Source organism: Chloroflexota bacterium (assembly GCA_016219275.1).
Taxonomy (GTDB): Bacteria; Chloroflexota; Anaerolineae; order UBA4142; family UBA4142; genus JACRBM01.
Genome location: JACRBM010000088.1, coordinates 1 through 115,343, shown reverse-complemented (window position 1 = coordinate 115,343; position 115,343 = coordinate 1). Strand labels below are relative to the sequence as shown.

Here is a 115,343-nt window from a genome sequence, read left to right as displayed (position 1 = left end):
GTGTACACGCCGTCCGCGAATCGGCGCGTATCCCAGGTCGCGAGATTGCCGTCTTTGATTTGCGACGTACTGCGCGCGAGCAACGTCCAATCGCGCGGATCATTGCCCTGCCCGATCTGCACGGTATAGTTGTCGAAATCCGGCATTTGCACCGTGCCGATGATCTGCACCACGCCGCCGATCACACTGCCATCGCGCGGCGACGCGACGCTCATCGTCGGTTGCGCGCCGGCGACGGGCGTCGGCTCCGGGTCGGGACAATTCGGACTACGCTCCGTCGGCGGTTGCGGAATGTTGTGATCTATCGCCCACTGGCGCGCTTCGGGCGGATATACCGCGAAAACTTTTTCGTCCACGAGTTCCAGACACACGTCCGATCCGATCAAGCCGTTCGTCCGATCAACCTTGATTTTTTGCCACACGTGGTCGGTTTGCACCGGCGCGTTGTCGGCGAGAAAAATTTCCTGCGCGCGATGATCCAACGGACACAGCTCGGTCGGCAACAGACCCGACTCGACGCACACTTCGAGTTTGACCATTCCCGGCGGCACGAGAAAATCTTTGGGCGGCGTGCCGGCGAGCGCGCGCTCCATAAAGTTGTGCCACAGCGGTCCCGCGCCGGTGACGCCGCTGATGTGTTCCATCTCGGTGTTATTCGAATTGCCCACCCACACACCGACGACAAAATCCGGCGTGAACCCAATCGTCCAGTTGTCGCGCCAATCGTTCGTCGTCCCGGTTTTCACGGCAACCGGTCGCGACAAACGCAGCGCCCCGCTCGTTCCAAAGCCCGGCGCGCGCGCGCTCACATCGCTGAGGATGCTCGTGATTTGGTACGCATGGCGCGCGTCCGCGACCTGGGTACCCTTTGGTGGATTCGCTTTCAAATCAAACAATACTTTGCCGTTCGGATCCGTCACCTTAAGGAATGGCGTCACAGGGACGCGCACACCTTGATTCGCCAAGACTGCGTACGCGCCGGTCAATTCGAGCAACTTGACATCGCCGCCGCCGAGCGTGAGCGACAAGCCATAGTTGCGCGGATCGCGGAATGTCGTCATCCCAAATTTGCGCGAGGTGTCAATCAGCGCGGTAACGGTGATGAACTGCAACGCCTTGACCGCCGGAATGTTGAACGACGAGGCGAGCGCCGTGCGGATGGGCACGAGACCATGTTCGCGCGTGTCGTAATTTTCCGGCACATAGTCTGGTTGACCTGGGATTGGGAACACGGTTTTCACGTCCGCGATAACGGTCGCGGGCGTCCACCCTTTTTGAAACGCGGTGAGGTACGTGAGCGGTTTGATCGAAGACCCCGGTTGGCGCAAGCGCACCGCGACGTTCACCTGCCCGTCAATTTTCTTGTCGAAGAAATCCACACTGCCCAGCATCGTCAAAATCTCGCCGGTTTTCGGATCAAGCGCGATGAGCGACGCGTTCGTGACGTTCTTGCCGGCGAGCGCGTTGATTTGTTTGCGCGCTTCTTCCTCTGCGAGTCGTTGCAATTTGAGATCAATCGTCGTCGTCACTTGCAAGCCGCCCTTGTAGACGACTTCGGGTCCGTATTGTTTTTCGAGTTCCTCGCGCACGTAAACGACAAAGTGGGGCGCTTTGATGCCGATGCCTTGGTCACAGCGTTTATCGAACACGTCCGAGTTGATCGTCTTGCGCGATTCGGCAAGCGCAGACGCGGCTTGCTCGGGCGTGATGTATTTTTGTTCGACCATCAAGCCGAGCACATCGCTTTGGCGCGCGAGCGCGGCATCGGGATGCGCGCACGGATCGTACACTGCCGGGAGTTGCGGCAACCCGGCGAGCAACGATGCCTCGGCGAGATTCAGGTCTTGTACGCGTTTGCCAAAGTACGCATCGGACGCGGCTTCAATGCCGCACGCGAGATTGCCGTAGCAAATCGTGTTCAGGTACCATTCGAGGATTTGCTCTTTCGAATATTTGCGCGCGACCTCAAGCGCGAGAATCGCTTCGCGGATTTTGCGTTCGAATGTTTGCTCCGGCGTCAACAGCGCGCTCTTGATCAATTGTTGCGTGATGGTGCTGCCGCCGCCGGACACGGGGCGCCCGTACCGAATGTAATAGTACGCCGCGCGCGCAATGCCGTACCAATCTACGCCGGGGTTGGTGTAAAACGATTTGTCCTCGGTCGCGATGGTTGCTTGCTTGAGCACGAGGGGGATGCGCGCGCTCGGCACGACGGTGCGCCGCGCGCCGTTCGGGTCGAAGATTTCGTACAGCAGTTCGCCGTTGCGGTCGAACAGTTTGGTGGATTGCGCGATGGGACGCGCCGCGAGTTGTTCGGGCGGCGGCAAATCGCGCGCATAGTACGTGTACGCGCTAACCGCGCCGACGACGAGCGCGACGGCAACAACGAGCGCGACGATAGCGGTGATCGTCAGCATACGCATCAGCGTGTAACGCCAGCCGCGCGGCGCGACGGAAGCAGAAGCAGGATGACTCACGAAAATAATTCCTTCGTCAAGCGATAAAATCGCCCGCCTAAATATGGCAAGCACGATGAATCGGGCTATGGTGGTCTATAACCAATCGGCTAGAGTGGGATTACACGAACCGAAACATTCATTCGTAGGACGTTGAGCGAGGGTGAATCGTTCCGCGCGCTATTGTAGCACAGAGCGCGGGAAATGGGGAAATGGCGAAAATCAAAAGCGCAGAGCCACCACGACTCCGCGCTCGCACTGTTCACTGTTTACTGCTCACCACTCACTGCCCACTTGCCACCGACCGTTCATCCTCCTCATCCACAATCCTGGGCAAGGGTTGCCGATTGATGATCGCTTTCGCATACGCGAGAATCGTATTCTTGTTTTCCTGCCACAAGTGCCACGCCGTCGGTAAACCTGGGATGATAAAGAACGCGAGAACAAGTAGCGAAAAATACGTGTCAATCCCTTCGACCGTGCCGAACCATACGCCGAGCGCGTAACCGAGCGTCGTCATGCCGATGCCCCACAGCACGCCGCCCAGCAAATTGAAGACGATGAATGTGCGATAATTCATCGCGACCGCGCCGGCGACAATCGGCGCAAACGTGCGAATGAACGGCATAAAGCGCGCGGCAGTGATCGTGATTGCGCCGTACTTGTCGTAGAACTCTTTGGCTTTGAGCAAGTTCTTGCGCTTGAAGAATCGCGAGTTGGGACGATTGAAAATCGGCGGACCGACTTTTGCGCCGAACCAATATCCGACATTGTCGCCGAGCACCGCGCAGATAAACACGCCGACAATGAGCACGACGATGTCAAGCACACCACGCGACGCGAGCAAGCCAGCCGTGAGCAACAGACTATCGCCAGGCAAAAAGAATCCAAAGAACAAACCGGACTCGGCAAAGACAAAACTAAAGATGCCGGCATAGCCGACGGTCTTGATGAACTCGACGAGATCAAAGTGCATACGACCTTCAATTCCTTTCGTACGATTTTATTGCGATAGCGTTTCGAGCGGAGCGCACGATCGCGATGTTACGTTCCGCTCTTAACAACCACCATGTAGAATACGATTTACGGGTACGGTTTCGTCGCTGGGGTCGCGGCGGGTTGCGGCTTGGGCGCGGGCGGCGCGCCTGGACCGGCTTGCGGCAACGTGTTCGGATCGCCGCCGGCAATCGTCACAAGTTCCGCCGAGATCCAACCCTGTTGCCCGCTGGCGAGATTGATCTGGTACCACAACGCGTCCACACTGCGCGCGATCAGCGTCACTTGCGCGTCTTTTTTCAGCGTGCTAATCACCTTGCCGGTTTTCGTGTCCGGCGCGGCGCGCACATTGAGCGTGTTTGGCGTCACTTTGGCGATGACTGGCGCGGGCGTCGCGGTCGGCGGGGGCTGGGTTGGCAACGCAACGCGTGTCGTCGGAGTGCCAGTCGGCAAGCCGCCGCCCACGCGCGTAGCCGTGCGCGAAGGCGTCGCTCCCGCCGTCGTCCCCAGCACGCCGCTGTTCAACACGAGCGCCGCGCCGCCCAACAATAACGCGCACACGAGCAACACGCCCGCGGCAATCGCGAGTGGAATCCACTCGCGTCCCGGTCCGAACATACTCAGCGGCGAACGACCGCCGCGTTGCGGTTGACCGGGCGGAGGCGCTTGACGCGCCGGCACCGGACGCGCGGGCGCGCGGGTCGGTTGCATCGCCGTGGGCGCGCGCGTAGCCGGTGCGGGTCGCGCCGAGACCGGCGTCGTTGGACGCGCGGTCGGCATCGGCGCGCGCGTGGGCATCGGTTGCGGCGGCGTGGTCGGCGCGCTGGGCTGCGTAGTTTGTCCGCCCGGCTTGGGCGTCAGACTCGAAAGCGGAATGACCGTCGAGGTCTCGCGACCGGGGGGCGCACCCGACACCCACTCAGCGCCGTCAAAGTACATCCATTTGCCGGTTCGCGGATTGATTTCCCACAAAACGCCAAACTGATCTTGCACCGCCAGCCGGCTCACTTGATCTTCGTACTCAGCGCGACTGATCGCTTCGCCGCGTTGCACGCGGGCTTGCAGTTCTCTGAATTTGCCTTCGGCTTCTTCAAAAGTCATACGTACTCCTTGGAGATGTGACGAATCGCGGGTCGTGGCGACGGACGGTCACAGTTCAATCGTTTGATGCAACTCGGGCACGACAATGTTGCAGTGAGGATTCGCCGCGCGCAACGTGTCCGCTAATGCGCGGGATGATTCGGCTTCGCCATGGACGACGAAAATACCCTTGAGCGTCGGTTGAACCTGGGCGATCCAACTCAACAACTCGCTCCGATCCGCGTGCGCGCTAAATCCGTCAATCATTTCGACGCGCGCGCGAACCACATAGTCTTCGCCAAATGTGCGGATGCGCTTGACGCCGTCTACGATGCGACGCCCCAACGTATTCTCGGCTTGGTAGCCGACGAACAAGATCGTGTTGTGTGCGCTTTCGATGTTGTATTTGAGGTGGTGCAAAATTCGTCCGGCTTCACACATTCCGTTCGCCGAAATGATCACCGCCGGACCGGGTGTCTCGTTGATTTTTTTCGATTCTTCAACCGCGCGCGTGTAATGCAGTTTGCCGAATCCGAACGGGTCATCGTGCGCGAGAATGTGCTCGCGGATTTCGTCGTCGAAACAATCGAGGTGCACGCGAAAAACGGCAGTCACATCAATCGCCAGCGGCGAGTCTACGTACACCGGCACGGCGGGCAGATCGCCGGCTTCAAAGTGGCGATGCAAGGCATAGACCAACGCTTGCGTCCGTTCCAAGGCAAACGAGGGAATGACCACCTTGCCGCCGCGCGCGAGCGTTTCGCGCACGACGCGCACGAATTTTTCTTCCGCCTCCGCGAGACTGTTATGTTCGCGATTGCCGTACGTACTTTCGACGATCAGATAGTCGAGTCCGCGCAAGATTTCCGCATCGCGCAGAATCGGCGCGCCCGGACGACCGAGATCGCCGGAAAAACCGAGGCGCACCGTTCGCGCGCCTTCAGTCGCTTCGAGCACGGTCAGCGCCGAGCCGAGGATGTGTCCCGCGTCGTACAAGATCGCGCGCGCATCGCCGTTGAGTTTGAACCACTGATGATAACTGTGTCCAACGATGTGGCGCAACGCGAGTTCCGTATCGCTCGTCGAATAGAGCGGCTCGATCTTGGGTAACCCTTGCCGTGCGCGTTTATAATTCAGATACGCGGCGTCTTGCTCTTGGATGCGCGCGCTATCGCGCAACATCAATTTCGTCAGGTCTTGCGTCGCGGTCGTGCAATTGATCTCGCCGGCAAACCCGCGTTTGACGAGCATGGGCAAGTTGCCGCAGTGGTCAATGTGCGCGTGCGAGAGCAAGACCGCGCTGAGTGTTTTTGAATCGAAGGGTAGATTGGCGTTGCGTTCAAGTGCTTCTGCGCGATGACCTTGATAGAGTCCGCAATCGAGCAGGATGCGGTGACCGGCAGATTCAAAGAGGTGCATCGAGCCAGTGGTCGTGCGCGCCGCGCCGTGAAAAGTAATCTTCATGTGGGTTTCTAGCGTGCGCCATTCTACCACAACTTGGGCAGATTTGGCTAATCATAGGTAGAGACGCTGCACGCTTCGCGAACGTCTCTACCTTCACGTTACGCCACCCCGATGGTCTGCGTGCCCTGATGATCCTGCAACCACGCGACGAATTCTTGCACCAAGCCCGCCCAATAGTCTTGCGACTGCGCGGTCTGGAGTCGAATCGCGCCGGTGATCGTGCGCGTTTCGCCGGGAGCCAGCGGTGTGGTCAATCCCCAGCGGTACGGATGATCCACGCCGGTACGATTCGTAAAATCAATCCCGACACGATAGTTGCCAGCCGCCGCCGGGAATCCCCGACTCGCAAAGTCGTCGCCTTCTGCGTAGACGAACCCAGAATCCGGACCCTGGGTCGCGAGCGTGAGGTTGCTATCGTTCCGCACGGTGATGCTCACGTTCAACAATTGTCCCGCGCTCACCGTCGTCGGCGCAAACGTGACATTCGTAATCGTGATGCCGGGCTTGACTGTGATCAACCGGGTGCCTTGGCGGTCTTGCAACCATGCGATGTACTCTTGCACCAAGCCGCCCCAGTAATTCTGAGTCTGCGCGGTCTTGAGATGAATCGCGCCGCTGATCGTGCGCGTTTCACCGGGGTTGAGCGGAGTGCCAAAGCCCCACCGATACGGATGATCGAGTCCGCCGCGTCCGTCGAAATCCACACCCACGCGATAGTTGCCGCTGACGGCGGCAAAGCCGCGCGACGCGAACGATTCGCCTTCTTCGTAGATAAACCCAGGTTCGGGTCCTTGCGTTGCCAGAACCGCGTCGCTGTCGTTCAGCACGGTCATCGTAACGGTAAGGTAATTGCCGGTGCTGAGTGTGGTCGGCGTAAACGTGACGTTCGAAATCTTGGGACCTGGCTTGGGCGGCGTGACGCTGATGACTTGTACACCAACCTTGTCTTGAATCCACGCCTTTTGTTCTTGTACTAGACCGACCCAGTAACTTTTGGTCGCGATCGTCTTGAGCCGGATTTGACCGGTGATCGTGCGCGTTTCGCCGGGTTGCAGCGGCGCACCCAAGCCCCAGCGAATCGGATGATCTATGCCGCTGCGCGCATCAAAGTCCACGCCGACACGATAACTGCCCGCGACATCGGGATAACCGCGCGTGAGGAACGTGTCCCCTTCTTCGTACACCAAACTCGGATCGGGACCTTGCGTGGTGAGCGGGATCGTACCGTCGTTTTGAACGGTAATCGAAACGTTGAGCAAGCCGCCTGAACCCAGACTGCTCGGCGAAAACACAGCGCTGACCAGATGCACTGGCGGCAAGACCTGCACGCTCTGCACGCCGACGCGATCTTGAATCCACACAGTTTGTTCTTCGACGAGACCGCCCCAGAAATTGCGTGTGCCGATGCTCTTCAAACGAATCGCGCCGGTGATCGTGCGCGTTTCGCCGGGTTGTAAGGGCGTACCCAAACCCCAGCGGTACGGATGATCTACGCCTGTGCGTCCGTCAAAATCCAGCGCGACGCGGAACGCGCCTTTTTGATCCACGAATCCGCGACTGATGAACGTGTCTTCTTCTTCGTAGATAAATCCAGGTTCGGGTCCCTGGGTCGGAAGAGCCGCATCGCTGTTGTTGCGCACGGTGAGACTGACCGCCACTAATTTACCGGCGCTCACCGACGAAGGCGTCAACGTGACGCTGGTGAGTTGAATATCGTTCAACTTGTACGCCGCGAACACATCGCCGCGACCACTGCCCTGCGTGTTCGGATCGAGACCCAGGTTGACGGCGGACGCCATCAACAGATTTTTGATTTGACCCGGCGACGCGGTCGGGTTATCTTGCAACAATAACGCGCACGAACCGGTCGCGTGCGGCGTCGCCATCGAAGTGCCCGAAAGCGTCGTGTAGAACTGATTGACGATTTGACCGATCTGCGTGTTCACCGCGTGCGGCGCGATAATGTCCACGCCGGGGAAACAAAGATCCGGCTTGATGCGCCCATCCGCCGTGGGTCCGCGCGACGAAAAATAGATCGCGTCATCGTTCTTGGTCGTTGCGCCGACGGTGATAACATTTTTGGCGCAACCCGGCGAGCCAACCGTGTACGCGCTGGGTCCGGCGTTGCCGGCGGCGACACACACCGCCACGCCGCGCGCCACCGCCGCGTCGCACGCTTCGGAGAGCGCGTCCGTGCCATCGCACGAACCGTCCATGCCAAGCGACAGGTTCATCGTTCGCACGCCTTGATCCACCGCCCATTCGACGCCGGCGATCACGCCGCTGATCGAGCCGAACCCACTGCTCGTCAACACCTTGGCGGCGTACAAGGTACATTCCGGCGCAACGCCGCGATACACTCCGCCGCTTGCCGCGCCCGAGCCGCCAATCGTGCCGGCGACGTGCGTGCCGTGACCATTACCGTCGAGGTCGCCTTCGCCCGTGAAATCCTTTATCGCCGCGACGCGTCCGGCAAAATCCGGATGCGTGGCGTCCAAGCCCGTGTCCACCACACCGACTTTGATCCCCTTGCCGGTAAGCCCAGCTTGCCACAACAGCGGCGCGCGGATCAGCGGTACGGAGGTGTTGAGCATCGTGTGCGCCTGACCGTCGAACCAGATCATTTCCACATCGTCGCGGTCGCTCAATTGATTGATCGCGTCCGGCGTCGCGCTGAACGCGCTGGCATGGATGAGTCGGTACGTAAAACGCGGTGCGCTCGCGCCGGCAACGACAGACGCGGGCGTCATCATCGCACCCGTTGTGTACTTGACGATGATGGGCAATTGTTGCGTCCCCGCCGCCAGCGCGCGCGGGCGCAATTGTTCGGCGAGACCCGGGTGAATCTTGTTCGGATTTGGCATACGTCTCCTTTGTGAATTTGTTTGCAACGTACCCGACGTTCGAACGTGACGCGCGCGTGTGCGGCGCGTCTATTTCTATCTGGTCGCCACACGGCATAAACCGTGGTCATTGTAGCATAAAGGCAAGACAGACACAAATCACTCTAGCCCAATGTCGCTGGTTGACGCCTAATCAGAGTTGTGTTATTCATACGGCATGAGATTTCTTCGTCGCCTGGTCGTCGTTCACATGCTCGCGAGTCTCCAGGCGCGTCTGCTTCTGATCGTTCTCCTCGCGCTCATCCCTGCGTTTGGCTTGGCGATCTACAACAGCGACGCGCAGCGTCAACTTGCCACCGAAGCCGCGCGGCAACAAACCAAGCGACTCGCGCGCCAAGCTCAGTCCGATCAACTCGAATTGATCGCCGCCGCGCACCAATTACTGTTCGCGCTGGAAAGTCTACCTGCCCTGCACGCGCAAGGTCCGCTTCGCTGTGACGAATTGCTCACCGCTGTCAAAACGCACTCCTTTTACGCCAACCTGGGAGTCATCAATCGCGCCGGGTTTGTCTCCTGTAGCGCCACGTCTTTGACCGCGCCCTTCCGTGTCACCGAACGTCCGTACTTTCAATTTCTATTACAGTCTCGCCATTCGAGCATCGGCGAATTTGAACTGGGTTGGCTGGGCACCCGCCCGACCGTGAATATCGGCGTTCCTTTGGTGGACGAGTTCGACGAAACGCAAGGCGTCGTCTTTGCCACGTTGGACACGGCATGGTTCGCCACCTTCGCGCAAATGAAGCAGTTGCCGACCGGCTCGACGTTGTTGGTAGCGATTCACGGTGATACGCTGCTCACGCGTGTGCGCGCGGATGAGGTGTGGGTGCAGTACACGCCCGCCGACCAACACCTCCAAACTCTGACGCGCGCCGGGTTGACCGCGGATATTCAAGACCCGGATGACGTCACGCGACTCTATTCACTGGTGCGGACCAAAGCCGGTTCGGCGGAAGATGCGTACATCGGGCTGGGCATTCCGGTATCGGCGGCGTACGCGCAAGCCGATCAATTGCTTTGGCAAAGTCTGCTGGTATTGACGGTGGTCGGTTTGGTCGCCTCCGCCGCCGCGTGGAGTTTTGGCGACGTGTTCGTCGTGCGCCCGGTGCGACGCCTAATTCGCGCGACGGAACACCTGCGCGCCGGCGATTTGAGCGCGCGCGTCGAAGGTCCCGCGCGCACGGGCGAAATCACCAAGTTGGCGCGCGCCTTTGACGAATTGGCGGAGGCGCTCCAATCGCGCGACCGGGAGCGCGCGCGCGCCGAAGCGGCGGAACGCGAACAGCGCGCGCTCGCCGAAAGTCTGCGCGATATTGCCAGCGCGTTCAACAGCACGCTCGATTTCGATCAGGTGCTCGACCGCATCCTCGACCATGTTGGACGCGTCGTGCCGTACGACACCGCGAATATCATGCTGTTCGAAGGAGGCGCCGCGCGCGTCGTCCGCGGTCGCGGCTATGATCGGTTCGGCGACGACGAGTGGATTTTCGCGCAACGCTTTGACCTCGCACGTTTTCCGAACATGAACTACGCGGCGTCGCCCGATGGTCCGGTGGATTTGATTTCCGATGTCCGGCAATATGCCGACTGGGTAGATTTACCGGAATCGCGTTGGATTCGGTCGCATCTCGCCGCGCCCATCCGCACCAAGGGATTCGCGCTAGGGATTCTCAATTTGGACAGCGCGACGCCGGGCTTTTTCAACGCCGACCACGCGTCCGCCTTGCAAACCTTTGCCGACCAAGCCGCGATCGCGCTGGAGAACGCGCGCCTCTTGCGCGAAAGCCGGGCGCGCGCCGATCAATTCGCCGCGCTGTACGCCACCGCAAGCGATCTTGCCGCGCCGCAACGCGATCTGGCGTTCCTATTGCAAACCATCATCGAACGCGCCGTCGCACTGTTAAACTGTCCTGGCGGAACCGCGTACCTGTACAACGTCACCCGGGATGAGCTCGAACTCGTTTCACAAAAAGGGCTTTTCTTTTCGCCGAATTTTCGCATCAAACTTGGCACTGGGTTGGTTGGCAAAGTAGCCGCCACCCGCCAACCCTTGATTGTGGACGATTATCAAAAATGGTACGCGCGCCTCCCCCACCCAGACACGCTATCGCTTCGTGCAGTCCTGGGCGTGCCCATGCTCTACGGCGGTGAACTCATCGGCGTGCTCACCGTTGTCGAGCTAGGCGCATCGTCGCGCCGATTCACTGAAGCCGACATGCATCTGCTTGCGCTCTTTGCTGGGTTAGCTGCGAGCGTCGTTCGCAACACGCGGCTTTTCCAGGAAACGCGCACACGCGCCGAACAACTGGCGTTGGTGTACGACGCCGGCTTGGCGCTCAACAGCGTACTCCAGCCGAAAGCGCAACTCGAATTTCTGTTCAACATCACGATGCAAGCCCTCCACGCCGACCGCGCGGAATTCTTGCGGTATGAACGCACGTCCGATAGTCTGCGCGTCGAGATGGCGATTGGTTTTTCCGAACAAACCCAACGCGATTTAAGCAAACTGAATCTACCCTTGTCCAGTCCGCAGGGTGTTACCGCGTGGGTCGGGCGCAGTCGCCTCCCGTTGTATTTGCCGAACGTTCACGTCGAGCCGCGCTGGATTCGCGTGGATCCGGAGGTCAGCGCCGGTTTGTGGGTGCCCGTGGAAACCGATCACCATTTGCTTGGCGTACTCGCGGTCTTGAGCACGCACACCGACGCGTTCACGCCGGAAGATGAGCGTCTGCTCGTGCTGTTCGCCAATCAGGTCGCCGTCGCGATGGAGAACGCGCGCCTGTTCCAGGATTCGGAAAATTCGCGGCGCGAGCTCGAACGCGCGTACGACGCCACACTCGAGGGCTGGTCGCGCGCGCTCGACCTGCGCGATGAAGAAACGAAAGGACACACACAACGCGTCACCGATCTGACGGTGCGGCTAGCGCGCGCGATGAAACTGAGCGAAGAACAAATCGAGCACATCCGGCGCGGCGCGCTGCTGCACGACATCGGCAAGATGGCGATTCCCGATCGCATCTTGTTCAAGCCCGGTCCGTTGACGAATGACGAGTGGCTGATTATGCAACGACATCCGTCGTATGCGAACAAATTCATTTCGCCGATTGCGTACCTGCGACCTTCGCTCGATATTCCGTACTGTCATCACGAACGCTGGGACGGCAAAGGATATCCGCGCGGACTCAAAGGCGAAGACATTCCGCTTGCCGCGCGCATCTTTGCGGTGGTGGATGTGTGGGACGCGTTACTCTCGCAGCGCCCCTACCGCGAGCCGTGGTCGGTGGAACAGGTGTTGAGTCACATCGCCTCGTTATCCGGCACGCACCTCGATCCGCATGTTGTCCACCTGTTTTTAGACATCATGCGTAAAGAAGATGTTCACGGGTCGCACGAATGAGAACACCTCGACGCGCTACGAAAGCAACGCTCGCCGAAACGTTCCGCTCGCCCGCGCTGGCTTTGCGAGTAACTTGATAGCGCGTTGCCAATTCGCTCAAACTAGGGTATAATTTTTCGCGTGAACGATCCAGAGCACGAATATTCCCTAGCGGGCAGTGTAACCGAAGAAGAAGAAAAACCCCGCGGCAGTTTTCGCCTTTTGCGCGTTGCGATCATTGCCGCGTTTCTCATTCTCGTTCTCCAGCTCGCCAACTTACAAATCGCGCAAGGCGAGTACTTTCGCCAAGCCGCGTTTGCGAATCGGTATCGCATCGTTCAAACCGATGCGTTGCGCGGCATCGTCTATGATCGCGCCGGCAAAATCCTCGTCCGTAACATTCCCTCGTTCAACGTTTCGATTGTGCCGGCAGATTTGCCGGACGAGGACGAAGAACGCATCGTCGGCAAACTCGCGGTCTTGCTCGACATGCCCATCGAGACGGTGATCGAAACGACGGTCGCGGACGCGGTGGGCAGTTTGCCCATTGGTGTCGAGCGCGTCGTCGTGCCGCCCAAACGAAAACCAGGATTGCGCGAACTGATCGCCAAAGCCGAGCGCGATCCGTTTGCGCCGGCGCTCATCAAATCGAACGTGCCGCGCGAGGTCGCGTTTTATTTAGAGGAGAACCATCTCGATTTTCCCGGCGTGCGCGTGGGACTGGAACCGATTCGCGAATACGTGGACGGCGCGCTCTTTTCCCACATGCTGGGATACACCGGTCGCATCCCACGCGAAAATTTGGAACAGTACACCGGCTACGCGCCCACCGATCAAGTCGGCTTGACCGGCTTGGAGTATTCCTTCGAGCAAGATTTGCGCGGTGCCAAAGGCGAACGCCACATCGCGGTGGATGTAGCGGGACGCGAAGTCGCCAAGCTCGACGAGACCCCGCCGGTGTCCGGACACAATCTAATTCTGACGATAGACGCCGAGTTCCAAAAAACCGTCCTAACGATTTTGCAAAAAGCGATGCGCGGCGCGCGTTCCAAGCAAGGCGTCGCGCTCGTGCTCGACCCGCGCAACGGCGAAGTGCTCGCGCTCGTTTCAGTCCCCAGCTACGATAACAACTTGTTTGCGACCGGTATTTCGATTGACGACTACACCAACCTCGCACAAGACCCGTTGCATCCCCTCGTCAACCAAGCCATCACCGGACAGTACCCACCCGGCTCCACGTTCAAACTGATTCCGGCGAGCGCCGCGTTGCAGGAAACCGTCGTAGACATCAACACCAAAATCACGACGCCGGGTGTGATCTGGGTTCCGAACAAATACTTTCCCGACGACCCGTCGCTCGCGCAACCATTTTACGACTGGTACAAACCTGGGTTCGGCGCGCTCGCCATTCGCGATGGCATCGCGAATTCGTCCGACGTGTTTTTCTACAAAGTATCCGGCGGTTATCCGGATTTTGAGAATGGCTTGGGCGAAAACCGGCTCGCCGCGTACGCGCGCATGTTTGGTATCGGCACGCTGACCGGGATTGATCTGCCTGGTGAAGCCAAAGGACTGGTGCCCGACCCAGTGTGGAAGCGGAAAACGATTGGCGACATTTGGACGACCGGCGACACGTACAATATGGCAATCGGTCAGGGCTATGTGTTGGCAACGCCGCTCCAAGTGGCGCAGTATACGGTTGCGGTGGCGAATGGCGGGACGATCTACAAACCGCAACTCGTCCAAAAGATCGTGGATTCGGAAGGGCGCATCATCCGGCAAATCGAACCGGCGGTCATCCATCGCGTCCAGGTAAACGATCACAACCTGGCGATTGTGCGCGAAGGAATGCGCGAAGCCGTGGTGCGCGGCACCGCGGTGAAGGCGAATCTCGCCGATGTAACCGTCGCCGCGAAAACCGGCACGGCAGAATTTTACGGACCCAAGGTCAACGGACATTTGCCGACGCACGCGTGGTTCACCGCGTTCGCGCCGTACGAAAATCCGCAAGTCGTCGTCACCGTGTTTGTGTTCGGCGGCGGCGAAGGGTCCGAAGTCGCGGGACCCGCGGCGGCGGATATTTTGCGCGCGTATTTTCGTTTGAATACCGATGCGCCGCTCGTCGGTCCCGCGCAACCGATCGCGCCGCCAGTCGTCGTCGTGCGTCCGCCGGCGGCGAGCACGGGTCCGGTCGCGCCCGCGCGCAAGTACGCGGGGCGCGCGTTGTCGGTGGATAACTGGGGCGAACTACCCGGAATTTTCGGCACCGTCGTAGACGCCAGCGGACGCGGAGTCAACGCGGTGCGCGTCGCGGTAGATAAATGCGACGGCAACGCGATATTCAGCGCGACGACGGATGGCAATGGCGCATTTCGTTTCAACGGCGTGTACTGGCACGATTCCTCGCGTTGGTGTGTCCGCACACTCTCGCCCGCCGATTCCGATCCGCTCGCGATTGACGTGTTGCCCTACAAACGCTACACCGTTCAGTTCGTCCCTACCCAGTAATGGGCAGTTTGGTGGTTAGATGGTTGGATGTCGTTAGCCACCTAACTACACAACTACCCAACTACCTAAACTACCCAACTATCAAAACGATGAGCTACGTCACATTCAAGGGAACCCGCGAAGGAATTGTCATCACGCTCGGCAACGGCGGCTGGCGCGCGATGATGAACGAACTGGGCGCGCAGCTGAGTCGGTCCAGCGCGCAATCGTTTTTTCGCGGCGCGCGCGTCTTGCTTGAAACCGGCGGACGCGCGGTCGAGGTCGCGCAGCTCGAAGAGTTGATCGCGATGCTCGCGCAACACGAGATGACGCTGGTGTCCGTGATGGGCGAAGCGCACGCGCAAGCCACGTTCGATCAATTGCGCGCGACGATTCCGCCGCCCGAAGCGCCCCCGGAGCAAGTCGCGCCCGGCGCAGCCGCCGAGCACGCGCCGCTGGTGTTGCGTCGCACGATTCGCTCAGGTCAGGTCGTGCGCCACACCGGCCCCGTCATCGTGATCGGCGATGTCAACCCCGGCGCGGAAGTGATCGCGGACGGCGACGTGATCGTCTGGGGCAAACTGCGCGGCGTCGTCCACGCCGGCGCAAACGGCGACGAACATGCCTGGGTCGGCGCGTTGATTCTCATGCCGACGCAGTTGCGGATCGGGCATTATATCGCGCGCGCGCCGGAAGGGAACCGCGTGCTGCGCTGGCCCGCCGAAATCGCGCGCGTACGCAATGGACACATTCTGATCGAACCCTGGGGTACATAGAGACGTTCCGGCAGAACGTCGTGGAGGCATAGATGGAGGGACACGTGATTACCGTCACCTCGGGCAAAGGCGGCGTCGGCAAAACGACGACGACGGCGAACCTGGGTGTGGCATTGGCGCGGCGCGGCAAACGCGTGGCGTGTGTGGACGCGGACATTGGCTTGCGGAATCTCGATGTCGTGATGGGACTCGAAAATCGCATCGTGTTTGATTTGGTGGACGTGGCGGAGGGACGCGTGCGTTTGCGGCAGGCGCTCATCAAAGACAAACGCTTGCCCGAATTGCATCTCTTGCCGGCGGCGCAAAAACGCGACAAGACCGCGATGACCGAAGAGCAAATGATCAAAGTGTGCGCCGACCTCAAACAGGAATTTGATTTTGTGTTGATTGATTCGCCGGCGGGGATCGAAGGCGGCTTCAATTACTCGGTCGCGCCGGCGGACCGCGTGATCGTGGTAGTCACACCCGAAGTGTCGTCAGTGCGCGACGCGGATCGCGTGATCGGTCTGGTCGAATCGCGCGAAAAACCCGCGCCGAAACTCATCATCAATCGGCTGCGTCCCGACATGGTCAAACGCGGCGAGATGCTCGACACCTCGGACGTGCTCGAAATTCTCGCGATTGATTTGCTGGGCATCGTGCCGGAAGACGAAACGATCATCACCTCGACGAACAAAGGCCAGCCCGTCGCATTGAACGATCACTCCGCCGCTGGCATGGCGTTCGCGCGCATCGCGCAACGACTGATGGGCGAAGAAGTGCCGTTCCAAGTGTTCCACGGGTCGTCTGGTTTCATGGATCGCCTGTCGCGATTGTGGAAATCGTAGAAAAGGAGCGCGATGGATTTCTTCAACCGAATACTGGGTCGCTCCACCGGCAGCGCGAACGCCGCGAAAGAGCGATTGCAATTGGTGCTCGCGCACGACCGCACGGATTTGTCGGCGGAAACGTTGGAAGTGTTGAAAGACGAAATCGTCAACGTCATCTCCAAACACATTGCGATTGATCGCGCGCGCGTCGAGGTTTCGATTACGCGCTCGGAACGCACGCAACGCCTCGTCGCCAATATTCCGCTCGCCAGCGCGCGGCGCGCGCAAAAATAATTCGCAACCTTGCAAAGGTTTTGAACCTTCGTCAGGTTTTCAGATTTTCACAAAAGAGTGACTCAGCTATGTCATTTCGACGAGCAGCGAAGCGTGTGCGAGGAGAAATCTCTTGTCGCGCCAAGGGGGAGATTTCTCGTCGCAAAGTGCGCTCCTCGAAATGACACCTGAGTAGATACAAAAAAGTGATGGAACGTTTATCGCGTCCACGTTTTACGCATTTCGATTTTTGGCTACTCGGCGCAACGCTCCTCCTGGTCGTCATCGGCATCACGATGATCTACAGCGCGACCGCGTGCATCACCGGCGAGTCGCTCGACTGGGAGAGTCCGGCGTTGCGTCAGATGTTGTTCGGCGTCGTCGGCGTCGGCGTGCTGTTCGCGCTCGCGTTTGTGGACTATCGCTTGTGGGGCGCGCTGCGCTGGTTGATTTGGGGCGGCATCATCGCGCTACTCGGCGTGGTGATTTTGGCGGAGGTGCGGTTTGGCGCGCAACGTTGGATCAACCTGGGCGTGACCTTGCTGCAACCTTCGGAGGCGACCAAGCTCGCGCTCATCCTGGTCTCGGCGAAATACATGGGCGACCACGCGGAGCAAATGGCGCGCTGGCGCAACCTGGGCATCTCGTTTCTGTTCGCCGCCGTGCCGATGGCGTTGATCTTTGCGCAACCCGACCTGGGCACGACGATGGTGATTGCGGCAACCTGGGGCGTCATGGCGATTGCCGCCGGCATGCGCTGGCGCAACGTGTTGATCATTGCCGGCGTGCTCGCCGTCGTTGCGCCGTTTGTGGTTTTTCCGAATCTGCGCGCGTATCAAGTGGAACGCGTGATGGCATTTCTCGATCCGACGCGCGACCCGCTCGGTTCCGGCTACAACGTGACGCAAGCGCGCATCGCGATTGGCGCGGGCGGTTTTTGGGGGTTGGGTTTTTGCAGCGGCACGCAAAGTCAATTGCGGTTTCTCCGTATTCGCCAAACCGATTTCATTTTTTCGGTCATCGGCGAGGAACTAGGATTCGTCGGTTCGCTGTTCGTGCTCGCGCTCATCGTGTTCATCATCCTGCGCTTGATTCGCATCGCGCGGCTCGCGCGCACACCCGACGGCAAACTGATCGCGGTGGGGGTGGCGGCGGTGATCTTCATTCAGAGCTGGGTCAACCTCGCGATGAATTTGGGGCTGGTGCCCGCCGTCGGAGTGCCCTTGCCCTTCGTCAGTTCGGGCGGGAGTTCGCTCATCACGTTGATGGCAGGGCTGGGCATCGCACAGAGCATTTTACTGCGGCACACCGGTTTGCAATTGGAGGGATCCGGCAAGCGTTATGCGTAGGAATTTGATTTTTCGTTGCGCTCCGGGTATAATTGTGCCAACGCTGATGAGACGACCACGATGTCGTGAAGGTGGCGCACGCCTTCGCCTGCAAGTTGGCGAAGACGTTTTTTATTTGCCGACGGTACCGTCTGTTTGCGCTCGAAAAAAATCCTGGCACATAGCCGAATTCAAACGAGGAGGTTTGCGTGCGCGAGTTCAAAGGCATCGCCGCCATTCTAGTCGGCGCGTTCTACATTGGATTCGTGGTGTGGTCGTTGTACGGCGCGGTTGCGCCGATAGACACGTACACGTTCCGCATGGTGCACCTTGGATTTATTTACCTCTTGGCATTCCTGGCATACCCGCTTTCGCCCAAAGCCGGTCGCTGGGGTAGCGCGCTCGACATCGCGCTTGCAGTGATTGGCGTCGCGAGTATCGTCTACGCACTCTTCGACCTCGATCACTTCATCCGTCGTTCGACGCTCCCCGAAGTGCCCGACCTGATTTTTGGTATCCTCGTCATCGCGTTGTTGATCGAACTCTCCCGCCGTATGGTGGACATGACGTTCACGCTCGTGCTGATCGGCTTTTTACTCTACGCGCTGTTCGGCAATTTCATTCCCGGTCCGCTCGGACACAAAGGGTACGATTTCGACCGCATCGTCGGGCACATGTACATGACGCTCGAAGGAATTTTCGGCGTGCCGATTTCGGTGAGCGTGTCGTTCGTGATGTTGTTCGTCGTGTACGGCGTGTTGATGGACGCGGCGGGCGCGGGCAGTTTTTGGCTCGAGCTCGCGCTCGCGGTGATGGGGCGCAAATCGTCGAGCGCGGGACGCGGCGCAGTCGTGACCACCGCGTTGCTGGGTGGTCCGCAAGGGAGCGGCGTCGCGACGACCATGTCCGTCACGCCGATCATGTGGCCCATCCTTAAAAAAGCCGGCTACTCGGCGGACCTGGCGGCGGGCTTGATTTCCGCCGGCGGCATCGGCGCGGTGATTTCACCGCCGTTGATGGGCGCGGCGGCATTTCTCATCATGCAGTTTCTGCGCGTCTCGTTTTGGGATGTCGTCGTGATGGTGACGATGCCGACATTGTTATACTATCTCGGCTCGTTTTTCGTCGTAGACCTGGAGGCGCAAAAGTACCACTTTGCGCCGCCCGATTCAACCGGGATGACGTTCTGGCAAGTGATGCGAACCAAAAGTTATCACTTGATCTCGCTCGTCTTGCTCGTCATTCTGCTCGCCTTTGGTCTGTCGCCGGAAAATTGCGCGATCTATGCGATTGCCTGCGTCGTCGCGACGAGTTTTCTCAGCAAGGATCGCAAAGACTGGCTCACACCCAAACGCTTGATTGATGCGACGATTGAAGGCGCGAAGAATATGCTGCCAGTCGCGGTGCTCCTCGCGGCGGCAGGACTGATCGTCGGCGTGTTTTCGTTGACCGGGCTGGGTCTGAAAATTTCGCAACTCATCATGTCGTTGAGCGGCGGCAACGTGTTGCTCGCGCTCGTGCTCGCGTTGTTCACGTCGTTCATCGTCGGCTTGAGTTTGCCGATCACTGCAACGTACATTATGACGGTCGTGATGGTTGCGCCGGCGCTCATCAAGGTCGGCATTCCGGAACACGTCGCGCATTTGCTCGCGTTTTATTTCGCGGTGTTGTCGGAGGTGTCCCCGCCGGTGGGGTTATCGCCATCCGCGGCGGCGGCAGTCACGGGCGGCAATCCGTTCGCTTCGATGATGCAAGCGTGGAAGTATTCGCTCCCGGCATTCCTCGTGCCGTTCCTCTTTTCCGCGACGAAGGAAGGCGCGAGTTTACTCATCGTCGGCGCGACCTTGCCCAGTTTTGTGATGGCAGTCATCAACAGCGGGTTCGCGCTCTTTTTCCTCTCGCTGGGCATCGTCGGATATTATCGCGCGCCGTTGCATTTGATCGAACGCGCGGCGCTCATCGCGGTTGCAATTTGGATGGTCGTGGATCAATTCGACTTGACGCCCATCGGTATCCTGCCGATTGTGTTTGGCGCGCTTGTCGCCGGGCGGCATTATTGGTTCAATCGCCATGTGCCGGTAACATGATGTCAGGGTTCCAACCCTGGGTTCAAACCAAATTCTTTAGGAGGTGTTTGATGAACGTACGAAAATGGAGCGCCCTTGTATTGATGGTTGTCGTCGTGGCGATGCTCGCGGCGTGCGCCGCGCCAACCGCCGCGCCCACATCTGCCCCGCCCGCTACCGCGAAGGCGCCCGCGGCGGAGCCGACCAAAGCGCCTGCCGCGTCCACCGAAAAACTTTCGTTCAGCATTGCGACGGGCGGCACGGGTGGTGTGTGGTATCCGCTCGGCGGCGCGATCAGCGGCGTCATCGCCAAGAACGTGCCGAACACCGATGCGTCGGTCGAAGCGACGACCGCCGCGCTCGACAATCTGAAACTGTTGACCGCGAACAAATCGCGCATGTCGTTTGCGTACGATTATCACGGCGTCTGGGTCAACAAAGGCACGATGCCTGGGTTGACTGGCGCGCACAAAATTCGCGCGGTGCTCAGTTTCTACGAACAACCCTTGCACATCGTGACTAAGGAAGGGACGAACGTCAAAGCCGTGACCGACCTGAAAGGCAAGCGCGTTTCGACCGGCGCGCCGAACAGCGGCACGGAAGAGCAAGCCGATTACGTATTCAAGGCGCTCGGCATGGATTGGAGCAAGGACCTCACGCGCGAAAAACTGGGCGCGACCGAATCGGTTGCCGCGTTGCGCGACGGCAAGATTGACGCGTTCTTCTGGAGCGGCGCGGTGCCCACTGCCTCGATCATTGATCTCGCTTCGACGCCCGGTTTGAAGATGGTGCTCTTGCCGGTTTCGGGCGACGCCGCGGACAAAATTATGAAAGGTAATCCCGGCGTCTTTCACAAGACCACGTTCCCCAAAGGTTCGTACTCCAGCGTAGACGCGGATATTGACACGCTCGCCATCACCGCGGTGCTCTACGTGATGGACAGTTTCCCGGAAGATCGCTTGTATCAAATTCTCAAGGCGATGTTCGACAACAAGAGCGACCTGACGGCAGTAGCGAAAGAAGTCACCAAACTGACGCCCGAACTTGCGGTCAAGCAAATGAGTCCGGACGCGCAAGAGTATCTGCATCCCGGCGCGAAAAAGTACTTTGTCGAAAAAGGTGTGATCAAATAACACACGGTAGGGGCGACACATGCGTCGCCCCTACAACTGTACTATGCGTCGCACAATTCCAATTCTCGTTTCACTCCTCTTCCTCCTCGTCGCGGTCATCCTGGGTCTCCAAGCCGAATTGCCAGGATTCACGCAACTCGAACTGACCGATCCCGAAACGGGACGCACAATTTTTTCCGCCGCGTTACGCGATGGCGAGCCGGTCGTGCTGACCTGGCACAATTCGATTTTCGATCTCGACGTGACCGAGGAATTCACCGCCACCAATGGAATGCTGATCGAACACGCGGTCACTTTCGCCGATCCGCGCGGCACGCCGCCGATGGTCGCCGCGCCGCAAGACCTCGACGATTTATTTCACACCGGCGGACCCTTTGCCGTGCGAGGCATCGCCAAGCCCTTCACGCGCATTACGTATCGCATCGGCGAAATCGGCAACCCCCAGTTTCACATTCGCGATCGCGTCATCGCGCTCAAGCCCGAAGTTGGTTTCGGCGGACGCGTGACCTTAACGACGCATCGCGCGCGTGTGCGCGATCTTCCATAGAGCAAGATTCCACCTTGCCACTGCCCTACTCGACCAAACTGGAGACAAGCAATACAATTTTGGACGCGGACGCTGCGCGCGCGGATAATCGCGGATATTTTTAATCCGCGAAAATCCGCGTCCAAAAAATCTGTGCTCTTTGCATAGTGATTTCACAGAATAGAACTGTTTCATTTGCCTCGGTTGGATAAGATATTGACACGCCGACCAAAATATCGTAAAATGTAGCAAGATTGAGCAAGACAAAGCGAGGTGGAGTTTGACGGCGAAACGTGAATTCTTTAGCACCAACGAGGTGGCGCAGATTCTCGGCATCAGCCCGTTCACCATCCGCCGTTATATCCAACTACGCAAACTCAAAGCGGTGAAACTGGAGGGCAGTTATCGCGTGCGCCGCGCGGACCTCGATACGTTCATTCACGCGCGCGAAATCGAGACCGAGGAAGAATTGGCGGAACTCGACGAGCCAGAGTTGGCGGTAACACCCTTGCGCCGCAAACCCGTCGCGACTGTCGAGCCGGCGACGCGTCCCGCGCCGCGCGCCAAACGCGTCGCGCATCCAGAGCCGACAACGCGTCGCGCCGCACGTCCAATTACTCCCGCGCCGAAAGCCCGCGCCAAGCGGGGTAAGGAGGAGAAAGAATGAAGTACGCAATTCGTTTGCTCGTGATCCTGTTCGTTTTGCTCACACTCGGATTAACTGGATTGGCAGCAACTAGCGTTGCCGCGGATTCACCACTCTATCACGTGGTCGCGTGGGGCGACACGCTCTTTTCCATCGCGAATCGTTACAACACGTCGGTGAACGCGATCATGCAGACGAACAACCTTCGCAACGCCGAGTTCATTTACGTCGGGCAACGCTTGCAGATTCCTGGGTCGGCGCGCCCCGCGCCATCGCAATCCACGTACACCGTTCAAAATGGTGACACGCTCTTTTCGATTGCGACACGATTCGGCGTGACGGTGAACGCGTTGATGCAGGCAAACGGTTTGTACAACTATTGGATTTATCCGGGTCAAGTTCTGCGCGTGTCGGGCTATTCACCTTTCCCGGTCATTCAGACCGGTCCACTACCTGGGTTGCGCCCAGTGCAAACCGGCGTGTACTACAATGTGCGTCCCGGCGATTATCTGTCCAACGTCGCACATCGTTTCGGTACGACGCCCTACTCGATTCAAATCGCGAATCGTTTGGCGAATGAGCATTTTGTTTACCCAGGACAACGGTTATATATCCCAGGCGCAACGCCAGGAAACAATTTCCCGACCCAGCCATTCGAGCCGCCGATTTATCCGAACTATCCATCCGCGCCGCCCTACTACCCGCCTGTCGCGACGCCAATTCCAGTCGTCGTTTTGCCAGCCCCGGTAATTCCCAATCCGAATTCGAATTTGTGGGAAGCGGTGCTCATCACGAACACCAAGGGCACGGGACCTTGCTCCTTGCTCGCGATTGTGGTCGGCAAAACTGATTGGCCCGTCGTCGTCGCGACGACCGACGGTAGTTTCATCAGCGATCCCAAATTGACCGGCACCAAGCCCGAGCGCGGACCATACGTCGTCGAATTCGCGCATTCGTGCACGGGCACCTGGCGCGTGATTCCGCTCGGCTTGAACACGTACGCGGATGTCACGCTCAACGGCGGTCATGCCGAAGTCGAGTTTCACCAGCGTTAACCGCGCGTGGTGCGCTCTCAGCAGAAATCAAGCCCCGGAAATTTCCGGGGCTTGATTTTTTATTCGCGAATCCAAATCAACCACACGACTCCCGCCGCGCCAATACTCGCGATGAGCACGACCGCGACGAGCGTTCGTATCGGCACGCGCCATGCGCCAACGCGCGGCTCGCGCGCGATGGTCGCGCGGACGGCGAGCAACAGGAGTACGAACGCGAGCACAAAAAAGCCGGCGTTGACCAGGTGAATCGTTTTGAGCAGCGCGCGCGCCGGAATGAATTCATCGAACAACTCCCAGTCTACGAGCGAGGTCACAATCGTCAGTGCGCCAATCGGCGTATACCACCACTCGCGCGAGGCAACGAGTATCGCGAGAAACGCAAACACGGGAAAGGCATAGTTCACGTGCATCCGCGTACTCAGCATGAAAAATCCGAACGCCATCGCCGCGCCCGCCGCGACAACCGTGTGCGGTTTTGTACGCCCAAGTAAACCGTAGAGTACGATCAGACACAATACGCCGAACGCAATCAAACCGACTTCGCGATACGCGATGACACCCAGGAATAAATTCGTGTCGTACGGAATCAGCGCATCCGGAAGCTTGACATTCGGCGCAGTAGGATCCCAGGGCTCGCGTCCGCCGGCAATGAGAAACCAGAAATTGTCGGCGAACACGTGGAGAAATGGATAGGCGAGTCGCATCCGCGTTGTGATTTGTGCGGCTTGCTCCAGCGTGCCGCCGAGAATGAACGGCAACCACACGCCAACGCCTACCACGCACGCCGTCACACCCGACGCAATCATCTGACGCCAATTCGCGCGCGTGACGATCAAGAATCCAACGAGCGGCGCAAACGCCATCGCTTGCGGTTTGATCATTACCGCGAGCACGATCAACGCGGATGCCCAGAGCCAATGTTCGTTCAGCGCGGCGTACAGCGCGAGCATCACCAGCAACAGATAGTACGGATCGCCGATCATGCTCATCCACGCGGTCGTCGTCAGCACAACTGGGTTGAACACGTAAACGACGCCGCTCGCGAACGCGCGCCGCGCGTCGAGCCACATGCGTGCGATGAGATACACCGTCATCGCGATGAACGAATCGGCGAGGATCGAACTGAGGCGCAGAAGAAACTCGATGGTCGGCGATTGTGGATCAAATTGTGGCGAACAGCAGAGGCGATAAGTTTGCCCTACAAACCAGAGCGGATAAAAAAAACCGGGCGGGTAGAGATTACCTTGCAAATGTTCCGCGTAGATGTTCGGCACACCATTCACGACGAGGCGTTGCGTCGTTTCGATCCAGCCGCCCATATCCCAGGGAAAGGCGTTGGGAACATTGACGACGATGGTGAGCCGAACCGCAAACGCGATCAGTCCGACGAGCAATACTGGGGACAACAACTTACTCAATGTCATTGCGAGGAGCATCCTGAGCGGAACGCAGCGAAGCGGAGTGAAGTCGAAGGGTGCGACGAAGCAATCTCCAACCCCACCCTTGCCCTCCCCTTGTTAAGGGGAGGGTGGGGAGGGGTAGATTGCTTCGCCGATGTGCGGCTCGCAATGACATGCGACTGTGAATTCATACTGTTTTGAGAAACTCCCGCACTGCGCGATTGAACGCGTCCGGCTGTTCGAGGTTGGAGAGATGCGCGGCATTTGGAATCATGACGAGTTGCGAATTGCGAATCGCGCCGCGCAATGCTTCCGATTCGCGCGGCGGGATGAGCGTGTCGTCTGCGCCGACGAGGATCAACGTCGGCACGGCGATGTCCGCGAGCATCGGCGTCGCATCGGATCGGTCGCGCAGCGCGCCGAGTGCGGCGACGATGCCCTCGACCGGTTGGCGCGCGAGCATTTCGCGCGTCGCGTTCGTCAACTCGACATTGGTCGCGAGCGTTTGCGGCATCAGCAGTTTGGGCAACAATCGTTCGGCGAGCGCGCCCGCGCCTTGCTCGCGCACGAGCGCGATGTGATCGTTGCGCGTTTGCTTGGCTTCTGGTGAATCGGGCGCGGCGCGCGTGTCCGCGAGAATCAACGCGCGGACGCGATGCGAAAACTTGCGATAGAATTCGAACGCGATATAACCGCCCATCGAAAGTCCGGCGATGATTGCACTTTTGATGCCGAGCGCGTCGAGCAAGCCGCGCACATCGTCCGCGTACGTCTCAATGGTCACGCCAGTCGCGCCTTGCCGCTCCATCGCCAGCGAGGATAATCCCGATTCGCCAAACCCGCGCAAATCCGGCGCGATGACGCGCGCAGCCGCCGCTAGTTCGCGGACTTGGGACGACCAATACGTCCGGTCGAGCGGGAAACCGTGTACGAACACGAGCGGCACGCCAGCGCCGCCGGTATCGTCAAAAGCCATTTCTACGCCATGCACTCGTGCGCGCATGTTGCATTCCTTCTAGTTCAAATCGAAAATCCACAATCCCGCTCACACGTTGTACTGCTGCCGATATTCCGCGATTTGTTTTTTGACGGCGCGGCGTTCGTCGAGCGCGGATTGCACCGGGAAGACAAATTCTTTTTCCCACTTGGTGATGAGCATATCCAAATCGCCCAAGAATTTTTTGAGCGGTTCGAGCAGGTTGACCGTGATCGGATCAATCAGCGTCAGGTCAATGCGTGCTTTGCCGGTCGGCTGGAAGAACAGATCGTTCAACTGCTTGAGCAGTTGCGCGGTGACGGCTTCGATCAACGCGGGAATCGCGCGCACCAACTCGACCAGACTGTTCGCGGTGCGGCGCAGGTCTTCGCCGACGAACGGAATTTTCGACAGGAGCGAGTTGAAGAAACTCGCGATGGACTCGGCAAGCGGAAGCGCCACGCCAATCGCGCCGACGACCAATCCCTCTGCCGCTTTGAATTTTTGTTGTAGATCGCCCGCCATCTGCGCGATGCGGTCAACCGTGGTGCGGAGCGCGATCAACGCGGCTTGAAAACCTTGCCATGCCTTCTCGGCGATGGTCACGCCATCGCGCATCAAGCGGATGCCGGTTTTGAGCGCCTCGAACAAACCGCGCATCAAGGACAATCCATTCGCCAGGATATTGTCTAATCCGATGCGATCCATCTGTTCGTACAAACCGATGAGCGTGCGTAGTTTGTTCAACTCGCGCTCGAATTGGGCGCGGGCTTCGTCGCTCGTTTGCGTCAAGCCGTACGCGGTAGCGGCGACACCAATCGCGCCCGCGCCCGCGGCGATCAACAATTGGCGGCGCGTCATCGAATCGTTTGGATTGTTCGGCATTCGTTCCTCCTTGAAAACGTTTGGCAAGTTGGGAACTTGCTCCACGCTTCTTCAGCATGACAAGTTTACAATAGGCAAGTTGGAAACTTGCCCCACGAATCATACGTGTCGGCATCGTAACACAATCACGACAGAGCGTCAATAATAAATGAGTAAGGGCAGGTCAGAGACCCGCCCTTTTTATTGTAGATTTTTGCGATACATGACTTTGCCTTCGCCCGGCGCATAAAAGTCGTTGATGTGGGCGATGCACTCGTAGCCGTGACGCTGGTAAAATGCGCGCGCGGCGCAATACTGCGGCGAATCGGACGTTTCGAGATACACCGCGCGCGCGCCGCGCGTCCGCAGTTCGTTCTCGACGCCCTGGAGAAGTTGCGTCCCGATGCCCTGCCGTTGTCCGGCGCGGTCTACGCAAATCCAGTACAAATCCCATACGCGGTCGGTGAGCGGCGTGGGACCGAAACAGGCAAAGCCGTCAATCGCGTTCGGGTTGCCGTTGCGGTATACGACAAATGAATAATCGTCGCCCGGCGCGGGATGCAGAAACGCGTCGAGCATCTCGTGAACGACTTGGACTTCTTCCGGCGTAAAGACGCCGACGGTACGCGCCAGGCACTCGATCGCCGGCGCGTCAGAGGGTTTGGGCGGTTCTATCATACGCTATGCGCTTGCCGGAATGGTCGCGACGGCGGGCGCGCGTTTGAGACGCGGTTCGCGTGTGTTCGTCGGTAAAAGCGCACTGACCGGAATCGAATAGACGCCATCCGCGCCGACGCTGCGCGCGCGCAATTCGTAACTAACGATGCGCGGTCGTGCGAATCCTTTGAGTCGGTAACGCCGCGCGGCTAACCGGCAAATTTCGTCGGCGAGGTCGGCGTACGACATGCCGGCGGTGCGCGCCGCGCGCGCGATGCCGGCGTCCGGCGACAGATCGGCATTGGGATTCACTTCGAGGACGTACGGCACGCCGTTCTTGACGCGAATATCCACGCGTCCGTAATCGTGCAAGCCCATCGCTTGATACGCGCGGCGCGCGACGTCTTCGATGCGCGCTTTGAGCGTATCGCTGACGTGCGCGGGACACGTGGGCGGCGTGTCAATGTATTCCGGCGACGACGAGACCCACTTGGCGCGAAAAGAAACGATGCGCGCGAACGGGTTGCTGATGCGGCGAAAGTTGATCTCGGAGAGCGGCAAGACGCGCGGCATGTCGTTGCCCAGTACCGTCACGTTGAACTCGCGTCCTTCGATGAACTCTTCGACGAGCGCGGGTTCGTGGTACTTGTCCCAGATGTAACGCACCTGACGGCGCAACGCGCGTTCGTCGTGCACCACCGAGTCGAGGGTAATGCCGATGCTGGCATCCTCGGACGCGGGCTTGACGAACAGCGGAAAGGGGATGTGCAGATTGATCGTCCACGGGGTAAAGACTTGGAACGCGGCGGTCGGCAATCCGTGCGCCATCAAAATTTCCTTGGCGCGGGGTTTGTTGAGGCAGTTGGACAAGGTGCGGCGGTCGGAACCCGTATAACGGAAACCCAGATGCTCGAAAACGGAGATGATGTACGGTTCGAGATACGTTTTGTTGCGGATGCTCTCACACAGGTTAAAGATCAACCATTCGTTGGGATCGTACTGACGAAGGGGACCCCACAAATCATCCCGGACTGGAACCGGCACGGTGGTGTGTCCATGTGTTTGCAGAGCTTTTTCGATTTCTTGTTCGACAAAAACAATTTCCTGTTCGGATAAAAGGTCATCGGCTTCTTGTTCCGAGTCCTCGATGACATTGTAGACGACCAAAATGTTCACAGCGTCCTCGACTGTTCTTTGCGTATCACGCGAGCAAAAAATTTCTGCGCGAATCTATTTTGCATTATACACTAGGAATGAAAAAAACGAACCTTAAATTTTGTTGCCGGGCGATATTGACGCGCGGAGGTCGCACGATCATCGCGCGGCGCGCGCGGACACGCGACGGCGTGATGGCAACGCGAGTTTATTCGCCATTTCATTTTTTTGTGGTATAATGACGCCCGCTTGTTTCCAAAAGGAGTTTGAGTGCTGCTCAATATTCTGACCGGTCCTGATCCGCTACTGTCCTTGCTCAGTTTGCTGATCGCGCTCGTGCTGGGGATCACGGTACATGAGTTCGCGCACGCGGCAGCGGCGACCTGGTTGGGCGATTCACTCCCGCGTCGCCAAGGTCGGTTGACGCTCGCACCGCAGGCGCACCTTGATGTGGTTGGCTCGTTGATGTTTCTCGCGGCGGGGTTTGGCTGGGGACGCCCGGTGAGTTATGATCCGTATGCCTTGCGCGCCGGCCCGCGCACCGGTCCCGCGCTCGTCGCGTTTGCGGGTCCCGTCGCGAACTTTATCATCGCGCTCGTCTTCGCGTTGGTGGTACGCGGGCTGATGTTCACGATAGATGCGAGCACCCCTGCGTGGTTCATTGCGGTGATCAACTTGTGTCTCAGCATCGGACACTATAATTTGATTCTGGGCTTTTTCAACCTCATCCCGGTTTATCCGCTCGACGGTTTTACTGTGCTCTTGGGTGTTTTGCCTTTCGACTGGGCGGAAATGCTCGAACGAACTCGGCAGTACGGCATATTGCTGATGCTCTTGCTCTTGATTTCGGGTGCCACTTCGATGTGGCTCGGCGCGCCGGTGAATACGTTGTGGGGCGTGCTGTCCGGAATTAGGTGATGACACGATTCCCTGGAGGTCTATGATGAAACAACACTTGTTCGCGCTGGTCGCGTTGGTACTGTTTGCAATTACAATGTCCGGTTGCGGTGTGCTCGCCACACCGACACCCACACCGAAACCGACTCTGCCGCCAACACCGACACTTGCACCCACCGCGACGCCGCTTCCACCCACACCCACTCCACTCCCGCCAACCGCGACACCCATACCACCGACACCGGTTCCACCGCAAGCAACGACCAAACAGCAAGTCAACTTGCGCACAGGTCCGAGCATCCAGTACGCCATCGCGGGCAGGATGCCGCAAAACACGAATGCAGTCGTCCTCGGCAAGAACGAAGATGGCTCGTGGCTTCAAGTCGCGTACCCGGATGCCAAGACTCCGAGTTGGCTCGCAACCACATTCGTGACCGTGACCGGCACGATTGACACGCTGCCCGTCATTGCAGTTGGCACACCGCCAACGCCGACACGCGGTGCTGCCGCGCCGACCAAAGCCGCCGCCGCGACACCAACGCAAGTCATCCCGCCGGCAAAGGGTACACTCGCGTTCATTTCGTTCGAGGGAACCAGTTTCTTGCTCAACAACTATAAATTCGACAGCAAGACCGTCGCGGCGTTTCGTCCGTTGGGTCCCCGCCCGTTCGATCTTGCCCAGTTCACGAATTCAGCGCCCTTTGCGTACGCGCCGGACAATTCGGGAATGGTCGCGTACGTTCAAGGACCGGGCAATACGAACAACTTGTTCGTGGATGGCGGGGGAATGGATAATCGTAGCATCTACACCCACCAAGGTATTTCGAGTCCGACGTGGTCGCCGGACAGCCGCTACATCGTCTACATCGGCATGGACAACGATTTCCGCTCGCAATTCATTTACAAGATTCCGAAAGAGGGCGGCAAAGCGGAACGCTTTTTCCCCACTAGCCCGGTGGACGTGCAAAATCGCGCGGGCGAAAGTTATCGCGGCGTGGCGTGGGGCAAAACGCATTTGTTGTTCGTTTCGAATTTAACCGGTGCGTACGAAATTTGGCGATTGAATGCCGATGGCGGCGGTCCGCTACAATTGACGAACGACAAACGCGAGAACGGCGCGCCGACGTGGAGTCCCGATAGCACTCGGTTCGCGTACTATTCCAAGCAAACAAATGGCAGTTATCAAATCATGATTCGCAATGCCGACGGCTCGAACCCGCGCCAATTGACCAACGCCGGCAACAACTTTACGCCGACCTGGTCGCCCGACGGGAATTGGATCGCGTTCGCCTCCGATCGCGGCGGGCAGGGTCGGCTCGACGTGTGGATGATGGACAAGAACGGCGGCAACGTGCAATCCATCACCGGCAAGTTGAGCGGCGAAGGCAAACTGCCGGGATCGTGGCGGTGAAATCAGTAGGCAGTAAACAGTCAACAGACAAATTCGTCTGCCGCTGACTGTCTACTGGCAACTGACAACTAACGACTGACGACTGGAAGAAATCATGGCAAAATCTCGAATCAGCATTATCGGGCTGGGTCTGATCGGCGGTTCGATTGGACTCGCGCTCAAAAAAGCGAACCTCGAAGTCGAAATCATCGGGCACGACAAAGACCCCGGAGTGTCAGCAAAGGCGCAAAAGCGCGGCGCGGTAGATGCGACCAAGTGGAATTTGATTGACGCGTGCGAGGGCGCAGGGTTGATCATCCTCGCGTTGCCACTCGATGGCATCGCGGGCACGCTCGACGCGCTCAAGCCGCACCTCGCGCCCGGCACGATCATCACCGACACCGCGACCTCCAAAGTGTCCGTACTCGATGCGGCGACGCGGTTGCCTGCCGGCGCGCAATTCATCGGCGGCAATCCGGTGCTCAAACCGAATCGCGCCAAAACGGAGCGCGGCATTGACGCGGCGGACGCCGATTTGTTTCAAGAAGCGACCTGGTGTCTGGTTGCCGCGCCGTCTGCCACCGGCGAAGCGATTGACACGGTCGCGAATTTCGCCGGACTGCTGGGCGCAAAGGCGTACTTTATGGACGCCGCCGAACACGATGGCTTGATGACCGGCGTACAACACTTGCCGATGCTCCTCGCGACCGCGTTCGGCGCGGCGACGATGACGAGCGCGGGATGGCGCGAACTAGGCAAGGTCGCGAGCGGCGATTTTCGCGCCGCGACGGAAATCGTGCCCGACGATCCCAAGACCGCGCGTGAACAACTGTTCGCGCATCGCGATGATGTACTCCGCTGGCTGGACGTAATGAACGATCAACTACACACTCTGCGGCAAATGATCGAGCGCGAGGATGCCGCCGCGCTGGAAGCGTTGGTCAAAACCGTGTCCACCGAACGCGCGAAATGGCAGAGTGGTTCGCTCGATCAGTCGCAGACGAACGTCAATTGGGAGGACACCAAGTACAGTCCCGCGCGATTTTTCCTCGGCGGTCTCGCCGATGCCGGAAAGAAACGCAAGTAAAATCAAAACCCGAAGGATTTGAACATCCTTCGGGTTTTATATTTCAGTTTACGGCGAGTAATTCGACTTCGAACACGAGCGTCGCGTTCGGCGGAATCACCCCGCCCGCGCCGCGCGCGCCATATCCCAGGTCTGGTGGAATCGTGAGCTTGCGCTTGCCGCCAACTTTCATACCGGCGACGCCTTGATCCCAGCCCGCTTGACATCCGTTTCCAACCCAGATAAGATAGGATTGCGTTTATCCTCTAGTATTTCTCCGCTTCATGCAATTCATTCAATTTGATTCGGACTTGGTTTTGACCCGGAAACGATTTTGATAACGGGATTGCTCCCGCGAAAGGAGACGCCGATGCCCGAAACGATTGTTGCGCGTGTGCTGATTGCTGATCCCAGTCCACTCTTCCATGAAGGAATGAGCACATGCCTGAGAGAAGGAAAGCATTGTGGGCTTGGTATTGCCCAAACTCGCGCGGAAATTTTTCCTCAAGTTGCTACACTCCAACCTAATCTAGTTCTTTTGGGTTCACATCTTGAAGAACAAGAAGCCTTCCTCATTTGTCGAGAGATTGCACATCGTCAGTCGACTGTCAAGCCAGTCTTTCTAACTCCGCACGCCAATGATCCAATCTTTCAAGTAGACGCCGCTTTCGCTGGCGCGGTTGCCTGTTTGCCCCAAGATATCTCGCGCGAAGAATTTTTGGTGGCGATAGATGCAGTGATGAGAGGACACATACTGTTCTCACGCCAAATTTTGTCACTGGCGTTCGACCCAATCAAATTCACTGACAAAGAACACACCGTGTTGAAACTAATGGCGGACGGAAAAACTGACCGGGAAATTGCTGATGGACTGGTCTTGAGCGTCAACACCATTCGTAAACATTCACAACGCGTTTTGGAAAAACTTGGAGTTCATACACGCCAGCACGCTGTTCAACGTGCGCGGCGACGGGGGTTAATTTGACGTGGCACGATACAGTAGAAATATCTGGTGCATTGCAGTACGAAAAAATGGTGCAGTGCATATCTTGCTAAAGGAATCGGAAACTTGCTATACTCGCGATAGAGCTACGGCTGCGGTACACCCAAATGGGGCTCGTGACAATACACGTCTGAATTAGATTTGTCGATGAGTGGTATGTAAAATCCGTCCTGGACCAGCCGTATCTCGAACTGACCAAACACATAGCACTATTTGGAGGTGTTCGGTGAAAAGAAAACTGGTTCTGTTTGCAATCCTATCAGCAGCCATTCTTTTTGTTGGAATGATCATTTTGTACATTCCAACTGCATCCGCTAATTGGACATATGTGCTATGTGATTCTCAATACAAGTACTGGTGCGGTTTTGTAGACTATTCACCAAATGGAAGTGGTTGGTGGATAGACGCGCGCTGGCATATCGGCGGATGGGGTTATGGCGGTGCCAATGCATATAGGTTGCATGTCGCGCGAGACTGGGAATTGTACAACAATCAATGGAATTTGACGTGGAGTTGTCAAAATTGCACGGGATGGTTCTATGGTTCTGGTGGTTTGGATGCTTGGCGAACTATCGGATCAAGTCGCTGGGTCAACTATTACACCGCAGTACAGTTCCAGCATAAGTACGAGACCTGTCCGCCCTATCCATGCAGTTATTGGTGTAGTCCCCTTCAAGAACATTACCTATGGGATGGCTCCAGTATTGCTCGACCACTCGGTTGTAACTGACAATTGGAGTGAAAATTCGGAGGAGGCAGGTTATGCAATTTGGACAATTTCTCAAAATATCCGTTACCCTTGTGGTTGTCATCGCCATATTATTCCTTGCCTTAGAGGTACAAAGCGCGCAGCGCGCTCAAACATGGGCTCCTTTCACAATGATTTATCAACATGAAATCCCGACCGAAACTATTACAGCGCGCTTGAAGTGGACGAGCACATCGAATTGGTCTATGGAAATTACGTCCGACACAATCCATCGGAACGTTACCCAAACCGCGCCCATCATTAACTACACTGGACTCAAGACTGAATTTGTGAATGGGGTTTATTCGGTCGTGAATTCCTCCGGTCAAATTCAATCTCGGGAGCAAATCGAACCAGGTAAAGTCATGTCACCCGGTCAATGGTTAATGCCTGGGTATGAAGACACTTTGAAACAACGCGAGAATTTCATCCAGATCGGCATCTCGCCAGATGGAGAGAGACAATACCGCAAGCAAGAGAACCGTCAGTGCCCCAAAGACCCGCGAGGGAATCCATTTGATCCAGCATGTTCAGCGATCCAGACAATTATTACAGACATGACCTTCGGCAAACTTGGCGTGCCACTCGCGCGCACGGTGCGTATAGATAATCAGCTGGTTGAGAATTGGAGGGTTCTAGAGTTGACATTCAAATAGAACGAGCCGCGCGAGATAATTCAGCGCATGAGTCAATTGCAGAATTGGAACAAGAAACCCGCCAGGTTCAAATCCTCGGCGGGTTTTGCTTTCAATTCACCTCTATCAGCTCGACTTCAAACACGAGCGTCGCGTTCGGCGGAATCACTCCGCCCGCGCCGCGCGCGCCGTATCCCAAGTCTGGCGGAATCGTGAGCTTACGCTTGCCGCCGACTTTCATTCCGGCGACGCCTTGATCCCAGCCCTTGATGACCTGTCCCGCACCCAACGCGAATTCGAACGGTTGCATTCGATCGTACGACGCGTCGAACTGTTTGCCATTCGTCAACGTGCCGCGATAGTGCACCGTGACGCGTTTGCCCGCCACTGCTTCCGTGCCCGTACCGACTTGCAAATCCTCGATCAACAATTGATCAGCCAATTCAACATCCTTTCTGTTTTCGTTTGAAGGTTAGAACTCTGTTGTTCAGCCCTCCGAGCGCGAACGCAAAATAATAGATGCGAGTCTATCTCGTTTGCAATTTCTTGTCAATCGCATTGTTGGACAGCAAGCGTTCAGGCGTCATTGCGCGGAGCCGCGAAGCGTTTGCGACGACGCCATCCCCACCCAAGTCACTTACGTGTGCGCGCGATGCCCTACTCCAATAATTTCAACGCGATTTTTCATTCCCACGCCGGCAACAATTCTCGCGCTTCGGTATCCATCACGCCCTTGTCCGTGAATTTGAATTTCGGACTGACGCTCAACGCAAGAAGCGACAGCATCAAGAATGGTCGTTGATGCGACACGCCCAGGTCGCGCAACGCGATTTCGAGTCCGTCGAATTCACGCACGATCTCGTCGAGCGGCGCGTCGCTGATGAGACCGAACACCGGCAAATGCAACATCGCGATGAGTGTACCGTCGCGCACGACGGCGACGCCGCCATTCATTTCGCGCACTGCGTTCGCCGCGCGCGCCATGTCGTTTGTATCGTGTCCAACGACGAGCAGGTTGTGACTGTCGTGCGCGAAACTCGAAGCGACTGCGCCCACTCGCAAACCGAAATCTTTGATCACGCCGATTGATTTCGACGAGCCATCGCGCGCGATGACCGCGACGAGCGCGAGCGTGTCGTCGAGTCGTAGCTCGCCATTCTCGACGCGCACCGGCACGCGCTCCAAATCGGTGAGACTCGTCGTCGCGTTTTTGATCACAACTGCGTTCGCGGTCACGACCCCTCCCGCCCCCTCCCCTTGCCAAGGGGAGGGCTGGGGTATGGTCGCGCCATTCGACACAAAGCGGAAATCGCTCGCGGTGAACGGACCCGGCAACATCACACTCGCCGGCACCGGCGGCGTCATCGGCAAATCGCGCGCGATGAATGTACCATCCATCGCAACGCGCTCCCCGCCGACGAACACCTCGCGCGGCGGAAACGCGGCGAGTTCATCCATCACCGCGAAATCTGCGCGATAACCCGGCGCGATGCCGCCCAGGTCGCGCAAGCCAAGATAGCGCGCCGGGCGAATCGTCGCCGCGGCAATCGCTTCGATGGGCGATATACCCGCGTCAATCGCGAGGGCAACGATGAGCGAGAGATGTCCCTTGACCAACAACGACGGCTCGATGTCGTCGGTGACGAGCAGGATGCGCGAGCGGTCCGCGAGTTCGTTTACCGCCAAGATATTTTCGCGCGTACACGATTTCGTCTGCAACATCACCGCGAGACCTTTCGAGATTTGTTCGCGGATTTTTTCCGGCGTCGTCAGCGTGTGATCCGAAGTCACGCGCCACGTAAGGTACTGCGACAAATCGGTACCGCGCAAAGTCGGAATGTGTCCCTCGACCATCAAGCCCGCGTCGTGCGCCGCCTCAACCAAGCCACGCAAGCGCGGACTGTCCGCGAGCACCGCGCCGTAATCCATCACTTCGCCGAGCGCGATCACACCGGGTTCGCGCGCGAGTCGCGTGACGACGCCCGCATCGAACACCGCGCGCGTCCATTCGAGATCGGGCGAGGTCGCCGGGACGCAACTGGGAATCGCGTGAAAAATTCGCAGAGGCAAATTCTCGGACGCGCGAATCATCCACCGCACGCCTTCTTCGCCCGCGACGTTCGCCACCTCGTGCGCGTCCGCAAGCACCGTCGTCGTCCCGTGCGGCAGGACCGCTTGCGCGAATCCGCGCGGCGTGAGGTGTGACGACTCGATGTGCATGTGCGAGTCAATCAAACCGGGGACGATGACGCGCTGTCCCAGGTCGCGTTTTTCTTTTGCCGCGATATTCACCGGCGGTGCGCCTTCTTCGACGTACACAAATCGCCCATCACGCACGCCGACCCAGCCCTCGAACACGCGTAAACGAAACACGTCCGCGATGCGCGCGTTATGAAAAAGCAAATCCAAATGACCGAACATAATTTCCCTCATTTCCCTCATTTCCCTCATTTCCGTGTAAAAGGGAAATGAAGGAAATGAAGGAAATTTAGATTCCGCGCTCGGCGAGAATCTGCACCGCGCGCAACGCAATCGCGATCGCTTTCTTCTCGCCGATGCGAAACAGTTTTTCTTTTTCTTCGAGCGTCGGTTGCGCCGGCAACCAGATGTTGGAATCGGTCGAGACAATCGCGCCGACGCGCACGCCGCGCGCGCTGCCGACGATGAACAACAACGACGCCTCTTGCTCCGCCGCAACGATGCCGACGCTTTTCAACAATTCGTTCAGCGGCTTGTCTTGCACATAGTACGCATCGCGCGTGAAACCGATGCCGACGCGATACGGCTCGGTCGTTTCGTGCGCCGCTGCGACGAGCGCGTTCGTCACGTCGAGATCGCCGACCGCCGGAAATTCGACCGGCAAGTACACCTTCGACGTGCCTTCGCCGCGATGCGCTGCCGTGATAATGACCGGCGTGCCAATCGGAATATCGTCCTGGCGTCCGCCCGCCGAGCCGACGCGAATGAATACCTTCGCCCCGACCTTGACTAATTCTTCCAGCGCGATGGACGCGGCAGGTCCGCCGATGCCGGTCGAGCACACGCTCACATCCACGCCGTTTGTTTTGCCGGTGACGACGACGTACTCGCGATTGCGCGCGATCTCTTGCGCGTCGTCCATCTGCGCGGCGATGCGCTCGACGCGACCTGGGTCGCCGGGAAGCAACACGTAGCGCGCCACATCGCCGGGTTGACAACGAATGTGTTTTTGAATTTCAGTCACGGTGTCTCCTTTGGAAATGGGACGCGGACAAACGCGGATGAACGCGGATTTTTATTTTTATCCGCGTTTGTCCGCGTTCATCCGCGTCCAGTTATTTTTCATTTTTTACAGCCGCTCGAACCTGCTCCGCGAAATGGCACGCCGAGCGATGCGCATTCGTAAACTCGCACACGGGCGGCGCGTCGGTCTTGCACACGTCTTGTGCGAATGGGCAACGCGGATGAAAATGACAACCTGATGGCGGCGCGAGCGGCGAGGGAATCTCGCCGGCAAGACGCCGCGCGGGACGCGGACGCGCCGGGTCAGGCATGGGCGCGGACAGCGTAAGCGCGTGCGTGTACGGATGCGACGGTCGCGCAAACACATCCGCCGCGAATCCTTCTTCGACGACCGCGCCGAGGTACATCACCATCACGCGATTCGCCATCAAGCGCGCCACACCCAGGTCGTGCGTGATGAACAGGTAGGCGAGTTGTTCTTGCGCCTGCAATTCCTGCATCAACTTCAAAATCTGCGCACGCACCGACACGTCGAGCGCGGACACGGGTTCGTCCGCGACGATGAGGCGCGGCTGTGATGCGAGCGCGCGCGCCAAACCGACGCGCTGGCGTTGCCCGCCGGAGAGTTGATGCGGAAAACGCGCTGCGAAATTTTTCGGATCCAAGCCGACGCGTTCGAGCAGTTGCGCCGCGCCGTTCCGCGCCTGGGCGCGCGACAAACGCCGATTGTACATCAACGGCGATTCGATGCTGTCCGCAATTGTGCGTCGCGGGTTGAGCGACGCGCTCGTGTCCTGAAATACGGCTTGCACCTGCGCGCGGAACTCTCGCGCCTCATCGCGTTGCAACGACGCGAACGCGCGTCTGCGGTACTGCACGTCGCCGGACGTGGGCGGAAGCAAACCGAGGAGGACGCGTCCCAGGGTTGATTTGCCCGATCCCGATTCGCCAACGAGCGCGACCGTTTCGCCTTCGTTGATGGTGATCGAAACGCGATCCACCGCGCGCAATGTCGCGCTCCCGCGAAACAAGCCCAGCCGCACGCGAAAATCTTTGATGAGGTTTGTGCCGGTAAGCATAATTGTATCACAACCCCTCCTTCACCCTCCCCTTGGCAAAGGGAGGGAAGGGGTGGGGTCATCCCTTCCAGATTTCTTCCACCATCGCGCGGGCGACGTTCCAACACGCGACCGCGCTTGCGCCAGTTGCCACGAACGGAGGTTCTTGCTGGCATTGCGCCGATGCAATCGGACAGCGCGGCGCGAAGCGACAACCGGTGGGCAGTTCGTTCAAGTTCGGCACGGTGCCGGGAATCGCGAACAAGTTGGTCGTCGCGCTTTCGAGACTGACGGTGCTGCGCAGCAAACCCTGGGTGTACGGATGGTGCGGCGCGCGGAACAATTCACGCGTCGTGTTCGCCTCGACGATCTTGCCGGCGTACATCACGTACACGCGATCACACATTTCCGCGATGACACCCAGGTCGTGCGTGATGAGCAACAACGCCGCGCCAGTCTGGTCGCGTAGGTCGCGCATCAAATCGAGAATCTGCGCTTGCACTGTGACATCGAGCGCGGTCGTCGGTTCGTCCGCGATCAACAATTTCGGCGCGCACGCCATCGCCGCGGCGATGAGCGCGCGTTGCTTTTGCCCGCCGCTGACTTGATGCGGATAACGATTCACCATCAGCGCGGGATCGGGCAACCCAGTCTGCTCGACGAGTTCGAGCGTCCGCGCGCGCGGATCGCCAGGGTACGCATGCGCGCGCAACGGCTCGGCGATTTGATTGCCCAGCGTCATCAACGGATCGAGAAACGTCGCAGGGTCTTGGAAAATCATCGCCATCTGCGCGCCGCGCACGCGGCGTAATTCATCCTGGGACAGTTTCACCAGGTCGCGTCCATCAAACACGACTTGACCGCGCGCGATGCGCGCCGACGCGGTGGGAAAAAGTTGCATCAGCGAAAACGCGGTCATGCTCTTGCCGCACCCCGATTCGCCGACGAGTCCGACGATTTCGCCGCGCGCGACCGTGAATGACACCTCGTCCACGACGCGCAGCCAACCGCGCCGTTGATGAATTTCGGTGACGAGATTCCGCACATCCAAAATGATTTCGTTCATGCGGTCTCCTGCAAGCGCGGGTTGAGCGCATCGTTCAGCGCGTCGCCCAGGACGTTGAACGCGAGCACGACAATCGAAATCGCCAAGCCGGGAAAGAGCGCCATCCACCACGCTTGGCGCAAGTACGGTTGCGCAACGTTCAACATGCCGCCCCACGAAATCAAATTCGCATCGCCCAAGCCGAAGAAACTCAAACTTGCTTCGAGCAAAATCGCGGACGCGATGTCGAGCGAGCCGGTCACGATCACCGGCGCGAGCGCGTTCGGCAGAATCTCGCGCGCGAGAATTTGCAACGCGTTCATGCCGCTCAAGCGCGCGGCATCCACGAACGTCGCTTCGCGCAGACTGAGGATTTGCGCGCGCACGAGCCGCGCGATTTGGGGCCATGACAGAATCGCGAGGACGATGATTACTTTGAGAACGCCGCCGCCAAAGAACGCGACGATGACGAGCGCGAGCACAAAGCGCGGGAGTGTTTGAAAAAATTCACTGAGCCGCATCAGTGCGCCATCCACCCAGCCGCCGAAAAAACCGGCGAGACTGCCAACGATGATGCCCAGGATGCTCGCGCTGAGCGCGGCGGAGATGCCGACCGCGAGCGAGACGCGCGCGCCGAAAATCAACTCGGACAAAATATCGCGACCCAGGTGATCGGTACCCAGGAAATAATTTTTCGTGCCAGGCGACAAGAGCGCGTCTGCGCCGCCTTTGAACGGATCGAACGGCGCGACGAATTGCGCGAACACCGCGAGGACAATCGCGATGGCGACGAGACCGAGCGCGAGGAGAGTCCGGAGATTCGACATCGTTATGTCGTCTCTTGTGATTTGTCATTTCGAGGAGCGGTTTTTGCGACGAGAAATCTCGACCACAGCGGCGGGAGATTTCTCGCTTCGCTCGAAATGACAGAGAAAAGGAATGACATTTCGGATTACCTCGTGTATCGCACGCGCGGATCGAGCGCCGCGTACGCGAGATCGGTGAGCAGATTCGCGACGACGACGGTGAGCGAGACCATCAACAGAATGCCGGTCATCACCGGATAATCGCGCTTGGTGATCGAATCGAAAAGCAAACGCCCGATGCCGGGCCACGAGAACACGGTTTCGATCAACGCCGAGCCGGCGATCAGCAAGCCGACGTTGTAGCCGATGACGGTCACAATCGGCAGCGCCGCGTTGCGAAGCACGTGCGCGATGAGCACGCGCCACTCACTCAGACCTTTCGCGCGCGCACCCAGGACAAAATCGGCGTGCAACACATCGAGCATCGCCGAGCGCGTGATGCGCGAGAACAGCGCGATGAAACGCACCGAGAGTGCGCTCGCCGGCAAAATCAGGTACGGTAGCGTTTCGAGAAACGCGCTGAACCCGGTGGCAACCGAACGCGCGGAACGCATTCCTTGCGAAGGCAACCACGCGAGCGTGACGGCAAACAGAATGATGAGGACTTGACCCAGCCAAAAATCCGGAACGGAGTAGCCGACCAACGCGCCGACTTGCGCGAACACGTCCGGCAACTTGCCGCGCCCGCGCGCGGCGATGACGCCGAGCGACACACCGATGACGATCGCGGCGACGAGCGCGGTGAGCATCAGTTGCAACGTTGCGCCGATGCGATTGCCGATCAACTCCGCGACGGATAAACGATTCGCGAATGAGTAACCCAGGTTGCCGCGCGCCAACTGACCCAGGTACAACACGAGTCGCTCTTGCACCGGGCGATCCAAACCGAAATCCGCGCGCACCTGGCGAACGTACTCTTCGGGCGCAGGAAAATCGCCGACGAGCAACGTAACGGGATCGCCGGGCGCGAGCTGAATCAGCACAAAGTTGACGATGACGACGCCAAGCAAAAGCGGAATCGCTTGCGCGACGCGTTTAAGGATGTAGAGCCACATGTTGATTCACGTAGGGGCGAAGCATGCTTCGCCCCTACAAACGAACATTATTTGGGCATCCAAACCAAATCCCAACGATCGCGCGAATCAATGCCCGTCCACAAGCCGTTCAATTTCTTGGAGGCAAAGTCCACGCCTTCTTCATCGAACAGGACGAGACTGGGCATGTCATTCGCGAGAATCGTTTGCAGATCGGCGTACGCCGCCGCGCGCGCTTTAACATCCGGCGCGGTTGCGGCTTTGGCAAGCAGATCGTCTACCTTGGGATTCGAATAGCCGGTTTGATTGGTGAACTGCGCTTTGGTCGTCGTCGTGAGATAGAGCCGATGATAACCAATCGCTGGGTCGCCGGACGATACGAACGATTGAAGGGTGAGATCGAATTCCCAATCCAGGAATACTTTTTGAATCATCACCGCGCGTTCGAGCGGTTGCAGGTCCACGTCAAAGCCAATGTCCTTGAGATTTTCCTTGATGATTTGCGCGGCGGTCACGAATTGCGGTCGCGCCGAATCATACACCAGGCGCAACTTGGCGCGATTGCCATCCGCGCCGGCGGCGACGCCGGCTTTGTCGAGCGCGGCTTTGGCTTTCGTCACATCGCGCGGATACAGTTTGTCGAAATCTACCGCGGGATTGAGCAACCATTTGAAACCATCGCCGAGCGGTCCGCGACCGACACGCCCGATACCGTTCATGGATTGATCCACGATGCGTTTGCGATCAATCGCCATCGCCACGGCTTGACGCGCTTCGGCAGTGGACAACGCTTTGGTGCGCGTGTTCATCATCATGAAATCAATCGCCGGCGCGCCTTGTCCGCGCTTGGGCATCAACTTGGTGTTGGCTTCCAAACGCTTGACATCGGTCTTGGGCAGATAAAAATCCACGACGAAATCCACTTCACCGGTTTCGAGCGCGGTCGAACGGTTCGCGCCCTGCGGGATGATTTGGAACACGATCGCGTCGAGGTACGGTTTGTCTTTTTCGAAATAGTTGTCGTTGCGGACGAGCTTGATCGTGCTGCCCTTGTTCCATTCCGAGAATTTGAATGGACCGGTCCCGACCGGCTTGAGGTTCACCGCGTTCTTGGTCACATCGCCTTGCCCATCGTACAAGTGCTTGGGCAAAATCGGCGCTTCGAAAACAGTTTGCTGAATCATAAACGGCGCGTATGCGTCGTTCAATGTGAACACAATCGTCTGCGCGTCAGGCGCTTCGATGGACTTGATGCGCGCCGCGAGCGTGCGCGTGCGGGGATGCAGTTTCAGCAGGATTTCGTCGTACGAGTACTTGACATCCGCGCTGGTGAACGGTTTGCCATCGTGCCAGGTCACGCCGCTCCGCAATTTGAACGTGTACGTCTTGCCGTCGGCGGAAATCGTCCACGACTCGGCGAGTTGCGGCTGGGGTTGATAATTGCCGTCGAGCCAGACCAAGCCATTGAAAATTTTGGAGCCGACATCGCCGGCAGAATAGCCGGTTGTCAATCCCAGGTTCAACGTTTCGGGATCCGAGTCCATCGCGATCACCGCGATGCCGCCGCGCACAGGTTGCGCGGCTGCCGTGGTGGGCGCGGGCGCTTTGGTCGGTTCCGGCGCTTTGGTCGGAGCGGGCGCGACGGTGGGTGCAGTTGTCGGCGCAGGCGGTTTGGTCGGTTCCGGCGCTTTGGTGGCAGGCACTGCCGTCGGCGCGGGCGCGCTGGTCGGCGGCGCTTTCGTCGGCTCTGGTGGTGGCGTCGCGCAACCGACCACAATCAACGCCAAGACGACGCAGACCAACAGCAGTTTGATTGAACGAGACATTCTTTCCTCCTCTTTCGAATTTGGACCGGGAATTTTGCCGGTCGAATTATTTTCGTTGACGCGTGACGCTAACCTCCAAAAGTTCCGAATCTTGGAACGAGGTGCTGCAATAAATCGCCTGACCATTGGCGGTGAATGCCGTGTGCATCATTTTGAGTAGGGGACTCGCGCGTTTCACTTTCAACGTGTCCGCCAATGCTTTCGTCGCGGTCACCGCAAGGATGCGCGCGACGGTGTGATGAATGCGCGCCGCCGTCTGGCGTTCGATAAAGTTGACCATGTGTCCATCGAATTCGTTCCAATTGAGCGGCTCTGGACTCAACGATGGAGGCAACCAGTAGGTGATGTAAATCGCCGGGCGTTTGTCCGCGAGGTACAACAGCGACACGGATTGTAATGGTTCGTTTGAGGAAACCTGGAGAATTTGATGCGCTTGAGATGGTCCACGCGTAGCGACGATTTTCAAATCGCGGATGGCGGGCTTGAAACCGGAAGCCACAATCAGGTCGGGGATCGGGAGCATTTGGTGCAAGCCGGTCTTCAAGTGTTGCGGCGCGGGAGTGAGGAACGTACCGATACCGTGTTGGCGCACGACGACGCCATCGCGCTCTAACGTCATCAACGCATCACGAATCGTGTTGCGACTGACGCCCAGCGCTTGGCTCAACTCGGTTTCGCTCGGCAATTGATCGCCGGCTTGGAGTCTGCGCTGGCGCGTCAAGACGAGGATTTGATCACGCGCTTGCACGTACAGTTGCGATCTGAGCATGGGGAGAAACGCTCCTCGGCAAAAGAGGTTGGACGTCCAACGACTAGACCGATTCTACAGCGGGGCGGTGAGTTTGTCAATTTGGGGCGAAGTAAAAGGCAGGGCTTGCAGTCGCGTTGCCCCTCACCCCAACCCTCTCCCTACGAGGGAGAGAGAGTATTTGCCCTCTCCCCTATGGGGAGAAGGTCAGGGTGAGGGGCAATCGCATGTGTTCTTTACATCTTGCTTTTCAAGTACGGATCAATCGCGTCACGCAACCCATCGCCGACAAAGTTGAATCCCAGCGTCGTCACTAAAATCGCCAAGCCCGGCAAGATGGATGCCCATGGCGCGTTGAACACGTACTGCTGCGCCTCGTTCACCATCAAGCCCCAACTTGGCGTAGGCGGTTGCGCGCCGACGCCCAGGAAACTGAGACCGGCTTCCGCCATGATCGCTTCGGGGATGCTCAACGTAAACAGCACGAGAATCGGCGCGATACAATTCGGGATAATGTGGTTGAACATGATGCGCCGGTCGCTCGCGCCAACCGATTTGGACGCGGTGACAAAATCGGTCTCTTTAATCGCGAGCGCCTGGGCGCGCACCACGCGCGCCGCGCCTGCCCAGCCCACCACGCTCAACGCGATGAACAGCGTGAACAGCGACGCGCCGAGCGTGTACGTCACGACCATCGCGAGAATGATCGAAGGAAACGCGAGCACGACATCGGCGAGACGCATGATGAGCGTGTCCACCCAACGACCGTAGAACGCGGCGAGCACGCCGAGCGCCGCGCCGATCATCATCGAAATCGCGGACGGAATGAAACCGATCAACAACGAAATACGCGCGCCGTAAATCACGCGACTGAACAAATCGCGTCCGTACAAATCCGCGCCGAAAAGATGTTGCAGCGACGGCGGGTCGAATTGAATGTCGAGGTTGACTTCAATCGGATCGTACGGCGCGACATTTTGCGCGAAGGTCGCGAAAATGCACAATGCGACGACGATACCCAGCCCCGCCAACGCCAAGCGATTGCGGCGAAAGCGTCGCCAGATGTCTTGCGCGAACGTGGATTGACGAACCGTGAAGACCTGGGTCGGTGATGAAATGGATGCACTGCTCATCGTGTTCGCCTCACTCGTACCGAATGCGCGGATCGAGAAACGCGTAACTGAGATCCGCGAGCAGATTGCCCAACACGACGAGCACGACCGTCAAAATCACCGAACCCTGCAACAACGGCAGATCGCGATTTTGAATTGCGCCGACCGAGACCCGCCCGATGCCAGGAATCCCGAACACGCTCTCGGTAATCACCGCACCAGAGAGCAAACCCGACACCTGGATCGCCATGATCGTGACGACCGGCAACAACGAATTCTTGAGCGCGTGGCGCATGATGATTCGCCACTGCCTGAGTCCTTTCGCGCGCGCGGTGCGAATATAGTCGGAACTCATCACTTCGAGCAGACTCGAACGCGTGAGCCGCGCGATAATCGCGGCGGACGACCAACCCAGGACAATGCCGGGCATGATCAAATGTTGAATCGTGCCGTAACCGGAAATCGGCAGCAAATCCAACTTCCAGCCGAAAATCAATTGAAAGATCAGCGCGGACCAAAAGACCGGCACGGACACGCCGAGCAACGCAAAAACCGTGACGAGGTAATCGGGTGTGGAATAATGTTTGAGCGCGGCGATAATGCCGGCGGGAATCCCGATGCCCCACGCGAACAATAACGCCGCCAAGGTCAACGCGAGTGTTTTCGGAAAGGCGTCGAGTAACAGGGTGCTGACACTGCGCCGCAGTTTGTACGATTCGCCGAAATCGCCGTTGAGCACATCCCACACATAGCGCACGTACCGGGTCGGTAGCGGATCGTCGAGGCGCATTTGCAAACGCACGCGTGCGACGACATCGGGATCGATGTGCTCGCGCATCATCCGCGCGATCGGATCGCCGGGCACTACCTGCAAGAGAAAAAACGTAAGCATGGTCGTGCCGATCAATACTGGAATGAATTGCAAAAAACGTGCGACGACAAACTTGAGCATGAAAAACTCCAGCCATCAAGACGAGGGGCGAGCCGACGGCTCGCCCCTACATTCAAACCTGCGCGCGAGCGCTATTCGATTTCAATTCCATAGTACGGCATGTTGCTCCAGCCGTTCCACGACACTTTGAAATTCTTGACCTTGGCTTGCACGACGAACAAGTGCTCCAGGTGGAACAAGGGCACGAACGCAAAGTCCTTGTAGACGATGGTATTCTCGATTTCCTGGTAGAGTTTGTAACGTGCTTGCATGTCGGTCATCACGCGCGCTTTTTCGAGATTGTCTTGCACCGTCTTGTTCGTGTAATTCCACGAACGCGCGACGGCATTCTTGGGCGCGAAGAACGTGTAGATAAAGTTGTCGGGATCGTTAAAGTCCGCCGACCAATCGCTCACGTAATTGCCGAGTTTGCCTTCCTTGCGCGTGGCAGAATACGCCGCGCTGTCCAACTGCTTGATCTCGGCTTTGAAATTCGATTTCAACAGAATCGCTTGAATCGCTTCGTTGATCTTGAGCGTGCTTGGCGAATCCACCGTTTGGAAAATCGTCATCGAGATGCCATCGGCGAAACCAGCTTCTTTGAGCAATGCTTTGGCTTTGTCTGGGTCGTACTTGAAGCCGGGCAGATCCGCATTGTAGCCGGCGAGACCGGGGGCGAGAATGCCCTTGGCGGGAATGCCGGTGCCGGCGTACAACTTGTCAATCAAGGTCTGGCGATCAATCGCATACTCCAACGCTTCGCGTACTTTGGGATTGTCGAACGGCTTGAGCGTCGAGTTGATGCTCATGTAGTACGTGCCGACGCGCGGACCTTTGACGATGCGGTCTTTCCATTGCGGATCTTTCATGAAATCCGGAATCTGCGAACGCGCATTGTCCAGGTCGAGCACGTCGAGTTCGCCCTTCTTGAACATCAACGATTGCGTTTGGGCATCGGGAACGATCTTGAACACGAGCTTGTCGAACTTGGCTTTGCCACGGAAGTAACCATCGTACGCCGACAGTTGAATGTCGCTGTTGTACGTCCACGCATCTACTTTGAACGGACCCGTGCCGACGGGCTTGATGCCGAAATCTTTCCCGGCTTTTTCGGTGTACGCCTTGGGGAAGATCGAACCGGCGGGCGTGGCAATGTTCGCGAGGAACGGCGCGTACGGCGCGCCGAGTGTAATCGCGACGGTGCTGTCATCAACCTTTTTAAGTCCGGTCGTCGTCGGCGCTTTGCCATCCAGTCGTGCGGATGCGCCGCCAATCATGTCCAAAAAGTCCGTGTTCAACGCTTTGGTCGCCGGGTTCAACATGCGATCGAACGTAAAGATCACATCGTCCGCGGTGAACGGACTGCCATCGTGGAATTTCACATTCTTGCGAAGAGAGAACGTGTACGTCAACCCATCCGCGGACACATCCCACTTTTCCGCCAAACCTGGGACCAGTTCGGATTTGCCGGGCGCGGTCGTCACGGCTTCGACCAGACGATCAAAGACGTTGAGCGGCAAAAAGTACTCTTCAGTCGTGAGTTGCGGGTCCGCGGTGCCGGGATCGCTTGTCTGTGCGATTGTCAGCACTTTGGGTCCGGTGCTTTTCGGCGCGGCAGTCGGCGCCGGCGCGGCGGCAGTTGAGCCAGGCGCCGTCGTTGGCGCCGGAGCCGGGGCAGGGGCGGGCGCGCACGCGCTCAATGCAATCACCGCGAACAACGCTAGAACAACGAGCAAACGGTACAAAAGAGAACTCTTCATTTCTCCTCCTCAGGAAAAAACAATTTGTAAAATTATACCACACCTGGACTGGAAAATCTACGTTTTTTTTCAAACTTGCCAACGCCGCAAACCGGCGTATACTTGATCCGAATTAGGCGTCTGATGTCGGATGCGTTCTGCCGCACCGCGCGGACGTTTTTGTTTGAGAGGAGGTGATGCAAAAACAATCGCACGCAAGTGATCTCGCTTGTTTGAAATGGCGCGGAGCAAACATCTTCAATCCCGCGTGAACCACCGATGCTCGAATAACCCTGTTCGCACGCCGGGCAAGTTCGCCAACTTGCTCCACCTTTTGAAGGAGAGAAGAACCATGCGTACGCCAATTCTTTCGATGATCGTGCTTACTCTACTCCTCGTTCTCGCGATCGGGTGCCAGTCGTTCAACGTTTCATTTGGCGCAACGCCCACGCCGACCTCGACACCCACGCCCACACCAGATCTGCCGCGCACCGCAACCGCCGAAGCGAATGCGACCGCCACCGCGCAAGCGCAAGCCAACGCGAACGCCACCGCGACGGCGCAAGCGCAAGCCAATGCGACGGCGCAAGCGAATGCGACGGCGACCGCGCAAGCGAACGCGACCGCCACCGCGCAAGCCCAATCGCGGGCGACCGCCACCGCACTCGCGCTGGCGACCTCGACCGCGCAGGCGCAAGCAACCGGCGCGGCGGTGGCGCGCGTAACCGCCACGGCGCAAGCCGTTCAAAGCCAGGTCGCCGCGTTGATGCAGACCGCGCGTAAATCGTACACCAAAGAAGAAGGTGAAATCACCGGAGTGTCGGGACCGTACATTGCATCGTTTCTGCCGAATGCCAATGTCTACAACTTTGTTGCCGAAGCTCAATTCTTCAATCCAGCGGATCGCGCGATTCATCCCTGGGACTATGGTTTTGTGTTTCGCTACGCCGCGGGCGACACGCGCTATCAATGTCGTTTGGTCGTCACCTCAAACAGCCAGTGGTACCTCGTGATTCCCACCCAAAACCTTGCCGCGAGCGTCGAGGTCAAGGTGATGGCGAGCGGCGTGTTGCGTAATTTCAATGTGTCTCCGACAGGTTCGAATCATTTGCGTGTCATCGCCAAGGACAAGGTCGGCTATTTCTATGTGAACGAGCAGTTCGTCGCCACATTTGACTTGTCGGACACGTTTGGGATGGATCTCTATATCGGGAGCGCGTTCACCCAGTCTACGTCATTCCCAGGTCTGAAGGTGCCGTTCAAGAATTTCAACATCTACTCGTTTCAGTAAAACCGATGCGGCTCTCGCGGTGAGAGCCGCATTCTTATTTAATCGCTACTCATCCTTGCGAAGGTTTGAAAGCGCAATCCCTCCCAAGTGATTGGGAACCTTCACAAGGATGGGCTGAGTACATTTTATCCGAGCGCCCCGCGTCGCCACGCGACCGCGCGCGCGTACAGCGCATACTTCCAGTGCGAAAAAATCACATCGCGCGCGCCGGCGTACTGGACGAACGTTCCCCCAAATCCTTGCTTGAATTGATACAAGCCGTGCGCGGCGGATTCGTCCGCGTTCGTCGTCGCGCCCAAACCCCACAGATCGTAGCGCGCGCACCCGCGCGCTTTTGCCCACTGCATCGCCGCCCAGTGCAACGCGTGATTCGGCATCCGTTCGCGCTGTTCGTTCGAGGACGCGCCGAACAAATAAATCGCTTCGTCGCCGACCGCGGTCACAAATATCGCGGCGAGCGCGTCGCCCGCGTGCTCCGCGATGAACAACTGCGCGCACTCGCCCAACAAGTCGAGCGCGGCGCGATAATAGTCGCGCGAATGGATCGCAAACTGATCGCGCGTACGCGTGATTTCCAGGAGATGATAGAACAAACCAATGTCGCACACCTTACCCTCGCGCACGGTCACGCCTTTGCGCTCGGCGAGGCGAATGTTGTAGCGCCATTTCGGTTTCATCTGCGCGAGGATCGTCGCGAGGTCGCGCGTGAGATCAACGTGAATCGTCGTCTGCGGTTGAATCGTCGGCGCGGGCACACCCAGGATTTCGTTCGGCATCGCGAACGCGTTCGGCTCGACGCGCAGGACGAACGCGCCGCACGCGCACGCATGGGCGACCAGGGCATCGTCCAGCGCGGTCAGCGCGGCGTGATCGTTCGCGTCGGCGACCGGTCCGCGCGGCACGTACGCAAAGCGCAAACCGAGCGGCAAATCGCGCACGAGCATTTGCGCGCCAGCGATCAACGCGTCGTCACGCGCGAGCGCCAAGCGCGTCACGCGCCAACCGAATCGCGTTTTTAATTCGCCCCACGCGCGCGTTTGCAACAGATGTCCGTGCTGCGTCGCGATCAATTCGTCCCACGCGTCCGCGTCCGGATTTTCCACGATGTGAAATCCATCCATGCCGCGCATTATAACATAAACCGGCGCGCGACCAACCTTCGCAAGGTTGATTTCGCTGAGATTTCTGTAGATTTTTTCGCATAAATCTGCAGGATGTGTACCGAAAAGTCATTTGATTTTGACCCGAATCAGACTCGTGCGCGGTATTCTGCAAATAATCGTCACGATGGCGTGAATGCCTTGCGGAGGGTGGATTTTGTTGACGAAGACATTTTCAAACGATTGGCTTTCCATTCAGCAAGCCAGTCAGTATCTCGGCGTCCACATCGGCACGGTGCGCGAATGGGCTGATGCGGGCATCCTCCCCAGTTATCGCACTCCCGGCGGGCATCGCCGTTTTGTCATCGCCGATCTCGACGTGTTCCTCAAACAACGCAAATCTCCCACAACTCCTTCTCACATCGAGCAGGCGCTCGGCGCGGTGCGTCAGCAATTGCAGGCGCATCCGCCGCACGCCGTACTCGGATTTTCTCACACGGGCGCGCATCCCGATACGACCGAACGCCAACACCAACGCGAAATCGGTCAGCGGTTGCTCGCGTGCGTCATCGCGTTCGTCGAATCGCCGGATGCGCGCGAAACCTTGCTCGACGAAGGACGGCAAATCGCGCGGCAGTACGGCAACGCGCTCACCGCGAGCGGGTTGACCGCCGGCAATGCCGCGCGCGCGACGATCTATTTTCGCCAACTGATTTTGAAAACCGTGCTCGACGTGCACCTGGGTTCGCGCGCCGGCGACGAGGAGGATGCGCGCTTGTTTCAACGCGTCAGCGCGTTCCTCGACGAAATTCTGCTCGCGATTTTGGACGCGTATCCGTGATGGAGCATCGTGCAACCAAATCATTTGGACGCGGATCGCTTCGCGCGCGGATGAACGCGGATTTTTTCTTTTGCGCGAATATCCGTGTTCATCCGCGTACTGAAATTCCTTGATCAATCAGGTAACGTGATGAAACGAGTGGTGATTATCGGTGGTGGAATTACCGGGCTGGCTACCGCGCACGCGTTGCGCGAACGCGGACGCGGCGTGGTGGATTATACCTTGATCGAACGCGCGCCGCGCGTGGGCGGCAAAATCGTTTCGACGCGCGAGGATGGTTTTGTGATCGAAGGCGGTCCCGATTCATTCCTGACCACGAAACCCGCCGCGCTCGAACTGTGTCGCGCCCTGGGTCTGGGCGCGCGATTGATCGGCACGAACGATCCGGCGCGCCGCGTCTTTGTATTGAATCGCGGTCGCCTGCGCCCGATGCCGGACGGCGTGATGCTCATCATCCCGACGCGCGTGATGCCGTTCGTCAAGTCGTCGTTGATTTCGCCGCTCGGCAAACTGCGGATGGGTATGGAACTGTTCATTCCGCCGCGTCGCGGCGAGGGCGATGAAAGTCTCGCGGATTTCGTGCGGCGGCGTCTCGGTGCGGAGGCGCTCGATCGCATCGCCGAGCCGATGATCGCCGGCATTCACATGGCGGACGCCGAATATCTGAGTCTGCAAAGCACGTTCCCGCGTTTTCTCGATATGGAAAAAAAGCACGGCGGTTTGCTGCGCGCGATCATCGCGCAACGACGCGCCAGCGCGCGCGCGCGTCCCACCACGCCCGCCACTCCGATGTTCATGTCGCTGCGCGGTGGGATGCAAGAATTGGTTGATACACTCGTCGCGCGTTTGGACGAACGCACGCTCGTAACGAATCAAAGCGCCGTTCACCTTGCGCGAAACGGTAATTATCAAATCACATTGCGCGATGGCGAAACCTTGCACGCCGATGCGATTGTCCTGGCAACGCCCGCGTATGAAACCGCCAACCTCGTTTCAAATTTCGATCCCGATCTGGCGACTGGCTTGCGCGCGATTCGTTACGTCTCGACCGCGACCGTCTCGCTCGGATTCAAACGCGCCGAGTTGACGCACCCGCTCGACGGATTTGGCTTTGTTGTGCCGCGCAGTGAAAAGCGCAAATTGATCGCGTGCTCGTGGTCGTCCACCAAATTCGATCACCGCGCGCACGCCGAGTACGCGTTGGTGCGCGTCTTTATCGGCGGCGCACACGCGGAACAATTCGCCGAACAGGATGACGCGACGCTAACGGAAATCGCGCGTGCGGAACTCGCCGCGACGATGGGCATCGCCGCGCAACCGGTGGTGACGCGCGTGTATCGTTGGCAAAAATCCAATCCGCAGTACGCGGTAGGACATCAACGCCGGGTGGAACAGATCGAACAACAAGCGGCGCGACACCCAGGTTTGTATCTGGTGGGCAGCGCGTATCGTGGCGTGGGCGTTCCCGATTGCATTCAGGATGGCATACGCGCGGCGGAACAAATTCTCACCGCGTTTGCCGCGTAAAATAATTGAATGGAGAAACGATGACCGTCGTAATCAAACCAACCGAAACACATTCGCATCGCGTCGCGCGCGATTACAGCGACCGACCGATGATCGTTTACTGGGAGATGACGCAGGCGTGTGGCTTGGCGTGCCGCCACTGCCGCGCCGAAGCGATGCCGCTACCGCATCCGCTTCAACTCGACACCGCCGAGAGCAAACACCTGCTTCGTCAGATTGCCGCGTTCGGCGAACCGTTGCCGCATCTCATTCTCACCGGCGGCGACCCGCTCCAACGCACCGACCTGTTTGAGTTGATTGACGAGGCGCGCAACCTGGGTCTTCAAGTTTCGATTACGCCGAGCGCAACCCAAAACGTGACCTACGACATTCTCGCGCGCTTGAAAGAGCACGGCATCGCGAGTCTGGGTCTCTCGCTCGACGGCGCGTCCGCGACAACGCACGACGCGGTGCGCGGCATTCCCGGCTGTTTCGATTGGACGATTCGCGCGGCGCAACTCGCCGCCGAATTCGATTTTCCGATCCAGGTCAACACGCTCGTCGCGCAAGAGACCGCGGACGATTTGCCCGCAACGTACGAATTGCTCAAATCGCTCAAGGTGATGCGATGGAGTTTGTTTTTTCTCATCGCGGTTGGGCGCGGCAAGGTGTTGCAACCGGTATCGCCCGCGCGCGGCGAAGCGTTGATGAACTGGGTGTACGATCTCACACGCGACGCGCCTTTTGCGATCAAGACAACCGAAGCGCCGTCGTACCGGCGCATCGCGTTGAATCGGATGCGCGCCGAAGGTATGACGCCGGAGCAGATTCAACGCACGTCGGTTTATCACGGCTTTGGCATTCGCGATGGACACGGCATCGTGTTCGTCGCGAACTATGGCGATATTTACCCGGCGGGTTTTTTGCCGGCGTTCGCCGGCAACATTCGACGCGATAATTTGGTGGACGTGTATCGCCGCGCGCCGATCTTTCGCGCGTTGCACAACCCCAACGTCTTCGAGGGCAAGTGCGGGTACTGCGAGCATCGCGTCATTTGCGGCGGCTCGCGCGCGCGTGCGTTCGCGTTCACCGGCAACGCGTTGGCTAGCGATCCATTTTGTTCGTATGAACCGTAAGGAGTAGGAGATGAAAAAAATCAGTTTGATATTTCGATCAGGTTCTCTGTCATTGCGAGGGCGGTCTTTGCCCGAAGCAATCCATGACCCCACCCTAGCCATCCCCTTAGTAAGGGGAGGGTTGGGAGGGGTAGATTGCTTCGTCGCTTCGCTCGCAATGACAACTCGCGTTGGTGCGTTTTTTGTGCTGATCATGCTCGCTGGCATCGTCGTTGCGTGCGCCGCCGCGACCCCGCAGAGCAAAACCAGTTCGATGACGACGACCGCGAACGGCGGTACATTCATCCGCGCGATTACATCCGAACCAGCCATCATTGATCCGCAAGGCGCGCCCAATTCCGGTTTGAGCGTCGTGTTGCCGTACTTGTTCGACACGCTCGTCGTGCGCGATCTCGACAATAAAATCTTACCGCACCTCGCGGAGAGTTGGCAGGTCGCGTCCGATGGCAAAGCCATCACGATGAAATTACGCGCAGGCGTTACGTTTCAAGACGGCGCGCCGTTCAACGCGGACGCGGTGCGCTTTACATTCCAACGTTTCAAAGACGCGGGAACGAAATCACCGATCTATGAGAATGTCAAACAAATCGGCGGCATCGAAAGCATGGACGACTTGACGGTGCGTTTCACATTCGCGCAGCCCACCGCGAATTTTTGGAGCACGGTGACGATGCCCTACGCCGGCATCATCAGCCCCGCCTCGGCGCGCAAGGTTGCCGAAACCGGCAAGGGCTACCTGGTTGGCACGGGTGCGTTCGCGCTTGCCGAGTGGCGCGCGGGGCAATCGCTGACGCTCAAACGCAATCCGGCGTACGCGTGGGGCGCCGCCGTCACGCAAAATCGCGCCGCGCCGTACCTCGATACGGTCGTGTTGAAAGTGATTCCTGATGCGACGACGCAACTCGCCGCGCTCCAAGCCGGTGAAGTGGACGCGATCTTCATCAATCAGCCGGAACATCGTTTGAAATTACAGAACGACGCGTCCGTGCATTTGCAAGAGACCGTGTTGAACAGTCTCATCTTCCTGGGATTCAATACGAGCAAGCCACCCTTCGACGATGCGCGCGTGCGCCGCGCGCTCTCGCACGCGATCAACAAAGAGGAAATCGTCAGCGTTGCGCTCGGCGGACTGGGCAAGGTCGCGTACGCGCCGCTCGCGCCAACCATACCTGGGTTTGATCCGCAGTTGAAACAGTACGAATTGCAGTACGATGCAAAACAAGCGCAGACATTGTTGTCGCAAGCCGGTTTCGTCAAAGCAAGCGATGGAACCTGGACGCGCAACGGTCAGTCGCTCAAAGGCGTTCTACTCACGTCGAACCGCGCGCCGAACGATTCCATTGCGACGTTGCTTCAGAGTCAACTCAAAGCGATTGGCGTCGGCGTCGAGATTCGACAACTCGATAGCAAAGCGGTGATGACCGCGTCGAACGAAGGGCAATTCGATTTTCTGTTGTGGCGGTACGATTGGAACGACGCAGATGCGCTGAACATTTTCCTGGGTTCGGATCGCATCGGCAGTACGAATCGCGTCGGCTATCGCAACGCGCAAGTGGATGCATTGTTCGCTCAAGCCGCGCACGAGCTGACCGAAGCCAAACGGTGGAGCATTTATTTTGAGGCGCAAAAAATGATCATGCAAGACGCGCCGTGGCAACCACTTTATGCGCCGCTGGATGTGATGGTGTTGAGCAATCGCGTCGAAGGCGTCAAGATCGGTTACATGGGACGAATGTTGTTAAACGACGCGCAGGTAGTCAAACAATGACGCGGCATTTGGCGCGACGATTGGCGAGCACGTTCGTGACGCTCGTCGTCGTCAGTCTCGTCACGTTCTGGGCGCTCGATGCGACGCCAGGCGACGCCGCGAGCGCGCTCGTCGGCGAGAACGCGTCGCGCGCGCAATTGCAAGCCGTGCGCGCCGAGCTGGGTCTCGACCAATCATTGTTCACGCGCTATGCCACGTTTGCGACCCAGGTGTTTACGCGCGGCGACCTGGGTCGCTCGCTCGTCAGTCGGCGCGCGGTCGGCGCACTCGTGTTGGAACGTTTGCCGTACACGCTCATACTCGCGTTCACCGCGACGTTCCTCGCCATCATCCTTGGCATGACGATGGGCACGCTCGCGGCGATGCGGGGCGGGTCGTGGCTCGATACCGGGCTGATGAGCGGCGCGGCATTCATGCTCGCCGTGCCGACGTTTTGGAGCGCATTGATGCTGATGTTGTTGTTCTCGCTCAAACTGCGTTGGCTTCCCGTCGTCGGCGCGGAAACGCCCTGGCATTTGGTTTTGCCCGCGACGACACTCGCGTTGCCCACCGGCGCGGTGATTGCGCGACTCGTGCGCGTGAGTTTGCTCGATGTGCTGGGCGCGGATTTCGTTCGCACCGCGCACGCCAAAGGCATCGCCCCGCGCGACGTGCTGACGCGCCACACACTGCGAAACAGTTTGATTCCGGTCGTCACGGTCGTCGGCTTGCACCTGGGTCATTTGCTTGGCGGCGCGTTCATCGTCGAAACGATTTTCGCGTTGCCGGGTCTCGGACGCTTGACGGTGCAAGCCATCTTTGATCGCGATGCGCCGGTCGTGCTCGGCGCGACGCTGACCGTCGCCGCGATTTATCTCGCGATCAATTTGCTCGTTGACCTCGCGCAGGGTTGGCTCGACCCGCAAGTCGCGCACGCGGCGGTGTGACGATGGCGATCACGTTTACAACGCGACGCGTGAATGTTCACACGCGACCCAGGATTCACGACGACGCCGCGAGCAAACCCCGCCCGCGTCACGCCACGCCGAGTTTGTGGATCGGCGGCGCGATTCTCGCGCTGTGGATTCTCGCGGCGACACTCGCGCCAATCATCGCGCCGTACGCGCCGGACAAGGTTCTCGCCGGCGCAAAACTGAGCGCGCCGAGTGCGGCGCATCTCTTCGGTACCGATGCGCTCGGTCGCGATGTGTTCACCCGCGTACTGTTCGGCGCGCAGATCGCGGTTGGCATCGCGACGATAGGCGTGGCGATCAGCGCGTTCATCGGCATCGCACTGGGACTGGTCGCCGGTTATCGCGGCGGCTGGACTGACCAAATCATTTCGCGCGCGCTGGATGTATGGCTCGCCTTTCCTGGGTTGCTTCTCGCGTTGGTCATCGTCGCGCGCCTGGGACCATCGCTCGAAAATTGCGTGCTCGCGTTGGGGATCGTCGGCGTGCCGGGGTTTTATCGCGTGACGCGCGGCGCAACGATGTGCGCGCGGCGCATGTTGTATGTACAAGCCGCCGAAGCGGTCGGCGTGCCAGAGCGGCGCATCCTCGTGCGCCACATCTTGCCGAATCTCGCGTCGCCGCTCATCGTGATGGCGACCTTGCGCGCTAGCGTGCTTGTCTTGTCCGCCGGCGCGCTGAGTTTCGTCGGGCTGGGCGCGCAGCTGCCCACGCCCGAGTGGGGCACGTTGCTCGCGTCGGGTCGCGATTACTTGGAGACCGCGCCCTGGCTTGCGATTTTTCCGGGCGCGAGCATCACGCTCGCCGCGGCGGGACTGAATCTCTTCGGCGACGGCTTGCGCGATTGGCTCGACCCGCGCCTGAGAATCAATGCTAACCACAGATAAACACAGATTATTTCTGCCTGATGGAAAAATCGCGCCACAAATTACACGACGCGATTTTTTGTTTCGGCGAAAAATCGCGTGGTTGACTTGAGCGACAAGGTTGGTATACTTACAGTCACGAGGTGAACCGTGATTAACGAGACGCTCGAACTTTTGGAAAAGCCACGCGCGGACGAAGTGTATATGCTCGCCGGTTGGCGGCAGTGGGCGGATGCTGGCTCGGTGTCGTCGGCGTTGCCGAACTATTTGATCGAACAGACCGGCGCGCGCAAAATCGGCAGAATTCTCCCCGAGTCGTTTTACTTGTTTCAGGTTCCCGGCACGCAAGATTTTTTGCGTCCGGAAATCAAACTTGCCGACGGCTATCGCAAAGAGTTGCAGCGGCACGAGAACCAAATTTTCTATTCGGGCAGCGCGCACAAAGGGTTGGTGATTTTTACCGGCGAGGAACCGCACCTGAACGCGGAACGCTACGCCGACGTGTTCTTTACGATTGCGCGCGAGTTGCGCGCGCGGCGCGTGATCAGTTTTGGCGGCGTATATGCCGGCGTGCCGTACGACAAGGATCGTCAGGTCTCGTGCACGTACAGTTTGCCGCGCTTGAAAGACGAGTTGAAAGAATACGCGGTGCGCTTTTCGAATTACGAAGGCGGCGTCAGCATCGGCTCGTACTTGGTGGATCGCGCCGAGCAACTCGAACTCGAATATATTTCGATGTACGCGTTCGTGCCGATGTACGATCTCTCGCAACTTTCGCCGATGCTCAAAGGGTTGTCGGTCGAGCAGGATTGGAAGGCGTGGTACGACATTATGCGGCGCGTGGATTACATGTGCAAACTGGGTCTCGACCTGAGCAATCTCGAAACGAAAAGCCGCGAACTCGTGCGCTCGGTCGGCGAGCAGATTGACACGCTGGAAAACAAAATGCCGGACGCGAACGTCCGGGAGTTTTTACGCAAAGCCGCCGAGGAATTCGAGGAACTTTCGTTTATGCCGCTCGACGATGTGTGGCAGACCGGGCTGGACGATTTGTTCAAGGATTCGTAGACGACCGATTGCCGGACGCAATACTCAGTCTGTCATTTCGAGCGGAGCGAGAAATCTTTTTCCTGTGTGAACAGAGATTTCTCCTCGCAAACGCTTCGCGGCTCGTCGAAATGACAAAGACAAAACCCTTTCTCACATCCTTCTCTGCTTGACGAGCGTCAGCACATTGCCGCGCGCGGTGCTGGGTTCGTACTGCACGTCGTCCATCAACTGGCGAATCAAATACCAGCCCAATCCGCCGATCTTGCGCGCTTGCCAGTCCGCGCGGAGATCGGGGGCGGGAATCTGGGTCGGGTCGAACGGCGGCGCGTGATCGGTGATCGTCACGACGATGCGCGTCGCGCTCGCATCGAGTTCCAATTCGATCATCCCAGGTCGCGCGCGATAACCGTGCTCGACGATGTTCGTGCACGCTTCTTCGACCGCGAGTTTGAACGCGAAAGCCAGGTCGTCGTCCGCGTCCGCCGCCGCGCACGCCGCTTCGACGAACTCGTGCAAGCGCGGCACGCATTCGACCGTCGCGTCCGGAATGGCGATGCGTTGATGTGTGACAGGCACGCGCTTGGCAATCACAACCGTGATGTCGTCGAAGGGCGCGGCGCTCCCGATAAATTCGCCGAGCGCGCGCTTGAGCGCGTCGAGCAGCGCGGCGGGCGACGCGTCCGCATGTTCGAGCATCCACGCGCGCAAGCGTTCCTCGCCGAATTGCTCGCCCGACGCGTCGTTCGCCTCGGTCACGCCGTCGGTGTAAAACAAAATCATGTCGCCGAGTTCGAGCGCGACGTTCGCTTGCGCGAATTCCATCCCCTCGTTAAAACCCAGCATCACCCCGGTGCGCGGCAATTCGATCAATTCACGCGTCGCCGCGCGCAACACCAGCGGCGGGTTGTGTCCCGCGTTGACGTACGTGATTTCCTTTTTCAGCGGATCGAGTTGCGCGTAAAACAGCGTCACGAACATTCCGCCGGTCGAATCGGCGCAGAGCAAACGATTCGCGCGCGTCAGTCCGTCTGCTGGCGATTCGGCGGCGAGCGTGCTCGCGCGCACGGTGCTGCGCGTCAACGCCATAAACAGCGCGGCGTGCATCCCTTTGTCGGACACGTCGGCGATGACGATGCTTTGCCCGGCAGGCACGGGAAAGAAATCGTAGAAATCGCCGCTGACCTCGCGCGCCGGTTGCCAGTACGCGGCGAAATCCCAGCCCGGCACAATGGGCGTTTCGCGCGGGATCAAACTTGCCTGCACGTCGTACGCGAGTTGCAGTTCGCGTTGGAAGCGTTCCTTTTCGAGTTCGGCGTGATGCAGCGACACGTTCTCCAGCGCGATCGCGGCTTGACCGGCGAGCGCCATCAATAATTTTTCATCGCTCGCGGAAAAGATCGGTTCGCCCGCGCCGCGTCCCAGCACAATACCGCCAAGCACGCGTTCCTGGGTCTTGAGCGGCGTCCACAAAATCGCGCCGAATTCCGGTACGTGGGTGTCGCTGATAATCGCGGCGTGGTCGGTTCCGATCACCTCGCGCGCGGCTTGGCGCAGCGCGACTGCTTGCGCGTCCGAACCAAAAGATGCCTTGACCTCTTCGCCGATGAGCACGATGCCGGTCGAGGAATGAATCACGCGTTTGGATTCTTCGAGCACGAGGCGCGGAATCGCGTCCGCGTCGTGCGACAAACCAATCGTCTCACTAACGCGATACATCAAGTTGATTTCGCGATAACGTTCGAGCGCCTCGTTCGCAACCTCGCGCTTTTCGAGCGCCTGCGCGAGCAACACTATAAGTGTTTGGTGTAACGCGCGTTCCGCGTTAGTCGTATCGCCAGCAACAGCAAGCGCGCCGAGCGCGACGCCATTCGCGTTCAACGGATACACGCGATACGCATCGCGTTCGTCCAGATCAATGTGATCGTGCAACCAGGTCGAGGCACGCGCAAAGAGTTTGCCGTCGGGGAGCGCAAGCGCGCAGGGCAGCGCGAACGCGGACAGCAAGGCGTCAACGTCGCGTCGCGTGATCAGACGCGGCAGAGTGGGTTGAGCCGTAGTGGTCATTCAACTTCGAGGTCAGACTTGGGCGTCCAGTCCCAGCACGTGTTGGGCTTGGGCGAGCAACTCGTCTGGATCGAACGGCTTGGTAATGTACACATCCGCGCCCACTTGATCGCCGCGCTGGCGGTCGAACTCCTGACCCTTGGCGGTCAGCAACACGATAAAGACATCGGTCATCCCCAGTTCGCGCTTGACCTGACGGCACACGTCAAAGCCATTCATGCGCGGCATCATCACATCGAGAAAAACGAGGCGCGGCTTTTCGCGCTTGATCAGCTCGAGCGCGTCCGCGCCATTGTCTGCCGTTGTGATTTCGATGCCGTGATCTTGCAAATCTTCGAGCGTCTGCTCGATCAACAAACGAATATGCGCCTCATCATCCACGATGAGAATTTTTTGATTCACGTCTCTCCTTCAGCACCTTCGTCAGAATCCAGGTTTCTCCGAGAAACCTGGATTCTTTTTTTCTCGGAGCGAAAGGTTTCGCGATTCACTATCTGCCATCTGCTATTCGCCATTCGCCATCCGCAATCACTGGAATAACAAAAAGAAAACTTTTTCGAGTCCCTTTTCAAACCGCAACGTCTTGACGAGGTTGTGTTTTTCGGAAAGCACCGACCGCGCGATGACCATGTCGGGTTGATCCGCGACCGCTTTCGCGATGCCTTCTTCGCCGTTGAGCGCGGCGACGACGGTGTACCCCTGGGAGGTGAGCGCGTCGGTCAAGACTTGAATCGTCGCGGCGTCTTCATCCACGACGAGCACTTTTTTCTTCGAGACGCGTTGCGCGAGTAACGCGCCGATTTCGCCGAGCAGGATCTTGATGTCCATCGGTTTGGTGAAATACCGATCCACGCCTAACCGATAGCCGCGTTCGGGATCGTGTAAAATCGAAAGCATCACGATTGGAATGTTGAACGTTTGCGGGTCGTTCCGCAAAACCGCCGCCACGTCAAACCCGCTCAACTCCGGCATCATCACATCGAGCACGATCAAGTCCGGGCGTTCGCGCTTGACCTGCGCCAACGCTTCGCGTCCATCGCGCGCTTCGCACACGCGATAGCCCGCGCCTTCGAGTTCTTGCCGCAACAATTCGCGAATGCTCTTGTCGTCGTCCACGACGAGGACGTTGCGTTGCCCGTTGTTCTCGACGCTCGTCGCGCTTTCGATGTGTGCGCGGAGTTGCGCGACGAGTAAATCCATGTTGAGCATCGTCGTCACAAATGGCTCGACCGGCGGCATCTCTGGTACTTGCGCGGGAATCGGCAAGGTGAACGAAAAAGTGCTCCCCTTGCCCAGTTCACTCTCGACCCAGATGCGTCCGCCGTGATGCTCGACGATTTGTTTGCAAATCGGCAAGCCCAAACCGGTGCCCATCGGCTTGTTCGTCAACGTGTCGCCGACCTGGACGAATTGCTCGAACACCTTGCCGTGATCTTTGGGGTCAATGCCAATGCCGCTGTCCGTCACGCTGACGACGACGTTATCACCCTCGCGTTGCGCGCGGCATGTTACCGTTCCGCGTTCGGTGAACTTGACCGCGTTCGAAATGAGATTGATGACGACCTGGATCAAGCGGTCACGGTCGCCGCTCACCGCCGGCAAATCCGCTTCAATCTGGGCGACCAGCTGCACCGGCTTGATCTCGAAGAGGGATGCCGTCGCCGTCGTCGCGCGTTCGACCACGTCTTTGATCGCGACCGATTGCATGTGCCATTCGATTTTGCCGGCTTCGATCTTGGCAAGGTCGAGCACGTTGTTGATGAGCGCGGTCAGGCGCTCGCCCTCCGATAAAATGATGCCGAGATTTTCGCGCACTTGCGTAATCGCGCGGTCGGTCTTGCGGTCGTCCATGGGCACGCGCGGAAAGATGCTTTCGTCCAAGCGTTTTTGGATGATGCGCGCGAAACCAAGCACCGACGTGAGCGGCGTGCGGAGTTCGTGACTCACGTTCGCCAGAAACGCGCCCTTGGATTCGTTCGCGGCTTCGGCAACGTCCTTGGCTTGCTGCAACTCGATCATCACGCGTTTGCGTTCGGTAATATCGCGCATCAACGCGATGTACAAATGCTGATTGCCATAGTGCGCTTCGGTCACCGCGAGGTCGAGCGGAAAGGACGAACCATCTTGACGCGTGCCCGTCGTCTCGCGGCGATTGCGCCCCATGCGAAAACCCTGGCTGAGTGACGCGAACATTTCGTCATTGGCGGCGGGTACGAGCAGATTCACTTTTTTGCCGATGACCTGGGATGCGGTGTACCCGAAGATCGTTTCGGCGGCGGGATTGAACGAAACGAGCGCGCCGGTTTCATCGGTCGTGATGATACCGTCCGGCGCGCTGTCCACAATCGCTTGGCGATACTGGGACGCGGACACGAGCGCGGACGCGATGTGGTTGAACGCGGCGACGATGCGCCCCAGTTCATCGCGCGTGTCGAGGTTGACCGTCTCGTCCAGTTCGCCGCTCGCCATGCGGCGCGACGCCGCGTCGAGACTCGACACGGTGCGCATCACCGCGAGATAAAAGCCGACCCAGAGGTACGCGACAAGCGCGAGCATCGCCGCCGTGAGCGCGAGCGCGAGCGTGCGTTGTTGACTCAGCGTGTCAATGCGACTCTGGAGCAAACCATCCAATTCGGTAATGCCCGCGCTCCAAAAACGCGCGCCGACATTCAGCGCGACCAACCCGGCGTTGCGATATTCGTCCGAAGGGGTTGCGCCGGAATTTTGCAAACTCCAAATGCGCCCGACGGAATTGACAAAGCGATTCGTCGCATCCACCGTGTCCTGCAACGATTTCTCCATCGCCGGGCGGAGCGTGGGCGACGGCGATTGTTGGAACGCGGTTTGCAACGCGTTGCGCATCGCCGACGTGTTCGATTGCAACAATCCGCTCAAGGTCGAAGTGCGCGCGAGTCCGGCGGCTGACCCTTCCTGCGCCATCGTCGGAATATCGAGTGCGATGAGTTGCGAGATCAGGTCTTGACCTTCCGGCAGTTTGACGATCACCGCGTCAATCACATAGTGGCTGTCGAGCATAGGATCGAAAGCGAGGTTGGACGTGTTGACGACGCTCGTCATCAGCGCGCGCGTGTCGCCAATCAAGCGGTACATCAAATCATCGCCGCCGGTTTGCGGACTGATCTCGCGCGCGCGAATCGCTTGCAGATCGGCGAGGACGGCGTGGAACTTGTCCGCCGTGTCGAGGTCGGCGCTGTACAACGCTTCGACCTGGCTCAACGCGTCCAAGTTCTGATCAATCTCGGCGCGCACGCGTTCCAATTCAGCGCGGGAGGTTTTGCCGTTGAGGAAATCTTGTTCGCGGACCGCGCCTTGCAACGCGCTGAGATACATCGCTTGCGCGGCGCGCAAGTACAGCGCGCCGCGTTGCTCTTTTTGCGCGAACTCGATATTCGCGTTGACCTGGCGAATGAACAGGACGAGCGCCAGCGCGAGCGGCAAAGCAAAAAGCAAACTGATCAGCGCAAATTTTTGTGGGAATGCCAAGCGATTCATCAAGCCAATCGCCGGGCGGAAGAGGAGACGCGCCGGGGACATGGGAGGGGTTGCCGGTGCGCTCATCGTCACCATGCCACGCGTGAATACTGACGAAACCCGTTTCCGCGTAGCGAGCGGGTTTCCGATGAGCGACCGAACCAGACGCCTGTTCGTCGAATCAAATTATCTGTCATCGCGGACCACCAGCAGTCCCATTCATCAATCAAGTGTCGCACAATCTATAGCCAAACCGGGTGAATGTCAATGGGGGGCAAAATTACGGCGGGCAAAGCGTGAATGGTTTTTCAAACACCTTGCCGTTGGGTTGAGTGAAAAAGACCGGCTTGTTCTCTTGCTCGTCAATGTACGCGACTCGCGCGAAAAAATATTCGCACGGACCGCCCACACCTAATTTCCAACCGACCGTTGTTTTTTGTTCCGAAACGCCTTGGGGAATATTCGTGTTCGTGCGCGGCGTTTCGCCGGTGGAACGATTCGGCGTTTCCGAACGATAGATGTAGACGATCCAGCGTTTGTTCTGTACGACGTTTGTGTTGTTGATGAACGTCGGATAGAATTCCAAATCCGTGCCGCGCACCGGCGGATCGGGCGCGATGCGCAAGTTGTTCACGAACAGACCGGCTTGCGCCGGCGGGGGCGTGATCGTCGGCGCGCGCGTGGACGCGCGGGTCGCGGTTGCCACGACGCCGGCGCGCGTAGGCGATGCGGCGATGGGCGCAGTCGGTAAAAGCGTAGGGGTGGGCGCGAGCGTGGCGGGCGGCTCCGGTGTCGGCGGAAGCGTGGGCGGCGCAGTTGGAGACGGGCGCGATGTCGGCGTGGGTGGAACCGGGGTGGGCGTCGCCGCGCACGCGGCGAGCGCGGAGGTTATGAGGATCAGACCACCCACCATCCAAATTGATTTGAACATCACATTCTCTCCTTGCGGTTCAAACGCCTCCATTCATCAGAGGCGTGCGTCATTATAACATTTTTTGTCGCGCATGGTCAAACGAAAAAAACAAAATCGGCGGAGAGCGATTTTCCCTCCGCCGATTTTTCCGACTTAGCGTCCGCCGAACGTGATGGTTTGCGCGACCGTGCGAAACAGAATCCACAGATCGAACCAGAGCGATTGATGCTTGATGTAATAGAGATCGTATTCAACGCGTGTCTGCGCGTCCTCGATGCTGTCCACGTAGCCCGCATTCACGAGCGCCCAGCCCGCCATGCCGGGTTTGACCGCGTGCCGCAAACGATAAAACGGAATCTTTTTTTCCAACTGCGCGACGAATTCCGGACGTTCGGGACGCGGACCGACCGCGCTCATCTCGCCGCGCAAAATGTTCCAAAATTGCGGAAACTCGTCCACGTGCGTTTTGCGTAAAAGTTTTCCCACGCGTGTCACGCGCGGATCGTTTTTGGTCGCCCACACCGCGCCGTTCTGCTCCGCATCCACGCGCATCGTACGAATTTTGCGAACGCGAAACACGCGTCCGCCCTGTCCCACGCGTTCTTGCATGTAAAACAACGGACCCGGCGAATCGAACCCTACCGCGAGCGCGATGAACGGCAACGCGATGCCGAACAGCAGCGATCCCAGCGTCGCCGCCGCGAGGTCGAACGCGCGTTTGACGAGCGGTTGAATACTGCGCGTCGCGGCGTGACCGAGCGGCAAGGCGACGTACCAACTATCGCCGATGTAATCCACCGGCACGCGCCCGGTCAGTCGCTCGTACAACACGGGCATCGGAACAATTTCGACCGCGCGTTCCTGCGCGTCGAGCAACGCGCGAAACGTTTCGTCCGATACATCGCGCGTGATGGCGAGCACGACTTCGTGCGCGTCGTGCTCGGCGATCAACCGCGTCAGATCGCGTGACGCGCCGAGCACGCGCAGATCGGATTGCGCGCTGACCGGTTTGCCGAGTTTGGCTGGGTCGTCGTCCAGAAATCCGACGATCCAATAATGCGGTCGCGCGTGTTCCCGCATCGCGCGCGCGATGGTTTGCCCGGCGTTGCCCGCGCCGATGATCAACGCATTGCGCCGGAACGCGCCGCGCCACGCAATCCGCAAATACACCGCGCGCCACACCGCGAGCAAACCCGCCGCGAGGACGCCATGATACAACACGATCCCGCGCGGCAATTCCGTCGGCGACGAAAAAAAGACGACGAGATACACGACGACGACGAGGACGAGCGATCGGCTCAACGCACGCGCGGTCGCGCTAAACTCGGCGGCAAGACGCAGATCGTACATGCCCGTGGCGAACGCCGCGCCCAGCCACAGCACCGATAGCGCGACGAACCAGTAGAATTGCGTGGTGACGAGCGTGACCCAGCTTATTTCGCCGCGCACCGACCAAATCGCGAACGCCAACGCGACGGCGACATTCACCAGCATCAAATCAACCGCGACCAAAATTGTGCGACGTTCTTCCATTTCGAATTAACTCAGCCCAACCCTGCAAAGGCGCTTCGAAACCTTCGCAAGGTCGAACCGCCACTCCATTTCACTGATCCACTTGTGCCGATGACCGGCGCGCGGCAAGCACGCCGACAAACATGCCCGCGCCTGCCGCGTACGCGATGAGCAACAAGGTCACCGGCGCGACGAGCGCGACGCGCGGCTCGCGAGTCCAACAATATCGCGCAAAGGGCAAGGTCGTCGCGAAAAAAATCGCGAGCAACGCGAACGCCATCCACGCGAGCGGCTGCCACACGAATGCGCCCAATATGACCGGCGGCAACGCGAGCGCGAGCAAGGGTTGAAACTTTTGCCACGTCGGCGTGCGTTGATCGCGTGCGGCTTTGCGCGGCATCCGCGCGTACACGGTCGCGCGTCCTATCGCGTAGTGAAACTTGCGCCGCAAGAATTCGCCCAGCGCGGTCGGGTGCGTGTGATAAACGACCGCGTCGCGCACGAGCACCATGCGACAACCGTGCTCGGCAAGACGAAACGACAACTCGGTATCCTCGGCTTCTTTCAAGGTCGTATCGAATCCGCCGCGCGCGAGCAACACCGCGCGGCGATATGCCGCGGTCGAACTGTCCACGAAATCAATCACGCCGTGCGCCGTCATGCGGTCGTAGCGAAAATCGTACTCGAGTTGCGTCAAGCGCGCCCAGAGATTCGTCTGCCGCGATTTCTTTTCGCCGCTCGCGCCGGCAATCGTCGCGTCCGCGAACGGTCGCGCCATCGCGGCGAGCCAGCCCGCATCGGGAACCGAATCCGCGTCAATGAACACGACGATCTCGCCGCGCGCGTTCTGCGCGCCGGCGTTGCGCGCCGCGCCGGCGCCCGCGTTCGCCTGCGCGATCACGCGCACGCCGCGCGACTCGGCGACCGCGCGCGTCGCGTCGGTCGAGCCGTCATCCACAACGATCACTTCGTACGCGTCGCGCGGCAACGTTTGCGCGTGCAACGCGTCGAGACACGCGCCCAGCGTTGGCGCGACGTTGAACGCCGGGACGACAACGCTGATCACGACGCGCCTCCGGCGACGACGCGTCGAAAACTCAACCCTTGATGCCACATCAACGCGATGCCGGCGAGCGTCATCGGCGCGTAGGTGACGAGATAGAGCAAGATGCCGTAGGTCAAGCCCAGCCCTTTGTCCACGCCGAAGAGCGACAGACCCAGGATGCACAATGCCTGGAACACGCCGACCTTGCCCGGCGACGAAGGCACGAGACCGCCAACTTGCAACACCGCCAGCAAAAGAAACGCGCTGATGAACGGCAAATCCAAATTCATCGCGAGCAACACGATATAGTTGATGAGGACGCCGAGCGACCACAGCGTCACGGAAAGCGCGTGAAGTCCGAGATGCAGGTTCCAGTGTTTGAACACATCAAGCGAACTGAGCGCGACCTCCGCGTGCGTATCGAGCGATTGGCGAAACCACGGCAATTTGATTCCACCGAGCAAGCGAACGATCCGTTCGCGCACAAGCATGAGCACGAATGCGCCGACGAACAGTGCGACGCTCATGATCATCAATCCTTCGCGCGGACTTTCGAGCCAATCGGGCAGCGTCATAAACGGCGGCAGGATGAGCATGAGCGCAAGCAACATCGTCCCGTCGAATATTTTCTCGATCCCAATCGTCGCGAGCGATTGCGCCTTGCTGCGTTTTTCGATTTCGTCGGCGAGGACGATGCGGACGAGTTCGCCGATGCGCCACGGCGATACGATGTTGATCATCTGGCTGACGATAATGATTTCGGTCATTTGGCGCACGCGCAAACCGCGTTGTTGCGGATAATAGAGCAAAATCCAGCGGATCGCGCGCAAGAACGATTGCGCGAACAGCGCGAGCATCGCGAGCGCGACCCAACCCAGGTTCACGCGCGCCAACGTCTCCGCGACTTGTTCCAGCGGCACATCGCGGAGCGCCAAATACAAAAACAGCGCGCTCACTAACGTACCGAGCGCGATGCGAAACCAATTCGTCTTCCACACCGGCGTTTGTGTCACGTTCGTTCATCCATCACGCGCTGGCGGTCGAGCGCCGCGACGAGCGCGAGAAAAATCCACATCAACACACCTGGCTTGGTGCCGAGCATGAACGCATCCGTCAAGCCAAAGACTTGATGCGCGAGCATCCCCGCCGACACTCCGACAATCAGCGCGCGCGCTTCCGGCAACGCGCGATAGGCGCGCCATGCGAGAATGACGAACAGTGTCATCAACGCGGTGTACGCGATCAACCCAGGAATACCCAAATCCACGGCAACCTGCAAAAAATTATTGTGCGCGTGCGCGACGACTTCGTCCGGCGCGGCGATGAAAAACGGATAGAGCGCGTGCGCGAGGTCGTTGTACGTGCCGATGCCGATCCCGGTGTACGGAAAATCCTGCACCATCATCACGCCGCGCGACCACACTTCGAGCCGGCTCGCGAATGTTCCCGCCCCCGCGTCCATTCGCAAGATGAACGCGAGCAGCGCGTCGCCATAGCCCAGCGCGAACAGCACGCCGAGCGCGAGCGCGCCCGCGACGATGAGCCACGCAAAGCGTCGCTCGCGCCAAATCGCAATGGCGAGCAAACCGACCGCCGTGCCTAGCATCCCGCCGCGTGATTGCGTCAGCGCGAGCGCGACAAGCGACAAGACGAGCGCAACGAGAACAACAGTGTTCAGTGTCCAGTATTCCGTGTTCAGTCTCTTCTTATCTGAATACTGAACACTGAATACTGAATACTGCACTCTGAACACTGAATACTGGCTAGCGAGCGCCGCGAGAAATGGAATCGTCAACGCGAGCGTGCCGCCGACGCCGTTGCGTGCGAACCCGCCGGCAATCGAACGCGGAATCCCTTGAATGAAGCGCGGCAATCGGTCGTACAGCCAGGTCGCCGAAACGATCTTGTTTTGCGCCCAATCCGTGCCGATGATTCCCGCGAGCGCAATCGCGGCAAACACAACCACCAGCCAGAACATCGTATTGTTCAAATCGTCGCGCGTAGCAACTTGATTGACGAGCGCATAAAAAAACAGCGCGCTCAACACCACGCCGTATACTTTCGGCACGCTGAGTGACCAGTTCGTCGAGACCGCGAGACTGACCGGCAACAGCGCGAGCAGGATCACGATGGGCAAATCGAAAGGTGTGCGCCGAATTCCTTGCGTCGTCACGCGCGCGATCCAGATAAGCGCGATCACGATCCACGCGACGAGTGGCGTCCGGTCGGAAATCACAAAGTAGAAATAAATCGCCGCGAGCAAAACAAATTCGAGGCGGAGCAGTCCGCGCGCGCCGCGCTCGATCATCGCCACGTTTCTCTCTGCCGAATCCATTCGACCGCGCGGGGCAAATCCGCGACGACCACGTAATCGTTCCGCGCGCACGCCTGCATTTGGCTGTGGTGCTCGCCGCCGCGCCCGGTCAACACGAGAATGCCCTGCGCGCCAATCGCGCGCGCCGCGTCCACGTCCGCCTGCGCGTCGCCGATGACGTACGAGCGCGTCGTGTCAATGCCCAGCGCGCGCGCTGCGTCGCGATACATTCCCGTTTCAGGTTTGCGACACGCGCACGCGTCTTCGGGACGATGCGGACAAAAATAAATCGCGTCCACGCGTCCGCCGGCGCGCGCAATCGCCGTGGACATCCGCGCGTGAATGTCGCGCACGACCACTTCGCTCGTCATGCCGCGCGCGATTGCGGCTTGGTTCGTCGTCACGATGATCACGAATTCGCTCGCGGCAAGGTCGCGCAACGCTTCAAGCGCGCCGGGGAGAAACACAAATTCGTCCCAGGATTTGACGTGATCGGCGCGGTTGACGTTGATCACGCCATCGCGGTCGAGAAAGATCGCGCGGCGGGTGGTCACGCCTTCACCTCGCGCGTGATGAGAATGCCAAATACGATACCGCCAGTGATCGCGATGGCGAGACCCAGGAATGCCGACCGCTGAATTACGACGACGGCGAGCAGCACGGCGAAGAAAAACCACGCGAGATTGCGAATTGCAAATTGCAAATTGCGAATTTTGTTCGTCATTCGTCAGCGTTTCGTTTTCGGTCGTACACCCTGGAACAGGCGCAAGACCGTTTGCAGGAGAATTTGCGCGTCGAGCCAGATCGTCCAGTTGCGAATGTAGTAAAGGTCGAGCCGAATCTCGGCTTCGAACGAGTCTATGGTATCGCCGGCGACGACCCAGGGTCCGGTGATGCCGGGCTTGACGCTCGCCAGCGTGGGCAACCATTCTTGATATTTCAGCACGCTCGTGCGCGGCACCGGGCGCGGACCGACCATGCTCATTTCGCCGCGCAATACGTTGAAAAATTGCGGCAGTTTGTCGAGACCGAGCCGGTAAATCAGATGACCGAATGCGTGATCTTGATCCGACTGGAGATGGCGCGTCCGAAATTTCCAGGTGACAAATTGTTTCTCGCGCAGACCCAGCACCGGGTACGGATCGAACACGCGCCCCGGCGAAACGATTTTCACGAGCGCCGCGATCAACAGAATGAACGGCGAAGCAAGCATCGCGAAGAACAAGCCGAGTGAATAATCGAGCAGATACTTGAGCGCCGCATCCAAACCGGTGATGCGGTTCTTTTCGAGCGCGAGGAGCGGGACGAAACCATCCTGGGTCAGTCGTACGCCGGTCGCCATGATCTCGTAAAAGCCGGGCGAGAGTTTGATTTCGAGTCCGTCGAGCGTCGAGATGCTTTGCGTGATGATCTCGGCGAAACTTTCCCAGGCAATCGCGCCTTGCACGACAATCGCTTGCGTTGCGCCGGTTTCGCGCGCCACGCGCGCCAACGCGCTGGCGCGGTCGAGCACGCGCAAATCGCCAAGCACGCGCATCTCGCGCGGCAGAAAATCGTCGAGAAAGCCGACGACCTGAATGCCGGACGCCGTCGCCGGGGTCAATTGTTGCGCGATGGCAATCGCGTGTTCGTTCGCGCCGACGATGAGCGCGCGCGCGACAAATTGCCCGCGCGCGCGCGCGACGCGCACCAAACGCCGAATCGTAAAACGCGTCGCACTGACCAGGAACGTGACGAAGAGCCAGGACAGCACCAGCCAACTGCGCGAAATGCTGAGGTTCGGCACAGAGTAACTGAGCACGACGAGCGCGAGCACGCCCATCGCCGAACTCGCCGCGACTTTGCCATACTCCTGCAACCCCGCGAGCAAATAGCGCCGATCGTACAAACGATTGAACGCAAAGAGCGCGAGCCACAAGGGCACGGCGAACGGAATGATCACCGCGTACCGTTCGGCAATCGGATCGAGCCGCTCGATAAAGGGCAAGAGCCAATCGAAATTGTAGCGCACAAAAAACGCGGCGTTCAACGCGACAAAGATCGCGAGCGCATCGCCGATCAACCACAAAGCAATGAGATAAAGATATTCGTTACGCCGCATACGCGCTTTCCGGAATTCGCAATCCCGCGTTGACCAAGACGCGCGCGCCTTCGCTGTCGAAACGGAAATCCATCCGCTTAAGTCCTTTGGCTTCGAGAGCTTGCGTGACGGCGGGTTGCTGTTCGGGTTCGCAGTAGATCATCAAAAAGCCGCCGCCGCCTGCGCCGGTGACCTTGCCGCCCAGCGCGCCGTTTTCAAGCGCGAGGTCGTAGCACTCGTCAATCAACGCGTTCGAAACGCCGCTCGCGAATTTCTTCTTGTTCTGCCACGCGGTATCGAGCAACGCGCCAAAGCGAGGGAGGTCGCCGCGTTCCAAGTACTCTTTCGCTTGAAACGCCATCGCTTTGACCGCGTGGAGCGCGTCCATCACACGCGGGTCTTGTTTCTCCGACGAGGCTTTTTGCGCGCGCAAAATCGAAGATGCCGCGCGCGTCGCCCCAGTAAAAAATAACATCAAGTTGCGTTCGAGCGCGCGCCGCGTTTCGGATGCCACGCGCAACGGCTCGACCGTTACGCCGTCCGCCGAAAACTGAATCAAGTTGAGATCGCCAAAGGCGGCGGCGTACTGGTCTTGTTTGCCGATTGGCTCCGTCATCTTTTCGATTTCGATGTGGCACGCGAGTTCCGCGATTTGTTTTTTCGAAAGCATCAACCCGCGCGCGGTGGCGACCGCTTTGATGATCGCGACCGTGACGGTCGAGGACGAACCCAAGCCGGTGCCCGGCGGAATTTCGGACGCGAGGAACATGGCGATGCCGCGCGCCAAACCGAAATGGTGCAAAATCGCGCGCGGCAGACTCAAGTCGCCGTCGAACAGCAAGGGCAGGTCACCGTCGTGCCGATAGAACGTGCGATAGTCCGACGACGTGATTTGAATCGTGTCATCGCCGCTGACGTTGAGGAACACGTAAAAGTACTTGTCAATCGCCGTGCTGACAACCGCGCCGCCGTACTGTGAGTAGTACGCCGGTAGATCGGTGCCGCCGCCGGCAAAACTGATGCGAACGGGTGCGCGTGTGATTAGCATTTAGATATCGTTCACCAGTTGGTGTGTGTCACTCGCCATGCGTATGGTTCCCATCGCTTTCATCTGACGTTCGGCGTCTTGGTAATAATCGCGCGCGTCCGCCTGGGCGCGCACCCACGCGACGTACTCCGCGACGATGCTTTCGAACGGGACGTGTGGTTGCCAACCGAGCGCGCACAGTTTGCTAATGTCGGAGACGATGTGCCGCGTGTCGCCGAACCGAAATTCGCCGGGGATGCGCGGCACGACATCCTTGCCGATCACGCGCGCGACGAGATGCGCGTACTCTTCGACCGTGATCGCGCGACCGCCGCCGACGTTGAACACCTGGTAATCAGCGCGCGGGTCTTCGAGCACCAGCACGTTCGCGCGCGCTACGTCGTGCACCGACACATAATCGCGCAACTGCTGACCGTCCTCGTAACAGACCGGCGTTTGGTCGTTCAACAAGCGCGTCGCGAAAATACGCAAGACGCCGGAGTACGCGTTGCGAAACGATTGGCGCGGACCTTGCACAATCGAAAAACGCAATCCGACCGAGGGAATACCGTAGCGCTTGCCCAGGTTCAACGCGATCATTTCCTGGGTGTACTTGGACATGGCGTACTGATTGTGCGGCGTCACTTGCGCCTCGTCCGTCACGACCGATTTCATCTTGCGACCGCACACCGGGCAATCGGGTTCCCAATCGCGGCGCATCAATTGCTCGAGCGAACGCAGGGGCGGATATTGCACGCCGTCGCGCTCGCACACGTACTTGCCTTCGCCATAGGTGGCTTGCGAACTGGCGAACACCACTTTGCGAATCGGCAGATTTTTCGCGACGATGATTTCGTACAACAATGCCGTGCCGACCGTATTGACGTGAAAGAATTTGGCGAAATCGGTCAGATAATCCTGGTACGCGGCAAAATGAAAGACCGCGTCCACCCCGGCGAGCGCGCGCGCCCACGCATCGCGATCGCGTACGTCGCCGCGCATGAATTCGACTTGGCGCGGCACATACGCCGGCATTTGTCCGTCAATGTGCACTGGCGGAGTGAGACTATCCAAAATCCGGACACTGTGTCCTTTCTCCAACAATAGATCAACCGTGTGCGAGCCGATAAAACCTGCGCCACCGGTAACTAGAATCTTCATTGATCCCCTTCCTGTCTAGCCGTGCCTATCAATGATTGCCTCCCGTGATGACCACCCAGAACGTCCGCACCAGAATTTCGAAATCGAGCCAGAGCGACCACCGCGCGATGTACTCCAGATCGAGTGTGAGCCATTCGCCGAAATCTTGCGGTTTGCCGCGCACTTGCCACAACGAGGTCATGCCGGGTCGCACCGCGAGTTTCTGTTTTTGCTCTTCGGTAAATTCCGCGAACTCGGAGACGAGCGGCGGGCGCGGACCGACCAGACTCATATCGCCTTTGAGCACGCTCCACAATTGCGGCAATTCGTCGAGCGAGTATTTTCGCAAAACGCGACCGACGGGCGTGATGCGCGGATCGTTTTTGATCTTGAACACCGGACCTTGCATTTCGTTCAGGTGCAACAATTCTTGTTTGATCAAATCCGCGCCGACGACCATCGTACGAAATTTGTAACCGGTAAACGCGCGTCCCTCTTCGCCGACGACGTTCCATTCGAAAAAGACTGGCGCGCCGCTCGTCACGCGAATCGCCAGCGCGATCAACGCGAGGACGGGCGCGAGCACGATCAGCAAAACCGCCGCGGTAACGACATCCGCGACGCGTTTGACCGCGCGTTGCAAATCGCGCCAAGCATTCATCGCGCGCGCTCCGCGAGCGCGTTCGTGAGAATCGTTTCGATTTCGCGTATGCGCGCGTCCCAGGAATACTTTTGCGCGATGGTCATGCGTTGGTTGATGCATGTCGCATCCTCGTGTTGCGCCGCGTCGAGCGCGGCGAGAAATTCGTCGGCGTTGCGCGCGGTGTAAAAATATGGACTAAACTCGGCGAGCGCCGGCAGATCGGTCGCAATGACCGGCTTGCCCGCCGCGAGATACTCGAAAAACTTCATCGGAAACGTGCCGCGCGTGGATGCGTTTTGGTTGAACGGAATCAAGCACACGTCGAACGCTTTGACCGCTCGCGGTAATTCGGCGTACGGCATTTCGCCGAGCACGCGAATGTTCGGCTGCGCGTGCAAACGCGCCAAGTCGGTAGACGGATCGCCGCGTCCGATCGGACCGATCAACGCGAACGTCCATCCGGGCGCGCGCGCCGCGACCGCGCTCAACAAATCGAAATCCACTTTGTACGCGGTGAGGTTGCCGATAAACCCCGCGAGCGGATGCGGTAGATCGCGTACCGCATCGGCAATCGGCAATGCCGCGTCGCGCGCGCGCGCGAAATGTTCCGCGTCCGCGACGTTCGGCACATAGTACGTGTGCGCGTTCAGCGCGCGCTTTTCCGCGTATAACGTCGCCGCCGAAGTGAACACGACATCCGCCGCGCGTAACAACTGTTCCTCGCGGGCGCGCACCTCGCGCGCCGGCACGTTCGGGTTCGCGGCGTGTACGTCCACGCAATGATAGACGACGAGTTTTTCGTTCAACGCGCCGATCAAGCCGACGAGCGCGGGCAGAAACAAGTACGCGATCGGACGCGTCGCACCGCGCGGCAACGCGCGGCGAATTTGCCACGCGAGCAAACGGGTGTTGATTCGGCGCACGAACTCACTGCGATAAAACGGCAACACGAATGGCGACAACACGATCAACCCATCGCCGATCTGGCGCACGCCCCCGGCGATTCGGCGCAAACGCCGCGCGATCTTTTTGAATTCGCGCGGGGCGGGCGTGCGTCCGCCAATCGTGTCCACGAACAGAACCGTATTGTGTTTCGCCAAGCGCGCCGCGATATGATGACAGTTGACGCGATTGCTCCAGTCCCACTCGGCATTCGCCAAAATGATAATCGTCTCGTCTTGCATTTCTCTCGCTACAAACTGTTCAGCGATTCATCACCCGCTCAAACACCTGCAAAAATTCCATCGTCACCGCGTCCCAGGTGCGCGCTCGATTCGACGCGAACGCGCGTTCGCCCATCGCGCGCGTCGCGTCCGGATCGGCGAGCATGGCGCGCAGACCGCGCGCCAACGCGTCCACATCATCCGGCGCGACAAGCATACCACTGACGCCTTCTTGCACCAAATCTACGACGCCGCCAGATTTGGTTGCGAGCACCGGTTTGTGCGCTGCCATCGCTTCGACTACGACAATGCCGAATGGTTCGAGTCGTGATGATAACACAAAACACGTACAACCCCAAAACAGCGCGAGACTCGTCGGGCGGTCGGCAAAGCCCAAAAGTACGATGCGCCCGCGCATTTCGAGCGCGTCAATCAATTGTTCGAGCGCCGTGCGTTCATCGCCGTCTCCCGCGACGAGCAAATCCACGTGTGGGAAATCGTGGGAAATCTGCGCAAAGGCGCGAATCAGAACGTCGAATCCTTTTTTGTGAACGAGTCGCCCCATCGCGAGCAGATACGGCGCAGAATGAACGAATGGACTCGGCTCGATGAATTCTGCCGGATCGTACCCGTCGCCGACGACGCCAACGAACGCGCGCGGCGACGCGTGGCTTAAGTACGGCGCGGCATCGCGTTGCACGTACGAGGAGCAAAACAAAATCGCGTCCGCGCGCGCAAAGAGCCGCGCGAGCATCCCGCGTTGCAAGCGCGAGCGCTGCGGAATGCCTTGAATGTCGTTGCCGCGCGCGGACACGACGAGACGAAACGGCATCAGGTAATGCAACAGCAATACCCATAACGCGTTGATGCTCAAGAAATGAACGTAGACGACATCGGGTTTGAACGCGCGTAGCACGCGCGCCATGCCGATGAGCGTTTGCGCCGCGCGCAGCGGGAGCGACCACACCGGGCGTCGTCCCCAGGGCAAGCGATGAACGGCAATGCCATCAACCGTTTCGGTCGCGCGCGACCCAGGTACTTGATAACTGATGATCGTGATCGCGTGTCCGCGCTCCGCCGCGTGATGCGCGATGTTACGCACCGCCGTTTGCACGCCGCCGATGGTCGGCGCGTAATCACTCGCGATAATAGCGATTCTCATGGGATTTTCGATTTGCGCGCCGACGCGAATAAATCGCGCGGCACTTGGTCGAGCTGGGCGGGTAGAAAACAAAATAAATTATCGTGCGCCGGCAAATCGGCGGGACGCTGGATGCGAACTAGTTTGCCGATACTTTCTTTGCCGTGCGCCAATTTGAATATCTGATATCGCTGGAACGAGAGGATATGTTCGTACACGTCCTGAAGGTCCTGCGCCGAAGTGTGTGTCGCGCGATTATACTCGACACACAAGATCGGCGCGGCGGGAATGGATAGCAATTGCCGCGCTCCTTCCAGCACTGGCAACTCCCAGCCCTCCACATCAATCTTGACGAAACGCGGCGGCGCGCCGACATTCTGCGCGATAAACTCGTCGCACGTTTGCACGCGCACCGACGCGACCGGCGCGTCGCGTTGCGCCGGTGCGACGAGCGAAGCCGCACCGCGATTCAACGCGATGCCGCGATACAAGTCTTGGTCGCGCGGCATCGAACCGAACGCGAGTGCATGCACGCGGATATTGTCAGCGCGATTCAACGCGATGTTTTGTCGCAACAGCGGAATCGTTTCCGGGTTGGGTTCAATCGCATGGACACAACCTGTATTGCCAACGATGCGCGATGCAAAGATTGCCATCAACCCAATGTTGCTGCCGACGTCAATCATCGTGTCCCCCGCGCGCAAACAAGCCGCCATTACGCGCAAGGTGCCCGGTTCGTACGTGCCGCAATAGTACAACGATTCTTCCAAACCGCGATCCGTGGATGGATCAATGTGGATTGGGAAACCGTAAATCGTCTGCGTTACCTGAGGACCCTGGGGCGCGGGAAGCAAAATTCGGCAAAGCAAAAACTTGAGACGCACCGATCCTTTGAACGGATGCGTCAGCAACAATTGATTGAGCCGGCGAGCCAGCGCCGCGTGGTTCATTGAGTTATGATCCCTTCGCCAACCACCCGCCCGCGCAATTTATCCGCCACATAAAATCCCAGGACGATGATGAATAATGGGTACGCCAGCAGAATCATTTGCGGTGAACCGTACGCGCCGGTGAAAATACGCGGATCGGGCAAGCCGTAGCGCGTAAAACCGACGCGCGTCGAAACGGCATAAACGAACGCGACCCACGCGCTCAAGCCCCAGGTCGCTAGCCAGCGCGCGCCGCGCGTCCAATCTACGATCAACAAGAAATGAATCACGATAATCGAAAGATGCACCGGGTCCATATCCGGCGTCCACAAAATTCCCACCATCACGGACAGCGCGATGGTTTCGAGAATGTCAATGCGCTTGAACCAGAACAGCGCGTAGATCGCGCCGAGCGAGACGACGAGCGCGCCGAGCAACACCGTGCGGTCGAACAAACCGAGCGCGTTCAACAAAACTGCTGGGGCGATGTGCATCGGCGCGACGACGCGTCCCGACCGAAACGTGTAAACGATCAACCAATCGGGAAACCAGAACAAATGCGCCAACGCAACGACCACGCCGAACAATGCGCTGTACTTGATAACGTCGCGAACATCGCGCGAGACGAACAACAACAAGGGTAACAGATAGAACACACTCAACCACTTGAACGCGGCGATGAGCGCGGCGGTGATGATGGCGAGTATGGCGAATGGCGAATTGCGAATAGCGAATGGCGAATTATGTGCTGCGAGTTGCGTAAGCAAGTAGAACAGCGCGAAAGTGAGCGTGAGTAATATCGTCTTGTCTTGCGGCACAAGTGTCAGATTGTACAGCGTGAGCGGACCGAGCGCGTAGAAAATCTGAAATGGCGCGCGCAAGAGCGAACGTTGCAAGAGCACGCCGAGCAATCCAATGTTCAACGCGTCGAACAACGCGAACAACACCTGGAGCGCGCGCGGATCATTCCACACCGCGACGGTCGCCACGTAGATCGCGAGTTCGAGCGGTGCCATGTCGGAGCGAAATTCGCCGGACGCGCCGGACGCCCAGAGCGCGTACGGGTTCTCGCCGCGTAACGCGGTTTGCGCGGGCCAATAATAATTCCGCAGGTCGGCTTTGTTCGTCAAGAACTCGACCTTGGATTCGAACGGTCCGGGGAAAATCAAAAACACGCGCAACGCGAGTCCGAGCACGACGAGCGCGATTGTCTGCCGATTCAAACAAACACCTTTCGCATCAAGATTTCCGCAACACACACTTGACGCCGCCTGCCGCGATTTCTTGCAACAGCGGAACGAACACGAGCGGTGCGAGCGCGACGAGCAACGCGAACAGCAATGCCGTGCCGAACGTAAACTCGCGGCGCGCGCGCTGAAACACCGCGCGGATTTTTTGCGCGCGCGGCGGACGCCGGAGCGCGTCAAACAAGCCAACGGTTAAACGCGTGCCGGGATGTGTCAAAAACGGACGCGCGCGAAAATAGTCGTCCGTAAACCCCGCGCGCCGCGCCCAGCGGCGAAAGTTGAAAATCGTCAAGCCGTTCAGCGTCGCGTACACCTCGAACGCTTCACGCGGCGTGAGAATACCAATCGGTTTGTGGCGCATCAACGCGCGTTCGACGATACGACGCGGCAACAGATGAAACCATGGAATCGAAATATAGTCGTCAATGTGTCCCGACAAAGGACCGTAAAAGGGCGGAAACACGACGAACACCAAGCCGCCGCGCGTGAGCACGCGCGCGCACTCGCGCAACACGGCGAGTGGATCGCGGACGTGCTCGATGACGCTGTCGAGCAAAATCGCGTCAAACGAGTCCGACGGAAATGGCAAACTCACGCCATCGCCCGCGAGAAAACGAATATCCGCGCGATGCTGTGCGGCGGCGCGCGCGCCGAGCGCGAGCGCGGGCACATCCACGTCGAGCGCGGTCACGCGCATTCCTTCGTGCGCGTACGCGATGCCTTTGCCCCCGCGTCCCGCGCCAAGTTCCAACACGCGCGCCGTCCGAATGTCGAAAAAGCGCGCGAGAAACGGCAGCGCGCGCTGCGCCTCTTGCGTTTGGTACTCGATGTACGCGTCGAACGAGGCAAGCCGCGCGTCGAGCGCGTCCAAATAGTCGGGGTGGAGGGTTGATTCGATGCTCAAATATAAATTCCCTTATTGCCCAGTCACGCGAATGTCCGTCAGGGCAACTTGACCCAGAATCGAATTGTCACGCGCACGAACCAGCGCGACGTTCACGCTGTACGTCCCTGGGTGAATTTTTTCCGGGAGGGTCAGGTCGCGCCAATCCAAGAGCACTTCGCCGGCATCCCATTCGGTGGTGGGATACGCGTTGTGCGCCGGACGCTGTGTCTGCGCGTACACGACGTTTCGAGAATCGTCGCGCAATTCGACTCGCACGAGATAATCGCCCTGGGGCTGGTTGCGCGCGCGCCAGTAGAGACCGAGCGAAACGATTTGACCGGGCTTGAATTCGTGTTGATCGAGTTCAAACCCCAACAATCGAATTTCGGCAAAATCGGCAAACAGACGATTGCCCATTTCGAGTTGACTACCCAGCACGGATTGCTTGTTCTTTTCGATGGGCAGAGACGCCACAACCACAAGATGTCCCAGCGAATTATTTTGCGAATCAAATGCTTGGCGCGCCGCGCCATTCAAATCGGTGACTTGAAGTACCAGGTGGTACTCATCAGCGGGCATGGTAACCGGCAGATTCAAGCGGTACTGGTCGCCGATCCGTGCGCCGACGCGCCATTGCGCTGTAGGCAAGTTGCCATCTTGCGGCTCGCCGTAACTGGTCGCCCAAATGTGTCCTTGTTGGTCCACTACTTGGATCAAGAATTTTGATTGTTCTGTCGTCAACCGATCGGTTTGCCAAATCATTGATGGGCGCACGGTCATGCCGCCTTTGAGTGTCGTGGTGGGCGTCGCCGTATATCCCAGCAAAAATAAATGGTCGCCAAATCGAATCCGCGTAGTGTAAACTGGCGTGCGCCGTTGCGCGAGCACAAATGAGTTTTGATCGAAAATGGTTTCAAAGTAACCGGTCGCCATCCACGCATCCCAGGTTTTTTTGTGATAATTAAAAAAGAAAAGACCCTTGTTGGCGACGAGGTATTCGATCTGCCGATAATCGGGTACGATCGGAAATGAATACACATCTCGTCGCGCGGAAAAGTGGGGCAACAACTCTTCTTGCGTTGTGACGGTCGCCGTGTGCGGAACGAGTTGACGCACTTGGCGAAACGAGGCAGTCGCGGCGGGATCCAGTCCGCCATACCACGCCGGGTCAAAGCGTCCACCGAGTGGGCTGGGACTAATTAGCGCATAACTAACCAAACTCGAACAGACCAGCAGCACGGTGGGAATCATTGCCGACCGGCGCGTCCTGGTGCGCCAGCGGCGTAACCCCACAATCGCCGCAAAATAAATAATCGGCATGAAGGGAGCTGGGTAATGCGATTCGAGCCAGGCGGTTTTTGTTAGCACGGTCATTCCTAACAGAGGCGCGGCAATCAACAAGATGTCTATGCCGAGCAAAGGGATCAAGGCAAGGGGAACCAAAAGCCACCACAGCAATTCCAAATTGCGCGACGTGACCAGCATAGACCAGACCTGATCGGGCTGGAAAAGTATGGTTCGGGTAATTTCCGGAAAAGTCATTCCCAATTCGCCAAAGAGATGCGCCCGCCCTACGAAATAACTTCGACCGGTGATCCCCGGAAACACGATATTGATCAGCGCCAAGAACCAAATTATCGATCCTAGAACGAGCGCTGAGCCAAGCCATCGTCTCCGTTGAAAGAAAAGCGCATACAATCCAAGCCCCAACACGGCAAGCACCCCTTCTTCTTTTACCAAAGGCAACAGCAGGACGCACACCAGAAACGGACGGTCTTTTTGTTTCAGCAAAAAATACAGGGTCAGTGATAAGAGTGGAATGGTCAGCGCGATGATGTGAAACTGGGAGAGATTTACAAATCCAAGAACTGGGTGTAGGAAAAACGAAATCGCTATGAGCCCTGTAAGCCCTGCGCTTAACTGATGTTTGGCGTACCAGTAGATCGGCAGAACACTGAACGCGAGTGCGACCGATTGTAGAATCAGCAGAACGCGCGCGTCACTCCATAGAACGTAAAATGGAACGACGAGAACAAGTAAGGGGGAAAAATAATAATTCCAGATGAGTGATGGTTCAATGATCGTATTTCTAAGGAAATAACCCGCCACCAGGTTCCACGAATAGTGATCGAACAATGCAAGGTCAAGTCCGGTGTTAAAAGAATCGTGGCGTTGGATCGAGAGTATGCTGAACCCAAGCGCATAGAGCACACCCAGGACAAGCACGCCGATGTCGGCGGCGTGTTTCCGCCGTTGGCTGAAAAAGTCATTTACTGTCTGTTGTACGCGTTGCACGACAATACTCTAATCAGGTTGAGTCGCTTCCAATCGAAAGAGCGCCGTCTGCGCTAGCAAATTCGGCGCGAGCTTCGCCAGCGCGCCAAACTTGCTCAGATAGCGGCTCGCGCGAATCGTCAATCCCACCGCGCGCGCGGTTTCACGGAAATCGCGAATGGCAAATTGATGAATGTGCCCGGTGCTGTACCACGCATAGCCGAACAAACCCCAACGCGGCATGCGCCCGGCGAAAAGTAGTTCGAGCCGATTCAACACGAACGCGAAATTCGGAAACGAAATAATTTGTTGGTGCGCGATGCGTTTCATCTCGCGTAGCGTGACTTCGGGATACATCACCATTTGCAACGTCACGTTGCACACCGCGATGTCGAACGATTGATCGGGCACATCGTCGAGCGGCACGTCAATGCGACCAACGCGCGCATCCACGCCGCGCTGCTGGCACGCCGCGACGCCGCTTGGCGCAAGTTCGATGCCGAACTCGACAATCTGTTTGCGCGTTTTGAGCAAATGCAAAAGCGAACCGTTGCCGCATCCCAGGTCAATCACACGCGCGTGTTCCGGAATCCATTCAAGAATCGTCGCATATTCGGGGCGCTGGCTAACCTGGTCGCTCCAGATGTAATTGCGATTATCGCTCATCGCGTCAACTCGCGATACACGCGTTCCATGCCTTCCACCATCGCCGCGATGCTGAACCGCGCGACGATTTTCGCGCGCGCGGATTCGCCCATCGCGCGCGCGCGCGGCGCATCACCGAGAATACCGGTGATCGCGCGCGCGAGCACATCGTTGTCGCCGCGCGGGATGAGCATGCCATCGCGTTGCGTCGCCACATCTATCAGTGTCGAGTTCGCACCGACATCGGACACAATCACGGGCTTGGCGCACGCCATCGCTTCCGCAATCGTCAGGTCGTACCCGTCGGTGCGTAGCGTCGGATCGAGAAAAACATCGCACGCGTTGAAATAGCGCGCACATTCGGCGAGCGTTTGCGCGCCGGCAAAGTGCGTGTGCGCGGCGACACCCAGGTCGCGCGCCATGCGTTCGAGCGCAGCGCGATAATCGCCGTCGCCGACGACGACCAAGCGCGCGGGAAATTGTTCGCGCACGCGCGCCAATACCGCGATGGCGTTTTGCACGCCTTTGTCTTTTTGCAACCGCGCCAGCGCGAGGAGCATCTTTTCGTCCGCGCCGATTCCCAGGTGCGCGCGCAAATCGCTCGCGTCGCGCGGCGCAAACAAGTCAGTGTCAATGCCGTTGTACACCGTGCGAATGCGCGACGCGGGGTAGCCATAGTGCGCCTGGTACTTGTGCGCGTCCGCGTCGCTCGTTGCGATCAGTAGGTCCATCGCGCGCGTGAACCACAGATCGCGCCGCAGATAGCGGTATAACAAATCGAGTGCGATCGCGATAAAGCGCACCGTGCCACGCGGATTCGTCAAACTGAAATCAGTGTGCCAACTCGTCGTCAGCACATCCGAATGCGTGCCGTGAAACGACGCGATGAGTGGCACGCGATATTTTCGCGGCAACGCGCGCGCGAAAATTCCGTACGCGCCCGCGCTCTGGCTGTGCAAAATATCGAACGGCGATTGCCGGTGCAGTTTCTCAAACTTGTTCGCGGACGCACGCCAGTATGCGTACGAATTTCGTCCGCTCGGTGTGTTGGGCAAATAATGAATCTCAACGCCGCGCACGTTTTCAAACGCGACGCCATCGGTGCGCGAACTCGTGAGGACGACGACGCGATGCCCGCGTTGAGCCAGCCCAACACTCAATGTTTGAACGTGATCTTGCATCCCGCCTATCGCGTGCGCGGGCATGATGCGACAGAACATACAGATGTTCATAGGAATTGCGGATGGCGAATGGCGAATGGCAGATGGCAAATAGCAAATTGTAAATCGTGAAATGGTTAGCGGCGAACGGGAAATCTGGTCAGCAAATCGCGCGCGGTTTTGAAGAGTAGCGCGCTTTCTGGCACGCGCAACAGGAACGCGAGTCCTAGATAAATCAGTCCGCCTAGTCCGGCAAACGCAATACCGACCGCGCGCGCGCCGAATGTTTCGTCGCCTAGCCCGGTCAGCGCAAACAGCCACGCGACAAACGCGGCGCTTGGTACCGCGAGCGCCCCACAACGAAGCAAAAAGAGTCCCAGGCGCGTCAGCGAAAAATCGTCCAGGCGGCGCGCTAACAACACGAGCATCACGAGCGCGCTGGCAATCGCCGTGAGCGAGGTCGAAAGCGCAATGCCGGCGTGCGCAAAATCGCGCATCAAGACCCAGTTCAAGGCAACGTGCACCGCCGCGCCGACCGCGCCGACGACGAACGGCGTTGCATTGTCGCGCAACGCGTAGAACGCGCGCTGCAGCACGAACATGACCGCAATCGCCATCAAGCCAATCGCGTACATCGCTAACGCTTGCGCGGTCAGGTTCACCGCGTTCGTATCGAACTTGCCGCGACCCAGGACTAGCCCGATGGTCGGCGCAGCGAATAGAATCAGCAAACACGTCAAGGGCGCGAGGACGAACAGCAACATCCGCAGAGACGCGGTGATCGCATGCGCCGCATTCGCCAGGTCGTCCATCGCGACCATGCGACTGAGCGCGGGAAACACCGCGATGCCCACGCTGACGCCGAGCATGTAAAATGTGCCGGTGATCGTGTCGGCATACGACAACGCGCTAATGCTCCCGGTCGCGAGCGTGCCCGCCATCGCCTTGTCTACCGCAAAGTTGATCTGCGCGAGGATTGAGAGCGCGGTGACCGGCACGAACGCGAGCGCGACTTGACGCAGCGCGGGGTGACGCAAATCAATCTGCCACGCGAACTGCGGATGCTCGCGCCGCAGGGCGACGAATTGAATCGCGGTTTGCAACGCGACACCGAATAAAAAGCCCCACGCGACCGAGTACACGCCGATGACGGGCGCGAGCGCGATGACCGCGACAATGATGCCGACGTTCAGCGCGAGATAGATCAACGCCGGTCCCACAAACCGATCGAGCGCGTTGAGCATCGCGAGCAACATGTTGAGCGCGGCGTTCAGGAACAGCGTCGGCATCATAATGACAAGCAGCGCAGATGCGAGCGTTTGGGTCGGCGCGGCAAGACCCGAACCCAGGATCGCGATGATCGGCGACGCGAACAAGATGCAGAGCAAGGTCAATGCGCCGGTGACGACGAGCAAAAAATTGGTAATGATACTCGCGACGCGCCAAAACTCGGCGCGGTCGCCGTGCGCGAGATAGCGCGCAAAGACCGGCATCACCGCGACGGTGATCGAACCGCCGGCGACAATGTTGTTGATGACGGTCGGCACGACGTAGGCGAGAAAGTACGCGTCGAGATCGGCGGAAAGACCAAAGCGCGCGCTGACGATCATCTCGCGCGCCAAGCCGCTCACACGACCCAGCACGAATCCCGCGGCGATAATCGTCGTGAACGACGCGATGCGTTTGAGCGAGTGCATCCCAGGTTTAGCCGCGAGTTCTCTAGTTTCCAACGCGCGCGTCCTGCCTTGCCCAAAACATTCCCACCATCAATCCCAACACCATTCCATTCTGATCAGTCGTGAATCCGGCGACTGTCACATTGCCGACCAACCACGCGACGATTGCCGCGAGCATTCCCAGGTCTAGCGCGTCACGCGACGCGCGCCACCGTTGCCACGCGCGCGTGAGCGTCAACGCGAACATCGCGCCGAGTGCGAGCAAACCGACCGCGCCGGTTTCGACGAGCGCGGCGACGTACGCGCTTTCCGGCGACGGTACGACGAGCGTGAACGCGCCTCCGTTCAACGACGATAGCGGTTCGATGAATCCTTCGGCATTGTTCAACCCCACGCCGAACCAGGGATGGCGTGTCCACACGTCCAACAACTCGACCCAAATCGCGAGCCGTCCCGTGGTGAACACCGACCCAGACTCGCGTTGAATCAAAAAGAGCGCGCGTTGCGCGAGCGCATCGGCGAGCGGCGCGGCGAGCGCGAGCGCAATCACGCCGAGCGCCAGACCCAGCATCACGACGCGGCGCGACAAGCGCTGCGCGTACGCGATCACGATGACACACGCGCCGCCGATCAACGCGAGTACGCCCGACCCCTTGAAGGTAAGCAATAACGCGACGCCCATTGCGCTCACACTCGCGAGCAACGCGATCATTTGGCGGCGCGTGCGCTCGGCGAATAGCCACGCGAGCGCAAGCGCAATCATCGCGGCGAGAAACACGGCGTAATCAATCCCGTTGATGAAATTGCCAAACGGGAGCACGCGATCAAACACGATCCAATTAAAACTCATCGCCGCGATCCGTTCGCGCAACAGGTTCGGTTGAAAAAACAATTCGCTCCCGGGCAAACTCAATATGGCGCGCACGCGCTCGACGCCGAGCGCGGCTTGCGCTAGACCCAGGATTGCTTCCAGGGTCCCCATCGCAAGCAACGCGATGAGCATACGCACGCGCGTCGGCGGCGTGGTGATAATCGCGCTGGCGACCAAGATCGTGAGAAATACCGCGCCCCAATCGTACACGCCTTTGAGCGCGGCGTAGCGATTTGGCGCGCCATACGCGGCGACGAGCGCGGCGAACACAAACGCGCATGCCGCGAGCAACCACGTCCGATTGGCGCGCCACTCGATTGGTTGGGTCGCCAGCGCGCGCAATGCAACGCACGCGACGAACACAAGCGCGCCGCGCAGCGTCGCCGCCGTGCCAGGAATCGTCAGGTAGAATTGCAAGACCGCAAACCCGACCAGCGCCGGTGCGATGAATGATCGCGGCAAAACAAACGCGAGCAGGGCGATCAGCGCGACGATGCTCACAAAGCCAAGCCACGCGCTTGAAGCGAGTGCGGCGAACGCGCCGAAAACAATCGCGATCAACGCGGTGAGCGCGTAGATCGTCGCGTCCGTTTTCCACACGCGGGTCGCCTTCACTTGAGTTGCTCCAACGCGCGCGCGATTGCCTCGCGATTGTCCACGCGCGTTTCGCGCTTGAGCGCGAGTTCGAGCATCGCACGCGCCTCCGTGATGCGCCCTTGCCGCGCGTACAGTTCTCCGAGCGGCAACAACAACCGCGCGTCGTTTGGATTCTGGTCCAATCCGCGTTGGAGCCACGTCTCCGCGCCGCGATCGTTTTCCGCGAGTTGCGCGAGCGCGAGGTACGCCGCCACGTACCATGGCGAATCGCCGACGACCTGGGTCAGCATCGCGACGGCTTGCGGTTTCGCGCGCGCGTCGAGGCGCAGTTGTGTCAACGCGTACCCGGTGCGCGGGCGCGCATCAATCGGCGCGATCTGCATCGCGCGTTCAAACAACGCGAGCGCGTCGCCCAGTTTGTTTTGCGCGGCGAGCATTTCGGCGCGGCGAGAGAGCACGGTCGCGCGAAATTCGTCGTTCGGCGCAAGCGCCTCGGCGCGGTCAAGTTCGCGCCACGCTTCGGGATCGTTCACCTCGCGTCGCGAAATCGCTTCGCCCAGTAGTAAATGCAAATCGGCAATTTCCGGCGCGACGCCTAACGCGAGCCGCGCGTAATGCTCGGCGAGTTCCCATTGATGTTTGTCGAAGGCGCGATGCGCTTGATTCGAAAAATAATCGCGCGCGCCCGCGTCCCGCCAAGCCGCAAACGCGAGATCGGTTTGGCGCAATTGGTACGCCGCATTCCCGCGCAACCATGGCGCGATGAAATCGGTCGCGTCTGCCTGAGCCAGCGCATCGAGCGCGCCGGGCGCGTCGTTCTGCGCGAGCGCGAGACGCGCCTGGGCAAGCGAAAGGCGCGGCTCGTTCGCAAATTGCCGCGCCTGCTCAAGCTGTGTCCGCGCCAGTCCGAGCGCTTCGTTGCCGGGAGGCGATGTCGCCGCGCGCGCGATCTGCGCGTTTGCCCAGTTCTGCAACCACACGCTCGCAGCCGATGGCAGGACGAACACCGTCGTCGCGAGCGCGAGGATCACACCGATTATTCGCCAAGTTTTGGTCATCAGAAATTACCGCGCCGAATTACCGCCGTACTTGCGCTGCGCGCTGTCCACCGCGAACGCGCCGAGAATTCCAATCACCAAGCCGAACGCCGCGCCGATCAACACGTTCTGCGCGAGTTGCGGCGCGACCGGCACGGTCGGCGTCGGCGCGGCAATCACGCGCGGCTTGTACGCGCCGGCGGCGAGAATCGCCGCGCGCGCGTAATCGCCGGCAAAATCGCGATAGACCGTTTCCGCGGTGTCGCGCTCGCGCAGCAACCGATTCAGTTCGAGCCGCTTGTCCGTGGACAGACCGGTGAGCGTTGACAATTTGATCGGATCGTATTCGCCCAGATTATGGTCGCGCGTAAATTTGACGAGCGCCTGTTCCGCCGCATCCAATTTTTTTTGCGCGGCGGCAACATCGGCGTCATTCGGCTGTAACAATTTTTCGATCTGTTGCGCGCCCGCGTTCGCGTATGCGTTCGCCGCGTTCGCCACCTGGGTCGCGTCCGCGCCGCGCGCGGTGATTTCGATCAGCGCGCGATCGTTGCCGTTCACGCCCAGCGCGATCGTCGCACCGGACGCGGCGGACGCCAGCGCGGCGTCTTTCAACATCGCGATGTAATATGTCGGCGTGTACGCCGGCGGCAAGCGGCGCGGCGAATCCACCGTCAAATAGTACGGCGGCAACTGATTCGTCGTCGGGATCGAAAGCGTAGCGGGCGCAAGCGCTATCGTCGCGGTCGCTTCGTACGTCGGCTTCTGCGCGAACGTGACGAGCGCGGCAACGATCAACGCGAGCGCCGGCATCGCAAGGACGATCCACCAACGCCGACGCAAAATATCCAAAGTCTGGGTCTCGCTCATCACCGGTCACATGCTCACGGACATTCGAGCGGGAAGGTTGTCGCGGGTCCACCGCTCCCGTCCGGTTTGAGAAATTCAGTTTCGTTTTTGTTGGTTGGATCAACCCAAAACACGCGCGCGATAAACGTGCGGCAACCGGTCGGTCCGAACACGCCCCAATTGACTATGGAAGGGAGTTCGTTCGCGCCGACCGGAATATCGCTTTTTGAGATAGCGGTGTCACCAAACGAGTTGCGTTTGTCCGGTTCAAAGATGCGCACGCGCCACTGGTACGATTGCGGCGCGCCGGTCGTGTTCAAGAAAGTAACAATAAAGCCAACCGCTTGACCGCGTTTGGGAGACGCGGGGTCCACGCGAATCGAGGTCGCGTAAACGCCGGGCGGCGCGGCGGGTGTGTTCGTCGGACGCGGCGTCGGCGTGCGCGTGCGCGTGGGCGTCGCGCCGAGCGGCGTTGACGTTTCACTCGGCGGCAATGTCGGGACGACGCCTAGCCCAGGTGTGCTGCCGAGCGGCGGTTGCGCGAGAATCGTCGGCGGCGCGATGGGCGAGGTCGGCGCGGCGGCGATGACATTCACTGTCACTAACGCTGGATCACTCGCCGCGCCGGACGCGTTGTACGCGCGCACGGTGAGCGTGTGCGAACCGGTCGTCGCTTTCCAACGTTGAATCACCGTGAACGAAGCTTGACCTTGCACAATCGGCGGCGCGGATGTTTCCACGCTCGCGCCATCCACGGCGAGTTCGACGCGCGTGATGCCGCTCGCATCGGTCGCGGTGGATTGCACGATGATTTCTTCGCCGTCGCGAAATTGGCTGTTCGATGCCGGGGCTTGAATCAAAACTTGCGGCTTGGATGGAGCGCCGAGTCCCAGCGTCGTCAAATCACATGCAAGTGTTGTCAGCCCGGCGAGCACGAACCACGGCGCGAGCGCGCGCATCAAACGCCCAATCATACACACCTCCGAATGCGACTGATTGCTTCGCGGTGGAATATAGCATACATCACGGGCGCGGGCAAATGGCGCGCGCTAAATAAAAACGAGGCGAGTCACCGCGCCCCGTTTTTTGCGTTATCCGTCAATTCCTGGCATCGGAAATTGGCTGGCAAAGTTTCGCACTGCTTCACGAATGCGCGCGTGCAATGCCGCGTCGTCCATGTGCGTGACCACATCGGCAATCCAATCCGCGACTTGACGCAAATCGTCTTCGCACAAGCCGCGCGTCGTCACCGCCGGCGTGCCGATGCGCACGCCGCTCGTGATGGTCGCCGCGAGCGGATCGAATGGAATCAGATTTTTGTTGCACGTGATGCCGACGCTTTGCAGCGTATTCGCCGCGTCCTTGCCGCTCACGCCTTGCTTCGTCAAGTCCACCAGGAGCAAGTGATTGTCGGTGCCGCCGGACACGAGGCGAATGCCGCGCGCGGCGAGTTGTTCGCCGAGCGCGCGCGCGTTCTTGACGATTTGCTTTTGGTACTCGGCGAACGACGGATCGAGCGCTTCTTTCAACGCGACCGCCTTGCCCGCGATGACGTGTTCGAGTGGACCGCCTTGGGTGCCGGGAAAAACGGCTTTGTCAATCGCCTTGCCGAATTCTTCGGTGGCGAGAATCATTCCACCGCGGGGACCGCGCAACGTTTTGTGCGTCGTTGTCGTCACGACATCCGCGACCGGCACCGGATCGGGATGAACCTTGCCCGCGATCAAACCGGCGATGTGCGCCATGTCTACCATCAACCGCGCGCCGACCGAATTCGCGATGGCGCGCATCCGCGCGAAATCAAACGCGCGCGGGTATGCGGTCGCGCCCCCGACGATGAGTTTAGGGCGATGCGTTTCGGCGAGACGCGCCAATTCGTCATAGTCCAACGTTTCGGTTTCGCGATTCACACCGTACCCGATGAAATGGTACAGTTGCCCCGACAAGTTGACCGGCGCGCCATGTGTGAGGTGTCCGCCTTGCGCGAGACTCATCGCGAGCACCGTGTCGCCCGGCTTGATCAATGCGAGGTACGCCGCGAGATTCGCTTGCGAACCCGAGTGCGGTTGTACGTTCGCGTGATGCGCGCCGAATAATTTTTTCGCCCGTTCGATGGCGAGCGTCTCGGTTTGATCCACGTACTCGCAGCCGTTATAGTACCGCTTGGCGGGGTACCCTTCCGCGTACTTGTTCGTCAGTACCGAGCCGACCGCTTGGAGAACCGCGCGACTCGCATAATTCTCGGAGGCGATGAGTTCCAACCCCTCTTTTTGTCGCCGGCATTCCTGCTCGATAATCGCGGCAACGGCTGGGTCCACTAGATTCAGTTGCGCCATAGCGCCCATAATTGAATACTCCTTTGAAATCTGCGCGCGACCGCGCGTTTCAAGTATAGCACACGCACCGTGTTTGGACAAAATTGGTAGCCCAACCTTGCGAAGGTTTGAAGGCGTAATTCTCTTGAAATCGAATTTGGTATCGTCGCGCGAGGTCTTGGTAAAGTGGTTGGCAACCTTCGCAAGGCTCGATCCTGCGACAGCGCGGTTGACTTTTTTTGCAAGTCGAATACAATACGTATTGTGACTATTTTCACAATAATGAAAGGAAGACGAAGATGAACGATAGCAATGTCATAGTGCAAATTGATCCGTACTCGCCGATGGAGATGGCGGAGCGCGCGGAAAAGATCGGCTTGGCAAAAGTGCGCTTGAGCGCGGCAAATACGGTTGTGCTCGCGATTTTGGCTGGCTCGTTCATCGCGCTCGGCGCGCTGTTCTCGACGATTGTGAGCACGGATACCGGGGTGGGGTATGGCATCAATCGGTTGCTGGCGGGCGCGGCGTTTTCGCTGGGATTGATCCTGGTCGTGATCGCGGGCGCGGAATTGTTCACCGGCAACAACTTGATCGTGATGGCATTCGCCGCGCGCAAAGTGCGTATCGAGGAACTCGCGCGCAATTGGGTGCTCGTCTACATCGGTAATTTCGTCGGCGCGGCGCTCACTGCGTTGGCGATTTATTGGTCATTGCAATGGACGGCGGACAATTTCAAAGTGGGCGCGAATGCGCTCGCACTCGCGAACACCAAAGTCAACCTGACCTGGGAGGTCGCGTTCGTGCGCGGGATCATCGCGAACGCGTTGGTGTGTCTCGCAGTGTGGCTGGCGTACAGCGCGCGCAGTAACACGGACAAGATTCTGAGCATCATCCCGCCGATCACCGCCTTCGTCGCGGCGGGGATGGAACACTGCATCGCGAATATGTACTTTGTTCCGCTCGGCATTTTTTTGGCGAACGAGCCAGCCGTCGTGCAGGCAGCCGGGCTGAGCGCGGATAAACTGACGAATCTGAACTGGGTCGCGTTCGTGATGAACAATCTGATTCCTTCGACGCTCGGCAACATTGTCGGCGGCGCGGTCCTGGTCGGGTTTATCTACTGGTTTGTCTTTATGCGCACGCGACCGATCAGCGAACTGCCCAGGGCGATCAGCACTCGTATTCGTGAGTGGTTAAGCAAAAAGATGAATTCGGACGAGGGAGCATAACCAAGCGCCGACCTCCTGTTTTTTGCAGGAGGTCGGTTGTTTTTATTTTGACTTGTCGAGAATCTTGACCGGCACGGTTGCCAAGCGTTTGAATTCTTCCGCGTCGCGCCGCGTGCCAACGACGGCGGGATCGCCCCAGTGCATGGGTATCGCGAGCGCGGGTTTGAGCGTGTTCGCAGCTTCGGCGGCTTCGAGTGCGGTCATCACGTACGTGCCGCTCACCGGCAATAACGCGATATCGGTTTTGATGTGCGCCATCTCCGGAATCAAATCGGTGTCGCCCGCGTGGTAGATGCGTTTGCCTTGCAACGTGACGATGTAGCCCACGTATCCCGCCGACCTGGGATGAAAGCGTTTGTTCGGATTGTACGCCGGCACAACCTCTAGCGCGATGCCGGCGACGGTGAGATGATCGCCGGGTTTGACGGTTGTCGCTGTGCCGCTCAGTTGTTTCGTCACCGCGTCAGGCGCGACGATGATCGTGTCCGCTTTCGAGAGGCGGGCAATGTCGTCCTTGGAAAAATGATCGTGGTGATCGTGCGTCACGAGAATCACGTCTGCTTTTTCCGCGTCCGCCGCAAGTTTCCACGGATCCACGTACACAACTTTTTCCCCTTTGAAACGAAACGAATCGTGCCCCAGCCAGAAAATGTTGTCTTCCATCGTTGCTCCTCTCGAGAGACGGACGACGGCACAGCGCCGACCGCCGCTAGGTTTCCGACACGCCAATTATAACGCGGATTCGTTATGCGTTCAAATGGTTGTCGCGATTTGGGTGTCCGTCAAAATTTTGGAACACTCAACCTTGCAAAGGTTTTGACGACAAATCAAATAGGATTGCCGTTCAACCTTCGCAAGGTTTTTTCACCACTCAAAAACTTGACGCACACCCTCGCGATTTTCTTACGGCAGTCGGCAGTCGCGTGCTTGAATTTGTCTCGGCTGTTTTTCTCTGCTATACTCGGCGCACATTGATGGAAAACAAAATGACGCGCAAGATCTATCTCACGGGCGCATTCGTGTTGTGCGCGATGATTTTCGTCAGTTACCATCCAGGATTGCGGATGGGTTTTTATCTTGACGATTGGATTTACGTCGAACGAGCCGGGCGAACGGATTGGGCGAACGCACTCGTCGAGATTTTTGATCCGCGCGTGTGGACAGTGTGGTACCGTCCGCTCCAGGCGATTCAGTGGTTCATCGAGTGGCAGATTTTCGGTGGCAATCCGAACGGCTATCACGTCGTCAACATCGCGTGGCACGCGATCAACACACTCTTGCTGGGCGCGCTGGTTGGACGGGTAACGCAAAAGCGGTTCGTCGGATTGGCGAGCGCGTTTTTCTTCGCGACGTTTACCGTGTACATTTCCGGCGTCAATTGGGTTGGCATCGTAGACCCGCTCGCGACGATGCCGTACTTGGCGAGCGTCTGGTTTTGGCTGACGTACCTCGAACGCGGGACACGGCGACATTACGCGTTCGCGCTCGTGATGTTCGCACTCGCGCTGATGAGCAAACAAACCGCGTTCACGCTTCCGCCGATTTTATTTCTCGTCGAGCTGTGGATCGCGCGGCAACCGTTCGATTGGATGCGCACGATTCGACGCTACGCATCTTTTGGCGTGCTCGCCGGAATTTTCGCGCTGATTCAATACACGACGCAAAGCACGCACACGTTTGCGAGCGTGTTCGGTTGGCAAGTCGGCGTCAAGATGGCGTTTATTTTTTTGCAGTACCTCGTCCTCTTCTTTTTTCCCTGGGGCGATTTTCCTTCGATTGATTACAACGTAGAAGAAGCGGGCACATTCATCACGTACGGCTGGGTCGTCGTCGCGCTGATCCTGCTCGTCGTTGTCCTCGCGCGGAAACGCCATCGCGCGTTGCTGTTGCTGTGTCTCTTTACGTTGGTTACGCTCGCGCCGGTATTGCCGTTTCCGTTCATCGAACATCGTTACCTTTATCTGCCCATCATGTCCGCCGCGATTTTCCTCGCGCTCATTTTCGATTTTGCGTCGGCGCGCTTGCCGCGCGGCGGCATCGCCGCGGGTTTGCTGGCTTTGCTCGCGCTCGGCAATGCGTTCGCGCTCGATACCTCCGCGCGCGATGCCGCCGAGTGGGCGCGGCAATTGCGCGTGCCGTTCAACGATATTCAACGCGCGCACGCGACGTTTCCGCCGGACACGCGGTTGTACTTTGTTGACCCAATCACGCCGGTGACGGGCGGGTTGTCGGGAATGTTTTTCACGCGTTATGGTCGCGGCATTTCGGTCGGCGGCTGGGATCAATACGCGCGCTTGCGCGAGCACGCGAACGCGTTCGTGTACTATTTCGACGCGCAACGCCGCCCGGTTGAAATCGCGGTCGAGCCGATTGTCGCAACGCATGCAACGCCCGCACTCCCGGCAAAATTCGACGCGCCGATGGAACTCGAAGGATTCGAGCTTGCGCGCGCGACGGTGAAACGCGGTCAGCCCATTGTCGTGGCGTTGTACTGGCGCGGCGCGGAAACGATGGAAACGAATTACACATTCTTCGCGCATCTCGTTTCGCCGGACGGAAAATTGATCGCGCAGTTCGACGGCGAACCACGGCGCGGCAAAATGCCGACGAGCAAGTGGGAACCGCGCCAAATGATCGCAGACGCGATTGTGTTGACCGTTCCGGCGGACGCGCCGATCGCGAACGATTACCAGATTCGCGTGGGCGCGTACGACGCGCAAACGATGCGGCGCGCGATGATTCTCGACGCACGCGGCAACCCAATCGCGGACGCGGTGACGCTCGCGCCGTTCAGTGTGGTTGAGTGAGTATGCTCGCGCGATCTAAATTTCCGCTTGCAATGTTCGCGCTTGCGGCGACGGTCTTGCTCGCGTACGCTTCCGCGTTGCAACTGGGATTTTACGGCGACGACTGGATTTTCTACGATCTCGCCGGACGTTTGAGTCTCGCCGATTACCTCGTCAAGTACATTGATCCGAACGCGCAGACCGCGTGGTTTCGCCCCGTGCAAGGTGTGCTTTGGCGTATCGGTTACACGATGTTCGGTACGAATCCACTCGGCTATCACGCGGTCAACGTCGTCATTCACCTCGCGAATGTTCTGCTTCTGTTCGCGCTCGTGCAGCGCGAAACGCGCAACGCGCGCGTCGGATTTGTCGCCGCGCTCGTGTTCGCCACTCTGCCGACCGCCGCGCTCGCCGTGTTTTGGGCGGGCGTGATTGATTCACTCGAAACATTTTTTTATCTCACGGCGATTTGGTTCTGGCTTGCGTACCTGCGCGAGGAACGCGTGCGCGATTACGTGTTGGCGTTCATCGCGTTCTTGCTGGCGCTCTTTTCGAAAGAGCTGGGCGTGACTCTGCCGGTGACGTTGTTTTTGCTGGATCGTTTTCACGTTGCGCGACCGGCATCGCTCGCGCAACTCGCGCGGCGATACGCGCTGTTCGTCCTCGCGTTGATTCCGTTCGGGATGATCGAGTGGATCGTGACGCGGCGCAGTGTGTTTGTGAATCGCGAGGGGTACTCGGCGGGCGCGCAAATCGCGCAGAACCTCGCGGATTATCTGAGTATGCTCGCGTTCCCCTGGGTGTTCGCGCCGCCATTCAGTTACTTGTGGCTTGTGATTGTGATCGTGTTGCTTGCGTACTTGGTCATCGCAAGAAAACGATTTGTGCTCGTGCCGCTCGTCGCCGGCGCGGTGATGGCGATTTTGCCGGTCGCGCCGTTTCCATTTGTTGCGCCGCGCTTTTTGTACTTGTCGCTGGTCGCGTCCGCGATTCTGTGCGCGCTTGCATTCGAATGGCTCGCGCAACGGTTGCCGCGTCGGCTGACACTCGCTTTGCTTGTGCTCGTTGCCGCGTGGGGTTGCGTGAACATCGCGGATGCGGCGGCGCAGTACGCGGAAGATGGACGCGTCGCGCGCGTGCCGTTCCGCAATGTGCGCCAAGCGCATCCGACTTTGCCGGACGACACGTACTTTTATTTCATCAATCCGCCGGTGCCAGGTCCGAATTTATCGGGGATGTTTTTGTGGCAGTACGGTACGCGCGCGTTTGCCGGGGCAACCGACTCGGGTCGCCCGGCGAACTTGCGCGACCACGCGGACGCGTATGTGGTTTACTGGAACGCGCAAGGCGATCAAAAAGAGCAGCGCGTCGAAAAAGAAATTACGGTTCGCGCGACGCGCGCGTTGCCGGTTCCATCCGGCGACGGGATGCAACTCGAAGCGTACGAACTCGCGCGGGCGCGCGTGAAACGCGGCGAGCCGATTGTGGTGCTGCTGTACTGGCGCGCGAACGAGCCGCGCGAATTGGTCGCGCGCGTGGAACTGGTCGCGCCGGACAATCGCGTAGTCGCGCGGATCGAACGCGCGCAAACCCTGTCGCCGCGCGAACTGGGTACGCAAGCCATCGTCCTCCCGCAATCGCTTGCGCCGGGCACATATCGGCTCATTATCGGTTTGACGGACACATCGGTGATGACGATTGAGCCGATTGTCGTCGAAGGGGATTGAATGAGCGGGGCATTGATTTCGTCGCGATGGTGGATCATCATTTGCTTTATCGTCATCGTCGCGGTGGGTCTGATCGTCTATCATCCTGGTTTGAACATCGGTTTCTGGACCGATGACTATGCGTTTCTCGACGCCATCGGGCGACTCGATTTTCCGGATTACTTGGGCGCGTACTTTGATCCGCGATTGCAGTGGCATTGGTATCGTCCGATGCAGGGACTAGCATGGTGGATCGGTTATTTGCTTTTTCGCGATGATGCGCGCGGGCATCACATCCTTCAACTCGTTTTGCATTTGCTCAACGCGTGTTTGCTATTCGAACTCGCGCGCGCGATCACGCGCCGCTGGCGACCGGCGTTGCTCGCGGCGCTCGTCTACGCGGTTCTCTCGGTGGACAGTCTAGCCGTACTCTGGGTCGGCGTGGCGGATCCGCTCGTGTCGTTTTTTTATTTACTGAGCTTGCGTCTCTGGTTGGAATATCTTGCCGACGGACGCCGCCGTTGGTTTGTGTTCACGACGCTGACCTTGATCGGCGCGCTGCTGTCGAAAGAACTCGGCGCGACGTTGCCGGTCGCGCTGTTCCTTGCCGATCGCTGGGTCAGCGCGAAACCGACGACGTGGTTCGGCTTGGCGCGCCGCTATGCGTTGTTCGTCTTTCTCGGCGCGCTCTATGGCTTGCTCGAACTGAATGTATTGACGCGCGGTCTGTTCACAAATTCGTTGGGGTACGGCGCGGGCGGACACATTTGGCTGGGACTGGCGCAACACGCGGCGACGCTCGCGTTTCCCTGGGGTTTGCCGTCGCCGGTTAATTATGTTTGGCTCGCGCTCATCCTGGGTCTGGTCGCCGTCACGATTCTGCGCGGCGAACGACGCGGGTTGTTTCTCGTCGCACTGATCCTGCTTACGCTATTGCCGATCCTGCCTTTTCCGGTCGTGTTGTCATCGTCGGCGCGCTATTTGTATTTGCCGCTGATGGGTTCGGCAATCGGTGTTGGACTCGCATTTGAATTGCTGACGCGCCGGCGTTGGATGATGCCACTCGCCGCGTTGATCGGCACGGGATTGTTGGTGTGGAACAGCGCGACGATTGCCGAAAGCGCGGTCGCGTTTGAAGGAACGGCGCGGCAAACACGTTCCCAGTTTCGTCCGATCTTTCAAGCGTTCCCCACTTTCCCGCCGGATACGTTAGTGTATTTTCTCAACCCACCGATGCAAAGTCCGTATATTTCCGGCTTGATGTTTCTGCGTTATGGTCGCGGCGTTTCCGCAAGCGGCACGGATATTGACCTGCCCGCGCGTTTATCCGCGCACCATGCCGCGTGGATTTTTTATCAAGACGATGAGACCAGGTGGCAATCTATTTCGGTCGCAAAAAACTTTTCGGTGACGACCACGCCGAATTTGCCGGCGCGCTTTCAAGTGATCCAATTGGAGGAATTCGAACTCGCCAACCCTCGCGTCAAACCTGGGCAGGCGATTGGACTGTCGTTGTATTGGCGCGCGACTGCCGCGATTAATCGCGATTACACAATCTTTGCTCAATTGATTGACGCGCGCGGACAGATCGTCGCCGGCGTAGATACGCAACCGCAACATGGCGCATCGCCGACCAGCCGATGGCGCGCGAATCAGTCTACGGCGGACGGGATGGTTATTCCGGTAGACGCGGACGTTCCGCCGGGCGAGTACTCGCTGGCGCTTGGTTGGTACGATCTGACGACGATGCACCGCCTCGAACTTTTGAACGCCAGCGGCGAACCGATGGGCGATCACATTCGTGTTGCGCCGATCTGGGTGATTGAATGAGTACTCTGACGAAAACCTGGGTCGAGCATCGCGCGCTCGTGTTGATTCTTGCCGCGTTCATCGCGCTGGGCGTGACGTACTCGATCATCACGCCAATCTTTGAAGCGGGCGACGAGATTTGGCATTACCCGTTCGTCCAACATCTCGCGGCTGGTCACGGCTTGCCGATTCAAGACCCGAACGTGAAAACGTTGTGGGAACAAGAGGGCGGACAGCCGCCACTCTATTACGCGATCAACGCGCTCGCGACGTTTTGGATTGACACGCGCGATTTGCCGGACCGGTTGTGGTTGAATCCGCACGCGCGCATCGGTATTCCACTCGATTTCGGCAACAAGAATCTCGTCGTGCACACAAGCGCGGAAAGTTTTCCGTGGCACAACACCGCGCTCGCCGTTCACCTCATCCGCTTGCTCTCGATTTTGATGTCAGCAGGTACCGTCACGTTGACGTACGCGCTTGTGCTTGTCATTGCGAGCCACACCGCGGTGAAGCAATTCCCAACCCCACCCCAGCCCTCCCCTTGGCAAGGGGAGGGAGAGAGAGGGGTGATTGCTGCGTCGCAAAAATCGCTCCTCGCAATGACAAACGACAAAACACTCGCCGCATTTGCCGCCGCGTTCGTCGCGTTCAATCCAATGTTCCTGTTCATCAGCGCGTCGGTGAACAACGACAATCTCGCGACGCTGCTTGCGACACTGGCGCTGGTGCTGATGGCGCGACTCGTCACACGCGGCGTAACGATGCGGCGATTCGTCGTCCTGGGCGTCGTGCTCGGCTTAGGCGCACTGACCAAAATCAGCAACCTGGGTTTACTCGGCGTCGCGGGGTGTGTGTTTGTGTATTTGCTTTTGGGACGCGGATTAACGCGGACCCTTGTATCGCCCGCAAGGGCAGGTGTGAACGCGGATAGAAAATATATTTCTACGCTCGTCCGCGTGCTACGCAATCCGCGTCCCATTATAATTGGCAGTCTGATTTGCGCCGCGCTCGTCGTCCTCATCGCGTTCTGGTGGTATGCGCGCAACTGGATGTTGTACGGCGATCCGTCCGCGTTCGATGTGTGGGTGGCGATAGCCGGCGGGCGACCAACGCCAATGACCATCACTGGTCTGTTCAACGAGTTCCAGGGTTTTCGCATTTCGTTCTGGGGCAACTTTGGCGGCGTCAACATCATCGCGCCCGAGTGGGTGTATTCGATTCTCGATGCGTTCACCGTGCTCGCGCTCGTTGGTTTGTTGATTGGCGTGTGGCGGCGCGCGCTGCCGGGTTTGCTCGCGATTCCCGCGTTGTGGTTTGTGCTCATCAACCTCTCGCTCGTTCGCTGGACGTGGCTCACGATGGCGTCGCAGGGACGTTTGATTTTTCCGGCGATTGGCGCGCTGGCGGTGTTGTTCGTGTACGGGCTGGGACAATTCAGAATTCAGAATTCAGAATTCAGAATTCAGAATCACGTTTTACTTTTGCCTTTCGCCTTTTTACTTTTAGCTTTCTCCTTGCTCGCGCCCTTCACTCTCATCGCGCCAACCTACACCTTGCCGCCGCGTTTTGCCGATGCGTCCCGCGTACCGAATCAAACGCAAATCATTTTCGACAATCAAGCCGAGTTGATTGGTTACGCACTCGCACAAAAATCCATCGCGCCCGGCGGTGAGTTGCCGATCACGCTTTACTGGCGCGCGCGCGAAACGATGGGCGAAGATTTTTCGGTGGGCATTCGCTTGATTGATTCAGATGGGAATGTCGTCGGACGCTGGGATGCGTTCTCCGGTCGCGGCTTGTATCCGACACGCGTGTGGCAACCGGGCGAAATCGTCGTGGACGAGTACCGCGTGCCGCTCGTATCCGACGCGCGCACGGCGCAAGGTGCGCGCGTAGACGTGACGCTCTATCGCCGCGCGCCGCTCGAAAATCTGACCGCGCGTGACCCGCGCGGCAACGCCATCACGCCGAACGTCGCGCGTTTCAAAATCGCGGGGCAATCGCAAATCCAAATCGAAAATCCGGTGCGGTACGATTTCGCGGATCAGGTCGCGTTGGTCGGCTATGCCATCGCGCCGAACGCGCACGCGGGTGAATCGCTGCGCGTCCGCTTGTTCTGGCGCGCGCTCAAATCGCTGGACGAGGATTACACCGTGTTCGTGCATCTCGTTGATGCGAATGGCAAGCTCATCGCGCAAAAAGACGATCAACCGCAACACGGCGCGTACCCGACCTCGCTTTGGGACGCCGGCGAAATTGTCGCGGACGAGTACGCGTTGACACTGCCGCGCGATGCGCCACCCGGCGAGTATCGCGTGATCGTCGGTTTGTATCGCGCGAGCGATGTCACGCGCTTGCCGGTCAACGGCGGCGACGCGATTACATTGAGTACGATTCAATTTCCGTAATTGATAGCAACACCTTCGCCAAACGCGGATTCTGTTTGGCAATTTTGGAAAATTGCCCAACGATTTTGCATTCAGTTTTTGATTGGCGAAGATATTGTGATGAATCAAAATGATAGGACGCGGATGAACGCGGATGAACGCGGATAATTTTCTTTCATCTGCGTTCATCCGCGTCCTAAATTTATTGCGTGTCTTGTCGAGACGCGCCAATCCATTTATAATGACAGTCAACATGGATGAGAAAAGACTGACGCCGATGCTCTCGCAGTATCGGCAAATCAAAGCGCGCTTTCCCGATGCGATGGTGCTGTTTCGTCTCGGCGATTTTTACGAGACCTTCGATACCGATGCGAAAATTGCCGCGCGCGAACTCGAACTCGTGCTGACGTCGCGCTCGTTCGCGAAAGGTGTGCGCTTGCCGATGGCGGGCGTGCCGCATCATCACGTCCAATCGTACATCGCGAAACTCATTGACAAGGGTTACAAAGTTGCGCTCGTCGAGCAACTCGAAGACCCGAAGAAGGTCAAGCGGCTCGTCAAGCGCGATGTGATTCGTGTCATCACACCTGGGACGGTCGTCGAGGATGCGTTGTTGCGCGCCAAGAGTGATAATTATCTTGCGGGGATTGTGCGTGATGTAGGGACGACGCATGCGTCGTCCCTACAAACCACGTTCGGTTTGTCTATCGTTGACATCTCCACTGGCGAATTTGCGACGACCCAGATTCAAGGCGCGGACGCCGATGCGACGCAGAAATTACTCGACGAGTTACAGCGCGTGCAGGCAAGTGAAATCGTTCTGCCGCAATCGCTTGCGAACGACGCAGAATTTATCGCGCGCTTGAAAGCGATTCGCCCGGCGCGCATTTCGCCGATGGATGATCGCGTGAGCAACGCCGACGATGCGCGACGTGAGTTGTGCGCGCATTTCGATGTGGCGACGCTCGCCGGTTTTGGTTGCGATGATTTGCCGCTCGCGATGGTCGCGGCGAATCTCGCGTTGCAATACTTGAAAACAAACCAACCGACAACGGGCGGCACGACGCCGCCCCTACAACACCTCAAACATCTCTGGACGTACTCGCTCGCGGATTACATGACGCTCGATGCCGCAACGCGTCGCAATTTGGAATTGACCGCGCCGATTTCTCCCTCGCCCTTTCAGGGAGAGGGTGGGGTGAGGGTTGCCACCGCGCGCAGTTTGTTCGGCGTACTCGATCACACCGTCACCGCGATGGGTGCGCGCTTGCTCAAGCGTTGGATCACGCAACCGCTCCTCGACCTCGCACAGATTCACGCGCGACTCGATGCCGTGGACGAATTGCATCGCGATGCGTTCTTGCGCGGCGACATTCGCAAATTGCTCGATGGATTGTACGATGTCGAGCGACTCGTCGGACGGATCGGGTTCGGCAACGCGAACGCGCGCGATTTGATCGGCTTGAAACGCGCGTTGATGCGCTTGCCGAAAATAAAATCGCAGTTGGTCGGTAGGGGCGAGGCATTCGCCAAATCGCGAATGTCGGGTGAACATATTCGTGATGAGAAGACGGAATCGCGTTCGGAATTTGATTCTGCGAATGCCTCGCCCCTACTTGCCCGATTGGCAAACGACCTCGATGAATGTCCCGACATCGCCGCGTTGATTGACCGCGCGCTTGTGGATGATCCGCCGATTTTTATCAAGGAAGGCGGGCTGATCAAATCGGGTTACGATGCGACGCTCGACGAATTGCGCGCAAGCGCGACGCACGGCAAGACCTGGCTTGCGGAACTCGAAGAGAAGGAACGCAAGAAAACCGGCATCAAGAATTTGCGCGTGCGCTACAACGAAGTGTTTGGATTTTTTATCGAAGTGCCGCGCAGTCAGGGACATTTGATCCCAAAGAATTACGAACGCCGCGCGACGATCACGCACGCGGAACGCTATGTCACACCCGAACTCAAATCGCAAGAGACGCACATCCTCGCGACCCAGGATCGCAGCAACGATTTGGAGTACGATTTGTTCGCGCAAGTGCGCCGCGAGGTTGCCGCGCACGCGGCGCGTTTGCAAACCGCCGCGCGCATCCTCGCGCAACTCGATGCGTTGTCGGCGTTCGCTGAGGTCGCCGCGCGATACAACTACGTCAAGCCAAACGTGGACGATGGCGACCTGATCGAGATTCGCGAGGGGCGTCACCCCGTTGTCGAGCGATTTTTGCGCGATGACGAGACGTTCGTCCCAAACGACGCGCGGCTCGACCACGAAGCGCAACGCGTGATCATTCTCACCGGACCGAACATGTCGGGCAAGAGCGTGTTCGTGCGCCAGGTCGCGCTCATCGTGTTGATGGCGCAGATCGGCAGTTTCGTCCCGGCGAGTTTCGCGCGCATCGCATTGACCGACCGCATCTTTACGCGCGTCGGCGCGAGTGACGACATCGCGCAAGGTCGCTCGACGTTTCTCGTCGAGATGAGCGAGACGAGCCACATTTTGCGCCACGCCACGCCGCGTTCGCTCATCGTGCTCGATGAAGTGGGGCGCGGCACTTCGACCTACGATGGCATCTCGCTCGCGTGGGCAATCGCGGAAGAGATTCACAACATCGTCGGCGCGAAAACCTTGTTCGCGACACACTATCACGAACTGACGCAACTCGAATCGCAGAGCGAGGCGATCAAGAATTTTACGATGGCGGTCAAGGAGCAAGGGAGCGAAGTGATCTTCTTGCGTCAAGTCATCGCGGGCGGCGCGGAAAAAAGTTTTGGCATTCACGTCGCGCGGTTGGCGGGGTTGCCGGGGCGCGTGGTGGAGCGCGCGGAGGGGGTGTTAGCGCGGCTGGAATCGGAACGCGAGACGGAGGACGGCGGACGGCGGACGGAAGACAATCTGGTTCCGTCATCCGTCGTCGGTCATCCGTCGGTTGTTCGCGAGGAACGTGCCGTGTACGACGCGCGCGCGGAAATGTGGCGCGAGGTGTTGCGACAGATTGCGGATGTGGACATTGCGAACATGACGCCGGTGCAGGCGTTGAATTTGTTGAATGCGATGCAAATCAAAATCAAGTCGGATAGTCAGGTGGTCGAGTAGTCAAGATCTCAATTCAAGGATCAAGTCATGGAAAAACACGCGTTTGATCTTTTTGCTGATTATTCCCAAATTTACCTGATAGATGCGGAGTCACAAGGAGATTTCTCCGACTCTTGGGATAAGCAGACTGTGGAAAATATGTTGGCGGTTGTGCCCGGCGGAATTGCTGTCAGTACGGTAAGAACTTCAACAGTGCCAGTGACGATAGAAATACATGCTCAAGAACCAGAACCGAATTGCGATGCTTGGGATCATATCGCTGACTGTAGCATAGATGTTCCTGCAGAGGAAATCGTTATTATGGGTTGTACCGACTTCCCCCCGGACGCCCCAAGAATCAATATGGCTCCGGGTACGTACAGAGCAAGAATCTATTATGCTAATCTCGATAAGATTAGCGAAGATGGACTGAAAGGTGATGATTACTACAAGATAATTCTGTGGCTCGGCGAAAAGATAGAGCCGGTTGTGTTGAAGAAATGGAAAAATCGTGACGCAATCAAAGCGACCAGAGTGACGCGAGACATAGGTGAACAATGTTAGCAGCCCATCTCGTTCCCGGTTACTTTGCCGCAGTTCACTCGCAATCGCAGTGGCATCCAGAGTGGAGCCACAATCGGCGCGTTGCGCTTTGGAGCGCTGCGATCTTCAGTACATTCGCGCCGGATTTGGATGTCATCTACAACGGGCTGTTTCGCGGATTCTTCAATCACAGTACACTTTGGACACATAGTATCTTTGTTCACAGTGCAATCGTGTTAGGTTGGTTGTTGTTACGTCGAATCGGTCGTTGGCATTATTTCCAAACACTCGTTGGTCTCGCGGCAATCGGCGGCGTGTCACATTTGCTTTTGGATGTGATCGCACATGGCACAACTCTCTTGTATCCCCTTTCGCTCCGCGTGTTTGTCGCGCCATTCGCTGTCCGCGTTCTCGAAGGCGGCTTCTTGGCGTACGTCACCGATCCAATCTTTTTAGCAGAACCCATCTTGTCGACGCTAGCGTTGGCGCACTGGATTGCTCAACGAAGAATCGCACCTCGATTCAAGAACGCGATCCTGGTCGGACTTGTCGGTGGATTAGCCGTATTTACCGTCGCGTTTCTGCTAATGATACCAACCTTACAAAACATTGTTGCACAGCGGATAGCTGGATACTGTTTTTGCAAATCAGAAATCTAAAATCTAAAATCTGCAATCTATGAGCACTCACCCGCGCTCGTCAATCACACACCGGTTCTGGCTCGCGCTCGTTGCGTCGGTGCTCGTGCTTGTCGTCGGCACCACCGGCTTTGTCGTCCTCGAAGCGATGGACCCGCTCAGCGCGTTGTACATGACCGTCATCACGATCAGCACCGTCGGCTTTGGCGAACTGCATCCGCTCTCGCCGGCGGGACGCGTGTTCACGATGGGCTTGATTGCATCCGCGGCGACGATCACATTCTACACCGCGAGCATCATCACGAATTTGATCGTGTCCGGCGAATGGCGCGAACGACTGGAACACCAAAGGGAGCGGCGCATGTTGGAGCAATTGAAAAATCACACGATCGTTTGCGGGTACGGACGCGTCGGACGACACGTCGTGCATACCTTGCTTGCCGAGAAGATGCCGTTCGTCGTGATTGATCCTAGCGCCGAGATCATCGCGCATGTGCGCGAGTTGGGTCACGTTGCCTTGCATGGCAACGCGGCGGACGAGACGATTTTGAAACAAGCCGGCATCGAACGCGCGCGTGCGCTTGTAGTCGCGGTGAACTCAGACGCAGAGAATGTGTTCATCGTGTTGACCGCGCGCGGCATTCGCACCGATTTGGAAATCATCGCGCGCGCGAATTACGAAGCATCGGAATCGAAATTGTTGCGCGCCGGGGCGAATCACGTCATCTCGCCGTACCGCATCGCCGGGCGGCGCATGGTGACGACGCTCGTGCGCCCCGCCGTCGCCGATTTTCTCGACGAGGTCGCGCACGTCGGCAACGAAGAATTGTTGATCGAGCAAGTGGTCATCGCGCCGACCTCACCGCTCGTCGGCAAGACGCTCGCGCAAGCACAGCTTACCGAGCGCGTCGGCGTCACCGTGCTCGCGTGTAAATTGCCGAACGCCAGGACGCGCATCGCGCCGAACGCGGAAATGATTCTGCAAGCGAACATGCAAATCCTCGCGCTCGGTTCGCCGGAGCAATTGCAGGAATTGTTGCGGATGGCGAATTGCGAATAGCGTATGGCGCGGGCGGAACCACTTTGCAAAAACATTCGGTAGTGCTAGAATAATTCCAGTGAGGATTGTCAATGGAGTCGTAAAATGAGCCATTCATTTGGTATCAAAATTGTGTTGCCGGCAAGTGTCTATCGCGCGCTCAAGCGCGCGGCTGAACAAAAACGGAAAACCGAAGCCGAACTAGCGGCAGACGCAATTCGTGCGTATTTAAAACCTTCTCCGCGCCACCATTCGCTCGTGGGGTTATTTTCGGATGACGCAGAATTGATTGACTCCATCACCGAAAGAGCGTTGGAACTGAGAGAAAAAACACCCTTGCGGGTAACGAGGTAATCGTGGAGCCATCCTTGCTTGACACCGACATACTCTCAGAGATCCTCAAAGCCAAAAATCCGCTCGTCGTCGAACGCGCGAAACAGTATCAAGCCGAACACGCACGTCTCACAATTTCGGCAATCACGGTAATGGAAATTGTCAAAGGTTTTCATCAGGTCAGTCGCGCTGACGCGATAAAAAAATTTCTGACGAACATCAAATCCAGCGATGTGTTAGCGTTCGATCAATCATGCGCCGAAACCGCTGGACGGATTTACGGCGATTTGGACCGGACTGGACAAACGGTTGGGCGCGCGGATCCGATGATCGCCGCTATCGCGATCCAGCACAGGTTGACATTAGTGACGGGAAATATGGATCACTATCAACGTATCCAGAAACTGGGATACCCGCTAAGATTGGAAAACTGGCGTCAAGCAGAATGAGCGCGCAACGCATCCACGTCCTTGATAAATCCCTCGCCGAACGCATCGCCGCGGGCGAAGTCGTCGAGCGTCCTGCCTCGGTCGTGAAAGAGTTGATCGAAAACGCGATTGACGCGAGCGCGAGCGCGGTCTCGATTGAGATTCGCGAGGGCGGTGTCGCACTGATGCGCGTGAGCGATAACGGCATTGGCATGTCGCGCGACGATGCCACGCTCGCGGTCGAACGTTTTGCGACGAGCAAGATCGCGACGGACGCGGATTTGCGCGCGATCAAGACACTCGGTTTTCGCGGGGAGGCGCTGCCCTCGATCGCGGCGATGGCGCAACTCGAAATTCTCACGCGCGCCAAGGATGACATCGAAGGCACGCGCATACGCGTCACGGATGGCAAAGTCGAAACCGAGGTTGCGGGCGCGCCGATTGGAACCCAGGTCGTTGTTCGCAATCTGTTTTACAACGCACCCGCGCGGCGCAAGTTTTTGAAATCGCCGTTCCGCGAAACCGAGTTGATTCAGAAAACGATTGTGCAGTACGCGCTCGCGTACCCGCACATCGCGTTTCGCTTGATCGTGGACGGACGCGAAAATGTGGTTATGCCAGCGGCGACGCCGGTTGAACGCATCGGCGCGGCGTGGGGACGAGACCTTGCCGGTGAAATGATCGAGGTCAATTACACGAGCGTGGATTTGCGCGTGCGCGGTTTTGTGTCGCGTTCGTCGCTCGCGCGCGCGAGCCGCGAGTGGCAAAACTTTTTTGTGAACGGTCGCCCGATTCGCTCCGGCTTGCTCGCGGTGATGCTCGAACGACCTTTCGCCGGACGCTTGCCGCCCGGTCGTCATCCACTCGCGGTCATTCACATCGAACTCGATCCGCAACTTGTGGATGTGAACGTGCATCCGCGCAAAGCCGAAGTGCGTTTCTACCAAGAGCGCGCGATTTACGGCGCGGTGCAACAATCCGTCGAGCAAGCAACGCGCGAATTTCCCTTAATTCCCTCAGTTTCTTCCATTCCCGGTGATTGGTCATTCGCGGACGCAGAGGGAAATAAGGGAAATGAGGGAACTATGCGCGAAGCGCGTGCCGAGTATTTGAGCAACTGGCGCGCGCTCGGACAAGTTCACAACACGTACTTGCTCGCGCAAACCCAGGATGGGATGGTGATTGTAGATCAACACGCGGCGCAGGAGCAAATCTATTTTGAACGGCTCACGAATTTCGAACTTCGAATTTCGAATTCGGAATTCAAAATTCAAAATTCAAAATCGGCGCACATTCAGGTGATGCCCCGCGAATCCGAGTTGCTCATCGCGCACTTCGACACGTACCGTGCGCTCGGTATTGACCTCGAGCCGTTCGGCGCGAACACGTTTCGCGTGAACGCGTTGCCGGAATTTGTGCGCGTGCCGGCAAACGAATTTCTGTCCGCGTTGTTGCAAGAGCACGACAAGTATCGCGCGCTCGATGGCGATGCGTTGCGCGATAAACTCGCGTCGAAATGCGCGTGCCTCAGCGCGCTCAAAGCCGGCGACGCGCTCGACCTCGCGCAACAACAAGCCCTGCTCGACGAATTGCTCGCGATTTATTCGCCCGCGACGTGCCCGCACGGTCGTCCCGCGTTCGTCGCGATCTCGCTCGCAGAATTGGAACGCCGGTTTTTGCGCCGTTGAGTTGCGCGTTTCAAATTGACAAAACATTTCGCTTGTGCTATAAACTTGCCGCAACTGAATACTACTGGACACTCATCCAGAGAGGTGGAGGGACCGGCCCTGTGAAACCTCGGCAACCGGTGCGGTGAAACGTAAGTGGTAAGTAGTAATTACCATTTACCAATTACCAAACAAGGTGCCAATTCCGGCAAGCCGCCGATTCTGGCTTGGGAGATGAGAAGCGCGTTTTGTTATTCTCTCTCTTTCGTGGAGAGATTTTTTTTTGCCAACTCCTCCCCTGTGTACGGGGGAGGTCAGGTGGGGGTTGGATGCGAACGATTGAAATGATCGGCAGTGTCGTCAAAATGATTGACCAACGCAAATTGCCGCGTCAGTTTGAAATTGTCGAATGCCGCGATTATCGCGCGGTTGCGCACGCGATCAAAGATATGACGATTCGCGGCGCGCCGGCGATTGGCGCGGCGGCGGCGTTCGGACTCGCGCTCGCCGCGCTCGAATCACCAGCGACGACCCGCGACGAATTGTTACGCGATCTCGACGCGGCGGACCAAGTGTTGCGCGTCACGCGACCGACCGCGGTCAATCTGATGTGGGCGCTCGATCGCGTGATGCGCGCGGCGCGCGCGACGAATCTCGACGCGAACGGTTTGCGCGATTTTGTTGTCGCGGAAGCGCAAAAGATTGCCGAGGCAGATATCGCGATCAACACCGCGATGGCAAAGCACGGCGCGGCGCTCATCAACGACGGCGACACGGTGTTGACCCATTGCAATGCTGGCGCGCTGGCAACCGTTGATGTCGGTACCGCGCTGGGTGTCATTATCGAGGCGCACAAGCAAGGCAAAAAAATCCACGTGCTTGTTGATGAAACGCGCCCGCGTTTGCAAGGCGCGCGTTTGACCGCCTGGGAATTGACCCAAGCCGGCGTACCGATGACGCTCATCGCCGACAATGCCGCTGGTCACTATATGCGCGCCGGCAAAATTCAAAAATGCTTCGTCGGCTCGGATCGCGTGGCGGCGAACGGCGACGTGGCGAACAAGGTCGGCACGTACAAAGTCGCGGTCGTCGCGCACGAGAACGGCGTGCCATTCTATGCGGTGATGCCGACCTCGACGATTGATATGAATTTGGCGCACGGCGATTTGATTCCGATTGAAGAGCGCGACGCGCGCGAGGTCACGCACATCGAAGGCATACCCATCGCGCCAGACGGAGTGCATGTGGGCAACCCAGCATTCGATGTGACACCGAACAAGTACATCACCGCGCTGGTCACAGAGCGCGGCGTCGTGCGTCCGCCGTTTGTCGAGAATTTACGCAAGATCATGTGAAGACAAGAATTCTCGTAGAAATGCGAGGCAATGCGATGATGAATGAAAATTTAATTCACGCCGAACAACTCGAACCGGATATTCGTCGTGCGATCAACATTCTCAAAACATCGGGTTGCGCGGAAGTATTCTTGTTTGGCTCTGCCGCTCGCGGAAATGTTCGACCGGATTCTGACCTCGATTTAGCCGTGCGCGGTTGTCCGCCCGGTCAATTCTTTCACATCCTGGGACAATTGCTGATTGAGCTTGAACATCCAGTTGATCTCGTCAACTTGGATTCGTCCGACGCATTTGCGAATCGGTTGCAAGAGGAGGGCGCACTTGTCCGAATCAGTTGAGCGCGCGATTGCCCAAATCACTTTTGAGACAGCGCAGATTGACAAGCTATTCGGGGTGTACATCGAACTATTGACGCGCGTCCAACAACGCCAGCCGGACACAGTTGAAATTGCGGCAGTCGCCTCCGTCTTGCACTCGTTTTACAATGGCGTCGAAAATATCTTTTTGATCGTGGCAAAACAGGTTGACCAGAATGTACCAACCGGCAATCAATCGCATCGCGATCTCTTGGTGCAAATGACAAAACCGAATCCTCGTCGCGGCGCAGTCATTCCGCCGGAAACTGCAAAGCGATTGGGCGACTATATGGGCTTTCGTCATTTCTATCGCCATTCTTAATCGTTCTTTATTGATTGGAACGAGTTGCAAAAATTGGTGGTTTTGGTTGATCAAGTTTGGTCACAAACCAAAAGTGATTTGGAATTTTTTATAAATCACCTGCCGTCAAAAGACTAGGTGAACTCTGGAGCAATTATGAGTGTACTCATCACCGGTTCCATCGCGTACGATTACATCATGCAATTCCCCGGCTATTTCCACGACCACATTTTGCCGGACAAGATTGCGAATCTGTCGGTTTCGTTCCTCGTGGACTCGATGAAGAAACAGCGCGGCGGCGTCGCGACGAACATCGCGTACAACCTCGCGTTGCTCGGCGAGCGACCCAGGATCATGGCGACGGTCGGGCAGGATTTTTCCGATTACCGCGCGTGGCTCGAAGAAAACCACGTGGACACGCGCGCGATCATCGCGATTCCGGACGATTTCACGGCGTCGTTTTTCGTCAGCACCGACGGCAAGCAGAATCAAATCGCGATGTTTTACACCGGCGCGATGGCGCACGCGCATACGCTTTCGTTCAAGCAACACGCGCCCGGCAAGATTGATCTCGTCGTCATTTCGCCGAACGATCCGCGCGCGATGGTGCAATACGCGCGCGAGTGCAAGGAACTGGGTCTCGCGTACATCTACGATCCGAGCCAGCAGATCATTCGCTTGAACGGCGACGAACTCGCCGAGGGCGTGCGCGGCTCGACGATGACGATCGTGAACGAGTACGAATTCGAGATGCTGAAAAACAAAACGGGGTGGACGGATCAGCGCGTCGCGCACGAAACGCAAACGCTGATCGTTACGCTGGGCGAAAAAGGTTCGCACATCCACGCTGACAACACGACCATCACCGTACCCATCGTGCCCGCGCGCCGCCAAGCCGACCCAACCGGCGTCGGCGATGCGTACCGCGCTGGCATCATCAAGGGCTATCTCAAGCGATTGCCCTGGGAAACGGTCGGACGGCTGGGCAGTCTCGCCGCGACGTACGTGCTCGAAGAGTACGGCACGCAAAATCACAAATACGATTTGCAGGAATTTACCGCGCGCTATCGCGAAGCGTTCGGAGAAGCAGTTGAGTTGTAGGTGTTTCCTTCGTTTCCCTCAGTTCCCTCAGTTCCCTGGTAACGGAAACAAGGGAACTGAGGGAATAAGGGAACTGAGGGAAATTTTCGAAATTCCAAGACGAGGAGATAACGAATGGCAAAACGTGATTACGATGTGAAAGACATGTCGCTCGCCGACAAAGGACGTTTCCGTATTCAATGGGCGGAAAACGATATGCCGGTCCTACGACAGATTCGCGCGCGCTTTGAAAAAGAGCGCCCGCTCAAGGGTTTGAAAATCGCGGCGTGTTTGCACGTGACGACCGAGACCGCGAACTTGATGTGGACGCTTGTCGCGGGCGGCGCGGAAGTCGTGCTTGCCGCGTCGAATCCACTCTCGACCCAGGACGACACTGCCGCGGCGCTCGTCGCGCATTTCGAAGTGCCGGTGTACGCGGTCAAGGGCGAGGACAATGCGACGTACTATCGCCACTTGCACAGCGCGCTCGACATCGCGCCGAACATGACGATGGACGACGGCGCGGACTTGCTCTCGACGTTGCACAAGGAACGCACCGATTTGTTGCCGGGTGTGATCGGCGGCACCGAAGAAACGACGACGGGCGTCATTCGCTTGCGCGCGATGGCGAAGGACGGCGCGCTCAAATATCCGGTCGTCGCGGTCAACGACGCGATGACGAAACATTTTTTCGATAATCGTTATGGCACTGGGCAATCCACGCTCGACGGCATCATTCGCGCGACGAACACCTTGTTCGCCGGCAAAGTGTTCGTCGTCGGCGGGTACGGCTGGTGCTCGCGCGGCATCGCGAGTCGCGGACGCGGCTTGGGCGCGCGCACGGTTGTCACCGAAGTGGATCCGCTCCGCGCGCTCGAAGCGGTGATGGACGGATTTGAAGTGATGACGATGGAACAAGCCGCCAAGATCGGCGACATTTTCGTCACCGCGACTGGCGACAAGAATGTCATTGACGCGCGCCATTTCCCGTTGATGAAAGACGGCGCGATCATTTCCAACTCGGGTCACTTTAACGTCGAGATCAACATCCCGCAACTCGAAAAAATCATGGTCGAGAAACGCCGCCCGCGCGAATTCGTGGATCAGTACGTGCTGTCCGATGGTCGCCGCATCAACTTGCTCGCCGAAGGTCGCCTCGTGAATCTCGCCGCGGCGGAAGGGCATCCCTCGTCCGTGATGGATATGTCGTTCGCGAATCAAGCGTTGAGCGCCGAGTACCTCGTCAAGCATCAAGGCGAGTTGCCTAAGAGCGTTTTCGCCGTGCCAAGCGACATTGACAAGGAAATCGCGCGGCTCAAACTCGAAGCAATGGGCATCACGATTGACAAACTCACGCCCGAGCAAGAAGCGTACCTTTCGTCGTGGGAAGAAGGCACGTAAAAATTACCAATTACCAATTACAAAATGGTCAATGGTAATTGGTAATTTATCAAAAGGAGTATCAATGAGTACCACTTTTATGGCTGCGTCGCAAATGTTTCTGACGTCCGAATCAGTGACGGAAGGTCATCCCGATAAAGTGTGCGATCAAATTTCCGACGGCGTGCTCGATGCGATTTACACGCAAGACCCGATGGGGCGTGTCGCGTGCGAGACGGCGGCAAGCGGCGGTTTGGTCGCGGTGATGGGTGAAATCACAACGACCGCGTCGTTCAATCCGTACGAGATCGTGCAAAGGACGATTGAGAAAATCGGTTACACCGATTCCAAGTATTGGCTCGATTGGAAAACCGCGGGCATTATCACCGCGATCAAAAAACAATCGCCCGACATCGCGCAAGGCGTGAACGACGCGCTCGAAACGCGCGACGGCGGCGGCGATCCGATTGACAAGATCGGCGCGGGCGATCAAGGAATGATGATCGGTTTCGCGTGCAACGAAACGCCCGAGTACATGCCGCTGACGATTGCGCTCGCGCATCAACTCGTCAAGCGACTCGCGGCGGTTCGCAAGAACGGCGCTCTGCCGTACCTCGGACCCGACGGCAAATCCCAGGTCACGGTCGAGTACGCGTTCGGCAGACCCAAGCGCGTGGATGCGGTCGTCATCTCGACCCAGCATCTCGACAATGTGTCGCAGCAAAAAATTCGCGACGATGTGATCGAGCACGTGATCAAGCCGATCATTCCCGCGCAATTTCTCGATGCGAAAACGAAATTCTACGTGAACCCGACCGGTCGTTTCAACATCGGCGGTCCCGTTGGCGATGCGGGGTTAACCGGACGCAAGATCATCGTGGATACGTACGGCGGCATCGCGCGACACGGCGGCGGCGCGTTCAGCGGCAAAGACCCGACGAAGGTGGATCGCTCGGGCGCGTACATGGCGCGTTACGTCGCGAAAAATTTGGTGGCGGCGGAACTCGCCGAACGCCTCGAGGTTCAGGTCGCGTACGCGATTGGCGTCGCGCGTCCGATTTCGGTCATGGTCGAAACGTTCGGCACCGAAAAAGTACCGCACGAAAAAATCGTCGCGCTCGCGAACAAGCATTTCGACATGCGCCCCGCGGCGATCATTCGCGATTTGAATTTGCGCCGCCCGATCTATCAACCGACCGCGGCGTACGGACACTTTGGACGTCACGACATTGACGCGCCCTGGGAACGGATGGACAAGGCGGAAGCGATTCGCGCGGAAGCCGGGTTGTGAGTTACAAGACCTGTCAGGTTTTCGTGGAGCGAACCTGACAGGTCTTTTGAGCTGCCCCCATGCAATACACACTTTTCCTCGCGCTCGCTCCCGTCGCGACCCTCGTGCTCATCGCCGTGACCGGCTACACCCTGCGCCATCGCCGCGTTTCCGCCGCGCGCGGTGTTAGTCAGTGGAGAGCGCGTCGCGGCGAACGGAAAATTCAGCGCGCGCGAATTGGTTCATCATTCCGGATCGAATTCGACGTATGCTCCGGTTTGCATGGTCTCAATCGTCTTCGCGATTGTTTTCGCGTGCACATTAGGCGACGCCAGGAGGTAGAAAGCAGAACCAGAACTGCCAATTTTTTATTACGCAGATTTTGCGGATGCTTGAGATTCTGATCGGTCGTCACCAAAAGTTGGTAGCCGTACTTTTCGGCGGCGGCAAGCAATTCGCCGTTTCGCAATTCAGCCCATTCCAATTCGTATGCTGTGTCAACCGCGTGCCCTTTAAGATATGCGCGGAGAGGCACTGGCGTTCCCTGGTTGCTGACCGTCAGCGCATGGCTGACCATTGAATGTTCATCCGTACCGCCAGCGCATTCCTGACAGAAAGTGTGTAGCAACCGCCAGCGGTGGATAATCAAGTGACGGTTACTTTTTCAAGAAAGGATAGGGCCAGCGTTT

The 115,343-nt window shown here is 58.5% G+C and carries 93 protein-coding genes, 1 pseudogene and 1 riboswitch (1 of these 95 running past the window's edge); of the genes and pseudogenes, 41 read left to right on the top strand and 53 right to left on the bottom strand.

All coding sequences use genetic code 11. From position 1 onward, the window contains the following. The 5 genes from HY868_23925 to HY868_23905 form a co-directional block, all read right to left on the bottom strand. Positions 1 to 2,477 carry the 5' portion of a PBP1A family penicillin-binding protein gene (locus tag HY868_23925; GenBank protein MBI5305201.1) on the bottom strand. 454 nt of this gene lie to the left of the window's left edge, so the window shows 2,477 of its 2,931 coding nt (coding positions 1–2,477); its start codon is at positions 2,475 to 2,477; its stop codon lies off the left edge, out of view. A 262-nt stretch (positions 2,478 to 2,739) separates the two neighbouring features. Continuing rightward, complete coding sequence (locus HY868_23920; GenBank protein MBI5305200.1) at positions 2,740 to 3,432, bottom strand: DedA family protein; 693 nt, start codon at positions 3,430 to 3,432, stop codon at positions 2,740 to 2,742. A gap of 107 nt (positions 3,433 to 3,539) precedes the next feature. Beyond that, complete coding sequence (locus HY868_23915) at positions 3,540 to 4,553, bottom strand: SH3 domain-containing protein (GenBank protein MBI5305199.1); 1,014 nt, start codon at positions 4,551 to 4,553, stop codon at positions 3,540 to 3,542. A 48-nt stretch (positions 4,554 to 4,601) separates the two neighbouring features. Then, positions 4,602 to 5,996, bottom strand: a complete 1,395-nt coding sequence (locus tag HY868_23910) for an MBL fold metallo-hydrolase (protein MBI5305198.1) — start codon at positions 5,994 to 5,996, stop codon at positions 4,602 to 4,604. Positions 5,997 to 6,094: 98 nt separating this feature from the next. Further along, positions 6,095 to 8,860: a S8 family peptidase gene (locus HY868_23905; GenBank protein ID MBI5305197.1), complete on the bottom strand. Its 2,766-nt coding sequence runs from the start codon at positions 8,858 to 8,860 to the stop codon at positions 6,095 to 6,097. Between the two features lie 196 nt (positions 8,861 to 9,056). Here HY868_23905 and HY868_23900 point away from each other — a divergent pair, with 196 nt between their 5' ends. The 11 genes from HY868_23900 (at position 9,057) to HY868_23850 (ending at position 23,371) form a co-directional block, all read left to right on the top strand. Further along, positions 9,057 to 12,293 (top strand): GAF domain-containing protein, encoded by a 3,237-nt coding sequence (locus tag HY868_23900; protein ID MBI5305196.1) that lies wholly within the window; start codon positions 9,057 to 9,059, stop codon positions 12,291 to 12,293. A 120-nt stretch (positions 12,294 to 12,413) separates the two neighbouring features. Beyond that, complete coding sequence (mrdA, locus tag HY868_23895; GenBank protein ID MBI5305195.1) at positions 12,414 to 14,780, top strand: penicillin-binding protein 2; 2,367 nt, start codon at positions 12,414 to 12,416, stop codon at positions 14,778 to 14,780. Positions 14,781 to 14,869: 89 nt separating this feature from the next. Further along, entirely contained in the window at positions 14,870 to 15,535 is a 666-nt protein-coding gene (gene minC / locus HY868_23890) for a septum site-determining protein MinC (GenBank protein ID MBI5305194.1), read from the top strand. Positions 15,536 to 15,567: 32 nt separating this feature from the next. Beyond that, a complete protein-coding gene (minD, locus tag HY868_23885) occupies positions 15,568 to 16,362 on the top strand; it encodes a septum site-determining protein MinD (GenBank protein MBI5305193.1) in 795 nt (264 codons plus the stop codon). Between the two features lie 12 nt (positions 16,363 to 16,374). Next, entirely contained in the window at positions 16,375 to 16,638 is a 264-nt protein-coding gene (gene minE, locus HY868_23880; GenBank protein MBI5305192.1) for a cell division topological specificity factor MinE, read from the top strand. 188 nt (positions 16,639 to 16,826) lie between these two features. After that, complete coding sequence (gene rodA, locus HY868_23875) at positions 16,827 to 17,966, top strand: rod shape-determining protein RodA (GenBank protein ID MBI5305191.1); 1,140 nt, start codon at positions 16,827 to 16,829, stop codon at positions 17,964 to 17,966. A 188-nt stretch (positions 17,967 to 18,154) separates the two neighbouring features. Then, entirely contained in the window at positions 18,155 to 20,032 is a 1,878-nt protein-coding gene (locus tag HY868_23870) for a TRAP transporter fused permease subunit (GenBank protein ID MBI5305190.1), read from the top strand. Positions 20,033 to 20,082: 50 nt separating this feature from the next. After that, positions 20,083 to 21,144 carry a TAXI family TRAP transporter solute-binding subunit gene (locus HY868_23865; GenBank protein MBI5305189.1) on the top strand — a complete coding sequence of 354 codons (1,062 nt, stop codon included), beginning with the start codon at positions 20,083 to 20,085 and terminating at the stop codon, positions 21,142 to 21,144. 43 nt (positions 21,145 to 21,187) lie between these two features. Beyond that, positions 21,188 to 21,691: a hypothetical protein gene (locus HY868_23860; GenBank protein MBI5305188.1), complete on the top strand. Its 504-nt coding sequence runs from the start codon at positions 21,188 to 21,190 to the stop codon at positions 21,689 to 21,691. A 259-nt stretch (positions 21,692 to 21,950) separates the two neighbouring features. Beyond that, positions 21,951 to 22,337 carry a helix-turn-helix domain-containing protein gene (locus HY868_23855; GenBank protein MBI5305187.1) on the top strand — a complete coding sequence of 129 codons (387 nt, stop codon included), beginning with the start codon at positions 21,951 to 21,953 and terminating at the stop codon, positions 22,335 to 22,337. Next, positions 22,334 to 23,371, top strand: a complete 1,038-nt coding sequence (locus HY868_23850; GenBank protein MBI5305186.1) for a LysM peptidoglycan-binding domain-containing protein — start codon at positions 22,334 to 22,336, stop codon at positions 23,369 to 23,371. Before HY868_23855 ends, HY868_23850 begins: the two co-directional genes overlap by 4 nt. A 59-nt stretch (positions 23,372 to 23,430) precedes the next feature. Here the strand turns inward: HY868_23850 and HY868_23845 are convergent, their stop codons facing one another. From HY868_23845 to HY868_23825, 5 genes are all read right to left on the bottom strand, one after another. Further along, positions 23,431 to 24,795: a DUF2029 domain-containing protein gene (locus HY868_23845; GenBank protein ID MBI5305185.1), complete on the bottom strand. Its 1,365-nt coding sequence runs from the start codon at positions 24,793 to 24,795 to the stop codon at positions 23,431 to 23,433. 163 nt (positions 24,796 to 24,958) lie between these two features. Then, positions 24,959 to 25,747 carry an alpha/beta fold hydrolase gene (locus tag HY868_23840; GenBank protein ID MBI5305184.1) on the bottom strand — a complete coding sequence of 263 codons (789 nt, stop codon included), beginning with the start codon at positions 25,745 to 25,747 and terminating at the stop codon, positions 24,959 to 24,961. Positions 25,748 to 25,816: 69 nt separating this feature from the next. After that, the gene (locus tag HY868_23835) at positions 25,817 to 26,632 is read right to left on the bottom strand and encodes a hypothetical protein (GenBank protein MBI5305183.1); all 816 of its coding nucleotides are present in this window, start codon (positions 26,630 to 26,632) and stop codon (positions 25,817 to 25,819) included. A 180-nt stretch (positions 26,633 to 26,812) separates the two neighbouring features. Beyond that, entirely contained in the window at positions 26,813 to 27,289 is a 477-nt protein-coding gene (locus HY868_23830) for a GNAT family N-acetyltransferase (protein ID MBI5305182.1), read from the bottom strand. Positions 27,290 to 27,292: 3 nt separating this feature from the next. Beyond that, entirely contained in the window at positions 27,293 to 28,444 is a 1,152-nt protein-coding gene (locus HY868_23825; GenBank protein MBI5305181.1) for an ATP-grasp domain-containing protein, read from the bottom strand. A 249-nt stretch (positions 28,445 to 28,693) separates the two neighbouring features. Between HY868_23825 and HY868_23820 the strand changes: the two genes are divergently transcribed. From HY868_23820 to HY868_23810, 3 genes are all read left to right on the top strand, one after another. Further along, positions 28,694 to 29,341, top strand: a complete 648-nt coding sequence (locus HY868_23820) for a site-2 protease family protein (GenBank protein MBI5305180.1) — start codon at positions 28,694 to 28,696, stop codon at positions 29,339 to 29,341. A gap of 25 nt (positions 29,342 to 29,366) precedes the next feature. After that, on the top strand, positions 29,367 to 30,731 hold the full coding sequence (locus tag HY868_23815) for a PD40 domain-containing protein (protein ID MBI5305179.1): 1,365 nt from the start codon (positions 29,367 to 29,369) through the stop codon (positions 30,729 to 30,731). Positions 30,732 to 30,825: 94 nt separating this feature from the next. After that, positions 30,826 to 31,797 (top strand): prephenate dehydrogenase/arogenate dehydrogenase family protein, encoded by a 972-nt coding sequence (locus tag HY868_23810; GenBank protein MBI5305178.1) that lies wholly within the window; start codon positions 30,826 to 30,828, stop codon positions 31,795 to 31,797. 43 nt (positions 31,798 to 31,840) lie between these two features. Here HY868_23810 and HY868_23805 read toward each other — a convergent pair. Then, positions 31,841 to 31,993: pseudogene (locus HY868_23805) on the bottom strand (FKBP-type peptidyl-prolyl cis-trans isomerase). A 153-nt stretch (positions 31,994 to 32,146) separates the two neighbouring features. Here HY868_23805 and HY868_23800 point away from each other — a divergent pair. Beyond that, positions 32,147 to 32,761 carry a response regulator transcription factor gene (locus tag HY868_23800; protein ID MBI5305177.1) on the top strand — a complete coding sequence of 205 codons (615 nt, stop codon included), beginning with the start codon at positions 32,147 to 32,149 and terminating at the stop codon, positions 32,759 to 32,761. 780 nt (positions 32,762 to 33,541) lie between these two features. Next, entirely contained in the window at positions 33,542 to 34,183 is a 642-nt protein-coding gene (locus HY868_23795) for a hypothetical protein (protein ID MBI5305176.1), read from the top strand. Positions 34,184 to 34,274: 91 nt separating this feature from the next. Here the strand turns inward: HY868_23795 and HY868_23790 are convergent, their stop codons facing one another. The 12 genes from HY868_23790 to HY868_23735 all read right to left on the bottom strand — a co-directional run bounded on the left by HY868_23790 (position 34,275) and on the right by HY868_23735 (position 47,764). Further along, positions 34,275 to 34,604 (bottom strand): FKBP-type peptidyl-prolyl cis-trans isomerase, encoded by a 330-nt coding sequence (locus HY868_23790; protein MBI5305175.1) that lies wholly within the window; start codon positions 34,602 to 34,604, stop codon positions 34,275 to 34,277. A 242-nt stretch (positions 34,605 to 34,846) separates the two neighbouring features. Next, a complete protein-coding gene (locus tag HY868_23785) occupies positions 34,847 to 36,583 on the bottom strand; it encodes an adenine deaminase (protein ID MBI5305174.1) in 1,737 nt (578 codons plus the stop codon). A 67-nt stretch (positions 36,584 to 36,650) separates the two neighbouring features. After that, positions 36,651 to 37,385 carry a nucleoside phosphorylase gene (locus tag HY868_23780; GenBank protein MBI5305173.1) on the bottom strand — a complete coding sequence of 245 codons (735 nt, stop codon included), beginning with the start codon at positions 37,383 to 37,385 and terminating at the stop codon, positions 36,651 to 36,653. A 91-nt stretch (positions 37,386 to 37,476) separates the two neighbouring features. Then, entirely contained in the window at positions 37,477 to 38,463 is a 987-nt protein-coding gene (locus HY868_23775) for an ATP-binding cassette domain-containing protein (GenBank protein ID MBI5305172.1), read from the bottom strand. Positions 38,464 to 38,521: 58 nt separating this feature from the next. After that, positions 38,522 to 39,508, bottom strand: coding sequence for an ABC transporter ATP-binding protein (locus tag HY868_23770; protein ID MBI5305171.1), 987 nt, complete (start codon positions 39,506 to 39,508; stop codon positions 38,522 to 38,524). Further along, positions 39,505 to 40,314: an ABC transporter permease gene (locus HY868_23765; protein ID MBI5305170.1), complete on the bottom strand. Its 810-nt coding sequence runs from the start codon at positions 40,312 to 40,314 to the stop codon at positions 39,505 to 39,507. The genes HY868_23770 and HY868_23765 overlap by 4 nt, the downstream gene beginning before the upstream one ends. A 125-nt stretch (positions 40,315 to 40,439) precedes the next feature. Continuing rightward, positions 40,440 to 41,408 carry an ABC transporter permease gene (locus HY868_23760; protein MBI5305169.1) on the bottom strand — a complete coding sequence of 323 codons (969 nt, stop codon included), beginning with the start codon at positions 41,406 to 41,408 and terminating at the stop codon, positions 40,440 to 40,442. Positions 41,409 to 41,455: 47 nt separating this feature from the next. Beyond that, positions 41,456 to 43,213 (bottom strand): hypothetical protein, encoded by a 1,758-nt coding sequence (locus HY868_23755; protein ID MBI5305168.1) that lies wholly within the window; start codon positions 43,211 to 43,213, stop codon positions 41,456 to 41,458. Between the two features lie 46 nt (positions 43,214 to 43,259). Then, entirely contained in the window at positions 43,260 to 43,982 is a 723-nt protein-coding gene (locus HY868_23750; GenBank protein ID MBI5305167.1) for a GntR family transcriptional regulator, read from the bottom strand. A gap of 215 nt (positions 43,983 to 44,197) precedes the next feature. After that, complete coding sequence (locus HY868_23745; GenBank protein ID MBI5305166.1) at positions 44,198 to 45,094, bottom strand: ABC transporter permease; 897 nt, start codon at positions 45,092 to 45,094, stop codon at positions 44,198 to 44,200. 10 nt (positions 45,095 to 45,104) lie between these two features. Then, positions 45,105 to 46,025 carry an ABC transporter permease gene (locus HY868_23740; protein MBI5305165.1) on the bottom strand — a complete coding sequence of 307 codons (921 nt, stop codon included), beginning with the start codon at positions 46,023 to 46,025 and terminating at the stop codon, positions 45,105 to 45,107. Positions 46,026 to 46,096: 71 nt separating this feature from the next. Further along, a complete protein-coding gene (locus tag HY868_23735; GenBank protein ID MBI5305164.1) occupies positions 46,097 to 47,764 on the bottom strand; it encodes an ABC transporter substrate-binding protein in 1,668 nt (555 codons plus the stop codon). Between the two features lie 331 nt (positions 47,765 to 48,095). Between HY868_23735 and HY868_23730 the strand changes: the two genes are divergently transcribed. Then, positions 48,096 to 49,034: a hypothetical protein gene (locus tag HY868_23730; protein MBI5305163.1), complete on the top strand. Its 939-nt coding sequence runs from the start codon at positions 48,096 to 48,098 to the stop codon at positions 49,032 to 49,034. A gap of 125 nt (positions 49,035 to 49,159) precedes the next feature. Here HY868_23730 and HY868_23725 read toward each other — a convergent pair whose 3' ends face one another. After that, on the bottom strand, positions 49,160 to 50,137 hold the full coding sequence (locus HY868_23725) for a peptidoglycan bridge formation glycyltransferase FemA/FemB family protein (protein MBI5305162.1): 978 nt from the start codon (positions 50,135 to 50,137) through the stop codon (positions 49,160 to 49,162). Positions 50,138 to 50,354: 217 nt separating this feature from the next. Here HY868_23725 and HY868_23720 point away from each other — a divergent pair, with 217 nt between their 5' ends. The 7 genes from HY868_23720 to HY868_23690 all read left to right on the top strand — a co-directional run bounded on the left by HY868_23720 (position 50,355) and on the right by HY868_23690 (position 58,269). After that, positions 50,355 to 50,975, top strand: a complete 621-nt coding sequence (locus HY868_23720; protein MBI5305161.1) for a helix-turn-helix domain-containing protein — start codon at positions 50,355 to 50,357, stop codon at positions 50,973 to 50,975. A 129-nt stretch (positions 50,976 to 51,104) separates the two neighbouring features. After that, positions 51,105 to 52,502, top strand: a complete 1,398-nt coding sequence (gene hemG / locus HY868_23715) for a protoporphyrinogen oxidase (protein MBI5305160.1) — start codon at positions 51,105 to 51,107, stop codon at positions 52,500 to 52,502. Between the two features lie 20 nt (positions 52,503 to 52,522). Continuing rightward, complete coding sequence (locus HY868_23710) at positions 52,523 to 53,617, top strand: TIGR04053 family radical SAM/SPASM domain-containing protein (GenBank protein MBI5305159.1); 1,095 nt, start codon at positions 52,523 to 52,525, stop codon at positions 53,615 to 53,617. A gap of 157 nt (positions 53,618 to 53,774) precedes the next feature. Next, positions 53,775 to 55,385 (top strand): ABC transporter substrate-binding protein, encoded by a 1,611-nt coding sequence (locus HY868_23705; protein ID MBI5305158.1) that lies wholly within the window; start codon positions 53,775 to 53,777, stop codon positions 55,383 to 55,385. After that, positions 55,382 to 56,311, top strand: coding sequence for an ABC transporter permease (locus tag HY868_23700; protein MBI5305157.1), 930 nt, complete (start codon positions 55,382 to 55,384; stop codon positions 56,309 to 56,311). Before HY868_23705 ends, HY868_23700 begins: the two co-directional genes overlap by 4 nt. A 2-nt stretch (positions 56,312 to 56,313) precedes the next feature. Further along, positions 56,314 to 57,222 (top strand): ABC transporter permease, encoded by a 909-nt coding sequence (locus HY868_23695; protein ID MBI5305156.1) that lies wholly within the window; start codon positions 56,314 to 56,316, stop codon positions 57,220 to 57,222. Positions 57,223 to 57,351: 129 nt separating this feature from the next. Continuing rightward, positions 57,352 to 58,269, top strand: coding sequence for a PAC2 family protein (locus HY868_23690; protein MBI5305155.1), 918 nt, complete (start codon positions 57,352 to 57,354; stop codon positions 58,267 to 58,269). Positions 58,270 to 58,401: 132 nt separating this feature from the next. Here the strand turns inward: HY868_23690 and HY868_23685 are convergent, their stop codons facing one another. The 28 genes from HY868_23685 to HY868_23550 form a co-directional block, all read right to left on the bottom strand. Beyond that, on the bottom strand, positions 58,402 to 60,315 hold the full coding sequence (locus tag HY868_23685; GenBank protein MBI5305154.1) for a SpoIIE family protein phosphatase: 1,914 nt from the start codon (positions 60,313 to 60,315) through the stop codon (positions 58,402 to 58,404). A gap of 12 nt (positions 60,316 to 60,327) precedes the next feature. Continuing rightward, the gene (locus HY868_23680; GenBank protein MBI5305153.1) at positions 60,328 to 60,717 is read right to left on the bottom strand and encodes a response regulator; all 390 of its coding nucleotides are present in this window, start codon (positions 60,715 to 60,717) and stop codon (positions 60,328 to 60,330) included. A 126-nt stretch (positions 60,718 to 60,843) separates the two neighbouring features. Beyond that, positions 60,844 to 62,823: a response regulator gene (locus tag HY868_23675; protein ID MBI5305152.1), complete on the bottom strand. Its 1,980-nt coding sequence runs from the start codon at positions 62,821 to 62,823 to the stop codon at positions 60,844 to 60,846. Positions 62,824 to 64,087: 1,264 nt separating this feature from the next. Further along, positions 64,088 to 64,738 (bottom strand): hypothetical protein, encoded by a 651-nt coding sequence (locus HY868_23670; GenBank protein MBI5305151.1) that lies wholly within the window; start codon positions 64,736 to 64,738, stop codon positions 64,088 to 64,090. A gap of 135 nt (positions 64,739 to 64,873) precedes the next feature. Further along, positions 64,874 to 66,253 carry a sugar transferase gene (locus HY868_23665; protein ID MBI5305150.1) on the bottom strand — a complete coding sequence of 460 codons (1,380 nt, stop codon included), beginning with the start codon at positions 66,251 to 66,253 and terminating at the stop codon, positions 64,874 to 64,876. 70 nt (positions 66,254 to 66,323) lie between these two features. Further along, on the bottom strand, positions 66,324 to 67,298 hold the full coding sequence (locus tag HY868_23660) for a glycosyltransferase (GenBank protein MBI5305149.1): 975 nt from the start codon (positions 67,296 to 67,298) through the stop codon (positions 66,324 to 66,326). After that, on the bottom strand, positions 67,295 to 68,290 hold the full coding sequence (locus HY868_23655; GenBank protein ID MBI5305148.1) for a flippase-like domain-containing protein: 996 nt from the start codon (positions 68,288 to 68,290) through the stop codon (positions 67,295 to 67,297). Before HY868_23655 ends, HY868_23660 begins: the two co-directional genes overlap by 4 nt. Further along, positions 68,287 to 69,612, bottom strand: coding sequence for an O-antigen ligase family protein (locus HY868_23650; GenBank protein ID MBI5305147.1), 1,326 nt, complete (start codon positions 69,610 to 69,612; stop codon positions 68,287 to 68,289). The genes HY868_23655 and HY868_23650 overlap by 4 nt, the downstream gene beginning before the upstream one ends. Then, entirely contained in the window at positions 69,582 to 70,145 is a 564-nt protein-coding gene (gene gmhB, locus HY868_23645) for a D-glycero-beta-D-manno-heptose 1,7-bisphosphate 7-phosphatase (protein ID MBI5305146.1), read from the bottom strand. Before gmhB ends, HY868_23650 begins: the two co-directional genes overlap by 31 nt. Then, positions 70,142 to 70,315, bottom strand: a complete 174-nt coding sequence (locus tag HY868_23640) for a hypothetical protein (GenBank protein MBI5305145.1) — start codon at positions 70,313 to 70,315, stop codon at positions 70,142 to 70,144. Before HY868_23640 ends, gmhB begins: the two co-directional genes overlap by 4 nt. Before the next feature lie 3 nt (positions 70,316 to 70,318). Continuing rightward, the gene (locus HY868_23635) at positions 70,319 to 71,692 is read right to left on the bottom strand and encodes a sugar transferase (protein ID MBI5305144.1); all 1,374 of its coding nucleotides are present in this window, start codon (positions 71,690 to 71,692) and stop codon (positions 70,319 to 70,321) included. Next, positions 71,682 to 72,719 (bottom strand): GHMP kinase, encoded by a 1,038-nt coding sequence (locus HY868_23630; GenBank protein ID MBI5305143.1) that lies wholly within the window; start codon positions 72,717 to 72,719, stop codon positions 71,682 to 71,684. The genes HY868_23635 and HY868_23630 overlap by 11 nt, the downstream gene beginning before the upstream one ends. Further along, positions 72,720 to 73,859 (bottom strand): NAD-dependent epimerase/dehydratase family protein, encoded by a 1,140-nt coding sequence (locus HY868_23625; protein MBI5305142.1) that lies wholly within the window; start codon positions 73,857 to 73,859, stop codon positions 72,720 to 72,722. Between the two features lie 28 nt (positions 73,860 to 73,887). Continuing rightward, positions 73,888 to 74,499 carry a sugar transferase gene (locus HY868_23620; GenBank protein ID MBI5305141.1) on the bottom strand — a complete coding sequence of 204 codons (612 nt, stop codon included), beginning with the start codon at positions 74,497 to 74,499 and terminating at the stop codon, positions 73,888 to 73,890. Next, complete coding sequence (locus tag HY868_23615; protein MBI5305140.1) at positions 74,496 to 75,665, bottom strand: glycosyltransferase; 1,170 nt, start codon at positions 75,663 to 75,665, stop codon at positions 74,496 to 74,498. The genes HY868_23620 and HY868_23615 overlap by 4 nt, the downstream gene beginning before the upstream one ends. Before the next feature lie 19 nt (positions 75,666 to 75,684). Further along, positions 75,685 to 76,806, bottom strand: coding sequence for a glycosyltransferase family 4 protein (locus HY868_23610; GenBank protein MBI5305139.1), 1,122 nt, complete (start codon positions 76,804 to 76,806; stop codon positions 75,685 to 75,687). Further along, positions 76,803 to 77,735, bottom strand: a complete 933-nt coding sequence (locus tag HY868_23605; GenBank protein ID MBI5305138.1) for an FkbM family methyltransferase — start codon at positions 77,733 to 77,735, stop codon at positions 76,803 to 76,805. Before HY868_23605 ends, HY868_23610 begins: the two co-directional genes overlap by 4 nt. Then, a complete protein-coding gene (locus HY868_23600; GenBank protein MBI5305137.1) occupies positions 77,732 to 78,937 on the bottom strand; it encodes a hypothetical protein in 1,206 nt (401 codons plus the stop codon). The genes HY868_23605 and HY868_23600 overlap by 4 nt, the downstream gene beginning before the upstream one ends. 16 nt (positions 78,938 to 78,953) lie before the next feature. Then, the gene (locus HY868_23595) at positions 78,954 to 79,865 is read right to left on the bottom strand and encodes a class I SAM-dependent methyltransferase (protein MBI5305136.1); all 912 of its coding nucleotides are present in this window, start codon (positions 79,863 to 79,865) and stop codon (positions 78,954 to 78,956) included. A gap of 12 nt (positions 79,866 to 79,877) precedes the next feature. Continuing rightward, positions 79,878 to 82,142 (bottom strand): DUF2079 domain-containing protein, encoded by a 2,265-nt coding sequence (locus tag HY868_23590; protein MBI5305135.1) that lies wholly within the window; start codon positions 82,140 to 82,142, stop codon positions 79,878 to 79,880. Between the two features lie 9 nt (positions 82,143 to 82,151). Next, positions 82,152 to 82,787 carry a methyltransferase domain-containing protein gene (locus tag HY868_23585; GenBank protein MBI5305134.1) on the bottom strand — a complete coding sequence of 212 codons (636 nt, stop codon included), beginning with the start codon at positions 82,785 to 82,787 and terminating at the stop codon, positions 82,152 to 82,154. Beyond that, the gene (locus HY868_23580) at positions 82,784 to 83,986 is read right to left on the bottom strand and encodes a glycosyltransferase family 4 protein (protein MBI5305133.1); all 1,203 of its coding nucleotides are present in this window, start codon (positions 83,984 to 83,986) and stop codon (positions 82,784 to 82,786) included. Before HY868_23580 ends, HY868_23585 begins: the two co-directional genes overlap by 4 nt. 77 nt (positions 83,987 to 84,063) lie before the next feature. After that, a complete protein-coding gene (murJ, locus tag HY868_23575) occupies positions 84,064 to 85,656 on the bottom strand; it encodes a murein biosynthesis integral membrane protein MurJ (GenBank protein MBI5305132.1) in 1,593 nt (530 codons plus the stop codon). After that, positions 85,646 to 87,088, bottom strand: coding sequence for an O-antigen ligase family protein (locus HY868_23570; GenBank protein ID MBI5305131.1), 1,443 nt, complete (start codon positions 87,086 to 87,088; stop codon positions 85,646 to 85,648). Before HY868_23570 ends, murJ begins: the two co-directional genes overlap by 11 nt. Beyond that, positions 87,085 to 88,128, bottom strand: coding sequence for a tetratricopeptide repeat protein (locus tag HY868_23565; GenBank protein MBI5305130.1), 1,044 nt, complete (start codon positions 88,126 to 88,128; stop codon positions 87,085 to 87,087). The genes HY868_23570 and HY868_23565 overlap by 4 nt, the downstream gene beginning before the upstream one ends. Positions 88,129 to 88,134: 6 nt before the next feature. Further along, complete coding sequence (locus HY868_23560) at positions 88,135 to 88,977, bottom strand: hypothetical protein (GenBank protein MBI5305129.1); 843 nt, start codon at positions 88,975 to 88,977, stop codon at positions 88,135 to 88,137. Positions 88,978 to 88,991: 14 nt separating this feature from the next. Then, positions 88,992 to 89,930 carry an Ig-like domain-containing protein gene (locus HY868_23555; GenBank protein MBI5305128.1) on the bottom strand — a complete coding sequence of 313 codons (939 nt, stop codon included), beginning with the start codon at positions 89,928 to 89,930 and terminating at the stop codon, positions 88,992 to 88,994. 117 nt (positions 89,931 to 90,047) lie between these two features. Next, positions 90,048 to 91,292: a serine hydroxymethyltransferase gene (locus HY868_23550; GenBank protein ID MBI5305127.1), complete on the bottom strand. Its 1,245-nt coding sequence runs from the start codon at positions 91,290 to 91,292 to the stop codon at positions 90,048 to 90,050. A gap of 278 nt (positions 91,293 to 91,570) precedes the next feature. Between HY868_23550 and HY868_23545 the strand changes: the two genes are divergently transcribed. Continuing rightward, a complete protein-coding gene (locus tag HY868_23545; GenBank protein MBI5305126.1) occupies positions 91,571 to 92,500 on the top strand; it encodes a formate/nitrite transporter family protein in 930 nt (309 codons plus the stop codon). Between the two features lie 42 nt (positions 92,501 to 92,542). On the opposite strand, the gene HY868_23540 is transcribed toward HY868_23545, so the two are convergent. Next, a complete protein-coding gene (locus tag HY868_23540; GenBank protein MBI5305125.1) occupies positions 92,543 to 93,163 on the bottom strand; it encodes an MBL fold metallo-hydrolase in 621 nt (206 codons plus the stop codon). Between the two features lie 323 nt (positions 93,164 to 93,486). On the opposite strand from HY868_23540, the gene HY868_23535 reads away from it, so the two are divergent. The 16 genes from HY868_23535 (at position 93,487) to HY868_23460 (ending at position 114,675) form a co-directional block, all read left to right on the top strand. Next, positions 93,487 to 95,307 carry a glycosyltransferase family 39 protein gene (locus HY868_23535; protein ID MBI5305124.1) on the top strand — a complete coding sequence of 607 codons (1,821 nt, stop codon included), beginning with the start codon at positions 93,487 to 93,489 and terminating at the stop codon, positions 95,305 to 95,307. A 2-nt stretch (positions 95,308 to 95,309) separates the two neighbouring features. Further along, positions 95,310 to 97,013 carry a glycosyltransferase family 39 protein gene (locus HY868_23530; protein ID MBI5305123.1) on the top strand — a complete coding sequence of 568 codons (1,704 nt, stop codon included), beginning with the start codon at positions 95,310 to 95,312 and terminating at the stop codon, positions 97,011 to 97,013. Next, positions 97,014 to 98,822, top strand: a complete 1,809-nt coding sequence (locus tag HY868_23525) for a glycosyltransferase family 39 protein (GenBank protein MBI5305122.1) — start codon at positions 97,014 to 97,016, stop codon at positions 98,820 to 98,822. It abuts the gene before it with no gap. Further along, positions 98,819 to 101,212 carry a glycosyltransferase family 39 protein gene (locus tag HY868_23520; protein MBI5305121.1) on the top strand — a complete coding sequence of 798 codons (2,394 nt, stop codon included), beginning with the start codon at positions 98,819 to 98,821 and terminating at the stop codon, positions 101,210 to 101,212. The genes HY868_23525 and HY868_23520 overlap by 4 nt, the downstream gene beginning before the upstream one ends. 232 nt (positions 101,213 to 101,444) lie before the next feature. Beyond that, positions 101,445 to 104,285, top strand: a complete 2,841-nt coding sequence (gene mutS, locus HY868_23515; GenBank protein MBI5305120.1) for a DNA mismatch repair protein MutS — start codon at positions 101,445 to 101,447, stop codon at positions 104,283 to 104,285. 27 nt (positions 104,286 to 104,312) lie between these two features. Beyond that, positions 104,313 to 104,828, top strand: coding sequence for a hypothetical protein (locus HY868_23510; GenBank protein MBI5305119.1), 516 nt, complete (start codon positions 104,313 to 104,315; stop codon positions 104,826 to 104,828). Further along, positions 104,822 to 105,466: a hypothetical protein gene (locus HY868_23505; GenBank protein MBI5305118.1), complete on the top strand. Its 645-nt coding sequence runs from the start codon at positions 104,822 to 104,824 to the stop codon at positions 105,464 to 105,466. Before HY868_23510 ends, HY868_23505 begins: the two co-directional genes overlap by 7 nt. Positions 105,467 to 105,485: 19 nt before the next feature. After that, on the top strand, positions 105,486 to 106,505 hold the full coding sequence (locus HY868_23500; protein ID MBI5305117.1) for a potassium channel protein: 1,020 nt from the start codon (positions 105,486 to 105,488) through the stop codon (positions 106,503 to 106,505). 335 nt (positions 106,506 to 106,840) lie between these two features. Then, positions 106,841 to 107,266: a type II toxin-antitoxin system VapC family toxin gene (locus HY868_23495; GenBank protein MBI5305116.1), complete on the top strand. Its 426-nt coding sequence runs from the start codon at positions 106,841 to 106,843 to the stop codon at positions 107,264 to 107,266. Beyond that, the gene (gene mutL / locus HY868_23490) at positions 107,263 to 108,933 is read left to right on the top strand and encodes a DNA mismatch repair endonuclease MutL (GenBank protein ID MBI5305115.1); all 1,671 of its coding nucleotides are present in this window, start codon (positions 107,263 to 107,265) and stop codon (positions 108,931 to 108,933) included. Before HY868_23495 ends, mutL begins: the two co-directional genes overlap by 4 nt. Positions 108,934 to 109,002: 69 nt before the next feature. Beyond that, a riboswitch (SAM riboswitch) is annotated at positions 109,003 to 109,153 on the top strand. Positions 109,154 to 109,241: 88 nt separating this feature from the next. Continuing rightward, the gene (gene mtnA / locus HY868_23485) at positions 109,242 to 110,267 is read left to right on the top strand and encodes an S-methyl-5-thioribose-1-phosphate isomerase (GenBank protein MBI5305114.1); all 1,026 of its coding nucleotides are present in this window, start codon (positions 109,242 to 109,244) and stop codon (positions 110,265 to 110,267) included. A gap of 38 nt (positions 110,268 to 110,305) precedes the next feature. Next, entirely contained in the window at positions 110,306 to 110,605 is a 300-nt protein-coding gene (locus HY868_23480; protein MBI5305113.1) for a nucleotidyltransferase domain-containing protein, read from the top strand. Beyond that, positions 110,589 to 110,945, top strand: a complete 357-nt coding sequence (locus HY868_23475; GenBank protein ID MBI5305112.1) for a hypothetical protein — start codon at positions 110,589 to 110,591, stop codon at positions 110,943 to 110,945. The genes HY868_23480 and HY868_23475 overlap by 17 nt, the downstream gene beginning before the upstream one ends. 135 nt (positions 110,946 to 111,080) lie before the next feature. Then, entirely contained in the window at positions 111,081 to 112,025 is a 945-nt protein-coding gene (locus HY868_23470; protein ID MBI5305111.1) for a carbohydrate kinase family protein, read from the top strand. Between the two features lie 114 nt (positions 112,026 to 112,139). Further along, positions 112,140 to 113,405 carry an adenosylhomocysteinase gene (locus HY868_23465; protein MBI5305110.1) on the top strand — a complete coding sequence of 422 codons (1,266 nt, stop codon included), beginning with the start codon at positions 112,140 to 112,142 and terminating at the stop codon, positions 113,403 to 113,405. Positions 113,406 to 113,469: 64 nt separating this feature from the next. Then, positions 113,470 to 114,675 (top strand): methionine adenosyltransferase, encoded by a 1,206-nt coding sequence (locus tag HY868_23460; GenBank protein MBI5305109.1) that lies wholly within the window; start codon positions 113,470 to 113,472, stop codon positions 114,673 to 114,675. Positions 114,676 to 115,343 lie beyond the last annotated feature (668 nt).

Excerpts from the sequence above, each read along its gene's own strand:
- HY868_23465 (MBI5305110.1), top strand. The coding sequence starts at position 112,140 with ATGGCAAAACGTGATTACGATGTGAAAGACATGTCGCTCGCCGACAAA.
- HY868_23555 (MBI5305128.1), bottom strand. The coding sequence starts at position 89,930 with ATGATTGGGCGTTTGATGCGCGCGCTCGCGCCGTGGTTCGTGCTCGCC.
- HY868_23815 (MBI5305179.1), top strand. The coding sequence starts at position 29,367 with ATGAAACAACACTTGTTCGCGCTGGTCGCGTTGGTACTGTTTGCAATT.
- HY868_23650 (MBI5305147.1), bottom strand. The coding sequence starts at position 69,612 with ATGGATTCGGCAGAGAGAAACGTGGCGATGATCGAGCGCGGCGCGCGC.
- HY868_23835 (MBI5305183.1), bottom strand. The coding sequence starts at position 26,632 with ATGCCGAACAATCCAAACGATTCGATGACGCGCCGCCAATTGTTGATC.
- HY868_23635 (MBI5305144.1), bottom strand. The coding sequence starts at position 71,692 with ATGCGGCGTAACGAATATCTTTATCTCATTGCTTTGTGGTTGATCGGC.
- HY868_23795 (MBI5305176.1), top strand. The coding sequence starts at position 33,542 with ATGCAATTTGGACAATTTCTCAAAATATCCGTTACCCTTGTGGTTGTC.
- HY868_23545 (MBI5305126.1), top strand. The coding sequence starts at position 91,571 with ATGAACGATAGCAATGTCATAGTGCAAATTGATCCGTACTCGCCGATG.
- mutL (MBI5305115.1), top strand. The coding sequence starts at position 107,263 with ATGAGCGCGCAACGCATCCACGTCCTTGATAAATCCCTCGCCGAACGC.
- HY868_23560 (MBI5305129.1), bottom strand. The coding sequence starts at position 88,977 with ATGAGCGAGACCCAGACTTTGGATATTTTGCGTCGGCGTTGGTGGATC.
- HY868_23580 (MBI5305133.1), bottom strand. The coding sequence starts at position 83,986 with ATGTTCTGTCGCATCATGCCCGCGCACGCGATAGGCGGGATGCAAGAT.
- HY868_23505 (MBI5305118.1), top strand. The coding sequence starts at position 104,822 with ATGTTAGCAGCCCATCTCGTTCCCGGTTACTTTGCCGCAGTTCACTCG.
- HY868_23700 (MBI5305157.1), top strand. The coding sequence starts at position 55,382 with ATGACGCGGCATTTGGCGCGACGATTGGCGAGCACGTTCGTGACGCTC.
- HY868_23585 (MBI5305134.1), bottom strand. The coding sequence starts at position 82,787 with ATGAGCGATAATCGCAATTACATCTGGAGCGACCAGGTTAGCCAGCGC.
- HY868_23610 (MBI5305139.1), bottom strand. The coding sequence starts at position 76,806 with ATGAGAATCGCTATTATCGCGAGTGATTACGCGCCGACCATCGGCGGC.
- HY868_23525 (MBI5305122.1), top strand. The coding sequence starts at position 97,014 with ATGAGCGGGGCATTGATTTCGTCGCGATGGTGGATCATCATTTGCTTT.
- HY868_23615 (MBI5305140.1), bottom strand. The coding sequence starts at position 75,665 with ATGCAAGACGAGACGATTATCATTTTGGCGAATGCCGAGTGGGACTGG.
- mutS (MBI5305120.1), top strand. The coding sequence starts at position 101,445 with ATGGATGAGAAAAGACTGACGCCGATGCTCTCGCAGTATCGGCAAATC.
- HY868_23665 (MBI5305150.1), bottom strand. The coding sequence starts at position 66,253 with ATGGAAGAACGTCGCACAATTTTGGTCGCGGTTGATTTGATGCTGGTG.
- HY868_23640 (MBI5305145.1), bottom strand. The coding sequence starts at position 70,315 with ATGACGAACAAAATTCGCAATTTGCAATTTGCAATTCGCAATCTCGCG.
- HY868_23745 (MBI5305166.1), bottom strand. The coding sequence starts at position 45,094 with ATGAGCAGTGCATCCATTTCATCACCGACCCAGGTCTTCACGGTTCGT.
- HY868_23920 (MBI5305200.1), bottom strand. The coding sequence starts at position 3,432 with ATGCACTTTGATCTCGTCGAGTTCATCAAGACCGTCGGCTATGCCGGC.
- HY868_23620 (MBI5305141.1), bottom strand. The coding sequence starts at position 74,499 with ATGAATGCTTGGCGCGATTTGCAACGCGCGGTCAAACGCGTCGCGGAT.
- HY868_23735 (MBI5305164.1), bottom strand. The coding sequence starts at position 47,764 with ATGAAGAGTTCTCTTTTGTACCGTTTGCTCGTTGTTCTAGCGTTGTTC.
- HY868_23750 (MBI5305167.1), bottom strand. The coding sequence starts at position 43,982 with ATGCTCAGATCGCAACTGTACGTGCAAGCGCGTGATCAAATCCTCGTC.
- HY868_23840 (MBI5305184.1), bottom strand. The coding sequence starts at position 25,747 with ATGGCTTTTGACGATACCGGCGGCGCTGGCGTGCCGCTCGTGTTCGTA.
- HY868_23530 (MBI5305123.1), top strand. The coding sequence starts at position 95,310 with ATGCTCGCGCGATCTAAATTTCCGCTTGCAATGTTCGCGCTTGCGGCG.
- HY868_23695 (MBI5305156.1), top strand. The coding sequence starts at position 56,314 with ATGGCGATCACGTTTACAACGCGACGCGTGAATGTTCACACGCGACCC.
- HY868_23770 (MBI5305171.1), bottom strand. The coding sequence starts at position 39,508 with ATGAACGAAATCATTTTGGATGTGCGGAATCTCGTCACCGAAATTCAT.
- HY868_23775 (MBI5305172.1), bottom strand. The coding sequence starts at position 38,463 with ATGCTTACCGGCACAAACCTCATCAAAGATTTTCGCGTGCGGCTGGGC.
- HY868_23605 (MBI5305138.1), bottom strand. The coding sequence starts at position 77,735 with ATGAACCACGCGGCGCTGGCTCGCCGGCTCAATCAATTGTTGCTGACG.
- HY868_23520 (MBI5305121.1), top strand. The coding sequence starts at position 98,819 with ATGAGTACTCTGACGAAAACCTGGGTCGAGCATCGCGCGCTCGTGTTG.
- HY868_23865 (MBI5305189.1), top strand. The coding sequence starts at position 20,083 with ATGAACGTACGAAAATGGAGCGCCCTTGTATTGATGGTTGTCGTCGTG.
- HY868_23740 (MBI5305165.1), bottom strand. The coding sequence starts at position 46,025 with ATGCTCAAGTTTGTCGTCGCACGTTTTTTGCAATTCATTCCAGTATTG.
- HY868_23500 (MBI5305117.1), top strand. The coding sequence starts at position 105,486 with ATGAGCACTCACCCGCGCTCGTCAATCACACACCGGTTCTGGCTCGCG.
- minD (MBI5305193.1), top strand. The coding sequence starts at position 15,568 with ATGGAGGGACACGTGATTACCGTCACCTCGGGCAAAGGCGGCGTCGGC.
- HY868_23630 (MBI5305143.1), bottom strand. The coding sequence starts at position 72,719 with ATGCTAATCACACGCGCACCCGTTCGCATCAGTTTTGCCGGCGGCGGC.
- HY868_23730 (MBI5305163.1), top strand. The coding sequence starts at position 48,096 with ATGCGTACGCCAATTCTTTCGATGATCGTGCTTACTCTACTCCTCGTT.
- mtnA (MBI5305114.1), top strand. The coding sequence starts at position 109,242 with ATGCGAACGATTGAAATGATCGGCAGTGTCGTCAAAATGATTGACCAA.
- HY868_23510 (MBI5305119.1), top strand. The coding sequence starts at position 104,313 with ATGGAAAAACACGCGTTTGATCTTTTTGCTGATTATTCCCAAATTTAC.
- HY868_23685 (MBI5305154.1), bottom strand. The coding sequence starts at position 60,315 with ATGACCACTACGGCTCAACCCACTCTGCCGCGTCTGATCACGCGACGC.
- hemG (MBI5305160.1), top strand. The coding sequence starts at position 51,105 with ATGAAACGAGTGGTGATTATCGGTGGTGGAATTACCGGGCTGGCTACC.
- HY868_23480 (MBI5305113.1), top strand. The coding sequence starts at position 110,306 with ATGAATGAAAATTTAATTCACGCCGAACAACTCGAACCGGATATTCGT.
- HY868_23850 (MBI5305186.1), top strand. The coding sequence starts at position 22,334 with ATGAAGTACGCAATTCGTTTGCTCGTGATCCTGTTCGTTTTGCTCACA.
- HY868_23830 (MBI5305182.1), bottom strand. The coding sequence starts at position 27,289 with ATGATAGAACCGCCCAAACCCTCTGACGCGCCGGCGATCGAGTGCCTG.
- HY868_23800 (MBI5305177.1), top strand. The coding sequence starts at position 32,147 with ATGCCCGAAACGATTGTTGCGCGTGTGCTGATTGCTGATCCCAGTCCA.
- HY868_23710 (MBI5305159.1), top strand. The coding sequence starts at position 52,523 with ATGACCGTCGTAATCAAACCAACCGAAACACATTCGCATCGCGTCGCG.
- HY868_23535 (MBI5305124.1), top strand. The coding sequence starts at position 93,487 with ATGACGCGCAAGATCTATCTCACGGGCGCATTCGTGTTGTGCGCGATG.
- HY868_23705 (MBI5305158.1), top strand. The coding sequence starts at position 53,775 with ATGACAACTCGCGTTGGTGCGTTTTTTGTGCTGATCATGCTCGCTGGC.
- rodA (MBI5305191.1), top strand. The coding sequence starts at position 16,827 with ATGGAACGTTTATCGCGTCCACGTTTTACGCATTTCGATTTTTGGCTA.
- HY868_23540 (MBI5305125.1), bottom strand. The coding sequence starts at position 93,163 with ATGGAAGACAACATTTTCTGGCTGGGGCACGATTCGTTTCGTTTCAAA.
- HY868_23675 (MBI5305152.1), bottom strand. The coding sequence starts at position 62,823 with ATGCGCACCGTGTCGAGTCTCGACGCGGCGTCGCGCCGCATGGCGAGC.
- HY868_23845 (MBI5305185.1), bottom strand. The coding sequence starts at position 24,795 with ATGACATTGAGTAAGTTGTTGTCCCCAGTATTGCTCGTCGGACTGATC.
- HY868_23760 (MBI5305169.1), bottom strand. The coding sequence starts at position 41,408 with ATGTGGCTCTACATCCTTAAACGCGTCGCGCAAGCGATTCCGCTTTTG.
- HY868_23860 (MBI5305188.1), top strand. The coding sequence starts at position 21,188 with ATGCGTCGCACAATTCCAATTCTCGTTTCACTCCTCTTCCTCCTCGTC.
- HY868_23765 (MBI5305170.1), bottom strand. The coding sequence starts at position 40,314 with ATGTCGAATCTCCGGACTCTCCTCGCGCTCGGTCTCGTCGCCATCGCG.
- HY868_23625 (MBI5305142.1), bottom strand. The coding sequence starts at position 73,859 with ATGAAGATTCTAGTTACCGGTGGCGCAGGTTTTATCGGCTCGCACACG.
- HY868_23900 (MBI5305196.1), top strand. The coding sequence starts at position 9,057 with ATGAGATTTCTTCGTCGCCTGGTCGTCGTTCACATGCTCGCGAGTCTC.
- HY868_23460 (MBI5305109.1), top strand. The coding sequence starts at position 113,470 with ATGAGTACCACTTTTATGGCTGCGTCGCAAATGTTTCTGACGTCCGAA.
- HY868_23915 (MBI5305199.1), bottom strand. The coding sequence starts at position 4,553 with ATGACTTTTGAAGAAGCCGAAGGCAAATTCAGAGAACTGCAAGCCCGC.
- minC (MBI5305194.1), top strand. The coding sequence starts at position 14,870 with ATGAGCTACGTCACATTCAAGGGAACCCGCGAAGGAATTGTCATCACG.
- HY868_23910 (MBI5305198.1), bottom strand. The coding sequence starts at position 5,996 with ATGAAGATTACTTTTCACGGCGCGGCGCGCACGACCACTGGCTCGATG.
- HY868_23565 (MBI5305130.1), bottom strand. The coding sequence starts at position 88,128 with ATGACCAAAACTTGGCGAATAATCGGTGTGATCCTCGCGCTCGCGACG.
- minE (MBI5305192.1), top strand. The coding sequence starts at position 16,375 with ATGGATTTCTTCAACCGAATACTGGGTCGCTCCACCGGCAGCGCGAAC.
- HY868_23810 (MBI5305178.1), top strand. The coding sequence starts at position 30,826 with ATGGCAAAATCTCGAATCAGCATTATCGGGCTGGGTCTGATCGGCGGT.
- HY868_23785 (MBI5305174.1), bottom strand. The coding sequence starts at position 36,583 with ATGTTCGGTCATTTGGATTTGCTTTTTCATAACGCGCGCATCGCGGAC.
- HY868_23755 (MBI5305168.1), bottom strand. The coding sequence starts at position 43,213 with ATGTCTCGTTCAATCAAACTGCTGTTGGTCTGCGTCGTCTTGGCGTTG.
- HY868_23470 (MBI5305111.1), top strand. The coding sequence starts at position 111,081 with ATGAGTGTACTCATCACCGGTTCCATCGCGTACGATTACATCATGCAA.
- HY868_23670 (MBI5305151.1), bottom strand. The coding sequence starts at position 64,738 with ATGTTCAAATCAATTTGGATGGTGGGTGGTCTGATCCTCATAACCTCC.
- HY868_23550 (MBI5305127.1), bottom strand. The coding sequence starts at position 91,292 with ATGGCGCAACTGAATCTAGTGGACCCAGCCGTTGCCGCGATTATCGAG.
- HY868_23905 (MBI5305197.1), bottom strand. The coding sequence starts at position 8,860 with ATGCCAAATCCGAACAAGATTCACCCGGGTCTCGCCGAACAATTGCGC.